Annotated in this window: 94 protein-coding genes and 11 pseudogenes (2 of these 105 cut by a window edge); 39 read left to right on the top strand and 66 right to left on the bottom strand. The window is 59.4% G+C overall.

The annotated features are described in order from the left end of the window. The 3 genes in view from GFM02_RS16190 to GFM02_RS16200 are tightly spaced (each overlapping or abutting the next) and all read right to left on the bottom strand, a layout consistent with a single transcriptional unit that may run on beyond the window. A protein-coding gene (locus GFM02_RS16190) for a xanthine dehydrogenase family protein molybdopterin-binding subunit (protein WP_168322156.1) crosses the window boundary here: on the bottom strand, nt 1-1,912 show its 5' portion. It extends 476 nt beyond the left edge of the window; 1,912 of the gene's 2,388 nt are visible here — the first part of the coding sequence; the start codon lies at nt 1,910-1,912; the stop codon falls past the left edge of the window. After that, nucleotides 1,909-2,901 carry an FAD binding domain-containing protein gene (locus tag GFM02_RS16195; RefSeq protein WP_168322157.1) on the bottom strand — a complete coding sequence of 331 codons (993 nt, stop codon included), beginning with the start codon at nt 2,899-2,901 and terminating at the stop codon, nt 1,909-1,911. Before GFM02_RS16195 ends, GFM02_RS16190 begins: the two co-directional genes overlap by 4 nt. Next, a complete protein-coding gene (locus GFM02_RS16200; protein WP_168322158.1) occupies nt 2,898-3,389 on the bottom strand; it encodes a (2Fe-2S)-binding protein in 492 nt (163 codons plus the stop codon). Before GFM02_RS16200 ends, GFM02_RS16195 begins: the two co-directional genes overlap by 4 nt. 258 nt (nt 3,390-3,647) lie before the next feature. Here GFM02_RS16200 and GFM02_RS16205 point away from each other — a divergent pair, with 258 nt between their 5' ends. Then, entirely contained in the window at nt 3,648-4,541 is an 894-nt protein-coding gene (locus GFM02_RS16205) for a LysR family transcriptional regulator (protein ID WP_168322159.1), read from the top strand. Nucleotides 4,542-4,818: 277 nt separating this feature from the next. Here the strand turns inward: GFM02_RS16205 and GFM02_RS35710 are convergent, their stop codons facing one another. From GFM02_RS35710 to GFM02_RS16285, 16 genes are all read right to left on the bottom strand, one after another. Continuing rightward, entirely contained in the window at nt 4,819-5,073 is a 255-nt protein-coding gene (locus GFM02_RS35710) for a hypothetical protein (protein WP_168322160.1), read from the bottom strand. Between the two features lie 175 nt (nt 5,074-5,248). Further along, a complete protein-coding gene (locus tag GFM02_RS16215; RefSeq protein ID WP_168322161.1) occupies nt 5,249-6,382 on the bottom strand; it encodes a hypothetical protein in 1,134 nt (377 codons plus the stop codon). 1 nt (nt 6,383) lies between these two features. Then, nucleotides 6,384-8,300, bottom strand: coding sequence for a mechanosensitive ion channel family protein (locus tag GFM02_RS16220; RefSeq protein WP_168322162.1), 1,917 nt, complete (start codon nt 8,298-8,300; stop codon nt 6,384-6,386). Between the two features lie 12 nt (nt 8,301-8,312). After that, entirely contained in the window at nt 8,313-9,326 is a 1,014-nt protein-coding gene (locus GFM02_RS16225; RefSeq protein WP_205930337.1) for an HAD family hydrolase, read from the bottom strand. Beyond that, nucleotides 9,323-10,291 (bottom strand): formylglycine-generating enzyme family protein, encoded by a 969-nt coding sequence (locus GFM02_RS16230; protein ID WP_168322163.1) that lies wholly within the window; start codon nt 10,289-10,291, stop codon nt 9,323-9,325. Before GFM02_RS16230 ends, GFM02_RS16225 begins: the two co-directional genes overlap by 4 nt. Nucleotides 10,292-10,355: 64 nt before the next feature. Then, nucleotides 10,356-11,669, bottom strand: coding sequence for a BatD family protein (locus tag GFM02_RS16235; protein WP_168322164.1), 1,314 nt, complete (start codon nt 11,667-11,669; stop codon nt 10,356-10,358). Then, nucleotides 11,666-13,219: a VWA domain-containing protein gene (locus tag GFM02_RS16240; RefSeq protein WP_168322165.1), complete on the bottom strand. Its 1,554-nt coding sequence runs from the start codon at nt 13,217-13,219 to the stop codon at nt 11,666-11,668. Before GFM02_RS16240 ends, GFM02_RS16235 begins: the two co-directional genes overlap by 4 nt. Next, nucleotides 13,216-14,205 carry a vWA domain-containing protein gene (locus GFM02_RS16245; protein WP_168322166.1) on the bottom strand — a complete coding sequence of 330 codons (990 nt, stop codon included), beginning with the start codon at nt 14,203-14,205 and terminating at the stop codon, nt 13,216-13,218. The genes GFM02_RS16240 and GFM02_RS16245 overlap by 4 nt, the downstream gene beginning before the upstream one ends. Further along, the gene (locus tag GFM02_RS16250; protein ID WP_168322167.1) at nt 14,192-14,701 is read right to left on the bottom strand and encodes a DUF4381 domain-containing protein; all 510 of its coding nucleotides are present in this window, start codon (nt 14,699-14,701) and stop codon (nt 14,192-14,194) included. The genes GFM02_RS16245 and GFM02_RS16250 overlap by 14 nt, the downstream gene beginning before the upstream one ends. Continuing rightward, complete coding sequence (locus GFM02_RS16255; protein ID WP_168322168.1) at nt 14,701-15,639, bottom strand: DUF58 domain-containing protein; 939 nt, start codon at nt 15,637-15,639, stop codon at nt 14,701-14,703. Before GFM02_RS16255 ends, GFM02_RS16250 begins: the two co-directional genes overlap by 1 nt. Then, nucleotides 15,636-16,613, bottom strand: coding sequence for an AAA family ATPase (locus GFM02_RS16260; RefSeq protein WP_168322169.1), 978 nt, complete (start codon nt 16,611-16,613; stop codon nt 15,636-15,638). Before GFM02_RS16260 ends, GFM02_RS16255 begins: the two co-directional genes overlap by 4 nt. Before the next feature lie 57 nt (nt 16,614-16,670). Continuing rightward, nucleotides 16,671-18,317: an arylsulfatase gene (locus GFM02_RS16265; protein ID WP_168322170.1), complete on the bottom strand. Its 1,647-nt coding sequence runs from the start codon at nt 18,315-18,317 to the stop codon at nt 16,671-16,673. 169 nt (nt 18,318-18,486) lie between these two features. Continuing rightward, complete coding sequence (locus GFM02_RS16270) at nt 18,487-19,722, bottom strand: alpha/beta hydrolase (RefSeq protein ID WP_168322171.1); 1,236 nt, start codon at nt 19,720-19,722, stop codon at nt 18,487-18,489. 9 nt (nt 19,723-19,731) lie between these two features. Then, entirely contained in the window at nt 19,732-20,712 is a 981-nt protein-coding gene (locus tag GFM02_RS16275) for a SphA family protein (protein ID WP_168322172.1), read from the bottom strand. A 33-nt stretch (nt 20,713-20,745) separates the two neighbouring features. Continuing rightward, nucleotides 20,746-23,346: an SH3 domain-containing protein gene (locus tag GFM02_RS16280; protein ID WP_168322173.1), complete on the bottom strand. Its 2,601-nt coding sequence runs from the start codon at nt 23,344-23,346 to the stop codon at nt 20,746-20,748. A gap of 83 nt (nt 23,347-23,429) precedes the next feature. Further along, nucleotides 23,430-25,166, bottom strand: a complete 1,737-nt coding sequence (locus tag GFM02_RS16285) for a hypothetical protein (RefSeq protein WP_168322174.1) — start codon at nt 25,164-25,166, stop codon at nt 23,430-23,432. Nucleotides 25,167-25,751: 585 nt separating this feature from the next. Between GFM02_RS16285 and GFM02_RS16290 the strand changes: the two genes are divergently transcribed. Genes GFM02_RS16290 through GFM02_RS16300 form a run of 3 tightly spaced genes read left to right on the top strand, consistent with a single transcriptional unit; the run spans nt 25,752 to nt 28,991 of the window. Further along, a complete protein-coding gene (locus GFM02_RS16290; RefSeq protein ID WP_168322175.1) occupies nt 25,752-26,552 on the top strand; it encodes a hypothetical protein in 801 nt (266 codons plus the stop codon). Nucleotides 26,553-26,578: 26 nt separating this feature from the next. Continuing rightward, on the top strand, nt 26,579-27,979 hold the full coding sequence (locus GFM02_RS16295) for a DUF1254 domain-containing protein (protein WP_168322176.1): 1,401 nt from the start codon (nt 26,579-26,581) through the stop codon (nt 27,977-27,979). Nucleotides 27,980-27,998: 19 nt separating this feature from the next. Continuing rightward, a complete protein-coding gene (locus tag GFM02_RS16300; protein WP_168322177.1) occupies nt 27,999-28,991 on the top strand; it encodes a DUF1254 domain-containing protein in 993 nt (330 codons plus the stop codon). Here the strand turns inward: GFM02_RS16300 and GFM02_RS16305 are convergent. From GFM02_RS16305 to GFM02_RS16320, 4 genes are all read right to left on the bottom strand, one after another. Beyond that, nucleotides 28,952-29,296, bottom strand: coding sequence for a hypothetical protein (locus GFM02_RS16305; RefSeq protein ID WP_131664146.1), 345 nt, complete (start codon nt 29,294-29,296; stop codon nt 28,952-28,954). The two genes, GFM02_RS16300 and GFM02_RS16305, sit on opposite strands and share 40 nt — an antisense overlap. Nucleotides 29,297-29,421: 125 nt before the next feature. Next, a complete protein-coding gene (locus GFM02_RS16310; protein WP_128406154.1) occupies nt 29,422-29,823 on the bottom strand; it encodes a RidA family protein in 402 nt (133 codons plus the stop codon). A 127-nt stretch (nt 29,824-29,950) separates the two neighbouring features. Further along, nucleotides 29,951-30,691, bottom strand: a complete 741-nt coding sequence (locus GFM02_RS16315; protein WP_017957030.1) for an SDR family NAD(P)-dependent oxidoreductase — start codon at nt 30,689-30,691, stop codon at nt 29,951-29,953. Between the two features lie 264 nt (nt 30,692-30,955). Further along, entirely contained in the window at nt 30,956-31,813 is an 858-nt protein-coding gene (locus GFM02_RS16320) for an alpha/beta fold hydrolase (RefSeq protein WP_168322178.1), read from the bottom strand. Nucleotides 31,814-31,945: 132 nt separating this feature from the next. Between GFM02_RS16320 and GFM02_RS16325 the strand changes: the two genes are divergently transcribed. Beyond that, nucleotides 31,946-32,512: a TetR/AcrR family transcriptional regulator gene (locus GFM02_RS16325; protein ID WP_017957028.1), complete on the top strand. Its 567-nt coding sequence runs from the start codon at nt 31,946-31,948 to the stop codon at nt 32,510-32,512. Between the two features lie 192 nt (nt 32,513-32,704). Here GFM02_RS16325 and GFM02_RS16330 read toward each other — a convergent pair whose 3' ends face one another. Together GFM02_RS16330 and GFM02_RS16335 are read right to left on the bottom strand one after the other, a co-directional pair. Next, complete coding sequence (locus GFM02_RS16330; RefSeq protein ID WP_131642986.1) at nt 32,705-33,214, bottom strand: nuclear transport factor 2 family protein; 510 nt, start codon at nt 33,212-33,214, stop codon at nt 32,705-32,707. A gap of 40 nt (nt 33,215-33,254) precedes the next feature. Further along, entirely contained in the window at nt 33,255-34,733 is a 1,479-nt protein-coding gene (locus GFM02_RS16335; protein WP_205930339.1) for an aldehyde dehydrogenase family protein, read from the bottom strand. A gap of 500 nt (nt 34,734-35,233) precedes the next feature. On the opposite strand from GFM02_RS16335, the gene GFM02_RS16340 reads away from it, so the two are divergent. Beyond that, entirely contained in the window at nt 35,234-36,145 is a 912-nt protein-coding gene (locus GFM02_RS16340; protein WP_131642984.1) for a LysR family transcriptional regulator, read from the top strand. Between the two features lie 257 nt (nt 36,146-36,402). On the opposite strand, the gene GFM02_RS16345 is transcribed toward GFM02_RS16340, so the two are convergent. The 10 genes and pseudogenes from GFM02_RS16345 to GFM02_RS16385 all read right to left on the bottom strand — a co-directional run bounded on the left by GFM02_RS16345 (nt 36,403) and on the right by GFM02_RS16385 (nt 45,477). After that, the gene (locus GFM02_RS16345; protein WP_080685823.1) at nt 36,403-36,930 is read right to left on the bottom strand and encodes a nuclear transport factor 2 family protein; all 528 of its coding nucleotides are present in this window, start codon (nt 36,928-36,930) and stop codon (nt 36,403-36,405) included. Then, nucleotides 36,927-37,445, bottom strand: a pseudogene (locus GFM02_RS16350) (NmrA family NAD(P)-binding protein); the annotation flags it as partial. The pseudogene GFM02_RS16350 and the gene GFM02_RS16345, both read right to left, overlap by 4 nt. A 407-nt stretch (nt 37,446-37,852) precedes the next feature. Further along, a complete protein-coding gene (locus GFM02_RS16355) occupies nt 37,853-38,455 on the bottom strand; it encodes a TadE/TadG family type IV pilus assembly protein (protein ID WP_168322179.1) in 603 nt (200 codons plus the stop codon). Further along, nucleotides 38,445-38,963, bottom strand: coding sequence for a TadE/TadG family type IV pilus assembly protein (locus GFM02_RS16360; protein ID WP_168322180.1), 519 nt, complete (start codon nt 38,961-38,963; stop codon nt 38,445-38,447). Before GFM02_RS16360 ends, GFM02_RS16355 begins: the two co-directional genes overlap by 11 nt. Nucleotides 38,964-38,966: 3 nt before the next feature. Next, nucleotides 38,967-40,400, bottom strand: coding sequence for a TadE/TadG family type IV pilus assembly protein (locus GFM02_RS16365; RefSeq protein WP_315861011.1), 1,434 nt, complete (start codon nt 40,398-40,400; stop codon nt 38,967-38,969). A gap of 364 nt (nt 40,401-40,764) precedes the next feature. Then, a pseudogene (locus GFM02_RS35130) lies at nt 40,765-40,929 on the bottom strand (DUF3422 family protein); the annotation flags it as partial. A gap of 58 nt (nt 40,930-40,987) precedes the next feature. Next, nucleotides 40,988-42,364 carry a peptidase S41 gene (locus tag GFM02_RS16370; RefSeq protein WP_168322181.1) on the bottom strand — a complete coding sequence of 459 codons (1,377 nt, stop codon included), beginning with the start codon at nt 42,362-42,364 and terminating at the stop codon, nt 40,988-40,990. 468 nt (nt 42,365-42,832) lie between these two features. Further along, nucleotides 42,833-43,525 (bottom strand): DUF3313 domain-containing protein, encoded by a 693-nt coding sequence (locus tag GFM02_RS16375; protein ID WP_168322182.1) that lies wholly within the window; start codon nt 43,523-43,525, stop codon nt 42,833-42,835. Nucleotides 43,526-43,685: 160 nt separating this feature from the next. Further along, complete coding sequence (locus GFM02_RS16380) at nt 43,686-44,315, bottom strand: methyltransferase family protein (protein ID WP_168322183.1); 630 nt, start codon at nt 44,313-44,315, stop codon at nt 43,686-43,688. Between the two features lie 97 nt (nt 44,316-44,412). Further along, nucleotides 44,413-45,477, bottom strand: a complete 1,065-nt coding sequence (locus GFM02_RS16385) for an ABC transporter substrate-binding protein (protein ID WP_246792266.1) — start codon at nt 45,475-45,477, stop codon at nt 44,413-44,415. A 339-nt stretch (nt 45,478-45,816) separates the two neighbouring features. Between GFM02_RS16385 and GFM02_RS16390 the strand changes: the two genes are divergently transcribed. Further along, a complete protein-coding gene (locus GFM02_RS16390; protein WP_168322246.1) occupies nt 45,817-46,509 on the top strand; it encodes a response regulator in 693 nt (230 codons plus the stop codon). Further along, nucleotides 46,506-47,663: an ATP-binding protein gene (locus GFM02_RS16395; protein WP_168322184.1), complete on the top strand. Its 1,158-nt coding sequence runs from the start codon at nt 46,506-46,508 to the stop codon at nt 47,661-47,663. Before GFM02_RS16390 ends, GFM02_RS16395 begins: the two co-directional genes overlap by 4 nt. Nucleotides 47,664-47,818: 155 nt before the next feature. Here GFM02_RS16395 and GFM02_RS16400 read toward each other — a convergent pair whose 3' ends face one another. After that, a complete protein-coding gene (locus GFM02_RS16400) occupies nt 47,819-48,703 on the bottom strand; it encodes a LysR substrate-binding domain-containing protein (protein WP_168322185.1) in 885 nt (294 codons plus the stop codon). A gap of 98 nt (nt 48,704-48,801) precedes the next feature. On the opposite strand from GFM02_RS16400, the gene GFM02_RS16405 reads away from it, so the two are divergent. The 5 genes from GFM02_RS16405 to GFM02_RS16425 all read left to right on the top strand — a co-directional run bounded on the left by GFM02_RS16405 (nt 48,802) and on the right by GFM02_RS16425 (nt 54,619). Then, nucleotides 48,802-49,971, top strand: a complete 1,170-nt coding sequence (locus tag GFM02_RS16405; RefSeq protein ID WP_168322186.1) for a serine hydrolase domain-containing protein — start codon at nt 48,802-48,804, stop codon at nt 49,969-49,971. Between the two features lie 731 nt (nt 49,972-50,702). After that, the gene (locus GFM02_RS16410) at nt 50,703-51,557 is read left to right on the top strand and encodes an ABC transporter ATP-binding protein (RefSeq protein WP_168322187.1); all 855 of its coding nucleotides are present in this window, start codon (nt 50,703-50,705) and stop codon (nt 51,555-51,557) included. Between the two features lie 203 nt (nt 51,558-51,760). Then, the gene (locus GFM02_RS16415; RefSeq protein ID WP_168322188.1) at nt 51,761-52,432 is read left to right on the top strand and encodes an ABC transporter permease; all 672 of its coding nucleotides are present in this window, start codon (nt 51,761-51,763) and stop codon (nt 52,430-52,432) included. A gap of 40 nt (nt 52,433-52,472) precedes the next feature. Continuing rightward, the gene (locus GFM02_RS16420; protein ID WP_168322189.1) at nt 52,473-53,558 is read left to right on the top strand and encodes an ABC transporter substrate-binding protein; all 1,086 of its coding nucleotides are present in this window, start codon (nt 52,473-52,475) and stop codon (nt 53,556-53,558) included. 104 nt (nt 53,559-53,662) lie between these two features. Then, nucleotides 53,663-54,619 (top strand): alpha/beta fold hydrolase, encoded by a 957-nt coding sequence (locus tag GFM02_RS16425; protein ID WP_168322190.1) that lies wholly within the window; start codon nt 53,663-53,665, stop codon nt 54,617-54,619. Between the two features lie 280 nt (nt 54,620-54,899). Here GFM02_RS16425 and GFM02_RS16430 read toward each other — a convergent pair whose 3' ends face one another. Then, the gene (locus GFM02_RS16430; protein ID WP_168322191.1) at nt 54,900-55,922 is read right to left on the bottom strand and encodes a LacI family DNA-binding transcriptional regulator; all 1,023 of its coding nucleotides are present in this window, start codon (nt 55,920-55,922) and stop codon (nt 54,900-54,902) included. Between the two features lie 501 nt (nt 55,923-56,423). Between GFM02_RS16430 and GFM02_RS16435 the strand changes: the two genes are divergently transcribed. The 6 genes from GFM02_RS16435 to GFM02_RS16460 all read left to right on the top strand — a co-directional run bounded on the left by GFM02_RS16435 (nt 56,424) and on the right by GFM02_RS16460 (nt 61,728). Then, nucleotides 56,424-57,350, top strand: a complete 927-nt coding sequence (locus GFM02_RS16435) for a dioxygenase (RefSeq protein WP_168322247.1) — start codon at nt 56,424-56,426, stop codon at nt 57,348-57,350. 212 nt (nt 57,351-57,562) lie between these two features. Beyond that, nucleotides 57,563-58,324 (top strand): SDR family NAD(P)-dependent oxidoreductase, encoded by a 762-nt coding sequence (locus GFM02_RS16440; protein WP_168322192.1) that lies wholly within the window; start codon nt 57,563-57,565, stop codon nt 58,322-58,324. Further along, entirely contained in the window at nt 58,324-59,202 is an 879-nt protein-coding gene (locus GFM02_RS16445) for a 3-keto-5-aminohexanoate cleavage protein (RefSeq protein ID WP_168322193.1), read from the top strand. The genes GFM02_RS16440 and GFM02_RS16445 overlap by 1 nt, the downstream gene beginning before the upstream one ends. Nucleotides 59,203-59,235: 33 nt before the next feature. Then, a complete protein-coding gene (locus tag GFM02_RS16450; RefSeq protein ID WP_168322194.1) occupies nt 59,236-60,240 on the top strand; it encodes a quinone oxidoreductase family protein in 1,005 nt (334 codons plus the stop codon). A 9-nt stretch (nt 60,241-60,249) separates the two neighbouring features. Further along, nucleotides 60,250-60,582, top strand: a complete 333-nt coding sequence (locus GFM02_RS16455) for a cupin domain-containing protein (RefSeq protein ID WP_131664034.1) — start codon at nt 60,250-60,252, stop codon at nt 60,580-60,582. 78 nt (nt 60,583-60,660) lie between these two features. After that, nucleotides 60,661-61,728 (top strand): alpha/beta hydrolase family protein, encoded by a 1,068-nt coding sequence (locus GFM02_RS16460; protein ID WP_168322195.1) that lies wholly within the window; start codon nt 60,661-60,663, stop codon nt 61,726-61,728. Nucleotides 61,729-61,842: 114 nt separating this feature from the next. On the opposite strand, the gene paoC is transcribed toward GFM02_RS16460, so the two are convergent. The 4 genes from paoC to GFM02_RS16480 form a co-directional block, all read right to left on the bottom strand. After that, nucleotides 61,843-64,053 (bottom strand): aldehyde oxidoreductase molybdenum-binding subunit PaoC, encoded by a 2,211-nt coding sequence (gene paoC / locus GFM02_RS16465; RefSeq protein ID WP_168322196.1) that lies wholly within the window; start codon nt 64,051-64,053, stop codon nt 61,843-61,845. A 253-nt stretch (nt 64,054-64,306) separates the two neighbouring features. Then, nucleotides 64,307-65,290, bottom strand: coding sequence for an amidohydrolase family protein (locus tag GFM02_RS16470; RefSeq protein ID WP_168322197.1), 984 nt, complete (start codon nt 65,288-65,290; stop codon nt 64,307-64,309). Between the two features lie 16 nt (nt 65,291-65,306). Then, the gene (locus GFM02_RS16475; protein WP_168322198.1) at nt 65,307-65,996 is read right to left on the bottom strand and encodes a type 1 glutamine amidotransferase domain-containing protein; all 690 of its coding nucleotides are present in this window, start codon (nt 65,994-65,996) and stop codon (nt 65,307-65,309) included. 148 nt (nt 65,997-66,144) lie between these two features. Then, on the bottom strand, nt 66,145-66,444 hold the full coding sequence (locus GFM02_RS16480; RefSeq protein ID WP_168322199.1) for a superoxide dismutase: 300 nt from the start codon (nt 66,442-66,444) through the stop codon (nt 66,145-66,147). A gap of 256 nt (nt 66,445-66,700) precedes the next feature. Here GFM02_RS16480 and GFM02_RS16490 point away from each other — a divergent pair, with 256 nt between their 5' ends. Next, nucleotides 66,701-67,606: a LysR substrate-binding domain-containing protein gene (locus GFM02_RS16490; protein ID WP_168322200.1), complete on the top strand. Its 906-nt coding sequence runs from the start codon at nt 66,701-66,703 to the stop codon at nt 67,604-67,606. Nucleotides 67,607-67,633: 27 nt separating this feature from the next. Here GFM02_RS16490 and GFM02_RS16495 read toward each other — a convergent pair whose 3' ends face one another. The 8 genes from GFM02_RS16495 to GFM02_RS16530 form a co-directional block, all read right to left on the bottom strand. Continuing rightward, nucleotides 67,634-68,650 (bottom strand): AraC family transcriptional regulator, encoded by a 1,017-nt coding sequence (locus tag GFM02_RS16495; RefSeq protein WP_168322201.1) that lies wholly within the window; start codon nt 68,648-68,650, stop codon nt 67,634-67,636. A 425-nt stretch (nt 68,651-69,075) separates the two neighbouring features. Continuing rightward, nucleotides 69,076-71,298: a xanthine dehydrogenase family protein molybdopterin-binding subunit gene (locus tag GFM02_RS16500; RefSeq protein WP_168322202.1), complete on the bottom strand. Its 2,223-nt coding sequence runs from the start codon at nt 71,296-71,298 to the stop codon at nt 69,076-69,078. Nucleotides 71,299-71,301: 3 nt separating this feature from the next. Further along, nucleotides 71,302-71,754 carry a (2Fe-2S)-binding protein gene (locus tag GFM02_RS16505; RefSeq protein WP_168322203.1) on the bottom strand — a complete coding sequence of 151 codons (453 nt, stop codon included), beginning with the start codon at nt 71,752-71,754 and terminating at the stop codon, nt 71,302-71,304. A 17-nt stretch (nt 71,755-71,771) separates the two neighbouring features. After that, a complete protein-coding gene (locus GFM02_RS16510) occupies nt 71,772-72,098 on the bottom strand; it encodes a c-type cytochrome (protein ID WP_205930341.1) in 327 nt (108 codons plus the stop codon). 303 nt (nt 72,099-72,401) lie between these two features. Beyond that, nucleotides 72,402-73,295 (bottom strand): LysR family transcriptional regulator, encoded by an 894-nt coding sequence (locus GFM02_RS16515; RefSeq protein ID WP_168322249.1) that lies wholly within the window; start codon nt 73,293-73,295, stop codon nt 72,402-72,404. A 129-nt stretch (nt 73,296-73,424) separates the two neighbouring features. Further along, entirely contained in the window at nt 73,425-74,219 is a 795-nt protein-coding gene (locus GFM02_RS16520) for a carboxymuconolactone decarboxylase family protein (RefSeq protein ID WP_168322204.1), read from the bottom strand. Nucleotides 74,220-74,356: 137 nt separating this feature from the next. Then, complete coding sequence (locus tag GFM02_RS16525) at nt 74,357-75,340, bottom strand: aldo/keto reductase (RefSeq protein WP_168322205.1); 984 nt, start codon at nt 75,338-75,340, stop codon at nt 74,357-74,359. Between the two features lie 92 nt (nt 75,341-75,432). After that, a complete protein-coding gene (locus GFM02_RS16530) occupies nt 75,433-75,813 on the bottom strand; it encodes a DUF2255 family protein (RefSeq protein ID WP_168322206.1) in 381 nt (126 codons plus the stop codon). 482 nt (nt 75,814-76,295) lie between these two features. Between GFM02_RS16530 and GFM02_RS16535 the strand changes: the two genes are divergently transcribed. Then, nucleotides 76,296-77,036, top strand: coding sequence for an SDR family oxidoreductase (locus GFM02_RS16535; protein WP_168322207.1), 741 nt, complete (start codon nt 76,296-76,298; stop codon nt 77,034-77,036). A 224-nt stretch (nt 77,037-77,260) separates the two neighbouring features. On the opposite strand, the gene GFM02_RS16540 is transcribed toward GFM02_RS16535, so the two are convergent. From GFM02_RS16540 to GFM02_RS16555, 4 genes are read right to left on the bottom strand one after another with little or no spacing between them, the layout of a single operon-like run. Then, nucleotides 77,261-77,689: a hypothetical protein gene (locus GFM02_RS16540; RefSeq protein WP_168322208.1), complete on the bottom strand. Its 429-nt coding sequence runs from the start codon at nt 77,687-77,689 to the stop codon at nt 77,261-77,263. Nucleotides 77,690-77,725: 36 nt separating this feature from the next. Next, nucleotides 77,726-78,718, bottom strand: a complete 993-nt coding sequence (locus GFM02_RS16545) for an ABC transporter substrate-binding protein (protein WP_205930342.1) — start codon at nt 78,716-78,718, stop codon at nt 77,726-77,728. Further along, a complete protein-coding gene (locus GFM02_RS16550; protein WP_348643973.1) occupies nt 78,705-79,937 on the bottom strand; it encodes a Gfo/Idh/MocA family oxidoreductase in 1,233 nt (410 codons plus the stop codon). Before GFM02_RS16550 ends, GFM02_RS16545 begins: the two co-directional genes overlap by 14 nt. After that, nucleotides 79,894-80,844, bottom strand: coding sequence for a PDR/VanB family oxidoreductase (locus GFM02_RS16555; RefSeq protein WP_168322210.1), 951 nt, complete (start codon nt 80,842-80,844; stop codon nt 79,894-79,896). The genes GFM02_RS16550 and GFM02_RS16555 overlap by 44 nt, the downstream gene beginning before the upstream one ends. A 140-nt stretch (nt 80,845-80,984) precedes the next feature. Between GFM02_RS16555 and GFM02_RS16560 the strand changes: the two genes are divergently transcribed. Beyond that, nucleotides 80,985-82,265 (top strand): Rieske 2Fe-2S domain-containing protein, encoded by a 1,281-nt coding sequence (locus tag GFM02_RS16560; RefSeq protein WP_168322211.1) that lies wholly within the window; start codon nt 80,985-80,987, stop codon nt 82,263-82,265. A gap of 299 nt (nt 82,266-82,564) precedes the next feature. Here GFM02_RS16560 and GFM02_RS16565 read toward each other — a convergent pair whose 3' ends face one another. Beyond that, nucleotides 82,565-83,071 carry a MarR family winged helix-turn-helix transcriptional regulator gene (locus GFM02_RS16565; protein WP_168322212.1) on the bottom strand — a complete coding sequence of 169 codons (507 nt, stop codon included), beginning with the start codon at nt 83,069-83,071 and terminating at the stop codon, nt 82,565-82,567. 358 nt (nt 83,072-83,429) lie between these two features. On the opposite strand from GFM02_RS16565, the gene GFM02_RS16570 reads away from it, so the two are divergent. The 7 genes and pseudogenes from GFM02_RS16570 to GFM02_RS16600 all read left to right on the top strand — a co-directional run bounded on the left by GFM02_RS16570 (nt 83,430) and on the right by GFM02_RS16600 (nt 94,383). Further along, nucleotides 83,430-84,551 (top strand): ABC transporter substrate-binding protein, encoded by a 1,122-nt coding sequence (locus GFM02_RS16570; protein ID WP_168322213.1) that lies wholly within the window; start codon nt 83,430-83,432, stop codon nt 84,549-84,551. A 25-nt stretch (nt 84,552-84,576) separates the two neighbouring features. After that, a complete protein-coding gene (locus tag GFM02_RS16575) occupies nt 84,577-86,481 on the top strand; it encodes an ABC transporter permease (RefSeq protein ID WP_168322214.1) in 1,905 nt (634 codons plus the stop codon). Next, complete coding sequence (locus GFM02_RS16580; RefSeq protein WP_205930354.1) at nt 86,478-87,281, top strand: ABC transporter ATP-binding protein; 804 nt, start codon at nt 86,478-86,480, stop codon at nt 87,279-87,281. Before GFM02_RS16575 ends, GFM02_RS16580 begins: the two co-directional genes overlap by 4 nt. Beyond that, a complete protein-coding gene (locus GFM02_RS16585; RefSeq protein ID WP_168322215.1) occupies nt 87,268-88,053 on the top strand; it encodes an ABC transporter ATP-binding protein in 786 nt (261 codons plus the stop codon). Before GFM02_RS16580 ends, GFM02_RS16585 begins: the two co-directional genes overlap by 14 nt. A 245-nt stretch (nt 88,054-88,298) precedes the next feature. After that, a pseudogene (locus GFM02_RS16590) lies at nt 88,299-89,310 on the top strand (IS30 family transposase). A 385-nt stretch (nt 89,311-89,695) separates the two neighbouring features. Beyond that, entirely contained in the window at nt 89,696-93,835 is a 4,140-nt protein-coding gene (locus tag GFM02_RS16595) for a hypothetical protein (RefSeq protein ID WP_168322216.1), read from the top strand. Nucleotides 93,836-93,927: 92 nt separating this feature from the next. Beyond that, the gene (locus GFM02_RS16600; RefSeq protein WP_168322129.1) at nt 93,928-94,383 is read left to right on the top strand and encodes a hypothetical protein; all 456 of its coding nucleotides are present in this window, start codon (nt 93,928-93,930) and stop codon (nt 94,381-94,383) included. Between the two features lie 100 nt (nt 94,384-94,483). Here the strand turns inward: GFM02_RS16600 and GFM02_RS35135 are convergent. Next, nucleotides 94,484-94,630 (bottom strand): annotated as a pseudogene (locus GFM02_RS35135) (non-homologous end-joining DNA ligase); the annotation flags it as partial. Between the two features lie 279 nt (nt 94,631-94,909). On the opposite strand from GFM02_RS35135, the gene GFM02_RS16610 reads away from it, so the two are divergent. Genes GFM02_RS16610 through GFM02_RS16620 form a run of 3 tightly spaced genes read left to right on the top strand, consistent with a single transcriptional unit; the run spans nt 94,910 to nt 100,348 of the window. Next, nucleotides 94,910-95,662: an ImuA family protein gene (locus GFM02_RS16610; protein ID WP_168322217.1), complete on the top strand. Its 753-nt coding sequence runs from the start codon at nt 94,910-94,912 to the stop codon at nt 95,660-95,662. Further along, nucleotides 95,583-97,094: a Y-family DNA polymerase gene (locus GFM02_RS16615; protein WP_168322218.1), complete on the top strand. Its 1,512-nt coding sequence runs from the start codon at nt 95,583-95,585 to the stop codon at nt 97,092-97,094. Before GFM02_RS16610 ends, GFM02_RS16615 begins: the two co-directional genes overlap by 80 nt. Beyond that, on the top strand, nt 97,091-100,348 hold the full coding sequence (locus tag GFM02_RS16620) for an error-prone DNA polymerase (protein WP_168322219.1): 3,258 nt from the start codon (nt 97,091-97,093) through the stop codon (nt 100,346-100,348). Before GFM02_RS16615 ends, GFM02_RS16620 begins: the two co-directional genes overlap by 4 nt. Before the next feature lie 679 nt (nt 100,349-101,027). On the opposite strand, the gene GFM02_RS35470 is transcribed toward GFM02_RS16620, so the two are convergent. From GFM02_RS35470 to GFM02_RS16630, 3 genes and pseudogenes are all read right to left on the bottom strand, one after another. Then, the gene (locus GFM02_RS35470) at nt 101,028-101,531 is read right to left on the bottom strand and encodes an XdhC family protein (RefSeq protein ID WP_348643974.1); all 504 of its coding nucleotides are present in this window, start codon (nt 101,529-101,531) and stop codon (nt 101,028-101,030) included. Then, nucleotides 101,517-101,729, bottom strand: a pseudogene (locus GFM02_RS35575) (IS110 family transposase); the annotation flags it as partial. The gene GFM02_RS35470 and the pseudogene GFM02_RS35575, both read right to left, overlap by 15 nt. Nucleotides 101,730-102,362: 633 nt before the next feature. After that, complete coding sequence (locus GFM02_RS16630; RefSeq protein ID WP_003551151.1) at nt 102,363-102,788, bottom strand: ACT domain-containing protein; 426 nt, start codon at nt 102,786-102,788, stop codon at nt 102,363-102,365. A 115-nt stretch (nt 102,789-102,903) separates the two neighbouring features. Here GFM02_RS16630 and GFM02_RS16635 point away from each other — a divergent pair. The 4 genes and pseudogenes from GFM02_RS16635 to GFM02_RS16655 form a co-directional block, all read left to right on the top strand. Next, a pseudogene (locus tag GFM02_RS16635) lies at nt 102,904-103,284 on the top strand (IS5 family transposase); the annotation flags it as partial. A gap of 424 nt (nt 103,285-103,708) precedes the next feature. Next, nucleotides 103,709-105,166 (top strand): radical SAM family RiPP maturation amino acid epimerase, encoded by a 1,458-nt coding sequence (locus tag GFM02_RS16640; RefSeq protein ID WP_168285998.1) that lies wholly within the window; start codon nt 103,709-103,711, stop codon nt 105,164-105,166. Continuing rightward, a complete protein-coding gene (locus tag GFM02_RS35715; protein WP_080635935.1) occupies nt 105,135-105,344 on the top strand; it encodes a transposase in 210 nt (69 codons plus the stop codon). Before GFM02_RS16640 ends, GFM02_RS35715 begins: the two co-directional genes overlap by 32 nt. 463 nt (nt 105,345-105,807) lie before the next feature. Continuing rightward, nucleotides 105,808-106,011, top strand: coding sequence for a hypothetical protein (locus tag GFM02_RS16655; RefSeq protein ID WP_017991546.1), 204 nt, complete (start codon nt 105,808-105,810; stop codon nt 106,009-106,011). Between the two features lie 418 nt (nt 106,012-106,429). Here the strand turns inward: GFM02_RS16655 and GFM02_RS35145 are convergent. The 6 genes and pseudogenes from GFM02_RS35145 to GFM02_RS16680 all read right to left on the bottom strand — a co-directional run. Continuing rightward, nucleotides 106,430-107,059: pseudogene (locus tag GFM02_RS35145) on the bottom strand (thiazole synthase); the annotation flags it as partial. A 66-nt stretch (nt 107,060-107,125) separates the two neighbouring features. Next, nucleotides 107,126-107,260, bottom strand: a pseudogene (thiS, locus tag GFM02_RS35580) (sulfur carrier protein ThiS); the annotation flags it as partial. Next, entirely contained in the window at nt 107,244-108,227 is a 984-nt protein-coding gene (thiO, locus tag GFM02_RS16665) for a glycine oxidase ThiO (RefSeq protein WP_168322221.1), read from the bottom strand. The pseudogene thiS and the gene thiO, both read right to left, overlap by 17 nt. A gap of 1 nt (nt 108,228) precedes the next feature. After that, a pseudogene (locus tag GFM02_RS16670) lies at nt 108,229-109,084 on the bottom strand (phosphomethylpyrimidine synthase ThiC); the annotation flags it as partial. A 297-nt stretch (nt 109,085-109,381) separates the two neighbouring features. Further along, the gene (locus GFM02_RS16675; RefSeq protein WP_020486867.1) at nt 109,382-110,092 is read right to left on the bottom strand and encodes a hypothetical protein; all 711 of its coding nucleotides are present in this window, start codon (nt 110,090-110,092) and stop codon (nt 109,382-109,384) included. A gap of 431 nt (nt 110,093-110,523) precedes the next feature. Then, complete coding sequence (locus tag GFM02_RS16680) at nt 110,524-110,826, bottom strand: hypothetical protein (protein WP_168283877.1); 303 nt, start codon at nt 110,824-110,826, stop codon at nt 110,524-110,526. 191 nt (nt 110,827-111,017) lie between these two features. Here GFM02_RS16680 and GFM02_RS35720 point away from each other — a divergent pair. Together GFM02_RS35720 and GFM02_RS16685 are read left to right on the top strand one after the other, a co-directional pair. Beyond that, a pseudogene (locus tag GFM02_RS35720) lies at nt 111,018-111,252 on the top strand (hypothetical protein); the annotation flags it as partial. Between the two features lie 587 nt (nt 111,253-111,839). After that, on the top strand, nt 111,840-112,073 hold the full coding sequence (locus GFM02_RS16685; protein WP_168283876.1) for a helix-turn-helix domain-containing protein: 234 nt from the start codon (nt 111,840-111,842) through the stop codon (nt 112,071-112,073). Nucleotides 112,074-112,306: 233 nt separating this feature from the next. Here GFM02_RS16685 and GFM02_RS16690 read toward each other — a convergent pair. Both GFM02_RS16690 and GFM02_RS16695 read right to left on the bottom strand, forming a co-directional pair. Next, nucleotides 112,307-113,316, bottom strand: a pseudogene (locus GFM02_RS16690) (IS21 family transposase); the annotation flags it as partial. A gap of 268 nt (nt 113,317-113,584) precedes the next feature. Further along, nucleotides 113,585-113,950 carry a hypothetical protein gene (locus GFM02_RS16695; protein WP_003551739.1) on the bottom strand — a complete coding sequence of 122 codons (366 nt, stop codon included), beginning with the start codon at nt 113,948-113,950 and terminating at the stop codon, nt 113,585-113,587. A gap of 1,371 nt (nt 113,951-115,321) precedes the next feature. Between GFM02_RS16695 and GFM02_RS16700 the strand changes: the two genes are divergently transcribed. After that, nucleotides 115,322-115,343: the 5' portion of a transcriptional regulator gene (locus GFM02_RS16700; protein WP_017991538.1), read on the top strand. The gene runs 641 nt beyond the window's last position; only the first 22 of its 663 coding nucleotides appear in the window; the start codon lies at nt 115,322-115,324; the stop codon falls past the right edge of the window.

Here is a 115,343-nt window from a genome sequence, read left to right on the forward strand (position 1 = left end):
GGTCGGCGGCATTCTTCATGTCTTCCGTGGCGCCGGGAGCAAAGGTGTTCCCTTCGATTTCCAGTCTGTCCTTGCCAACGGCTTTCAGCAGCTCAGCGATGCTGATGCCGCCAGAAGGCCGCCGGGTCGGGCGTATCGCGCCCTTCTCGAACGTAAGTTCCGCCAGTTTCAAAGATTGCAGCGGCGACTTCGGATCGGACGCGGCAAGCCTCAGCAAAGCAGTGCGGGCATTTTCGGCCGCCTTGACCAGAGCGCCGGTCAGGTTGTTGGCTTGCTGCGAGCCGCCAGCGAGCGCCGAGCGCGGGAGAGCCGTGTCACCAAGACGGACCGTCACGGTCTCCACCGGAACGCCAAGGTAGTCGGCAGCCGTCTGCGCAAGAATGGTATAGGTGCCTGTTCCCATGTCGGTGGCGGCACTCAGAACCTCGACCTGTCCATTGGCATGGAGAACGATCTTGGCTTCGCTGGGGGTTCGGATCATCGGGTAGGAGCCGGCGGCCATTCCATAGCCGACCAGTTCGCGGCCTTCACGCATCGAGCGCGCGGCGGGGTTGCGGTCCCACCAGCCGATGGCCTCTGCACCGGCGGCATAGGCCTCCCGCAACTGTCGCGTGGTCCACGGCATGTTGTTGCTGGGATCGACATCAGCCCAGTTGGCGAGGCGCAGGGTTACCGGATCCATGTTCAGCGCATAGGCCAGTTCGTCGATGGCGCTTTCCAGCGCGTATGCACTCGGGTTCTCTCCAGGTCCGCGTTTCCAACCAGGCTGTACGGTATTGACCGGCACCACGTTCAGACGCGACGCGAAATTCGGCGTCGCATACATGATCTTCGTCACATTGTTGCAGGCCTCGACATGGACTTCGTCGATCGCTGTCTCGTTCCAGCTCTCGTGGACGATTGATGTGATCTTGCCCTCGCTCGTGGCGCCGATCGACAACGTCTGCCGCGTGGCAGGCCGGCCCCCGAGACCGGTAAAGGTCTGTGGCCGCGTCAGCGATACCTTGACCGGGCGGCCGAGCTTGCGTGAGGCAACACAAGCCAGTCCCACGTGAGGATGCGCGCCGATCTTGGAGCCAAAGCCGCCGCCGACATAGGGTGAGATCACCCGCACGTTCTCTATATCGATGCCAAGCCATTCCGCCACGACGCTGCGGGCGCCTCCCACCCACTGGCTGGGCTCCCAGACGGTGATCTTGGCATTGTCCCAGGATGCGATACAGGCGTGCGGCTCCATGGGCACGTTGTATTCGCGAGCGGTGGTATAGGTGACATCGACCTTGACGTCGGCACTTGCCAATCCCGCCGGGGCATCACCCCATGAAGCTCCCATAGGCTCGATGAGCATCGGTTTGGCCTTCGGGTCATCAATGTCGAGAATGGCCTCGCCATCCTCATAGTCCACCTTGAGAAGGCTTGCTGCTTCCGTCGCAGCTTCAAAGGTTTCGGCAACCACGAGCGCGATGTGCATGCCGTTAAAGCGAACCACGTCGTCCTGGATCGGTGTGAACTCTTCCGTTGCACCGCCGCCCTTGCTGTAAACGGTCGGTTTGTTGATCTTCAGGGTGTTTTGGAAGGTATAGACGTCGACGACACCCGGCACAGCTTTGGCCGCAGAGGTATCGATATTAAGGATCCGCCCTGCCGGACGTGTCGATTGGACCGTCACGCCATATGCCATGTTCTCAAGCTGCTGCTCGATGGCATAACGGGCCCGACCTGCAACTTTCGAAGGGCCTTCCGCGCGAGAAACTCGGGAGCCGAGCGATGTCACCTTCGCAGCAGCGGGTTCGGCAGCAAAAGCGTCCCGCGCGATATTGACGCCAGCGCCAGCGCCGGCGACCGCGGCCACGCCGACTCCGAGTTTCATGACGGTACGGCGGCTGAGTTCGAAATCGTTCTTTTGTGTCATGCGATATCTCCTACCGTCATCAGGGCGCGCGCCACGACCTTCGGTGTCAGCTCGATCTTGAACCCGTTGTGTCCGCTTGATCTTGCGCCATCAACGGCGGCCGCAGCAGCGGTCCGGAGTGTTGCCTCATCGATCGGTCTGCCTTTGAGTGCATCTTCAACTGCACGAAGGCGCCAGGGTTTGGTTGCCACACCGCCAACCGCGATACGCACGTCGCGGACGGTTTTTCCATCGGATTCGAATTCAATGCCAACGGCAGCACTTGCGGCGGCGAATTCATAGGATGCGCGATCGCGGACCTTGAGATAGTGCGACTGCTTCAAGGCGGCGACACGTGGGATCTCGACACCGATGATCATCTCGCCGGATGACAGTTGATGTTCAAGGTGAGGCGTTTGTCCTGGAAGCAGATAAAAATCATCGATAGGAATACGGCGTTCGACAGTTCCTCGAACGAGCACGCTGGCATCGAAAGCCACGAGCGAAACGGCAAAATCTCCCGGAGATATGGCGATGCACGCATCGCTGGTGCCGAGCACAGCGTGATTGCGGTTGATACCCTCGAGTGCTGCGCACCCCGAACCGGGGTTGCGCTTATTGCAGTTCGAATAGGCTCCAGGGTCTCGGAAGTAAGTACAGCGGGTTCGCTGCATCAGGTTGCCGCCGATCGACGCCATGTTGCGCAACTGTGCAGACGCCGCCCGCCACAGGCTTTCGGACAGAACCGGGGCTGCCTCGATGATATCGGCGTGGGCTGCGACCTTGCTCATCTTGGCGAGCGCACCGATGCGGATGACATCCGGCGAGATCTCGGTTATATCGAGGCCGGGGAGGCGCGTGATGTCAATCAGATGCGATGGGCGCTCGACATTCAGTTTCATGAGATCGAGGAGCGTGGTGCCGCCTGCAAGAAACCTGGTCTCGGGCTTGGCCGCCTCGGTGATCGCTGTTGCGGTGTTTTCGGCGCGCAGATAATCGAACGTTCTCATAGCGTAGCCTCCTTCTTCAGGCGGCTTGCGGCATCGCGCACTGCGGCCACGATATGTGGGTAGGCGCCGCAGCGACAGAGATTGCCGCTCATATATTCGCGGATATGCTCGTCAGAACCTGCATGACCTTCACGAATGCACGCGACGGCCGACATGATCTGGCCGGGCGTGCAGTATCCGCATTGGAAGGCGTCATGCTCGATGAAGGCGGTCTGGACCGCGTGCATGACGCCATCCGCGGTTTGCAGACCTTCGATTGTCGTGACCGCGCGACCCTCCACCTGGGCTGCAAGGGTGAGACAGCTCAACACCCGCTCGCCATCGACATGGACCGTACAGGCGCCACACTGCCCATGGTCGCAGCCTTTCTTCGTTCCCGGCAGATCCGCATGTTCGCGGAGCAAGTCGAGCAAACTCGTTCTTATGTCGAGCTTGAGCTCACGGCGCGTGCCATTGATCTCAAGTGATAATTGACGGGCTGCTGACATCTCGTTTCCTCTCGAAGGGACGTATCGATGGTGGAACGTAGCTCGGTGGCGAACGAGTGATTAGGCAGCGCTATCCGCATGACGTTAGAAACCGCACTTCTAAATCCGCCACCCAAAGCCTTGATATTCCGCAGCCTGCGTGATGGTTGCGCCTGCAAAACGAATGGGGGAGGCGATTGAGAGATGTAACTCGCCATGATGCAGACATCAGCCAGGAAATCGCTATTATCGCCGTCAAGATAGAAATGGGATTCATGAATGAGACACGGAGACTTCAGCGAACTTGCAGCGTTCATAGCTGTTGCGGAGGCCGGAAGCTTTACGCGGGCCGCCGCAAAGCTGGGTCTCTCTCAGTCTGCTGTTAGTTACTCTGTTCGGATGCTGGAACAGAAGCTTGGCGTGAGGCTGATTTCCCGGACAACTCGGAGCCTATCGCTGACAGACGCCGGCCAGCGCATGTTGCGAAACCTTCGCCCATCGTTTGAGAACATTGAGAGCGAGATCGCCGCCATCTCCGCGTTGCGTGACAAGCCAACCGGCACGATCCGAGTCACGACTTTTCGATATGCTGCCACGAGCGTCCTTTGGCCCGTCGTCACGAAGTTCCTGGCAGAATATCCCGATATCGAAATGGAAATCATTGTCGATGAGGGGCTGACTGACATCGTAGCCGATCGCTTTGATGCCGGTATTCGTGTCGGTGAACAAGTCCAGAAGGACATGATTGCCGTTCGCATAGGACCGGACCTGCGCATGGCGGTTGTCGGGTCACCCTCCTATTTTGCGAAGCGTGGCGTGCCTCAAACGCCCCGAGACCTCGGTAAACACTTAGGGGTCAGCTACCGGCAGACGACAGGTGGAGGCCTTTACGCGTGGGAATTTGAACGCGATGGAGAAGAACTCCAGGTCAGAATGAACGGTCCGTTGATTATGAACGACGGCCTGATGCTTGAGGCAGCTGCTCTGGATGGATTGGCACTGGCCTACACGTTCGAAAGTCAGGTTGCGCAATACGTTGCGGATGGTCGATTGGTCAGGGTGCTGGAGGATTGGTGCCCTCCCTTTTCTGGGTATCACCTGTACTATCCGAGCAGGCGCCAGCACACCGCGGCGTTTGCGTTGTTTGTTGAGGCGCTACGCTACAGAAGCTGAATGCCAAAGACAAAGCCGATGTTCACCGGGACAAGCGACGTTATTGATATGCAGCCAATTTGGTTGCTGGTGTTGGTTCGAATCTCATCAAGGCGCCCAGGCATTTCGATGCTGAAGCCATATGCGGTGCTGGCTGATCGGTGCAAATCAACAGTCAGCATTTCTATCTCTATTCGCAAATCTCCGACGAACTCACAGTAGGGGTCGCATCCGCAAACGAAATCCATGTCGCTGGCTGAGCATTCGCGCGATCCCCGCGTTACCGGGACTGCGCAGATCATGGCAGGCGTGGTCGCGGACTGGTCATTGGCATTGTCGCTCCTTGCTTGGTATCGCCGGTGACGAACTCCAGATACCGACCCTTGTTCTTCTGTTCGGAGCAGACATCAAGCTTGCTGGATTCTCTTCTGGCAGTGAGCCTGCCGACCATGATCGTTAGCTTGCCCACTACAGTCGCGACCAGAGTTTTACCGTTATCAGAAGCAAGTGGATGTTCTTGCTCATCACGGCCGCGGGGCCGATGGGCAGTCATCGGCGGACAGCTCCTGGGGATTGTCCCCAGCGCCGTGCTGCGGCCAGGTCTCGCCTTGATCCTCGTGATCTCCGCGAGCGAGGTGTGGCGGCACGCATGATTACGCGCTTCCTGCCTGCAACTTCTAGCACGACCGGCAATGGTGCGGCCGTAGACTACGGCAAAGCCTCCGGTTTTAAAGGAGCAACAGCCTCTTCACGATCGGCCCGAGCTGCGAATATGGCAAGTATGACGCGCCGACCACTAACATCGGTAGCAGTGCCGGCACCAGAACAAGCAGGACGTTACCCTTGTTGATCAGCATCGTGGACGTCTTCAGTGATGCGAGGTAGACCGGTTTCACGTCGCGGAATTCCGCCACCTCTGGCTCGCTTTCATCACCGACGACATTATCCCCGAGCGTCGCACGTTCGCTCCATCGCTCGAAATCCGTCACCTTCGAGAGCGACAGCAGGATCGTCTTCCTTTTCAGACGGGAGACTTGCATGACGACGCCGACGAGCGGAACAGCATAGTAGATCGCGACCACCACGAGCCACGCTCCGCAGACGGCGGTGAACAGACCGGGTGTCACGGTCTCGCGTTGCATCACATGACCGACGCCGGCCGCGAAGACGGAACTCACCGCAAGCGTGAAGAGGCCATAGCCGGCAGGGTAGTAGCTGACGAAGCCGAGGCCGCCATGGCCGTCGGGATGCGTGACCACGAGACGGAGATGGCACCTTGCGACGCTCGACAGGAACAGGCACCAGATCACATGCTTCCATACGAGACGCGTCAGCAGGAACCAGTAGACGGTGTTGCCGACCGCCAGGCACCAGAAGCCTGTCATAGAAACGCTTCCGTCGCCGACCGCCCATGGGGGCGCGGATCCGCCAAGGAACGTGGACGCATTGAAGATCGTCGCTGCGAGCGCCAAACCTAAGCAGACGAGTTCCGGAAAGCCGGCAGTTGTTCGAGCGCCTGCGTCACGCAGGGCCTTCCGGGTGTCTGGCATGGACTGCGACGACACCAGCGGAATCCTAAAGAGCATTGAAACGCACTCGTCGAGGGCGAAACCGATGGGCTTCTCCGCCAGCGTCAGCAGGACCGGCGCGATCAGGAACTTTGCCCACGCCCCCCAGTCGTGAAGGAAGAGGCCGGCCCCGTGTCCGCCGCGGGTCGCCAGCAGAAGCAGCACGGGGATCGCCCAGCACAAGCCTGCGAAGACGAATGCCCGCCACCCGCGCTTGCGCATGCCAAGCCGGGTCATCAGCTCGTAGAACGGCCCGCCATGCATGATCCGCAGGCGATCGTCGTCGCTGGCCATTCTATCCCTCCGCCGCCACCACATTGGCTTGCTGCGTGCGGATCGCGGCCGCAGCAGCGGCAGCGCGGTCCCTGTCATCGCCGCCAACCTGCACCGACGGCGTCGCGAATTCGATGCCGTTCGCCTGGAAGGCCTCGCGAATTTTCGCGTAGGCCTTGCGCCGGATATAGGTTTGCATTCCGGGCACTGTGGTCATCGCAAAGCTGAGAACGATGCCATAATCGCCGAACTCCTCGACACCCTTCATCTTCAGTGGCTGGATAAACAGCGGCCCCAGTTCCGGATCGGCCTGCAGCTCGGCGCCGATCTTTTTCGCGAGCTTGCGCGCCTTCTCTATGTCGGTATCGTAGCTGACATTGACCCGGAATTTGTCGATGACCCAGTCGCGGCTCATGTTCTCGACGGCGCCGAGCTCGCCGAACGGAACGGTGAACACCGGGCCGCGGTGATGACGAAGCCGCACTGACCTGAGGCTGAATCCCTCGACTGTCCCTTTGTAGCTCTTCGCCTGGATATATTCGCCGACACGGAAGGCGTCGTCGAGCATATAGAAGACCCCGCTGATGACGTCCTTCACCAGCGTCTGCGATCCGAAGCCGAGCGCCACCCCGAAGATGCCCGCACCCGCGATCAGCGGCCCGATCTCGACGCCGAGCTCCGCGAGCACGATCAGCCCGGCGATAACCGCCACCATGACGGCCAGCACGTTCCGGAAGATCGGCAGCAGGGTGTGAAGCCGCCCCCGCCGGGCAGCCTGCGAGGGATCGTTTCCAGCTTCGGCCTGCACCGAGAGGCGCCGGTCGATCCACGACTTCGCCAGATGCCATGCGAGATCGGCGAGCAATAGGACGACGACGCTCTTCAGAAGTCCGTAGGCCACCGAGGCCACGGCAGGATCGCTGTGAACAAGCGAGTTGGGATCGACCCTCCACACGATCGCCACCCATGCGACGGCGACGGCGACAACGACGGCCCGGCTGCCGCGGACAAGCAGGACGCGCTTGGTGCTATTGGGTTCCGAGGGAATCGTGTCGGCTGCCGTCTGACCGGCGAACCGAAGCATCGAGGGCAGCGTCATCGCGTAGACGCCCAGCCAGAACAGACCGCGGAGACCGACGCACCAGAGCGCCCAGATGATCACGAAGGCAAGGCAGAGCGCGATGCGCATGCGAAGGGGCCTCTCGGACGAGGAGACGATGCCCTCGACGGCCAAGATGAGAAGAACGATCGAGAAGCAGAACGAGATCGCCGCCGTCACCGAGGGGTCGACCGACAAAGGCCGGCCGAGGCTTGCCGCTGCGACCCCGACGATCGCGGCACCCGCGAAGATCTTCGTCCGCCTGCGAGCGGAAACTGTCAGCACGGCCGTGTCGAGCAGCGCCGAGATCGTTCGATATGCCAAGAGCGCCAGCAGCGAGACGAGGAGTACGATGCGTGGGAGTGCGGGCCAATCGAAGGCGAAGTAGACGGCGGCCATCGCCACCGCAGAGATGCCAATGGCCAGCAGGCGCTCCTGCAGCCCTTCCGTGCGCCTTCTTGATCGCGCAAAAAGACGTTCGGCGAAAAGTCCGACCGCCGTCAGCCCAAGGAATGCGACGAAGACAGGCAGCCGGCCATGGGACAGCGCATCTTCTCTCGTGCGAGCAGCGGTGGCCATCACCTCGGCGGGAATCCTTGGTATTGCCTGAACGACGCCATCGATCCGGCTCCGGGTGGCCGCCTCCCATGTGGCTAGCCCGGCGTCCGCTTGCTGGGCAGCGACGAGCGTCGGGCCGGGCGCTTTCTCCAGCCATGCCCGAACCTCGGGATCCTGCAGTAGCCGCACGAGGTCGTCGACCTTCTGCGGCCGCGGCGCTTCCTGGGCAGTGGCGACGACGGACATCAACACGAACAGGAGGAATCCGCCGATCCATTTCATGTGCATGTCCTTCTATTTCTCGAATGAGAAGACCTTCTTCCAGTCCGCCTCCATATCGACAACCAGCCAGTTGCGGCGCTCCGCCTCGTCGAGCGCCTTGTCGAGCTTGCCGATTTTGCTGGTTCGATCGTAGGCGACCTCTCGTTCCGCATCCGTGTGATGGACGATCATGGCAAAGCTCGGCCCCTTGGCGGTGACCCATCGCAGCATCTCGTAGTCGCCGTCAGAATTCCCGGCCACGAAGATCGGCTTGCGCCCGATGAACTTGTTAATGCCAGAAGGCTTGCCGGCGCCATCGTCGACGAAGTCGATCTTCGGCAGCCTGTTGAGCACGGGCTCGTCGCCGACAATGGCATATTCCGTCGTAATGGTGCTGCCGACCACCTGTTCCGGCGGGATGCCGTACATCTTCTCGGTCATCGGCCGCATGAACTCGACGCCGCCGCCGGAGACGATATAGGTCTTGAAGCCGTTGGCCCTGAGGTAGTCGAGGAGTTCTCGCATCGGCACGAAGGTCATCTCGTCGTAGGGCTTTGCGGTTTTCGGGTGCTTGGCGCTCGCAAACCAGTCGGTGACGATCTTCGAGAACTGGTCCGTCGTCATCCCGGCATGCGTCGTCATCGCGAGATCCCTGATCCCTTTCTCGCCGCCTTTCATCACGCCCATAGGATCGCCTGCCAGCACCGACTTGAACGGCTCCTTGGCCTGCCATTCAGGGTGCTCCGGTGCGAGCGTCTTCACACGGTCGAGCATAAAAGCAAACTGGAAGTAGATGGGTTGCTCCGACCAGAGGGTGCCGTCATTGTCGAAGACCGCGATCCGGTCTTCGGGCACGACGTATCCTTCGCCGCCCTCGGCTGTCGTTGCCTTGACGAAATCCATGATCCTGGTCTTTGCCGCGGTATCGTTCCAGGACGGCAGGACCCCCTGCGCCACGGCCGTTCCGGCCACTCCACTGACGAGCAGCAGCGCGGCGACGAGAAATGATGCAAGCACGGTATCGGAAGCCTGGAAACGCCTTCTCATTTCGGTTCTCCTTCGGTGCGCCTGACGCAGCGGAAGCCGACATGGCTGGTGGACGTATCCTCGGCCTCGGCGTGGCGGGCGGCAGGACGGTAGCGTCTGCAGTAGTTTGGAGCGCAGAGATGGGAGCCGCCCTTCAGCACCCGCCGCGCTATCCGGATTTCCGGCTGGCGCGGATCTAAGCTTGCCTCGGCGTCGCGTCCACGTGGATTGCTCGGAATGCAGCACGAGTGTTTCGCCGGTTCGGGATGCCGGGTCGACCAGTAGTCGCTGGTCCATTCCCAGACATTGCCGATCATGTCGTAGAGGCCGAAGCCGTTCGGCGGAAACGAACGCACGGGCGAGGTGCGTTCTTGGCCTTTCGGTTTCATCGAGTGGGTAGGGAACGTGCCGCTCCAGGTGTTTGCCATCGGGACGCCGCCCAGCGCGAATTCGTCGCCCCATGCATATTCCGTGTCATCCAGCCCGCCGCGGCCGGCAAGTTCCCATTCGGCCTCCGTCGGCAAATCGAGCCCCGCCCAGTGCGCATAGGCAGCGGCGTCCGCGTAGGCGACGTGCACGACCGGATGATCGAGCTTGCCGCGCAGATCGCTGAGGCCGCCGAGAGGACGGCGCCAGTTCGCACCGAACTTGAATGTCCACCACTGGGAGATATCGGCGCCGTTCACGGCTTTCGGCTGCGTGAACACCAGCGATCCTGCTCTCAGCATCTCGGGCTTCGCACCGGGATAGTCCTTTGGATCGGGAATTTTCTCTGCGACGGTGACATATCCTGTCTTCTCGACGAATTGCTTGAACTGCCTGTTGGTGACCGGCGTCTCCGAAATCCAGAAGCCGTCCACCTTGACCGGGTGGGCCGGGGCCTCCTCTGGATAGTGATCGTTCGATCCCATCGTGAATGTGCGGCCGGGAATCCAGATCAAGCCGTCGCGCCGGGATTCCGTCGTTTCGTCGAATGCCAAAGCCATCGCTGCCTCCAGAACTGATGGGCCGAGCTTAGCTCCCGCGCGCGGCGAGGGAAGCTTGTTACCGTTACAATGGACGTAACAATGGGTCTTCCGCCGTCGGATTGAGATCGGGCAAGGCGCGTTTCGGTGGCCGACCATCGGCCACCGGCAAGGTGATCGCCGACGCTAGCGCCGCCCGGTCCAACTGCATGTCGCGGGACCTGAAGAGCCGACGTTCGAGGATGGCGACTTGAGCCGAGAGACGCGGACAGGCCTGTGCCTCCACCCACACAGAAACCGTTCGATATCCCAGAGTACCGCTCCAGTCCTGAAGCCCTCGATAGACCGCGAGCTCGTCACCTGCTCGAATGATCGTTCGAATCCGACTAAGCCGACGCCGCGGAGAATTCCTGCGCCGCTGGCGCACGCGTGCCGCCCAGGTACGGATTGCCGATAACCGCCACCAGGCGAAAGCCGCGACCGCCAAATCGATTGCGCATAGCAAGATGACCAAAAGCCAGCCTCTCCACACGCGGCTCGCAGGCGCATTCTCGCGTTGAAGCTCAGGCTGGATGCGTTCGGCAACTGCAGCCGGCGCGACGACGACGTCAGTGACGGGGAGGGTCGCGGCTGACAAGACGTGCTCGTCCACGTCGAACCACGGATAGGTGATCGCCGGAAGTGGAAAGCGTCCCGTGTCGGAGACAGTATAGACGACCGTCTCGCTCCGCGTGCTCCCAGTTTCGGCGCTGCGGCCGATCCCTCTCTGCTCGACGTCGTCTGCAAGTACCGCCGGCTTTTCGTACCGCGCCAACCCCGCTGTCGTTCCGAATGCGACCGGAGGTATCAGCATCGCCTGTGTGTCCTCCGCGAAGATAACGACCGTCCTCACCAGAGCGTCGCCTACCTTCAGGCTCGCCGGGTCCCTGTCGAAGGACTCCGTCATCATCAGGCCGCGCGCGGCGAATGGCGTGGCGGCCGGGTTGGAGGAAACGCCGACGTCGAAGGAGGGAAGGGCGATCTTCACAATCGCCTTCGTCGAATTGCCATTGGACGAGTAGCCGAGATCGATTTCGACCACCGGAAGCTGGAAGGACCCCGCCTTTTCCGGAACGACCGCGTAGCTCCTCCTGATCCCCGAATACTGAAGGCCGTCGATCGTCTGAACCAGGTTCTGGGTGCGGTCGTCGGACATCGTCACGAGAGCGTCCGGAACGTCGAAGAGCGGAAACTGCGGTGGCGATGTGAAGAATTCCGGCGCGAACACGTCGACGACGACGTGCACCTGCTGGCCGGGAACGATGCCTTCGGCGCCTTCGATCGACGCGCGCCCGAACGGCTCGGCTGCGAAGACGTATGTAGAAATCAGCAGACCGATCAGGAGCACGAGCAATCTCATTGCGACTTCCTTCCCGCCTCGATCGAGAATTTGCGCGCCATCAGGTCGGCTGGGCTGACGTTGATGTTCTTCATCCACGTCTCGGAGGTCTGTTCGGCGACGTTGATCGTGCCTTCCTTGCCCTGCTTTCCCTTGTCGTCGAACTGGACGCTGTCGGGCGCCTCGCTCGGCTGCTCCGGCTGTTCTTCCTGCTTTTCCTTCTGGGTCTTGAGGAGCTGCTGCGCGATGGCAAGGTTTGCGAGCGCCGCCGCCCAATCCTTCCGCTTCTCAAGCGCCTTGCCGTACGCCGCGACGGCCTCGTCGTACATGCCCAGATGCAGAAAGGCGTTGCCCTGATCGTACCAGCTCTCGGCTGTCTCCACGGCGGCAAGCGCGTCCACCGCCTCCCGGAATTTGCCGGCTCGATAAAGGGCGACGCCTTTCCACATCGGGTCGACGAAGTGCCCAGCAGCGTCGTCGAACTCGCCGCGTTCGAAGGCGATCCGGCCCTGCTGGTCGTGGGTCAGCCACATGTCCATCAGACCGTCGGCACGTGCGCTGTCTGGCGAGAACATAGGCACCGCCAACAGCAAGGCACTGGCGCGGACCACCCACCCTTTGCGGAACGACAACGCCATGGCGACCGCCAAGGGCAGGATCAACCACCAGCCCAGGTCGTGCCAGCGGTCGCCTTCCTTGGCCTGCTTCTGCGCGAAATTCGAGCGCACCCGCTCCGCTATCCACCGCACGTCAGTGTCGTCATCGGTCACCGTCGCGACGTCGGCTCCGGTCTCCTTTCCGATTTTCTCCAGCCTGGCTAGGTCGAGCTTCGAGAACAGGCGTGAACCGGAAGCGTCGGAAACGAATCCTCCTTCGGGCGTCTTCACCGGACCGCCGGCCGACGTGCCGACGCCAAGGATGACGATGCCGTTCGAATTGGATTCGATCGCCTTCGAAGCCGCGTCTTCGACGCCGTCGGTCAGCAGCAGGATCGTGCCGGCGACCCCTTCTTTGTCCATAAGACTTTGCCCCAGCCGCAGGGCGGCTGCCGTGTCCTTGCCGGGCGTCGGCATGATGCGCGTCGCCAATGCCTCGGAGTAACTTTCGAGCAAGGCGGCGTCCTCTGTCGGTGGCAGGACGAGATGGGCGGTGCCCGCATAGGCGACGATCGCAGTCCGGGCACCTTGTCTCGTATCGATCACGTCCTTGATCTTCAGCTTGGCGCGCTCGATCCGCGATGGGGTCACGTCGATGGCGTCCATTGTCTGCGACAGATCAACTGCGATGACGAGAGGCGCCGTGTCCTCGACGAAGGGCGGCGGTTCGCGCTGCCACGTCGGGCCTGCCGCGCCGACGATCCCGGCGACGAGAATTCCAGCGAGAACCCACGGCGGCCGAATCCTCGAACCTTTCGACCCGTCGACCATCAGGCTGTCGAGCAGATGCGGCGAGATCATGCCCCTCCATTGCGACCGGACGTCGCCCGAGCGGGAGGCCAGCCAGAGGATCAGAACCGGAAGCGGCAGGAGGAAGAGAAGCAATGGGCGGATGAAATGGAAGTCCGTGATCATGCGGCGGCTCTCCTGCGCATAACCCCCACCGCGCCAGCCAGCGCGTGGTATCCGGATAGCACAAGCACGGCGGCGAGCAACGGCCATTGGAACAGCTCTGCTCGCGGCTGCCAGGACAGGTTCTTCTGATCTTCCGGCGTGATCTGGTCGAGCGCGTCGTAGATCGCCGCGAGCTGCGCCTGGTCACCGCCGAAGAAGTAGCGGCCGCCCGTGCTCGCGGCGATCTTCTGCAGCGTCGCCGTGTCGAGCTTGTCCTCGCCCGTCGCCGCAGGGTCTCCGATACCCACCGCGTGGACGATCACGCCCTTCGACTTCGCGATCTCGGCCGCCTTCAGGGGCGGCATCCGGCTCGCGGTATCGTTGCCGTCCGTCAGAACGATCAGCACCTTCTCCGGAACGGTCGTCTTCTCGAACATCTTGATCGCTAGCCCAAGCGCGTCCCCGAGCGACGTCCTCGGTCCCGCCATCCCCGGCACGGCGTCCGCAATCATCGTCTGGATCAACGCGTGATCCATGGTGAAGGGGGCGAGCGGGTAGGGGGCATCACCAAAGGCGACGAGGCCGATCCGGTCGCCGGGCCTCATGCCGACGAAGTCCGCCACCACCTGCTTAACGGCTCCGACACGGGCAAACGGCCTCCCGTCCGCGCCGGGGAAATCCTTCGTGTCCATCGACTGCGAAAGGTCGAGCGCCAGCAGGATGTCACGCTGCGGTTCGACCTTCTCGATCGGCGGCTCGACGAACTGCGGACGGGCGAGCGCCAACACGACGAGGCACCACGCGGTTCCTTCGCACATGACCTGTAGCCACGTCCTGCGCGCAATCACCGATCCATCGGTCGGACGAACGCCGGCCGCCGCGGCGACCTGCGAGAAGAAGGGCAGCCTGATCGAGGCGGACGTTTCCCGATGCGGCGGGAGCAGCCACCAGACCAGCAGCGGAGCTGGGAGTGCAAGCAGCAGCCAGGGGAGATCAAGCTGGTACATGGTGGTGCTCGACCCAGTCTCGGGCGGCGACCACGAGATCGCCGCAGACGTTCGACGGAAGGTCGGCGACTACCTCCGCACCGTGGTATTCAAAGTCGTCCAGCAGCCGTTCGAGAGCATGCCCCGCACCATCGACATCATGCTCTTCAAGAAAGCGGGTCCAGGCGTTGGCCGAAAGCGAGGCAACTTCGGTACGGGGCCACGCCGCCAGCGCCGTTCGTTTTAGGACTTCGCCAAGTTCTCGAATGCCATCGCGCCGGGTCGGAGGGTTTCGAAGCTGCCCGTCGATGACGTTCAGGAGGGCCAAGGCTTCTCTCCGGTATGCGTTTGCACGATAACGCAAGATCCATCGGATCCCGGTCAGAGCCAACATCACGAGAAGGGCGCCCGCAAGAACGCCCCACCCCCATGTCTGCGGCATCCATGACACCGGTTCGGGCGTCGCGATGTCGTGCAGCGATCGCAGTGCCGCTTCCGTTATCGGATCGGGTTCCATCATCGCCTCCTCTGCCGCCAGGCAGACTGCTCCAGCAGACGCCGAAGCTGGGGTGCGGTCTCTTCCGCAGCCGAAATGGGCAGCATGGGAAGACCAAGTTCGGTCTGCCATGCACGAAGTTCCCTTCCGCGATTGCGGGCGAACGCGTCGATCGAGGATCGGACGCTTGCTGTTCGAAGAGCCAGCTCGGCCTGCGGGCCGCCGCCGCTCACGACGATGTCGCCCGAGGTCGGCAGCTCGAGAAGAAAGGGATCGTAGACGAGCAGGCAGATCACGTCGTTGCGGCTGGACAGCCTCAGCAGGATGTCTCGCGTCGTCGCGGTGTGGCCGTCGAAGTCGGAGACGACGACCACCAGATGGTCGTGGTGGGCGATACTTGCGACCGCCGATAAAACCTTGTCCAATGCTTGCGGGTCAGGCTCGCCTTTGCTGTCTGCGCGCAGGCTGGCGTTCTGCAGTGCGATTTTCTCCGCAAAGGCAATCACCGCATTGCGGCTGCGATGCGGTTTTACCTCGCTCGTTACGCTTTCGCCGAAGACGAAGCCGCCGACCCGGTCGCCGGAGCCCAGTATGCGCCAGGCGCAGAGCATCGCGGCTTCCGCTGCCGTTACCGATTTCATCGAGCGCCTGCTGCCGAAGAACATATTGATCCGCTGGTCGACGATGATCAGCGCGGGCCGCTCCTTTTCCTCGGAGTAGACGCGGACCACCGGTCTGCTGGTTCGCGCGGTGACGCGCCAGTCGATGGAGCGGATGTCGTCGCCGGGCAGATAGTCGCGCAGTTCTTCGAAGATCAGTCCCCGGCCGCGCATCGCCGACTGCATGCGGCCTGCAAGCTGCTGGTGGCTGCGCGCCTTCTGGACGAAGCTCAGATCTCGGGCTCTCGCTTCGAGCGCGACCAGTTCGTCCGTCGAAACATAGACGCCCGCATCGCTCATGAGACCGCCACCAGTTCGACGATGCGGTCGATGACCTTGTCCGGCGTGGTGTTCGACGCATGCGCCTCGTAGGACAGGAGCAGCCTGTGGCGAAAGACGTCGTTGACGATCGCCTTGACGTCATCAGGGGTGACATAATCGCGCCCCTTCAGCCACGCATAGGATCGCGAAACCTTGTCGAGGCCGATCACACCGCGGGGGCTGGCGCCGACCTGCAGCAGCCTCGCGAGATCCTTGTCGTAGCGGTCGGGATAACGCGTGGCAAAAACGAGCGCCACCATGTACTTCTCGACGGGTTCGGAAACGGTAACAGTGCCGATCTCCTTCCGGGCGTCGAATACCGCCTGTGGGCTCAGCTTCTCCGGCAACGGCGGCTTCGTGCCGCCATGCGCCTGGTTTTCCTCGTCGCGGTTGAGCCGCATGATGGCTGCCTCCGACGTCTCGTCGGGATAGCCGACCTCGACATGCATCAGGAAGCGGTCGAGCTGAGCTTCGGGGAGGGGGTAGGTGCCTTCCTGCTCGATGGGATTTTGCGTCGCCATCACCATGAACAGCGGCGGCAGCGGATAGCTCTTGCCGCCAACGGTGACCTGGCGTTCCTCCATGGCCTCGAGCAGCGCGGATTGCACCTTGGCCGGCGCGCGGTTGATCTCGTCCGCCAGAATGAGATTGGCGAAGATCGGCCCCTGCTGGAACTTGAATTCGCCCTTGCCGCCCTCGCTGAAGTAGATCTCGGAGCCGGTGATGTCGGCCGGCAGCAGGTCGGGGGTGAATTGAACGCGTGAAAGCTCTGCATCAAGGTTCCTCGCCAGGCTCTTGATTGCTCTGGTTTTTGCGAGACCGGGAAGTCCCTCGACCAGCAGATGACCATTGGCGAGCAGCCCGAGGAGCAGCCGCTCGACCATCGCCTCTTGGCCGATGATCGACTTGCCTATGCGGCGGCCGAGCTGAAGAATGTCTTCACGAGCTGACATCGCGCTCCCTACGATTACGAGGATAGGCGCGCCGAAACCCGGCGCGCCCATATTGGGCTACTTCTCGATGCCGCGATCCTTGAAGGACTGGTCGATCGCCTTGTCGACCTGGTCGCGCACTCCTTCGATGTTGAAGCTGGCGACCCGCTGGCTCGGTGGATATTTGACGAACGTCTCGAGGAAGGCAGCGCCCTGCAACTGACCCTTTACAAGGAGGTAGTCGTTGCGAACGACGAAGTCGTTATATTGGTCGGACACGACGTCGGCCCGCTCGTAGGGATCCATGCGGAGATTGAACAGCTTCGGGATCCGCCAGGTGACGAGTGGGTTCTGCCAGACCGCAAATCCGCCGGGGAGCTGCTGCTCTTTGAACACGACCTTCCAGTCGTCGTAACGCGTCGCAACCAGTTCGCCGTCGTCGTCGAAGTAGTAGAAGTCGCTGCGAGCGCTCTTGTCGGTCTTGCCGGTGAGGTAGTCGAGCTGATTGTAGCCGTCGAGGTGGTTGCGGAAGCTGGCGGCACTTCCTTCCGGTTTCCAGCCACTCAGGAGGCGGCTTTTGACGTCGGGATCACCCGCGGCCGCAAGCAGTGTCGGAAACCAGTCGAGGCCGGACATCATGCCGTTCGAGACCTGGCCCGGCTGGATGTGGCCCGGCCATTTCACGATGGCGGGCACGCGGAATGCGCCTTCCCAGTTCGTGTCCTTCTCGCTCCTGAACGGCGTTGTCGCGGCATCTGGCCAGGACCATTGGTTCGGCCCGTTGTCGGTCGTGTAGACAACGATAGTGTTGTCGGCGACCCCTAGTTCCTCCAGCTTCTGTAGAATCTTTCCGACCATCTGGTCATGCTCGACCATACCGTCGGCATACTCGTTGCCGATCATGCCGCTCTGGCCACGCATCGACTCCCGCACGTGCGTGAAGACGTGCATGCGGGTCGCGTTCATCCAAGTAAAGAACGGCTTCTTCGCCTTTACCTGGCGGTCCATGAAGTCCATCGCCGCGGCGCTGGTCTCGTCGTCGATGGTTTCCATCCGCTTCTTGGTCAGCGGGCCGCTATCCTCGATCTTGCCGTCGGCCGACGCCTTGATGACGCCGCGCGGAGAATAAGCCTTCAGAAACTCGGCGTCGTCCTTCGGCCAATAGGGCGCTTCCGGCTCCTCCTCGGCGTTCAGATGGTAGAGGTTGCCGAAGAACTCGTCGAAGCCGTGCTTGGTCGGAAGATATTCGTCCCGATCGCCAAGATGGTTTTTGCCGAACTGCCCGGTCGCATAACCAAGGGGCTTCAGCGCCTGAGCGATCGTGATGTCGCCGGCCTGCAGGCCGACCGGAGCACCGGGTGCGCCAACCTTGCAGAGACCGGTGCGCAGGCATGTCTGGCCGGTGATGAAGGTCGAGCGGCCCGCCGTGCAACTGTTCTCGGCATAGTAGTCGGTGAACATCATGCCTGATTTGGCGATGCTGTCGATGTTCGGCGTCTTGTAGCCGACGACGCCGAAGGAATAGGCGCTGATATTGGTCTGCCCGACGTCGTCGCCGAAAATGACGAGGATGTTCGGCTTTGAATTTTCACTCGTGGCGGGCGGTGTCGCCGTCGCGGGCGCGGCCTGCTGTGCGAAGGCGGGCGCGACGATGACGGTCGAGGTCATGGTCATCGCGACCGCGGCCGTGGCTGCAAGAAGTCTTCGGTGGATGGGCGTACTCATCACGAGGTTCCTTTCTACTTGCGAATGCGTCAGGGCTTGTCAGGCGGAATGCGTAGTTTTCGTCGGGTTCCTATACGCCGGGATACTGCGTCACGCGCGGCGAGCGGGTAAGCTTGTAACAGTTACATTGCGGGCAGCCGGGGGTAACAATCCGCCCCACCCGAGCCTGCTATTGTGTCAGGGGCTTCGACTGGCGATCGTTGTGCAGGCTGTCTTCCAGCTCCGTTCCTGTCGGCTGCTGCCTTCTTGCCGGCTGTTCGATAATGGTCAGTGGTGCTGCGACCGCAGCGCCCGCGACCGTGCCGACGGCGCGCGCTGTCCCGCCCACGACGGCGGCGACGCCCTGTCCGAGAGAAATGTTGGAATCCGTGAGCGTTTGCCCGGTCATCAGACGCTGGCCTATGAGCTGGACGATGCCGGGACTTTCGGCGAACTTGCCATGGTGGAGGCTGTCGCCGGTCTTCACCTTCGTGAGGTCGATCGCGGTGATCCCTGCCTTCTCCAGCCGGGACCGGTAAGGCTCCTTCGACGGGTCTATGGCGCCGAGCCGCGACACATTGCCGGTGATGAAGCTCGACGCCGCGAGCGCACGGTCGTCCTGGGAGACGAAGATGGTGAACTTCGGTTTCGGGTCTCCCATCTCGACGAACTGCTTGGCGAACACCTGGATGTCGATGTCGGGGGAAGCAAGGATGACGTTGTGTATCTTGGCGTTGACGTGGCCGTCGCGGATGCCCATCTGCCGCAGCGATTCCATCGCCAGCCACGTTCCCATGGAATGCGCGAGGATGGTGATGTCCTTCACGGCAGGATCGGCGGCGAGGACCCGCAGGGACTGCTCGAGCGCCGTGCGCGAATAATTCGTGCTCTCCTTGTCGTATTCGTATCCGGTCAGCTGCGCGCGTGACGGCCAGGTGAAGAGGATCGGTGTCGCCTGCATGCCGCTGTCGTGGACGATCTGGGCGAGACGGAAGACCGAGTCTTCGTATTTGTTGTTGAATCCATGGATGAAGACCAGCGCATGCCCGCCCTGGATATGCTGTCGGAACCATGCGCGGCCTTCAGGAATGGTGTCGATCTGCTTAACCCGTGTGACGGCAAAGTCCGTGGCGGGGTTGGGCGGCAGCCGCTGTGGCCACTGGACGGTGCCCGGCTCGCGCTTCGGTGGAATGGACACCGCGACGTCGGTCATGAAGGGCTTGGGGCTTCGTTCGCCGTTGAACAGCGTGGCCGGATCGCCCGACGGCTGTCTGGTCGTTGCGACCAGCATGTCGACCTGCGCGGTTCTGGGCGCCGTCGCAGTCAGCGCCACAGGCTGCATGACGCCGCTCGGGTGTCCGCAGGCGTAAAGCCCCGGCAGGAGAACCAGCAGCGCGATCAGTCGAAGCGATGTCGCCCGGGACATGATCGATCCTTATTGCGCCGCGATGTTCATCGGCTTGGTGATCGACAAGGGCATCGAGATCGTCAGATAGACGGCGTCTCCCTCGGCGCGGTTTTCGACGGCGAATTCGTGGAAATACTTGATCCGGGTCGATATCGGCACTTCCCCCGCTTTGAACGTCCAGCCAATGGTGGCTCCGATGGCCGCGACGCGCCCCTTGAAGTCGCTTGACGCACCGGCACCGCTGTCGCCGGTCACCTGGTCGTAGTAGTAGCCGACGAGGCCGGCGTCGAACTGCTCGTTGAAGTGCTGGACGGCCGCCCACTCGACATGGAACTCGTTGCCCGTGCGGTAGTCGGTGGCGGGGTTCTCGGCATTGAACGTCATGCCGACCACCGCCGACAGGTCTAGGCCGACCGTCGGATCGAGCCAGGTCACGCCTGCCGAGACGTCGGCGCCCCAGTGGTGAAAGGCTATGTTCGATATCTCGCCATCCTGATAGTCGCCGATCGGCACGTTGACCAGTAAGCTGGTCTGCCAATGGAAATTCCCGGTCTCCCAGCCAAGGAGGGCGCCAACGACTGGGTCACCAACGGTGAAGACTGGATCGGAAATCGATCCGGACGCCGTTCCGCCTCGTGGTCCCGCCAGCGTCACGTCGGCGTCGGTATTCTTCCAGCCGACAGGGACGGTCAGCGTCAGCCCGAGGTGACCACCCGCCACATCTTCCGGAAGGATCCAGAGCATGGTAGGCACCTCAATGATGGCCGATCCTTCGACGCCGACCGCCAGCCGACCGCCGGAAGGAAGCGCGCTCCCACCGCCGAGATCCCCCGTGTACATGTAGATGTCGTTGGAGAAGAACACGCCGGGAGGCGGCGTGATCGCACTTGCGGGAAGCTTTGCGCCAAGCAGATAGAAGCCCGCGCCGCCCTCGGCCGCCATCGCAAGCGAAGGAAGCAACGTCGTCGCTGCGACGAAGGCCAGGCGTCTGCCAAATTCAGAGGTCATCGAAGTTCACAATCTCCAAGATTTCTAAGAGTCTTAGCGTCTGCGGAAGTGCCCGCCGCCACCGCCGTGGAAGCCGCCACCGCCGCGGTGGGAGCCACTGAATTCGCGGCCGCCACCACCGCCGCCGATCTGCCGTCCGCCGCCGAACTGGCCGATGTCGCGGCGTCCGTAGCTTCGCGATAGATCGCGCTGGTTGCCGACATGCCGAGCGACGCGGTCGACGCCGAGATTGTCGGGGGCGCGTTCGCGGACCTGCCGCCGAGGAGCGGCGCTCTGGTGAGTCTGGACCCGGTTCTGGACTCGTTCCTTCGCGGCCGGATTGTTCTGCACCCGGTCCTGGATGTCTTGCGCCCGTTCGGGAGCGTTCTGGCGGATGCGGTCGGCGGCCTCCGGATGCTTCGACGAGAAATGCTCGCCGGCGATTTTCAGCCCTTCGGTAGCTGGTCGGTTCACAGGATCCCAGCCATCGGGCGTATGCTTCTGCCATTCGCCGTTCTCGCGGCGATAGACGTTGCCGTCGCGCCCCGCATAGATGTCGCCACCCTTGCCGCCGGCGATGAAGCCGCGATCGCCCGAGGAGTTACGCCAGTGCAGACCCGCGGCATTCCCCGTGGACCCGCCGCTGATACGGGCGAACTCGCCGCCGTGCTTGACGGCCGCCGTGCCCCACGAGCCGTAGACGTTCGTCCCGCCGCGCGCCGCGACGGCGTTTCCGGTCCGTGGATTGAATGCGGCGACGAAGCCGCGCGAACCCGCCGGCCCGGAGATCGCGCCGCCGCGGACATAGGTTCCCGTGCGCGGATTATACGCCGCCCCGCCAGCGATTCCGCGATAGGGACCGTAGGCGTAGCCGTAGCGGCCGAAGGTGCCGAAGGCAGGATTGTAGAAGGCGCCGACCCCGTAGGTGACGGGCCTGGGATAATAGGGCCAGTAACCGCCCGCCCAGCCGAAGTCCCACCAGGGCCGGTAGGCCCATCCGGTTCCCCAGACGAGGGCGTCCCATGCGAGATAGGCCCCGAGGTAGCCCGCGGTATAGCCGTACCAGACGGCATCAGGCTCCGTGTCGTAGACCCTGACATAGGTGACGTTGTAGACGGGGGAAGACGCCGGGATCTTGTAGACTTCGTCCGCAACGGCTTTCGCCACTTCGAAGGGTCCGGCCGGCGTGTCGCCGACGAACCAGACCCCATCCTTCAGCACGAAATATTTTTCGCCGACCTTGATGACCTGTTCGTTCGAGTTCACCGCATAGGAGAGACTGGTGCCGTCGATTGTCTCGAACTTCGGATCGCCGCTGTAGGCGACGTCGACCTTGACGGTTCCGTCGGTCGCGACGCGGGCCATCTGAGGGATGCTCGCCTTTAGGCGCGCCTCGGCGCTTTCCGACGTTCCCGGCACCGACGCTCGGACGGCGTAGTAGGGCGCGTCCTGCGGAATGTTCTGGAAGTCGGCAGGCAGGTTCGGCGTCGCAAACGTCCAGGGCCCGTCGAGCGACGGCGCCGAGAACCAGCGGCCCGAAAGCAGCACGTACCATGTCGCGTCGAACGGGCGGTAGAAGACGTCGCTGGTCGTGTTCGAGGCCCATTCCAGTCCTGTGCCGGACACTTTCTGCAGTGCGGGCTTTCCTTCGAACAAGAGGAGTTCGGCCGGCACGTCCGAATAGAAGACCCTGGGGACTCCGCTTTCGCCGAATTTCACCGGGGGCAGGGCCGCCTTCACGCCCTTCCATGCGTCGTCGTCGGGCAGGCTGGATATCTCGGATGGCAGCGCATCGGCTTCCGTCCATTCGCCGTCGAGGCTCGTCCCCGTCAGCCAGTTATTCTCGCTCCTGAGATAGTAGGCCTTGTCGGCATCGGTCTGGAAGATGTCCCAGTTGGTGTTGACGACGAAGGAGAGGCCCTGCACGCCCTTGACTGGTGAAACCACTGCCTTCCCGTCGGTCTGCACGAGAATGGCGGAGGTTTCACTCGTGAAGATCGGCGGCGGATCCGCCTTGAGCCCGGAGACATCGTTCAGCCGCTTGTAGTCGGCGAGGCTCGCCGTAAGGCGGTCCTGCGAGACCATTATCGGATCCGTCGGCATGATCCTGCCGACGCCGAGCGCCAGTTTTGAAAGCTGCTCCTTGTCAAGCGTCGAGAAGTACACCGCGGTCGTCTGGACGTCTGTCAGCACGATGTTGTCGGTCTCGTCGTCGGCAACCGTCTTCGCCGTGACGCCGATCACGCCGTAGACCGGCTGGGCGTCCTTCGAGAGCTTGAGTTCCGCGGCGATGAGAGCGTCGAGCTTGGTGAAGTTCGGCCAGTCGATCACCTGCGGCTGGAATAGGGTCAGCGCCGCCCCGTCATCCGCCGTGAACGTCTTCGGCCATGTCGGGGTCTCGGCCGAAGCCTGGCTGAGATAACGCCCGCTGACGAAGCCGTTTTGCCCCCCGAAATCAACCGCGCACCAAGCGCCGCTCGCATCGCATTCCTTGAGATCGATCTGGGTGCCCTCCGGAACCTTTCCGACCGCCGCGAACCCGGTGCCCGGTCCTGAACGCAGATTGACGGCCGCAGTCACGACCGCAGGATCGGCCAGCACGTTGCCTGCAAGAAAGGTGGAGGCGACTGAGAAGACAAGCAGCTTGCGCATCATGGCGGCCTTTCGACGTCATCGCCCGCGTTCTGCGGACCCGTCGAAGGAATGCCATCGGAGCCTGTCGGACAAGGATGTTACTGTTACATCGCGCCGTTGCTGGCGAGTTCGGGCATCTTGAGGCCGGCTTCCAGAATGCCTGCGCGCAACGCGTCCCTGAGATTACTGTCGTAGCGCGCTCCGGAGAACATCGCGGCGACCGTCCGATCGAGATCGGGATGCTGCAACCGGGCTGCGGCTATCTCCTGCTCCGTCACCGGCCGATCGCCGAGGCGGGCGATGGCGGCCAGCTTCAAAACCGTCGTCGGCGCGTCCGATGCCGGAACCTGCCGTGCGAGGAACACGGCTTGCGCGTAACGTTCCTGGCGGTATTCGTCGAGGATCAAGACGAAGCTGGCATCTCGAATGGGCTGGCCGGCGATCTCCGCAGCGTGTCTGGCAAGCTGCACGCCCTCTTCCCAGTGCCCCGTAAGGAAGACGACCATCGAAAGCTTGGCGTGCAGGTCGGCATTCTCAGGGTTTAGCGCAACGCCGCGGCGGCCGGCCGCTATCGAGATCTCGTTCTGTCCGAGCTGATACTGCACACCCAGTTGGGCCAATGCCGCTCTTGGCGAGGACGGCGAGAGCGTCGCTGACCGGTTCGCCAATTCCAGGCCCCGGCCGAAGTAACTGTCGTCGCCGGTTGCGCGGCCGATCCAGACAAAGACGCGCGCAAGCGTCGCCATCGCATCTGAGTCCGTGGGGTCCGCAGCGATCGTGGCCGCCAGGCATGAGCGGGCGGCCCTCAGGTCGGCGGCGTCGCGTTGCTCGACTGCGAACTCGCCTCTGAGGACGCACACGTTGCCGATCGTCGACGCCGGTAGATTGCGCCTAAGCTCGATCGCATTGATGATTCCGGCCGGTCTTGCCAGCCTTCGAGAGACTGCAAAGACCAGGTCGCGCATCGCCTCGTCGCGCGTTCCGGCCGCGACCGGACGCCGCTCCTCGTCGGTCCACACGGCCTCGCCGCTTGTGTCGTCGGCGACCTGCCACCACAGCGAGACCGAACTCTCGTCCTCGGCGTAACGCATCTTGATGTCGTAAAAACTCTGCTCCATCGTAACTCTCGAGCCGGAGGGACCGGACTTTAGCCGGACGGTGCCAAAACGTGCGAGGGACACGGCGAGATCTTCCATGACCGCTTCGCCAGCCGCCCTGTCTTTTTGCGAGGCGTTTATCGACAGCGCGACGAACGGCTTCTGTGTGTGGACGGGGGAGGGACCCACGCTGTTGACGACGCCGTATGCGCCCAGGCAGACCACGCAGAGCCCCATCAAACCCGCCGCTAGATAGCGCCACCCGGTCGCAGAGACCGCCGGAGCTTTTGCGGTCGGCAATACGACGGCATCCGGAGAAGGCTCCGCATAGGACGCATTCTCGTCGACGCTTTCCAATTCCGCCAGCGGGCAGGGCGGATGGTCGCGTTCAACGAACACCGGAACATAGCGACCGCGGGGTATGTCGAGCCTCGCGCCCGGTTCGTCGCCAAGATCCTCATAGTATTTCTGGAGGGTTTCACGCAGCCTTGTCGCCTCGATGCGGACGATCGGGTCGGATGAGGGGTCGAAGGACGCCGGCCGGTTGAATACGTCGATCGCGACGGAGTAGGCCTTGACCGTGTCGCTGCGCCCCTCGAAAAGGGCGTCTGTGATGTAACGCAGGAAGGCCCGATGCCTGTCGGATACATGGAGCCTTGGATCGGCCAACAGCCGCTCCGTTTCAACACGCGCCCTGTCTTCGGAGACCAAGCGTGCCCCGCTGCTCACGCCGTTCGCTGCCATCCCGCACCTCACGCCCGTCGATCCATAAGCAGAGGCGAATATGGGCGATGTCACCAAAAGTTGCAATCTCGTTTGCTTGCATGGTCAACAAATACTTGCCGTTGGGCTCATCTTGTTCGCGCCGTCGGCGCGAGACAGCGGGTCTGGATGTCCTTTTCGAGCTCGAGGCACACGTTGCGGTACTCTTCAACGAGACCATCCTCTCCTGCGCTCGACTTTCGCGTCAGACGTTCGAAAGTGGTGGTCGCAGCCTCGTAGGCCTCGCACAGTGCTTCAAGCGAAGTGTCCGTCCGCCATAGGACTTGGAGCTGCCCGCGCACTGCCGGGAGCCGCAGCATCAGCTTCAACAGTCCTCGGTGTGCTGCGTCGCGAACAGTATCCATTTCTTGCAGGCTTTCCTTTATCTATAGGAGCCGTGCGGGAGGGGCGGGCTGTCTTCCATTCTCGCTTCAGTCAATCGAAGAAAGCGAGATTGTTACTGTAACAATGATCCGCTCCTATTGCCGGCGGCCGCGTTGTTACAGTTACGGACTGGGCCGCAAGAAGGTTTCGTGCTGCAGTGGCGGCGATCCATCCGGAGGCTCTATGCGCACGTTCTTTTCCAACGTTTCGTTGGGGCTTGTAGCTCTCTTCGTCGCCCCTCCGGTGCTAGCCCAGGAGGCGCACGACGCCGTCAACGAGGCCAATAACCCGCTGACGCCGAAGATCACCATCAACCTTCAGGACTACTATATTCCGAGCTTCATCGACACGCCGGGAGAGCCCGAGGCGAACCAGTTTCTGCTGCGCGGTCTCATCCCATCGGACATGTTCGGGCTGCCGCAGCTTCTTCGCTTTACACTCCCGATCGCCACGTCCCCCGACGTTCCAAGCGGATATGTCACGGGGCTCGGTGACCTCACGCTGATGGATCTCTTCATCCTGCCGAAGCATGGAGATGTCACCCTCGGCGTTGGCCCGCTCCTCGTCGTTCCCACAGCCACGGACGAGTCCCTTGGAAGCGGCAAATGGCAGATCGGAGCGGCGGGCGTCGTCGTCGCACCTCAAAGGTGGGGACTCCTCGGCGCGCTTGCGACCTATCAGGCGTCCTTCGCCGGCGTGGACGACCGGGAGGATGTCAGCCTTCTGACCTTCCAGCCGATCCTCAACATCAACCTGTCGGACGGCTGGTATCTGCGTTCGTCGGCAACGTGGAACTTCAATCTCGAGAGCGGCAACTCCTACATCCCCATGGGCGCGGGCGTCGGCAAGGTGTTCCAGCTCGATAAGGGCGTGACGATGAACGCCTTCCTCGAGCCTCAGTATACGGTCTGGCACGACGGACCGGGTGCGCCTCGCTGGCAGATCTTCGCCGGCGTCAATTTCCAGTTTCCGGTCGGACGGTAACATCCGACGCAATTCAGGAGCATCCCATGCTGAAAACGGTCTTTGCGCTTCTCATGCTTTCGGCCGCCACGACCACCGCCGCAGCGTTCACTCCTGAGGAGTTGGCGTCCCGCACGGTCGAGCGGCGCGCCGTCGAGGCCGTCATTTGGGGTATCCCGGCGGTCAACTACGACCTGATGCTCCAGGAGATGCTGACCAAGACGAAGGGCAAGGTGAACCAGATCCTCTACTGGTCGCGACCGCTCGACTGGCACAACCAGACCCTGACGCCCAATCCGGACGCCATCTATCTGATGGCATTCACCGACACCAAGAGCGTGGGTCCCGTCGTGATCGAGGTGCCCCCCGCCGAGGGAGGCTCGATCAACGGCAACATCGTCAATGTCTGGCAGATGGCCCTTGAAGATGCAGGCCCGTCCGGCGCCGACCAGGGCAAGGGCGGCAAATATCTTGTGCTTCCGCCGGGATACAAGGACAAGGTCCCGAACGGGTACATCCCGCTCCAGTCCGATACCTTCGGCGGGTACGCGCTTCTGCGATCGAACCTTGCCAGCCATAGCGACGCCGACATTGCCAAGTCCGTCGAATACGCCAAGCGACTGAAGGTCTATCCGCTGTCGGAGGCTGGCAACCCACCCGAGACGGTCTTCACCGACGCCAAGGACATCGTCTTCGATTCCACCATCAAATACGACGAAAGTTTCTTCAAGTCGCTCGACCGGGTGGTGCAGTACGAACCGTGGCTATCGCGCGACCGAGCGATGATCGACCAACTCCGGTCGCTCGGCATCGAGAAGGGTAAGACATTTGCCCCAACGCCGGCGGTTGCGAAACAGCTCGAAGCAGGCGTGAAGGAGGGCAAGGAATGGCTCGCGGAGAAGTACGATAGCGGGCTGGTCCCCTTCTACGAAAACAGCCGGTGGAACTTCGCGGGCAGCCCCGAACTGGTGAAGAGCGCCCAGGCTGGATATGACGAGCCCGAAGCCTATCCGGTCGATCTGCGCGGCGTCGCCTACAGCTACGCCTTCGTCGGCCTCAAGCGGATGGGGACCGGTCAGTTCTACCTGATCTCCATCAAGGACAAGGCCGGTTATGACTTCGACGGTTCCAAGACATACCGGCTGGCCGTTCCGGCCGACGTTCCCGTGAAGCAGTACTGGTCGCTGACCGCCTATGATCGGGAAACGCATGCGCTGATCCGAAACATGGACCGCGCCAGCCGGTCGTCCCAGATCGCCGACCTGAAGAAGAACAAGGACGGCACGGTCGATATCTTCCTCGGTCCGAAGGCACCGAAAGGGGAGGAGGCGAACTGGATCCCGACCGATCCCGAGCGGAAGTTCGAAGTCATGTTCCGTCTTTACGCTCCCACCAAGGCATTGTTCGACAAGAGCTGGGTGCTCCCGGATCTCGAGCGGATGCGCTAGAAGCGCAAGGAGGACCAACATGAGAAGCTTCGTTGTCGCAGCCGCCGCCGCGCTGGTCATAGGCACAACGGCCTCTGCCAAGGACGTTCTAACCGGGCCGGTCAGGACGCATATCGGACCTGTCGAACTGCAAGGAGGATATCCGAGCACGAAGTCCGTGGGCAAGCTCTATGACGAGCTCGACTTCCAGCGTGCCACGCAGGCCTACATATGGGCGACGCCGCTCGTTGCGATGGAGGCGCTAAGGTTAGCGAACACACGCGACTGGGGCGTCGACTACAACGACGTCGGGCTCGTTGATGGAAATACGACCCCGGTCGTCAGCGCCCTTACGGGCAACAACACCACCATCTACGCGGCCGTCTTCACCGATCTTGAGCGGGACGGGCCCGTCGTCATCGACTCCCCCGTCGGCGTCTACGGCGTGATTGACGATTTCTGGCAACGACCGGTTGTGGAGGTCGGTCCGTTCGGTCCCGACAAGGGCAAGGGTGGTAAGTTCCTGCTGCTGCCGCCGGGCTACGACGGCCCCGTTCCAGACGGCTATCTCGCCGCGAAGTCGAAGACGAACCAGACGATGTTCATCGGCCGCGCCTTCGTAAAGGACGGAGACACCAAGTCGGCGGTGGACACGCTCGCTCGGATCAAGGTCTACCCGCTGTCTAAGGCCGAGCGTCCTCCTGAAACGCGTGTGGTCCGGGCTGGCGACCGACCGCTTAATTCGATCGCCCCGAAAGGCTTCGGCTACTGGGAATTCCTCTCCGACGCTTTCGACAAAGAACCGGTCGAGGAACGAGATCGCTTCTTCCATGCGATGCTGAAGCCGCTTGGCATCGAGAAAGGGAAGCCCTTCAAGCCGGACGACCGGCAGAAGAAGATCCTGACGGAAGCGGCGGACGTGGGCTTTCTGATGGCTCAGACGCTCAGCATGGCCCCGCGGCTGACCGATTGCCTGGGACAGGGAAGTGCTTTTCAGGGCACCGTGGTCTGTGCTGTGTGGCTCTTCCAATAGGTATCAATGATGTTGCGACAGTTCCGAATGACATGTTCGCCAACCTCCGGGTTTCCTCCCCGCAGCGTATCCGGATTGCCTCCGCAAAGGCGCACGAATGTTGCCTGCTGAACCGCGAACATGAAGTAGCCTTCACTGGTCGGTTCAAATTCCAAACCAGCGTATTGCACGTTCCTCGTGACTTCGGCTGTCGCATCGGAGATGGCGCGTGACACCTTCTCAAGCATCGTCTGTTCGGCCGCTTGCTGGATGGCTAGGAAGGAGCGCTCCTGCGGTGTGGGAATGGGGCAACTGTCGGTGTTCACTACATTCTCCTTGGGATGCTGAGATTCTGATTGCATTAAGGCGGTCACAGGCTTTGGCCATGGGTCGGTCGTTGCTAAACGCGACTAGCCTTTGCATCGTAATGCAGCCGTGGTAGGCGCCAGAGTCATTCCAGGATGGCAGTGACACGGATCTCAATTCGCATGGCGGGGAGCCCAAGGGCTTCCACACCGGTCTGCGTCCAGATCGGAGCTCGATCGGGCATGTACTCACGGAAAAGACCGGCAATCGTTTCGTTCACGATCGGTGGAAAGCCTCCGACGTGATAAGAGTTGACATGGACGACATCCTTCCAGTCCGCGCCAGCCGTGGCCAAGGTTCGCCGGACATTCTCAAATGCTCTCTCGATCTCGGTCACGATTGACTCCGGAATTTCGAGTTCATCGTTCCATCCGCCCTGGCCGGAGATCTCGATGCGATCACCAATCTTGAGCGCTTGTGAAAAGTGCAAAAGCTCATGGAATTTCTGCCCGTATCCGGCCGTGACGAAAAGTTCAGGCTTTGCCATTGAGGTCTCCTATTGTGAGGAAGGTATAAGCATGGAGATGGCGCCCACCGAGATGGTGTGTTGCCGGTTAGTCCGGGCGATCGAAAAGGTGGGCACCATCGCTCCATCAGAATCTTGCACGAGCAAGTCAGGCGATTGCACCGCCGTCTGCGGTGAGAATAGCGCCCGTGATGACACTCGCGGCCGGGCTTGCGAGAAATACCACAGCGTTGGCAATCTCCCGCGGTTCGCCGTAGCGTCCCAAGGAGGTCAAGCTTTTCTGCAAGTCTGCAGCCGGGCCGTCCGCCGGGTTGCTTTCAGTATCGGTTGCTCCGGGTTGCACGAGATTGACGGTGATACCACTTGGACCAAGTTCACGCGAAAGACCGCGTGTGAAGGATGTGAGTGCTGCCTTGGACATTGCATAGGGTGTTATGCCGGGAAACGGTACCCGCTCGCCCAGAGCCGAGCCGATTGTGACGATGCGGCCGCCTTTGCCGAGATGCGGGATGACGGCTTTCGCGAACAGGACCGGAGCTCGTACATTGACATCCATCAAGGTCTGATACGCTGAGACATCCAGGTCGACGATCATGCCGTTGTGGCCAATCGCGGCGCTGTTCACAAGGATGTCTAGCCCCCCCAAAGCGGAGACGGCCTCGCTTACTGAGCTAGCAATTGCCTCGGGGTCGGCGCTGTCCGCTTGGATTGCAGCCACGCGACGCCCCATCTTTTCGATCGCTTCGGTTACCTTCGAGGCTTTTTCGGCGGAGCGTTGGTAGGTGAACGCGACATCCGCGCCGTTTTCTGCCAGCGCCAATGCGATCGCAGCACCAATGCCTCGCGACCCGCCAGTTACCAGTGCGCGTTTGCCTTCAAGATTGATCATGTATCTGTTCCTTTCCACCAGGATAAGTTGATGTGTTTCAAGTTATTTGCGAAGGACACCGTCGGATCCAACCGAACAAGCGAACACTATTTCGCGGGGATTGCTGGCATCCTGTAGGTGCCAGACGTGCAAAACTCCGTTGCTTGAACAGGAACACTTGGAATAGGTCGTAAAACCCGTACCTGTCCTCCCCGTGAAGCTTCGCGATTGTCCGCTTTTCAGTGGCCACTTGAGCCAAGCCCGACGACGACAGTCGTATCGAGCTTAGACATGTCTGATCAGGAAGCTCCGGATGAACTGAGCGATCTCATCCGCATGTGTTTCCAAGGCAAAATGGCCGGTATCGAGCAGATGGACCTCCGCGGTGGGCAGGTCACGCTTATAGGCCTCAGCACCCGCGGGTACGAATGCTGGGTCATGTCTGCCCCAGACCGCCAGGAACGGTGGCAGGTGATCCCGAAAATACGCCTGAAACTCCGGATACCGGTCGATGTTTGTTCTGTAGTCGAGGATTAGATCCAGTTGAATGTCTTCAGCACCCGGCCGCGACATGAACGCGATATCAAGTTGATAACCATCGGGTGAAAGACGCTCCTTTGATGTCCCGGTGCGGTATTGCCAGTTCTCGATCACCTCAGGAGACAGAGATGCCCGACATGCCTCTCTGTTTTGAGCGGAGGGGTCACGCCAATATGCCTCCCACGCAGTCCATGCATCACTGAACCCTTCGATGTAGGCGTTGCCATTCTGGCTGATGATGGCGGAGATTCGGTCCGGATTGGCCGTCGCCATCCTGAACCCGATCGGTGCACCATAGTCGAAAACGTAAAGTGCATAGCGGCTGAGGCCGAGTGCCTCTGTGAAGCCCGTCATGACAGCGGCGAGTTTATCGAATGTGTAAGGGAATTCTCCACGTGCAGGTGAACTCGTTCGACCGAACCCGGGAAGGTCTGGTGCGATGACGCGGTATCGATCTGCCAACAGCGGGATCAGATCACGGAACATGTGGCTGGATGACGGAAAACCGTGGAGCAGAAGAAGGACTGGTGCTTCCTTTGAACCGGCCTCTCTGTAGAAAACCTCGACGTCTTGTACCTGTTGCGTTTTGTAGCTTACGGCCATTTTAGAACTCCTTCTCAAAGGATTCGACAAACCAACAGTCGCGAATGAAGGTAAAATACGACCGAACGGTCGGTTGTCAACCCCTTAGATTTCCTGTATCAAATGCGGAGAACCCTGGCGAGGAGAAGACGTATGAAAGTCATGAGAGAAACGATCGTATCGACTGCGAGGGAGTTGTTTCGATCAAAAGGTTATGCAGGCGCGTCGATGAATGACCTCGCGGATGCCGTGGGCCTGAAGAAATCATCGCTGTACGTCCGCTTCCCCAATAAGGAAGCTCTCGTTCCGGCGGTACTTGATCTCACTTTGCAAGAGACATTCGGTCAAAGAGACTCAGCCTCCGGGCAATGGGATGATGAATTCGTCGAGGTCATCGAATTTATCGCGACCACTCTCACTGATCGCGGCAGATGCGTAGGTCTGCATCTAGCCTACGGCACAAGTGACGAGACCCCGATTGCGAAGCATGCCGTTCGAGCATTTTTTCAAGCGCATCGCGATCATCTGTCGAGCATCCTGTCCCGCGCCATGCCTGTCGATGTAGCTCGCGACATTGCGACTGACACGTTAGCCCGTTTGGAAGGCGCCACGGCTTTTGTTGCGATATTCGGCGAGAAGGATGCCATGAAACGAGCGGTTCGCCTTTCCATCGAAGAAGCTAAAAATGCAGCCGCTGCGAAGTCACTGTCTAGCCGATAACGCCTAAGCCGTGCCGGTTAGGCGCCATCGCTCCTGCGAAAGGTGAGCAAGCGCATGCAGGATCAGGATTGTTTTTTCGGCGTTGTTTTGCCGAAAACTGACCGAAGTTTCGTTCAGTTCGCCTAGCGATTACTTGCTGCCCGAAACCTATTACATCAAGTTAGTGATCGTTGCCGCGAGGCAGACCTACATTCAGACAGTGATTTCGGACCCGTCTGGGTTCGCTTTGATGGAATACTCGCCACCGTTTCTGAAACTGCGGACCGTTGCGAAAGTATCTTCCATAAACTGCACATAAGACAGCTTGCCGTTCTCACCGCGCGCCAGAACCGAAAAGGGCGACGTCACCGTATTGCCCAAAACGTTTGATGTGTAGGTGAACGTGCCGAAGATCGCTGCTCCGTTCTTATTTTCGAAGCTGTCCTGAATTTCGAAGTTGTCTGTCGTCCAGTAACGGCCGACATCGATAAAAGTCTGAACCAGCCCTTCGGTACCTTCGTTGGTACCGGCCCAAGGCATGATCCGCTTCAGCTCCGCGTGCTCATAGTTCAGCGAAACATAAATGAAATCGTCCGTCGTGAATTGTTTTACGAAATCCAGGTCAGTCGGGTTCGACAGGATCGACTGCAATACCCCCAACGGTGACTTGGGGGATGCAGGCTCGGCTTTAGACAACTTCTTAGCGTGCGCATTGATAGACATCGTATATTCCTCCTTCTAAGTGACTTTGGGAATTGAGGTGTCAGCGTTGCGCCAACCCCGGCTTGAGCGCGATGTGCTTGTGTTCGATGAAATCGTCCAGCGCGGCCAGACCGTTCAAGCGGCCAACGCCAGACTGCTTGAATCCGCCCTCCTCGGTACCGTCGTAGACCTTCGCCCAGTCATTGATCCACACCGAGCCCGCTTCGAGCGCCTGCGCGACGCGCAAGGATCGATCTACATCGCGTGTCCAGATGCTGGCTGACAGTCCGTACTCATTGTCGTTGGCAAGACGGATCGCTTCCGCCTCGTCAGAGAACCGCTGAATCGTCAGCACTGGGCCAAAAGTCTCCTCCTGTACGATAGCAAGACTGTTGTCGGAGACTTCCAGAAGGGCCGGGCGGAAGAAAGCGCCGTTTGCAAGGGGACCCACATTGATGGGTCCGCCCCGCTCGACGACCTTCGCGCCGGCTGCGATAGCGGCCTCGACCACACCATCGACCCGCGCAACGTTAGCGCGGTCGATCAGCGGGCCCATATCGCTGGAGGGGTCGGCGGCGGGGCCAACCTTGACGTTGCGCAATCTCTCCGCCAAGCCGTTGCGCACGGCCTCATATTTTCCATCCTGCACGAGCAAGCGGGACCCCGTCATGCAGAACTGACCGCTGAAGACAGTCAGCGCCTTTTCCAGTGCCGGCAAGGCGGCATCAAGGTCTGCATCGTCAAAGACGATCATCGGCGTCTTGCCGCCGAGCTCCATTCCGAAACGTTTGAGGTATCTCGCGCCGGCGCTGCTAATGGCTCGGCCGGTACGGGTAGATCCGGTGAAACTGACGACTGGAACCTCCGGCGAGTCCACGAGATAAGCGGAGCCCTCAGGACCGCTTTCGAAAAACAGATTGATCACGCCATTCGGAAGATCCTCTGCTTCCGCCATAATCTCGGCCATGACGCTTGCCGTCTGTGCGACTTGTGCCGGGAGTTTGATGACGGTGGTGCAACCAGCAGCGAGCGCTGGGGCGAGTGATCGGATCGTCAGAATAACCGGAGAGTTCCAAGGTGCAATGACCGCCGCGACTCCCATCGGTTGCCGAAGGATCACGGAGATGCTCCCGGGCTTTGGTGTCAATGCCCGTCCACCTTCGACCAGGGCAGTGGCTGCCGAGTAGCGGAGTTTGCTCGCAACCATGTCCAGCTCGAATGCAGCTTCAGCCTTTACCTTGCCGTTCTCCAACGACAGAATTTCGAGTAGTCTGTCGCGATTGCGTTCGAAGGCGCACGCTAGTTGGTCGAGCACACCAGCCCGTAATTCATGATCATGCGCCCACATTGTTTCGCGAAAGGCTTTAGAGGCTGCTGCCACCGCAAATTTCGCTGCCTCAAGGCCGTAGTCGGGGTAGTGGCCGATTACGTTATAAGTCGCTGGGTCTATTGACTGTTTCAACTGACCTTCTTGGCATTGAGATCCGCTGATCCAATTGAAGGCTTTGCGGCTCGGTATGTTGTCGAGGGGCATCGTCATATCTGTGGATCCTTCCGCTTTCGAGTATCCGTCCGGAAAGGACGAGGCTAGAGCCGGTTACGTGATTGCCACTGCACCATTACCTGTTCGATTTTGCCGACAATTGTCCTGACTGCGGGTTGGCTAACGTTGGTGACAATTGGCACAACCATGAGCGTTGCGCCCAGTACTCGCAGCGGCATTGGCCAATCCTGCATGCAGTCGCCTACAATCCAAACAATCAGAAGGACGCTTGGGTAGACGGCGAGCCACACCATCGCAGTCGTTTTCAGGCGTTCGAATATTACCTGCCGCAATCCTGTCATTGCTTGCTTGATCCTTTACCCGGCGCGTTGAATGATCAACGACGGGGGACACGTGCATGAGTGTGAGACATGATTACTTCCTCCCAATGCTTAGCTCGACGTTCTAGTAGCGGTCTGCGCGAACAGTTGCTGTTGATATTGGAGAATCACGGCTGTTGACGGAATGGGGGTCTTCGTCGCATCATACCGGACATAATGTCTTCAATCGTCTCGATAGAATCCCTTAGCGGCCTCGTCGCGTTTTCAGTCGCCGTCGAAACCGGAAGTTTTGCGGCTGCGGGAAGGAAGCTTGGTCTGTCTGCATCGGCCGTGGGAAAGGCGGTGGAGCGACTTGAGGCGCGTCTAGGCCTGCGATTGCTGAACCGTACGACCAGATCGCTAGCCGTGACCGGGGAAGGCGACATTCTATATCGATACGTCGCCCGCATATTGAAAGAACTGCATGACGCTGAGCAAGAGCTTCACTTGGTTCAAAAGGCACCCCGAGGCCGCATTAAGGTGAGTGTGCCCACAGTCTTAGGTCGCAAGATCATCATGCCGGCGCTCCTCGATTTTCGCATCCGCTTTCCAGATGTGACGACCGAGATCAGCCTCGATGACGTCAAGGTTGATATTATCAATGGTGGGTATGACGTGGTGCTGCGGCTAGGTGAGCTGGACGATTCGACGTTACGCGCACGGAGGATCGGACCACACACATTCATAACGTGCGCCTCGCCGGAATATCTTGCACACCGCGGCACCCCGCAAACTCCGTCAGATCTCCATAATCACTGCTGTGTTTTTTATCGTTTTCCAACCACCGGTCGCCCGGAAGTTTGGGCGTTCAAAAATTCACTCCAACTAACGCCAATCAAGCCCTCTGTCGTTTTAAATGACGGCGAGGCACTTGCATCCGCCGCACTGGGTGGCTTGGGGATTATTCAGGCGCCGAGCTATCTCGTAAGCGAAGACATTGCGGCGGGACGGCTTCAAGCTGTCCTCGCAGATTACACGGACGAACGTGGCAGCGTTTCGCTCGTCTGGCCCCCTATGTCGGCACGAGCGCCCAAAGTTCGCGCCTTCATTGATTTCATGGCCGAGCGCGTTTCCCAAAAGCTTTATTGAGTCGGCACCCAAGACTTCTGTCCACTGCTATGGGACGGTTTGCTGTTTAGGATCGGTCTCATGGGAAATGCTTTTTAATTCAAGCCACTTAATAGCAGAAGCGCAGGAGCCGAAGGTCGTATCCGTTCAAGACCAGCGATGCGCATCGCGGCGCCAACGGGCAGAATGAGCGATTTCTGATAGAAGGCCGATTAGCGTCGAGCCGGTTCCGTCCGCTGCGCGGCGCTCAAAGCGAAGCGGGCTTGGTCGCAATGGCCTTAGCCGAAGGTTTCTTGGACATGCATAAGGTCGGTGTATTCCCTTACGCTCGCAATCTTTCCATCGCGGATCTTGAACAGAATAAAGTATTCGTTCTCGTAGATCTTGCCGGACTTCGTGGTTGCCTGCGATCGCGCCTCAGCAGCGATGCTATCTCCTTCGCCGATCAGGTTGATGACTTTCATATCAAGACCGTTCGAATAGGCCGTAAACATGTTGCGGAACATGCTTGCAGCTTCCGTTTTCGTCTTTGTCCCGGCCGACGGAAACAGGTGCGGCTTTCCATTGACCCACCAAGTTGCGTCCTCTGTCATGCCATCAATTAGACCATCAGCATTTGATGTCTTAAAGTGATTACAAAACTCGCGCACGATGCGCTTGTTGTCTTCAACGCTCATATCGTTTTCACCATTGTTGTTGCGGCTGAATGCGCTTCGCGTGACGCGATAAGCCAGCCTGTGCCATTTCGACGTCGACAACTGCGTGACCGTATTCCGGCGGTTGTCGGCCCCGGCGGACTGGTTCAAAGGCCGAACTGCTTCCTGTCGCCGCGCCAGTCGGACGACTTCAGAAACTGCTCCCAGGAAAGCGTCTCCGGATTCAAGAGGCGGCTCCATTCCAGATCGTGTTCCTTGTCGAAGTAGCCGTACTCGACCGCAAATTCGACCATGCCGATCAGTTCATCGACAAGAAGCTCATTGGCGCCGAATGCCGGAAAGTATTTCAGCAGTTCTTCGCGCTTGAAAGCGCTACGGTATTCTGCCTTGATGCCGGTCACGTGCTGGAAAGTTTCGACCATCTCACGCGGCGAAATGATGTCGCCGACGATTGGAAGGGTCTTTCCTTTGAATGTCTCCAAGTCGGACAGCACAGAAAGGACGGCCGGTCCCGTTGCCGTCATAGGATCGACGAACGGCGCGCGGAAGTCCCCAGGGAGGTAGATCGGCATGAGGAGCGTGTCGCCTTCCATCTGCGGTACGTAATATTCCAGCAGGTTCGTATAGAAAAAGGCGAGAGAGACGAACGAGTGTGCAATTGGCAGGGTTTGCCGCTGTGATTGTTTTGGACGTTTGGGACATGGAGGCATAACGAAAAGACGGGAACGATGTTCCGCAAATATATTACTATTCCGTTTTCGGACGCATTTGTGATGTTGATCGAAGAGTGGGCGGGACGATGTTGAAGTGAAACCGTTTGCAGAAGCCGCCGCGGCGCCGGCCGCCCCCAGCGTTGGTCGTTGTCCGCGCCGCGGGCCACCGTTCATCCTTCGCCGGATTGATCGTTTCGCTACCCCTTAACCGTAACCAGGGCGCTGGTGCAACTCTCCATTGGACGCTGCATTTAGCAGTTCGGGCCGCTGAAGACGGCAAAAATTGCTGGTCAGCTTTTCGGTGGCCAACCGGCGCTGATTTTCAACTCTGCCGCCTCGCGGGGCTTGCCTGTATCGCGCTATTTTACTTTCACACTGTCACCGACGCGCGGGCGCGCTATAGACGTTCCGGTGAAACTGTAAATTTCTATCCCGGTTAAAGCGGTCAGCAGGCCGGTGAGAGCAGACTTGACGTTGTAGTCAACGCGAGTCACGACCATCTGTACACCGCTCTCGACAACGCTGGCAGGGATGGGTTGAGGCCATGCGGCGCCAGCGGCTAGTGCCTCGGTCTGAAAACCTCTCGACCAGTTGACCTTGCCGTTCCCGACCGCGTCGATATCCAAAACGCTCACGACAATCTTGAGGTCCGTCGCATCAAACGGGCTGAGGGTTGAAGCTCCCCCTTTGAGCACCGTCGTCACATCGGAAGATACCCACGAGTCTTCCTGGGAGATGATATCACCCGTTATTGCGGCTATCTGGTTAATCTTACGGCGGATCATCAATGCCTGACCCAGATCGATCGTCGCGGCGATCAAAAGTAACATCAGCGGTAGGAGGAGTGCGAACTCGATGCCCGACTGCCCTCGTTTATCGCGCAGGCAACCTTGAAGGCCGATCCGCAACGATCGCTTTTCGATGGGCCTCGGCGGCACGCCGCAAGCATGATCAGTTTTCATAGGGTTCATTGCGAAACAGGGCCGATGCTGAGAGAACATAGCGTCCATCCGCCAGATGCGCCGTATCGACGCCCATCGATGATAACCAACTGGGCCAGGGAAGGAATGCTTGAATCATAACGTAGTCGCCCGGCGCCCCGCCAGCGAAACTCTCGTTGATCGAGAGCGCACGGTTACTGACCGCCGACGTGAACGTCACCGCCGAAAAGTCGTCCATGACCTTTGTGACAATGAGCAGGCTGTTGCCGCAGTCGAAGGCGAGCGCCATGCCGCCGCACACCTCCTGTTTGAAACTAGCGAGATTCCATTTCTCAATCGAGGCCCGCCCTGTGCGAACATCACGCGCCGCCATATGAAGTGCGGAGTCGAGCGAGCCATCGACGAAGAACATCAGCGCAACGTCGAGAATGCCGAAAATGATGACGAAGAACGGAAAGACGAGCAAGCTGAACTCGACCGCCGCTGCGCCGTCAGCAGTATGCAGGATTGATTTCGCAAAGCGCTTCATGACTTAGCTCGCGAGCCGCACTTTGGACAGATACTGCTTGAAGAGCTCGGAAAGCCCTGCTTTGATCTCGTCTTCGGATTCGGCGTGCAGGAAAAGATCCTTGGCTGATGCGCACTCTTTCAGAGCGACCGGAATGTATTCAAGTCGGGTTTTGGCGCCTCCCCCGCTAGCAATGGTACCGTTCCAGACCGACGCGAAGCTGCTACTGTTCATGGTTTTGCCGACCGTGGCGTTATAGCCCCAATCCCACGTCATCGGCAGATATTCCGTATAGAGCACGCCAAAGGAAACGTTTTGATCCTTGATGGATTGGCACCACTTTGAGTTGAGTGGCGTCACGACGGTCTGCAATATGCTTGCCGAGCTTGGAAAACGAATGCCCGAGTTGCTCTGGAGAACCCAGTTTCGTTCAGACTGGATGCCGTCCGTCAGCAGGAGGACCAATTTCTTTGGGTTGCCCGCCGTCTTTCCGTCTCCACCGTTACCAACGAGTTTCCCAAGTGAGGCGAGCGAGGTATCGAAGTATGTTCCGGCTTCCGATGTTGAGCTCGTGAGGCCGCTCGAGTTTGAGGTCAGAAGTTTGCGCGCGGAGGATATCGAAAGGGCTGGACCGAGAACTTCTTTAGTCGTTTGCCCGAGCGTGTAGAGGCCAACCTTAATGCGTTCCTCCTTCGGATCTGAAACCGCGACCAGATTGAGAATCTCGCCTACTGCCGAGACAGACACATCGGCACGAAGCTTGATACCCATTGCTAACGAGAGGTCGTAAACGTTGCTGTATGTCTTGGTTTTGTATTTAAAGGTCGTCCCTTCTGCCGTGTGGCAAGCGAAAGCGCATTTGGCCGGGGACGAAAGCATTGTACTCTGTCCTTGCGCCGTCGCCGCCAACAGCATAGACGCCGATTTATCCAATACGACATAAACGTTCATATAGGCTTGGCCGGGGCCTTGCACGGTCGATGACACGCTGACGTCAACATTTCTTACGCCGAGAACTTGCATCAGCGTTGTGGGGACGGCTGATCGCGCTGTCGCGGTTATAGTGACGTTCGTGACGTCGACCCCGATGTCTGCCACTTGATAGGCTGCAGCACTGAGGTCCGTTTGGGCCGCAAACCATTGCTCGACACGCTTTTGCAGGGCCGCCTCATCGACCGAGCCAACGCTTTTAATGGCAGCAAGGAGAGCAGTATCCAAGTCGGACTGCATTTTCGAACGAGTGTTGTACGCACGAACATAGTCAAGGCTGGCGCCGACAGCACCGATCAGCGGGACAAGCAACAGCGCAAAAGACAGGGCGATGTTACCGGTCCGATCATTGCAGAAAGGCCACCACTTTTGCGATATGAACGAAGGTATTCTGATCATGATCTGCGTTCCAAAAGCCGCAAATTTGCAACTGCGGCCCTGGGCCGATACCCATGCCGTGCCGATCACGCCATTCCTCATCTTGCGGGAGCCCGGTTTATTTGACGTTAATCCAATCAGCACCCTTTGATAGGCTTTGTGAAATCCTCGCTCGAGCAATCAGCGTTTTGAGGCAAGTCGATTGAGTCCATCATTGGTACTCAGTCTCACGGCTGTGATGACGGGCAAGTACGTGGCACCAATGACATCACGGGCCTGCGGTTCGTATCTCCGCAAGAGCAAGCTTCATCAAATAAATCCTTCAGTGCAGCTTGATGCAGCAACACAACGCGGCGGGGCGGTAGGAAAACTACCGCCCGGCAGAAGCCCTTGCTGAGATACAGAAGAGCTGCGTTGATTGATCAAGTGTCCCGGGGTCGGGCTGCGCTACAATCTAGCTCTCTGCTTTAAGGGCATGCTTGACTCGGAGGATCGTGATCACAACAGATCCCACAACCACCGGAATAGCGACAAGCTTGATCACCGGATCGAAATGGAAGCCTGCGTGGTCTGCTGTCTCATATATAAATTTCAGCAAGCTCAGCAAGTAGTAGCTAACTAAAGGGCTGCCCCTCCTTGGGCGCCCAAGCGTTCTGATCGCATCGGTGGGGATCGCTTTAGTGCCTGCCGGCCAAGTCCAGGACTTTCTCCTGGACAGGGTCTCGCCCCTGCGCATAAGCCCTGAAACTCAGCTCAACTGTGGTTTCCGGCGCAATCGAGATACCCCGCGGGCCGAAGGCGACTGTCGCCCAATAGCAGTCGCCGACGTCAAAGCAGCCGGTCTCGTAATCATGAAATTGGTGGCTGTAGCGAACGGCGATCTGGGAGTTCGGCAACTTGACATACTTGCCCTCGGACCAGAACTGGCCGCCATCCCCCATCGGTTCGCCGATTAGAGTGACCTTGTCGCCTCCCTCTCCCTTAAGCATGGCCGCGGTCGTTATGCCGGCAGAGAAGGTTGCCCTCCCGACAAGCACGAACACACGTCCGTCGCGCGGCACAAGTCGAGGTATCGCCCGGGAAAACAGGATCGTGTTGAAGAAGTCGCCGCCATTGTTCAGGCGGAGGTCGACGATGATGTGCTTGGGCTGCATCGGCAGGATTTTGTCGAGGACAACGCCGGCGAACTTGTCCGGCAGGGACGTTTCGTCGATGCTTCTTGCCGTGTCGTTGCGGATGTAGAGCACCTTCCTGGAATCATCAAGGAAGCGCGCCTTCACGTCACTGCGCTTGCCATAGATCGGCGGCAGGTCTTTATGGCCGTCAAGCAGATGGCGCCAGCGTCCTGGCAAGTCTGGATCGTCGGGAATAAGCACGGAATAGCCCCTGTTCAGGCTTGCCTTGCGCTCATCGCCGGGATCTTCGCCTTTGGTAGGCCCAAGCTCGACGATCTCCGTCCGTCCATCGTCAAACTGCAAGGTCAACGGAACGTGGTCTGTGCCGTCGACGGCGCCGATCTGCTCAAGGACGGCGGGCGCAACCAGGTAGCCGGGGGAGAGAAAACGAATCCGCTGGTCCGTGCCGGGAAGGTAGGCGCGCACCCGGTCCAGCGCTTCCTGCGTGGTTAGGGAGCCGATTCCGTCGATCCGTGCGCCAAGCAACCATTCGAAATCGGGGTGAGTCTTGACGATATAAAGCCCATCGGAAAACGACCACACGCGTACTGGAAGGTCGGCGCCAAGCAACGTCCCGACATTGGCGTTGGTGTGTCCGTTGCGCGCGATGGCCACGGCTTTCATCACTTCGAGCGCGAACTCTTCCGGCTCTAGATCTTCCGCCGCAGAGGCGGTCTCATCGAGATGCCGGCCGAACGCCACCCTCTGGCTGTCGCTGAAGCTTTTATCCAGCGGAGCCCATTTCTCTTTTAAAAAGGCAAGATCTTCCCGCATCTGGGCCGGCGTCAAAATAGCGTCAGCCGCCTGCGCAGAACCGGCAACAGCTAACGTGAGGGCCACTGCGGCAGTTCGAGGGATTGCGAACCATCCTGGAGACATACGTTCTATCCTCTAGTCCGAATTTAGGCAGTCTTCGCCGCCACATTAATCATGACGATTGGGTTTGTGCGCTTGCGACAATTGTGCGCGAAGAAATCCAGAAAGCCATTCGGTGCCATCCGCGCCGTCATTGTTCACTGCCCCGGAGAATGTGAGCTTGTTACACAGCTATCTGGAAGCGCCTCCTCCCGTGCGGAAAGCGGTTCGCTCACTGCTTTTCAGCATCGCGAAGGAAGTGACATAGGCCGTTCTTCTTGGCCAGCGCTTTTCAATGGTTTGGGCTGGACGCATTGCCGTCCTCGTCGCCTTTCTCGCAACTCATAGACCGCACGCAGGGCTGCCTCCGATGGCGCAGAAGGAGTCCGCTGTCTCTGTCCGCACGCCCGCGACTCTACGCGATCCCTCCTCAGAGCACTTGCCGCCGAGCGCCATGGCGCCGAGAATAAAGTCAAGAAACACTCATGCACATCACCGAAGCGAGGTGGCCTCGGTGGGCCGCAATCTTCCAACAAAATCATCGGCGCCCAGCCGAATTCCGTCCTTGGACGCTCCAAGCGGCCCTAGACTCGCTCCGACATTGAGCGCACCAGGATACTGCTTTGAAACGTAAGCCAAGAGCAGTCTGTTGGTGGCGCTGTCGTATAATTCGACAGAGTAGTTAGCGGAGCCGCTGAGCGTGCCTTCTTTACCACGGGCGGCCTGAAGGCCGTTGACCGCCAGTCCTACGGGCGAGAGTTTCGCTGCTGTGGCCAGGACGGGCGCATTCGTCCTCGCACCTGTCAGTGTGAGTCTGAGCCTAAGCGTGGCAGGACCTGGTATCGATGACAATGTGTATTTTGACCTCAACCGATTTTCGAACGTGTCCTTCATATAGGAGGCAAGTGCGACCTTGTCCTCGTCGCTTGTATTTCCAAACTGGTGGTCGCGACCTCTATAAATTTCGACCGGCTCGACGATCATCGCGGAGTAAGCCTTGAAATCCACGCCAGCGCCAGAATAGAGCAGCGGAACCTTTCCATCCTTATTTTGGGTGTTGAGAGACAGCTGTTTGGAAGAAGCGATGCCCTGGTAGGCCACCGGATCGGTGCTAGCGCAGCCAGCTGAAATCGCCGTCAGTGCGATCAAAGCAGCTCGGATAAAACTAGGAGAATTTGCAGGCATGAGAAACTCCTGATTGGGACAAAGGAAGCAGCTTCGGCGCGTGAGGCGCGAAATTTTCGCCGCCTGGAATCGCGTTGCCGAGCGAAAGAGAAATGTGGCGGAACATCCGCGGCCCCCGTTAGTGCGGGCCGGGTTAGGGTTTTAGTTCGGTTTTTCGCCTTTAGAGGACAGTAATCGCCATCGGAAGAAAGCCGCTTTCGCGGAGATATTCGACCAACTCGGAAAAAGGGATCATTGCGAAAATGAACAGGGCGTCCCGGGTCGTCACCAGCAGTGCGTCTCGGGAAATGGCGTGAACCTGTCCCCACCTGAACATTGAGAGGTCAGGCCAAAAGAACGGCGTGCGACGGGCATATTCCGCATAGCGCTCGCCGAACAGGTGAGACAAATACAATGCCTCGCGTTTCGCCGCGTATCTGAACACGAGATATGCGAGCAGAGTGAAAGTTGCCGTAGCTACCAGGCTTCCGAACACCAGGCAGACACCGCTGATCGCAAACAGCGAAAAGAGGTAGAGCGGATTGCGCGTGACCGAATACGGCCCCTCGGTCACAAGCTCCGAATTTTTTAGTCCTCCGACATAGATGATCGACCAGACGCGCCCGATAACGCCAAACGCGACCAACAATGTCCCTATCTGCGCGAACAGAGTCAGAGCGAGGTTTTCCAGGAGGAAGCCGGGGCTGGCAACGAGGTGGAAAACGATAAACGCGGCGGCGAGGGCCCACAGCATCCAGATCCGCCGCTTTTGCTTGAAAGGCCTGTCCGAAGATGTCGTATGAGTGGTCATTGTTTCCGGTTCTTTAACATTCAAATAAAGACGCAGACGCTCGCCGCCGGCGATTTCTCAGCCGCGGCGGTGCCTGATGACGCTTTGCACTTTGCTTCTATGGATTCGTCGGCCGCCTTGGCGTATCAACTGCCTTCGCCAGGTATTGCAGGTCGTAGTACTTCTTCGCATCAGTCAGCGTCTTGTGCGGATCGCCATACTCGCTGCGCAACGCCAGTACAGTGTTGATTCCCTCGACATCGAGGGCGCCGGTTCGGTTCATACCCTCTTCCGGGTGCAGCAGGATTTGGTATGTTTTATCGGCAAACGCTTCTGGCATATTCGGCATGTTTCGTCGCAAAATTGCCACGGCCTCGACCTTGTTGGCCGGCTCATAGAGCCAGTCAAGGGCGGCAAGATATGCGCGTATAAAGCCGACCAGCGCTAACTCATTGTCTTTTGCCCAGCTTCGCCGTGCGGAGAAGACCGTGCCCTGATAGTGCTCAAGAACATCGTCTGCATCAGTCAGCAGATTAAAACCTCTGGCTTGCGCGGCCGCGTGCATTGGCGAGATCAGGAGCGTGCCTGAGTGTTGTTTCTCCATCAGCGCCTGGAAACGCTCCTGCAATCCGCCGACGCTGACGAATTCTACATCCGAGAACTTCAGCCCACCCTTCTCCAGCAACTTGCGCAATACGAACGCGTATCCGGTCGTCACGGCATCAACGGAAAGTTGCTTTCCCCTGAGATCCGCATAGCTCTTCACCTCCGGCACAGTTACCAACCGCAGAAAGCCGTCATTGCCGGCGCCCATGAAGGCAAAGATGTCGGGAGCCTCTTTTGTCGGCGCTTCGCCCTGCCGTTCCATGTAGGCGATCACATTGTCGATCCCTGCCATGGCGATGTCGAACCTGCCGTCGATAAGACCGGTCATCAGGAACTCCGAGTTCGGCGTTGGCGTCAACATCACCTCGATATCGTTGCGATCGAAATAACCTTTCTCTTGCGCTGCCCAGATCGGCCAGTTGTGAGGGCTCGGAAACGCAATTACCGATATCGATTTCGGTTGTTCGGCGGCCGCGGCTCCCGCGCCTTCAAGCGCGAAAAACAAAGATGCCGCACCAAAGAATGCGGTCGCCGTCCAAAATAACATAACTTTCTTCCGCTTCTGCTTCGTGTTCATGAGAGCGACCCAACCGACGAAATTCCAGACATCGCCTCCGATAAGCTCCTCATTGAGCCGAACCGCGAGAGGTTTATCGCAGCTAACGGTTGCTCCTCGAGCAGAACCGGGTTCAAGTCATTCAATGCCAATCGCATGGCGACGTCTCCAATCGTTCGCATGCCAACGATGTGCAGCTGAATGATCAAGGAACGGTCAAGACGAGATCAAGGGATTGTCCAGAATCGGTGGTATTGTCATGGCGCCGAGGTTGGGAATTTGCAGAAGTTCTTCTTGTCCATCATATTGCCGCTCCCAGCGTTACCGCGGAAGGAATAGACGGAATTGCAAGGCATTGACCTGGACAACAGTCTGGTTCTGATCGTTGAGGACGAACCGGCAATCGCAGAAATCCTCGAAGGATACCTGTCGCGGGAGAGCTTTCGCACCGTCCGGGCCAGCGACGGCGAAACCGCCCTTCAGCATCATGCTCAGCTGAAGCCGGATCTCGTGCTTCTGGATGTACGCATTCCCAAACTCGACGGATTCACCGTGTTAACCCGACTGCGCCAGGTAAGCTCAACGCCGATCATCATGCTGACAGCCGTCGCTGATGACCTTGATCGCTTGAGCGGCCTGCGGCTTGGTGCTGACGACTATGTCGTCAAACCCTTCAATCCGCAGGAAGTCGTCGCCCGGGTCAAAGCGGTCCTGCGTCGGACACTCGGAGAACGGCACGATGCGATCCAGAGGTTTCGTACCCTGGAGGTGGATTTCGGCAGCTACTCTGCCGTCGTCGACAAAGGTGGACGGCGCACACCGCTGTCGCTGACGTTAAGCGAGTTCCGAATCCTCGCCCATATGATCCGCCATCCCGGCCGGGCTTTCGCGCGGGCCGATATTCTCGACGCTTGCCTACCTGACAGCGATGCATTGGTTCGCACCGTGGACATGCATATCTCCAATCTCCGGCGCAAACTTGAAGACCTGGGGGAGAAGGGCTTTTTCCCTGCCGTGCGCGGAATCGGCTACCGTTTCTTCGATCCCGAATGAGGAAGCCCAGTTTCTGCACCTTTCCACTGGCTACGGTCACCGCGACGGTGATTGCGACCATGCTCGTCCTCAGCGTAGGCATGACCGGTCTGGGGGTGGGATGGTATGCTTCCTATATTGAGAAAGGTACGACCGAAAACCTGCCGCCGGAGGCCGCAGCCGCCTTTCGCGACATGAACGAGGGGGTCGTTCCAGACAGGGATGCGCTCAAGCTTCTTTTCGATCATATCGAAACGCAGACGGATTTGAGAATTCAGCTTTCGATAGTGGTTTGCGGCCTGTTTTCCGCTCTGACATGCGCCACGATCGGCATCTATCTGGCACGCCGGATTGTAAGTCCTTTGGAAGAGCTTACATCCGCGGCCAGAACCCTTAAAGAAGGCAACTTTTCGGCTCGCGTTGCTGCATCGCCCAACAGCACGCGTGAAATATCCAGTCTTGTCGAGAGTTTCAATGCGCTAGCCACGAGCCTTGAAACCATGGAAGAAAGGTTGCGTTTCAACAACATGGCCATCGCACATGAATTGCGCACGCCGCTGACGATCCTGCGGGGTTCAATGCAGGGCATGCTCGATGGCGTTTTCCCGATCAAGCAGAAGACAATTTCCGATCTTTTGCTTCAGGTCGAGGGATTGACAAGAATCGTCGAGGACTTGCGCACCCTTTCCCTGGCCATCGACCAGAAACTTGTGATGCAGCGTCAAGAACTTGACGTTGCGTTGGTCGTAGATGCGATTCTCGCGTCAGCCAAGCCTCTGTTGGACGCAGCCAAGCTTCAGGTCGAAACCCGCCTTCAGCCGGCCTGGATATCGGCGGACTCGTCGCGTATCCGTCAGGCTGTGGTAGCCCTTTTGGAAAACGCCTGCCGCTATGCAGGAAGCGGCGGTCGGCTGCGTTGCGAAACGGAGCAGCTGCCTAATGGAAACGTCGTCATCCGGGTCCTCGATCGTGGTCCCGGCTTTCCGGAGGATATGCAGGCCGTCGCGGTCAATCCATTTTGGCGGGGCGATCCGTCGCGCTCGCGCGCAACTGGCGGAACTGGGCTCGGGCTCTCGGTCGTGCGCGCTATCGCGGTCGCTCATGGAGGACATCTCGAGCTTGCGAATCGGACGGGCGGTGGTGCGATTGTCGCAATCTATCTGCAGCGAGAATAGGACTTGCTACGCAAAACAGCGCTGCTCCTAAAGTTCCCTGCTTTCGGAAACGGGGCACGATTGTATCCTCCGTCGAGCGGGGCGAAAAGGCACCTCACGTTGTCCCGGCCGGAGAATGAACTGGCCACGAACGGTTTCCCACAGTGCTATCCGAACTAACCACAAAACCACTCAATGAATGCTCGAAGTTTTGGCGACTGATCCCGTGTAGGATAATACAGCTGGAACTGGACGGGACGCGGCTCAAATTCTGTGAGGAGTTCGACCAATTCACCTGTCTCGATGGCAGGTATTTCCGTCTCTCTAAAGAGTTGCGCGATCCCTAGGCCCGAGCGAACTGCGAAGTCGAAGTGGTGATTGTCATCGAACACCAGTCGTGGTGACGGATCAAGACGCAATACCTGACCGTCGATATTGAAGGTCAACGGCACCAATCGCTGGCTCGCTGGAAATCGGTAGCGGATAAGCTGGTGGGTTGCGAGATCATTAGGATGCTGGGGGATGCCGGCGGCTTCGAGGTAGGAGCGCGAGGCCAGCACCGAGCGGCGGAGAACTGGACCGATGGCACGAGCGATCATGTCCATCTCCAGGGTATCTGCAAATCGAATGCCGGCGTCGAAACCGCCGGCAACGATATCGGTCAAGCGATCATCTGTTGTCAGTTCGACTGCGATGTCCGGGTAGTGCAGGACGAAAGCAGCCAGTCGCGGCAAGATGCAAACCTGAGCCGCCAGCCGTGACAGGTTGATCCGCAAATTGCCTGCGGGGCGCTTTTCCACAGTCCGAACCCGGTCGAGTGCGTCCGCGATGTCGCTGAAAGCTCGGTCTGTATCTTGCAGAAGGCGGCGGCCCGCCTCGGTCAGCCGGACACTGCGGCTTGTCCGCTCGAAGAGCCGGGTTCCGACAAGGGATTCGATTTGCCGAATTTTCTGCGACACCGCAGACGGCGTTATCCCCAGTCGGCCAGAGGCGGCGGTAAAGCCGCCTGTCGTTGCGACCATGCGAAACGTGGGCAGCAGCGAGAAAAGGTCGTTTCCCATCGTTAATCTCTGCTTCATGGCCTTTGAAGCATGGCCTAACTCAACTTCACGATCAAGGTGGAATATCTAGGAAACATCCTTGTAACCTGGAGTGACCCATGACCGAAGATTTAGCCCCGAAGACACGTGGTCTGCAAAATAGCCTAGCGAGCGCGTTTGATGTTGCGATTGAGGATGCCCTTGCTGAGGGCCGCATTGCAGGTTGTGTTGTGCTGGTCGCCGAAAATGGCAAGCTTGTTTACGAGCGGGCAGCGGGCCACGCTGATCGCGAGACGGGCAGGCAGATGCAGATCGAGACACCCTTCCGTTTTGCCTCTGTGACAAAGGCCTTCACAACCATGGCCACGCTGAAGTTGATCGAAGCCGGACGTTTGTCGCCGGAAGACAAGGTGACGAAATATCTTCCGAAGTTTGCGCCTCGGCTTGCCGATAGCTCGATTGCCGACCTCAGGATCAGTCATCTGATGACGCATACGGCCGCCCTGGACTACCGCTCCCAGCAGGCTGCGGATGGACCTTATGCCCGCGCTGGGGTGTCGGATGGTCTTGATGAGAGCCGAGGATCGCTCGATGCAAATCTAGCCCGCATCGCCAGCGTGCCGCTGGACCGGGCTCCCGGCGAAGGCTGGCGCTATTCGCTGGCGACGGATGTTCTAGGCGGCGTGATCGAGGCCGTCACGGGCATGACGCTAAACGACGCCATCGGCGCCCTTGTATCGGGGCCGCTACAACTGAGCGCGGCGTTTCATTGGTCTGAAGAGGATCTTGCCGTCCCCTATCACGACGGCAAACCGGCGCCGGTGCGAATGGCCGTCGGCGTCGAGTTGCCGCAGCGTTATAGCGAGGGGACGGGTGTGCGCTTTGATCCGGATCGTATTCGAGACGCGACCGCCTGGCCTTCGGGCGGAGCGGGCATGGCCGGCCGCTCCCGCGATGTGCTGACGCTGCTTGAATCCTATCGAACCGGCAGTTTCCTGGGCGACGATCTGCGGGAAGCGGCGAGGAAGCCAAGAGTCGGCGCAGAGGCCCAAGCGATGGGTCCAGGGTGGGGGTTTTCCTGGCTGGGTGCCGTCCTCATCGACCCGGCGTCTACCGGTAGCCAATGGAGCAACGGGTCGGTTTCCTGGGGTGGAACCTATGGCAACTGGTGGGGTATCGACTTTGCCAAGAAGAGAACCGTTATCTCGATGACCAACACTGCCTACGAGGGAATGTCGGGCAGGTTCGCCCAGAGCATTGCGGCGGCGGCCGCGATGCCCCTTTCGTAGAACTGCCTCAACGAAGGCCAGGACGCTCAAAACAGCGATTCTAGAACGCAGCGATAAATAGATGCCGCTTCAACCCATCCCAACGCGACGAGCGTCGTCTCGAACCTGTTGAACCAGCGCCGCGCCGCAGCACGGCGCCGGTTCGCCGTATCCCAACCACGACGCCGTCATGTTCCAGTTTCCGCGCCGCCGGCATTTTAGACCGCCGCTTCTCAAGCAGTGGCAGGCTCTCGTTCTGAAGCACGGGGCGACGCGCCGCTCCCGTGTGGAGGGTGACCGCAAGCTTCTTTCGGCGTTTTGAAGACCGGTTTCGGCCATCAGATCGAGCAGCATGATCCTGGCCGCAAGCTTCGGCGCTCCATCGATGCTGACACCTGCGTGACGCCCTGTTCGGAGCCCTCGTGTAGGGGGATGTGGTCCCTCTTCTATGAAGGTTTGTACGAGCGATCCGATTTCGCCTGCCGCTGGCACGCCCGGAGCTTACGTGACTGCGACTTAAGTAGAGCCCGTAGCTGCCGCAAATAACATGGATACGCTCAGTTCGAGCAACCCCAGACGTCGTTGGGCTGTTGCTCACATTTCGTCAAAATCGATGACAGACCGCCCCAGCAGGAGAGCGTTGCGCTTTCACGCAAACTCTGCTTGCGCCCGTGTCCTTATTGAACTAGCATCTACGCAATCGATTGCATTAGCCATTGAGAAACGCTTCGTCCTGGGAGGAAACAAGGCCGATGAATGTTAAGGAGAGTAAGCTGCGCTCGCTGCAGCCGGACACTTCACGTGCCGTTCCGGTGATCGTCTCCAAGGGGCTCACCGTGGGATACGAGCTCTTCCGTGAGCGGCAGAGACTCACGGCGCTGAGCGACATCGATCTGACGATCAATCGTGGTGAGTTCGTTGTACTGGTCGGGCCATCCGGCTGTGGGAAGACGACCTTTATCAACGCCATCTCGGGCTTGGTTAAACCATGGGCGGGCAGCATCAGTGTCAATGGGCGGCAGGTAACGGGCCCCGGTCCCGACCGCGCCATGGTTTTTCAGGATTATGCGCTGATGCCGTGGCGGACGGTGGAATCGAATGTCCGCATGCCGTTCGAGTTTCAAAATCTCGGGCTTTCCCAGGAGGAGATGGACGAGCGCGTACGCCGATATATCGGTCTCGTCGATCTTACGGGTTTCGAAAAGTCCTTTCCTTATGAATTGTCCGGCGGGATGAAGCAGCGGGTCGGTATCGCTCGCGCACTGGTTTCCGAGCCGGACATTCTTCTGGCGGACGAGCCGTTTGCTGCCATCGACGCGATGACACGCGAAGCCATGCAAAGCGAGATGGAGCGTTTCGTCGCGAAGACGCAGCAGACCGTCGTTTTTATCACTCACTCGATCGACGAGGCAATCATGCTGGGCGACCGCGTCGTGGTGATCTCATATCGGCCAGGGCGAATTAAGGAAGTGGTTGACGTAAACCTTCCACGGCCGCGCTTCAACGACGACGTCAAGACACTGCCTGAATACACCAGGTTGCGCGATCATATCTGGCGGCTGGTCAAGGAGGAGGCAATACAATCTTCTCGGGGAGGAAAGCGATGAGTGTGCGTGGAGAGGCTAAAACCGTGCTCTCAACCGATGCGCCGGATCGTATCACCAAGACGAAATGGTCGTTTCGCGAGCTGTGGAAGCGTTACGGCGCTTGGGGAATAACAGCTGTCAACCTAACCTGCTTTTTCCTCATGTGGGAAGCTTTCGTGAGAATGGGATTTGTCAACGAGCTCTTCCTACCCAAGGCGAGCGACATGTTCGCTGCGCTGTGGCAGGGGCTGACCACCTCGGCACCGCCGGGCGCCTCAGTGTCGGGGAGTATCCGCGATCACCTGTTCTTCACATTGACAAATCTAGGCATCGGGCTTGCCATCGCATGCGTGTTGGGCATCCCGGCGGGACTGCTGATGGGCGGCAACAAATATGTCGAGACCATCCTTAGCCCATACATCTGGGCGCTTGCCTCAGTTCCGCGCGTGGCGCTCGTGCCGCTGTTCATCCTGTTCCTTGGTTTCACTGTGAAACTGCAGGTGACGATCGTCGTCCTGTCGGCGATCTTTCCCATCATCATCAATGCATGGGCGGGCGTGAAAACCACGGACAAGTCGCTTTTGGCGGCCGCTAGGGTTTTCGGGGCAAATCGCTGGGAGCTGTATGCCAAGGTCGTGCTCCCCTTTACGCTGCCGTTCATTATCGCCGGCGTCCAGCAGGGGATCGGCCGCGGCCTCGTCGGCGTCGTCATCGCCGAGATCTTCGGAGGCTCGAGCGGCCTCGGCTATTTGATCAAACGCGCGGCCGACACATTCAACTCGTCGCTGATGTACTCCGTCCTCTTCGTGTTGGTGGTGGTCTCCCTGGGGCTTGTCCAGGCGACCCGCTGGTTGGAATCCTACGTCGCGCCATGGCGCCGGATCGACAGCCTCTGACGAGATTTTTAAACCAGAGAACAAATGGGAGGGAATGAGAATGACAAAAATCAACGATAGCGAAACCCAGAACGTGGGCTTGCAGCGCCGCGACGTGCTGCGGCGCGGTGGCTACAGTGCCCTCGGCGTCATGCTGGCATTGGCCACTGGCCGCGGTGCACTCGCGCAGAACGCGGGTCCAAGCTTGGGCAATATAAAAGCCAACCTGAGCACGCTGCGCTACGGCGAGATAAGCCCGAACTATGCCGACGCTTGGCCGACGACGATCGGTACCGTAAAGGGCTATTTCAAGGAGGTGGGCATAAGCAATATGAAGGCCACCATGACCGAGGAATACGTTGCCGGCCTGGTGAGCAACAGTCTCGATATGACCCACAGCGACACCGACAAAGCCCTGTCGGCTGCTGTCGCCAGCAATATGCCGATCAAGATCATCGGCTGTTTCCGCCAGCGCGAGCGTTGGATTCTTGCGGCGCGCAAAGGCATCAACACACCGGCAGATCTGAAAGGTAAGAAAGTTTCGGGCGGTGCCCTCGATGGCCACAACACGTGGGTACTGAAACAGATTCTGATCAAGATGGGTCTCGATCCTAACAAGGACGTCGAGATCGTTCCCATGACCGGCGCCTCCAATACCCGACAGATGGCCGTTATAACCGGCACCGTCGACGCCGCGGTCCTCTTCCCCCGACATCGCGCTGGCGTCGAGGATGCGGGCGGAAAATTCATCCATGACGAACTTGTTCCGGCACCATCGGAAGCAGTCATTGCACTGGCACCATGGCTTGCCGCGAATGAGGATACTGCCATTGCATGGATGGTTGCCGACATCCGCGCGAGGCAGTGGCTCTTCGATCCCGCTAACAAGGACGAAGCATACAAGATTATGCGCGATGCCGGTTACGAGATCCCACCGGCGTTCGAGGCACAATACAAAGAAGAGCTCGACGTGATCAGCCCTGACGGAGGCTTCGACAGCGCCGAGGTTATGGACACGTTCATCGAGGAGTTGAAGGAGGCCGGGGACATCTCGGCGAAAGTCAATTGGCGTGATCATATCGATCTAAAATATCTATGGGCAGCGCAAGACGCGCTCGGCCTGCCGCGGCGCCCCGCATCGCTTTAGTCACTTGGCGCGCGGCGAACCGGCGCGCGCCGAAGAATATTTGCAAGCCGGTCGAGCGGTAATGGGCCGCGGCCGGCATGAGAGTTGAAAAGGGAGCCCGCTTCATGACCGATGCCTTCGTGCAGAACACCACACAGGGATGGACGACAATCTATGATCATCCGGGAAAGGTGCAAAGCAAGTTCATCACGGTAGACGGCTACCGTACTCACTACCGCGAAACCGGCTCCGCAGCCAGCCGCCCGCTCGTGCTCGTCCATGGAGCAAACATTCAGGTCGGTCTGGGGAGCGACCGTTGGTTTCCGAACCTTATCCCGCTCGGCGAACGTTTCCACGTTTTTGCGATCGATGAACTGGGCGGCGGCGACACCGAGCCACCACGTGATATCGAAGATATTGGGCATATCCGGGTGCGGGCGGAGCATGTGCTTGCTTTTATCGAAGCACTTGACATCGGACCTGTTCATCTTCTGGGACAATCGCAAGGCGCCTGGATAGCGGCTTACGTCGCACTCCGCCGACCAGATCTCGTCGCCGAACTCATCCTGGTCGACAGTGCCAGCCTGGCTCTTCCTGGAGGCGGTGTCGGCTCGAAAGGGGTCGACACCAAGTATTCCGATGCTTTCGTGCCGGGAACGATGGTCCGGAGCGGGCTTGAAATGAGTCGTGAGGGCATCCGCCGCTGGCTTTCCACGATGACCTACGATGCCTCGATTTTACCTGACTCGTTCCTCGATCGATGTGTCGAACTTGGCACCAAATGGATGCCCATTTGGGAGAAGCCATGGCTGAATTTCTGGTCTGATGGGGGAAGACGGAACGTCGAACAATATGAAGTCGATGGTATGCATATTAGCGAACATATGGATCGGCTCACCAAGCAACCGCTCATCATATGGGGTAACAACTCCGTCAAAGGTCTGGACAACGGCGTTTCCTTGTATAAGCGGATGAAAGGTGCGGAGTTCTACGTTTTTGACAAAGCAAATCACTTTCTGTGGATCGATCGATGGCGAGATTTCAACAGTCTCGTCAGTTGGTTCTTGACCCGTAACGACTGATTGACGCGTCACGTCACCCCGTGGCGAGAACCTCGTTGAGCATTTCGCGGAGACAGGGTTCAGTCGCTTGAAGACCCACGTTACCTTTCCCACCGGCAGCCAGACGAGACTCCTTTTGGAAGATAAGACCGCTCATGTTGCTTGACAGTCGGATGCACAGGAAGTCTACGAGGCCAGGATATGACAAGTCCTGGCCTCGTATGGTCAGCTGCATTTTGTCACGCTGACTGATCCTCGTAGAAGCGGCCGAGCTTCGCGAACGTGTTCGGCCGCAAGCACATCACGTTGACGCCTTGGCAGTCGACTGACGGACGATGAGGGTCGGGCGCATTACGATTCTACTGCCGGACGTCTCTTGCCCATTGATCAGCGCAACGAGGAGTCGCCCGGCCGCGTCGCCCATCTCGCGATGGCTAATTCTGATACTCGTAAGCGCGGGACTTACCATATCCACAAGCGGCATGTCGTTGTGACCGACGACCGAAACATCCTCTGGACAGCGGCGCCCCACGCTTTTCAGGGCCTCGTAGGCTCCCAAAGCCAGCAAGTCGTTGGCCGCGACAATAGCAGTCGCATCCGGATTTCGCTTTAAGAGTTCCGCCGCAGCCAACGCTCCAGCTGCGCGCGTGAAGGCAGTGGATTCCACGATGGCGTGACGACTGAGGGAAAGCCCGGCAGCTTTCATTGCCGACTTGAAGCCCTTCCGTCTTAGCGACCCAGTGGACAGCGCCTTCGGACCTGCTAGATGGATGATCCGTTGATGTCCAAGGCTAATCAGATGCTCGACGGCCAGCTTCATGCCCTCGACATCGTCCGAGACAACCGATGGAGCACGGTCGCTTTCTTCAGCCCGGTTCACAAGCACGACCGGCACGCCCCGACGAATACAGCGTTCGACCGCGTCGTCTATCAGTGCAGCGGTGGCGAGCACCAACCCATCGACGCGACGGGCAACGAGCGTCTCAATGATGTCCAGGCGGCTTTTCGCATCGGCCGGTTGATCTGCCACAATCAGCGCATATCCGACCTCGGCCAATGCGTTCTCCAACCCTCCGATGATGGGCGAAAATACTGGATTGGCGATGTCCGGTACGATCACTCCGATCAATTTTGATCGGCCGCGGCGTAAAGTGGCGGCGGCGGCATCAGGTGTGTATCCCAGCCGCTGCGCCGTTTCGATGACCCGTTGAACCACGTCCTTGCCGACAAGGCCTCGTTTTGCAGGGTCGAGCGCTCGCGACACGGTGGAGGGATGAACGCCGAGTTCGTTCGCAACGTCCTTGATCGTGACTGCTTCATTCATGCAGTCACATTATGCGATGGCTGTGGTCAGTGCAATCTGCTCACTCCATCTTCGGTTGAACACTTGAGGTGGTCGGAGAGACACGCCGTCACTGAGCCGTTTGCCTTGCCGATGAAATCGCAGATCGACTGTCGGCAGCGGCTTCGACGTCACCTCGGCAATACGCGCAGCTCTCGCAGCAGTTGCTTTCTCTAGACAAAAACCAAGTCTGAGCCCTCGGGGCAGCAAGCAACAATCTTGCTTGCCTGCCACCCCGGATGCATGTACAACGCAATCGATTGCATAACTTCGTCGGACACTGTGTGTCGAGCAGTTAGAGGACAAGGCAGGATATTTCTGAAGTTCACGAGCCATGTCGGATGGTCGGGAGGATTTGCGCCGTTGGCGCAATTTCACGGCCGCTCGACGGCACGTAAAAGCGGCAACCGGCAACCGGCGATCGGACCGGATCGGATCGGATCGGATCGGAGCAATATGGGTAAGAGAGGTAGCGCAATGAGTATGAAGCCGTCGGCTATTCCGCCTAGAAAGAACTTGACCGTCATCACGGACGAAAGCTCGGTAACGAATGTTGTGCTCGACGCTATGGCTCGCACGCCCAACGCGCGGCTGCGCGAGGTGATGTCGTCTTTCGTCCGTCACATGCATGCATTCGCTCGCGAGGTTCGTCTCACGGAGGAAGAATTTCATCTCGGCATCGATGCGTTGAATCGCATCGGACAAGCCAGCCACGCCTCCCACAATGAAGCGGTGCTTTTTTCCGATGCCATCGGGTTCTCAACTCTCGTTTGCCTGTTGAACAACGGAAAGCATGGTGCGACGGAGACGGCCGCCGCATTGCTTGGACCGTTCTGGCGCATGAACTCGCCCTTGACTCCGAACGGCGGGTCGATCGTAAGGTCCGACACGCCAGGACCAGCGCTCTTCGCGAAGTGCCTTGTCACCGACACTCAGGGCCAACCGCTCGCCGAAGTAGAAGTCGATGTTTGGCAGGCCTCCCCAATTGGTCTTTATGAAAATCAGGACGCGAATCAGGCAGACATGAACTTGCGCGGCAAGTTTACCACCGATGCCGATGGGTGTTTCTGGTTCCGGTCAGTGAAACCGTCTGGATATCCTGTGCCCACAGACGGACCGGTGGGGGATTTGCTTCGGGCCCAGGATCGCCATCCTTATCGCCCTGCCCATCTGCATTTTCTCTGCTTTAAGTCGGGCTACAAGACCCTGATCACGCAAGTCTTTGTAAGTGGTGACCAGTATTTGAGCAGCGACGCGGTGTTTGGCGTCACCGAACACCTCATTGGCAATTACCGCGAAGGTGAGGGCGTGCCTCCGGCCGCGGATGTCACCGGACCCTGGTTCGTGTTCGACTACACGTTTGTGATGGAGCGCGGCGTATCCGAGCTCCCAAAGCCACCGATCAAATGATCGCCTTTACTTTTTTCAAAGAGAGTAAGTATGTCGCACGCCCCCGTTGCAATCCCAGCCAAAGCGCCAGCAGAGACCGATTCCTTGCCGGTTGTAAAATTTGCGGCGCGCATTCACGTGACCGCTCCGACATCGCGACAGGGCATGCTGATCACGGAGGATTTCGTCCGCGCGCTAAGCGCCCGCTCCCACTCGGAAGGACGAACTGAACGATGACCATACAGCATTCAATTCGTCCGCTCGAGGGCAAGGTCGCCGTCGTGGTCGGCGGTTCGGGCGGCATCGGTCGTGAAACCTGCCGGACGCTAGCCGATGCAGGCGCCACGGTGGTCGTCGGTTATCGTTTGGGCAAGCAACGGGCTGAGAAAGTCGCAAACGAGCTTGCCGGCGAGGGTCATCTAACCGCGCCGGTTTCGATTGAAAGCACCGCAACCATTGAAAGCTTCAGGAACGCGGTGATGGCAAGGCTTGGCAGGACGGACATCTTGGTCAACACGGCAGGCGTCACCGAGCAGGTGGTCCATTCCGATCTCGATGCTCTTAGCGACGAAATGATTGACCGGATCTTCATCAACAATTGGCGCGGAGTTTTTGCCACGATCCGCGCGTTCGCGCCGGCACTCAAGGCGAGTGGTGACGGGTTGATCGTCAACGTCTCTTCGATCGCCGCGTTTACGGGCATCGGCTCCAACGTTGCGTATTGCGGTGCCAAGGCCGGCATCGACATCATGACCAACTCGTTGGGCCGAGCACTAGCGCCCGCGATCCGCGTGATGGCTGTGTCACCCGGCGCGGTCGACACGCAGTTCGTGCCTGGGCGTGGCGCCGAGTTTGCGGACAAGGTCGCCGCAACCACACCGCTCAAACGGATCACAAGCGCGACAGATGTCGCAGAGGCAATTGTCGCTTGCGCAACTGGCCTGAAGTTCTCGACCGGCAGCCGGATCATCGTAGATGGCGGGAGGCACCTCTAATGCAGCCGAAAGTCATCATCACCTGTGCCGTCACCGGCAACCTGACGACGCGGGAAAACCATCCCGGCCTGCCGGTGACGCCGGAGGAGATTGCCAATGCCTGCCTTGAGGCGGCGGATGCCGGGGCCGCGATAGCCCATATCCATGTGCGTGACCCCGAAACGACGAGGCCATCGATGGAGTTGAAGCTCTACCGCGAAGTGGTTGACAGGATCCGGGCCAGGAACACTGCCCTGATCCTCAACGTCACCACCGGTCCCGGAGGACGCTACCATCCGAGCGATGAAAATCCGGCGGTGGCCGGTCCGCGCACGACGCTGATGCGGCCCGAAAAACGCGTCGAGCACATCGTCGCGCTGAAGCCGGACATCGCCACGCTCGACCTCAACACCATGACCTTCGGCAACGAGGTGGTCATCAACACCCCGGGCAACGTGAAGATCATGGCCGACCTTATCAATGAAGCCGGGTCCAAGCCGGAGCTCGAGGTCTTCGATACCGGCCATATCGTCCTGGCGCAGGATATGATGAAGGCGGGTGTATTGAGGTCGCCGGCGATGTTCACCATCGTCACTGGCGTCAAATACGGCTTTCCCGCCACGCCCGATGTCATGGCAACTGCCGCACGAATGTTGCCACACGATGCTGTCTGGACGGGCTTCGGCGTTGGCCGGATGTCGTTCCCGATGGCTGTTCAGGCCTATTTGCTCGGCGGGCATGTCCGCGTCGGTCTCGAGGACAATTCGTATCTCGCCAAGGGCGTGCTGGCGAAGGGCAATGGCGAACTGGTGGAACGCGCCCGCGACCTCGTCGAAAAACTCGGCGGGCAGATCGCCGGCCCATCGGAAGCCAGGGAAATGCTGGGGCTTGCGGCCTAAGCGGCACAGCGGGAGCAAAGGAGATTAAAGAAGATGAACATTCAAGCAGACACCAGGACCGGCAGTGCTCTCAGGGTTTCCGAGAAATCGCCAGATCTCGACAACCTTCTGATCGAGGTCGTCGAGGTGCCGGTCCCGCGTCCCGGACCCGGCCAGGTTTTGATCGAGATTGTGGCGGCCGGCGTCAACCCCAGCGACGTCAAGGCGTCGCTCGGCCATATGCCGCATGCCATCTGGCCCCGCATACCGGGACGTGATTTCGGCGGTATCGTACACGAGGGGCCGTCGCACATGATCGGCCTGGAAATCTGGGGTGGGGGTGGCGAACTCGGTATCAGCCAGGATGGTAGCCACGGCAAATGGATGGTTCTCGACCAGAAAGCCGTGCGCGCAAAGCCGAAGAACTTCTCAATGGAGGAGGCCGGGTCGGTCGGCGTGCCGTTCATCACCGCCTATGAGGGCCTGCGCGAGGCAGGCGGCGCCCAGCCGACCGATGTCGTGCTGGTTTGCGGCGGCAACGGCAAGGTCGGGCAGGCGGCGATCCAGCTCGCGACGATGGCAGGAGCAAAGGTCTTTGCCGTCGAATACAAGGATCAACCGTTGATGGGCCACACCAACGGACCGGTCACCATGCTGAATAGCGCTGTTGACGATGTTGCCGCAATCGTCCGCGATATGACCGACGGCCACGGCGCCGACATCGTCTTCAATACCGTCGGCAGCCCTTATTTCGAGATCGCCAACAAGGCGATGGCCAAGCAGGCGCGCCAGGTCTTCATCTCGACTTTCGATCGCGCCGTGCCTTTCGATATTTTCAATTTCTTCCGCGGTCGGCACAGATATATCGGCATCGATACGCTCGCCTTGTCCTCCGTTGACGGCGCGCGGATATTCGACAGGCTCAAGCTGAAGTTCGAGGAGGGGTTGCTCAAGCCGTTCCCGATCAATCCTGCCTGCTGCTACGGTCTTGATGACGCGGCGAAGGCCTACGCTTCGGTTTTGCGGGGCACACCCGAACGGGTTTTGCTCAAGCCGTAAGGGAGCGTCATGCAGGTCACCCGCTACAGTGAAGCCAGTCCCTACGAGGCGCCAGAACACTTCGACATGCTCTGCCTGCGCCTGCAAGGCAAGGAGGCGACAACGACCGATACGATCTGGATCGGCTTGTCGCATCTTCTGCCGGGCGGTCGCACCTCGCTCAAAAGTGCAGCCGTCGAGAAGATCTACATCGTCGTCGCCGGGGAGGTGACCATCGAAACTGTCGATGCCGCCGTGACGCTCGGCGTGCTCGACAGTTGCCGGCTGGCGCCGGGCGAGGCGCGGGCCTTGGTCAACCGCACCAATGCGCCGGCATCGATTCTTCTGGCGATGCCGGTCTGAAGCGTTAGAAATCAATATCCCGTCCGCTGGAACTTAAGGCGATCGACTTGTGCCCATCGACCCTGGAAGGACAATAGGATGACCGAGACCGAGAGCAGATTGCTGAGCGTGGTAAAACACTGGTTGCCTCGGATTGAGGTCGCCGGTATTCCCTCCGCTACGGCCAAAGCGGTGATAGAAAAAGCAGGAAGCTGGGAAAATTGGCTCAACGCCTGGAGCGATGAGGGCGACAGGCACGCCGAGATGGGCGAAGAAGCTCTCGCTCGCGGGCGCACAATTACGGCCGGTGAAGCCTTCGCTCGTGCCAGCCTGTTTTATCATTTCGGGCAGTTCATGGCCTTCGACGATCTCGAAGCAAAGTACGCTGCGGCGGCGCGCAAGGTCGCAGTCTTCAGAAAGGCGGCGCCGCTGTTCGAACATCCCGGCGAATTGGTCGAGGTGCCGTTTGAGGACGGCTTCCTGCGGGCCTATCTCCGCCGGCCGCATGGGTTGGACCCTCACCCCCTTGCGATCATCGTCCCGGGCTCGGATTCCACCAAGGAGGAATTTCCGGCGTTCGAACGCCATTTCCTGAGCCGCGGCATCGCAACGTTGTCGTTCGACGGGCCGGGACAGGGGGAGGGACGTTCGCACGGCCCTCTACGGCCCGACATTGCCCCGGCACTTGCCGCGGCGATAGCGACAGTCAAGGGAAAGCCCGGCTTGTCGGACGCTGTCGGCCTGGTGGGCATGGCCTTCGGCGGCTTCTTGGCGCTGCGCGCCGCGGCGGCGCTGGATGGGCTTGCCGCCGTCGTCTCCATCAACGGCTTTTATGATCTCGGCGCGCTCTGGCCGACGCTACCAAATGTCTATCAGGACAACATGACCTTCGCGCTCGGCGGAATCGATGTCGTTGAGCAAGCTCGCCGCTTTACCCTGCGCAGCGCTGATGGCCCGGCAGTCCCGGCGCTGATCGTGCACGGCGGTCGCGATACGATCTTTCCTCCCTCAGAGGCGGAAAAATGTGTCAGTATGTGCAGGGCGGGCAGCGAACTGCATGTCATCGCGGCCGGAAACCATGTCTGTAACAACATTCCCTGGATGTATCGGCCACTGGTTGCGGACTGGCTGGCGGAGCGGTTCCAGGCACGACGATCGACGATATAGCCCTTTCCGCCCGGACCGACGAGCTTCGTAAGCTATGCAGGACCGATACGGTACATCTCTGCGATGGCAGCACGGACGAATATGAACCTTATTTGCGGAAGGATGTTTCGATGATCATTCGCGATGGGGCATTCGGTCGAGTAATTTCTCCAGTGTGATCGGATATTGGCGCACCCGGACGCCGGTAGCGTTGTAGACCGCATTTGCGACGGCCGGCGCGACACCCGTCAGGCCCAATTCCCCGACGCCTTTCGCTTTCACGGGCGATATCGCTGGATCTACTTCGTCGAGGAACACGGCCTCGAGATGAGGGATGTCGGCGTGGACCGGAACCTCGTAGCCGGCGAGATCGTGATTGACGAAGAAGCCGGATCTGTTATCGACCACCATCTCTTCCTTCAGGGCCGCCCCGATCCCCATTGTCATCCCGCCGATCACCTGGCTGCGCGCGGTCTTGGGGTTGAGGATGCGACCGGCGGCGCACACGGCGAGCATGCGGCGAACGCGGATTTCGCCGGTATAGACGTCGACGCCGACCTCGGAAAAATGCGCCCCGAAGGTCTGGATCGCCAAGCGCCTCGCCAGATCGCCGAATTCCATGACGTCCTCGGCGACGAGATCGCCGTCGGCGGCAGCGTTAGCGAGCAGCGCGCTTCGATTTCCGGACCGAACCTCACCGCCGACAAACTCTGCCTCTGCGGCGTTGAAGCCCAGGCGCTGGGCGACCACCGCCCGCAGCTTCGTGCAGGCAGCATAGACGCCTGCGGTGACGGAAGGCGCGCCCTGCTGTCCTCCAGATCCCGGCGTTTCCGGAAAACTCGAATCCCCGAGCTTTGCCACCACGTGCTCGATCGGCAGACCCATCATCTCGGCCGCCGTCTGCTGCACGATCGTATAGCTGCCGGTGCCAAGGTCCGTCATGTCGGTCTCGACCGTCAGCATGCCCTGGCGATCGAGACGGACCCGCGCTCCGGCCTTTGAAATCGGTGCCCCGCGGATCGCACCCGCCATGCCCATGCCGATCAACCAGTCACCATCGCGGACTTGACCTGTCTCTGTTTTCCGCATGCTCCATCCGAAGCGTTCGGCGCCCGTCCGCAGGCATTCGACGAAGGGACGCGAGGAAAAGGGCCGATCGGCATTTTCCGGGTCGACCTGGGTATCGTTCAGGACGCGGAACTCAACCGGATCCATGCCCAGCTTCTCGGCCATCTCGTCCATGGCGATCTCGAGCGCCATCAAACCGGGCGCCTCTCCCGGCGCACGCATGGCATTGCCCTCGGCCAAGTCGAGCGTCGCCAGCCGGACAGCGGTCATCCTGTTCGGTCCCGCGTAGAGCGACCGTGTCGAAAGGGTGGTCGGCTCGGTGCGGCCGCCGGCGAGATTGCCGGACCAGCTCTCATGCCCGACCGCGGTCAGCCTACCGTCGCGCGAGGCGCCGAGCCGGATCCGTTGGATTGTCTTCGGTCGATGGATCGTATTGTTGAACATTATCGGACGTTGAAGCGCGATCTTCACCGGGCGCCGCACCACTCGCGCGGCAACGGCCGCCAGCACCAGATCTGACTGCACCGTGCCCTTGCCGCCGAAGCCGCCGCCGATGAAGGGTGAGATCAGCCGAACGTTTTCGCGCGGAATGCCGAGAATGAGTCCGAGATCCCGGGTTCCCCAATTCATCTGCTGGATTGAGGTCCAGCACGTCACCCGATCGCCATCCCAGGTCGCGATCGTCGCGTGCGGCTCCATCATTGCATGCGCCTGGTCGGGAACAGTATAGGTCTCGTCAACCTTCACCTCCGCGGCTGCGAAAGCCTGGTCGAAGTCTCCGACCTGCGTCTCGGTCGGTCCACCAAACTCCATCTGCGGTGCAACCGGGGCACTGTCCAGTTGCTCGGCGAGATCGAATCGGCCCGGGCTGCGCGTATAGTCAACGCGGATCAGCGAGGAAGCCGCGCGTGCCTGTTCGAAGGTCTTGGCCACCACCACTGCAACAGGCTGATGGTAGTGATCGACATCAGGGGCAGCCAACATGCGCTGGACATAAAATTTTCCGACACCAAGCGGACCGGCATTGCGGTGAGTAATGACGGCCAGCACGCCGGGCGCGGCCTCGGCGCGCCGGGTGTCGATCGATGAGATCCGGCCCTTGGCAATTGCCGCGCCAAGGATATAGCCGTAGGCAGCGTTTGGTGCGACGTTGTGATATTCGTAGGCGTAAGCCGCCGTCCCAGTCGTCTTGAGCTCTGCCTCGAAGCGGTTGTGAGGCTGGCCGAGGACGGTCATCCGGTCAATCGGGTTCGGTCCTGCAGGTGTGTCGAACTTCATGGATCAATCCTCGCTTGCGCTATCACGTCGCTGAGCGTCCGCTCCACCAACAACAGCTTGAACGGGTTCTTGACTCGCGGCTCCGCGCCTTCAGTAGTCCGTCAGCCGGAATAGTCGATGCTGGGACCGGTGCTCAGGGGCGAAGCAGTGGATCGCTCACGTGAGTAAATGGGTCACGCATCGGAAAGGATTACCGGCGGCAAATTGCAAGACCTTATGAGTCTGCCTCACGAACGGGAGCTTTCTGCCGAGATCAGGCGAGCAAGCGGCCTGCGGTGAGGCGCTCCCAATTCGCATGCGCGAACTTTGCCTTATGGGCCGCATCGAGCTCCAGACCTTCGACAAATCGCCGCGCATCGCCTCCGGGGCGATATTGGTATGGGTAGTCTGTCGAGAACACGATGCGGTCCACTCCGACCGCATCGATCGCCTGCCGCAAATAGGCGGGGCTGAACATGCCGCTGGCCGTCAGATAGAGGTTGTTGCGGACATAGTCGAGGAATGGCCGCTGGAGTTTGGACACCCGATCCAGCATGACGAGCCGCTCGAGATAAAACAGCACAAGCTCACCCCAGTGCCCGAGGATGACCTGGAGGTTCGGGTGACGGTCAAAGACGCCGCCCAGGATCAGACGCACGAACTGGATGCCTGCCTCGAAATGCCATCCGAGGGCAAACGTCGACAGGGCGAGATCGACGGGGGCGCCGAAGCCCGCATAATAGGTGTCGCGAATGCTCGTCTGCGGGATCTGCGGGTGAATCAGAAGTGGGACATTGAGCTCCGCTGCGCTGGCGAATGTCGGCTCGAAGATCATATGATCGAGATTCTTGTCGCCGACCCGGCCGAACAGAACGGCACCTTTGCAGCCGAGTTCCTCGACGGCTCGCCGCAGCTCTCGCGCCGCCTCGTCCGGTTGCGCAAAGGAGAGAGCCGCCATCGCCTGGAAGCGGGATGGGTGAGCCGAAACAGCGCCGGCCAGAATGTCATTGGAGCGACGAGCAAGATCGACGCCGTGATGGCCGAGATTGTTGAGACCCGGGGTCGTCAACGAGAGAACCTGCACATCGACGCCGGTCTCGTCCATCAGAGCCAGCCGCTGCTCTCCAAGATCCGCCAGCCGTTCGCCGAGCAGACCCGGATTGAGCCCAAGCGTTCCGTCGTCGGCGCCGGGTATCGTGTCCCATCCATGCTTCACCTCATCGGGCAGGACATGCTCTTCGATTGCGATGATCTTCATTGGTGAATTCCTTCGGTCAGGACTTCTGGGTGAGTTGATCGACGATCGCTTGGCCGACGCCGTGTGCAGAAGCCGGGTTCTGGCCTGTGATCAGACGGCCATCGACCACCACCTTCTCTGTCCAGTTCGGCGCCGGCTGATGCAGCGCGCCTCGCTCCTTGAGGGCCGTCGCCAGCAGATAGGGCACGACCTCTGTGTACTTGACCTCCGCCTCTTCCTCGTCCGTGAAGGAGGCGAGCTTCTTGCCCGCGACCAGATGGCTGCCGTCCGAGAGCGTTGCGTTCACCAATGCAGCGGGGCCGTGGCAGACCGCCGAGACGATGCCGCCGGTCTCGTAGACATCGCGGATCACGCGTTGCACAGCCGGGCTGTCGGCAAAATCCCACATCGTGCCGTGGCCGCCGGCGAAGAAGACTGCGGAGTAGCGGGAGGGATCGAGTTCGTCGAGGATGAGCGAGTGGGCGAGCGCATCGCGGAACTCGCGGTCCTTCCAGAAGCGGGCGTTGACCGGATCGGTGAGGTCGAAGAAGTCGATCGGCGGATGGCCGCCCCGGATCGAGGCGATCTCGGTCGGGATGCCGGCCGCGCGGAAAACCTCGAGTGGATGCGTGAGTTCGACCATCGCAAAGCCGGTCGGCTCGCCGGTGTCGCCTCTGACCGGATGGCTGGTGACCACGCAAAGGATGGGCTTGATGTTATTTGCCATTGTCTTGGCTCCTCAGGAATTGAGCGAGGCCATGTCGATGACGACGCGGAGTTCATATCGCTCTTCAACATACGCTCGCAGGCTCTGCTGCGCCCGCCGAATTCGCGATCGGGCGCAAACTGTTCCGTTGTATCGCGGACAAGGAATCTCAGGCGTTGCCGGGCGCAAACAGCGCTTCCCAGTTCAGGAAGGGGCCAAGCGGGATGACCTCCCAGTCGAGAAGCCCGGCCTTGGCCAGCGGGAATTCGCTCAGGGCCTGTTTGGCGGCTTCGACCGATTCGCATTCGGCGATGATGGCGACACCCGGACGATCCTGGCGGAAATAGATGTCGCGGATGATGCCACCCTTGTACACCTGCCAGGCGTGCCGGGCTTCATCCGACATATGCGGCTGGTATTTTTCCAGGCTGGCGCCGGGCTGGGGAATATCGAGGCAAAGCAGTTTCATGGCAGGATTCCTTGGTTGAGAAAGATGGATCAGGCGGGTTGGAACCGGCGCCTGGTCAGTCTTCGATTGGGTTATGACACCAAACCAGCTTCCGAGCCGGTTGAGGTCGTCTGTGCTGCCGTGGTTGCCAGGAAATATCGTTTGCTTGGTCGGCCTTATATCGTAGAATGCAGTTGACGATTAGAAATCGTTTTTCTCTTCTTTGGTTCCTGAGGTTCTCCAATCGACGGGGCCACTCTCCGCGAGGATCCGCTTGGTGCGAGACAGGTTTGATGGGGTGCAAGTCTTTGTCGAGGCAGTCGAGGCGGGCGGCTTTGCTAAAGCCGCCGAGCGATTGTCGTTGACGCGCTCCGCAGTCGGTAAGGCCATCGCGCGTCTCGAGGAGCGCTTGGGCGTCCGGTTGTTTCACAGGACCACGCGGACGCAGAGCCTGACCGAGGATGGTCAGCAATATTACGAGCGGTGTGTGCGTGCGATCGAGGAACTGCGCGCAGGCGAATCTCTCCTGGAATCCGGCCGGCGTGAGGTCGTCGGCAAGTTGCGCGTGTCGCTGCCCGTCTTGTTTGGCCGCTACTGCGCCGCACCCATCTTGCGTGCCTATGCGCGCCAGCACGAGAGGCTCGAACTCGAACTCAGCTTTAGTGACCGCCAGATCGATTTGATCGCCGACGGCTTCGATTTGGCGGTGCGCAATGGCGTTCTAGGCAACGGAACCGCGCTCCACGCCCGGCGACTGGTCAGCCCACGCAAGGCGCTCTGCGCCTCTCCAGCCTATCTTGCCGCACGAGGGGAGCCACATTCTCTGGCGGATCTGCCAGAACATGACACGCTCGTATACTGGCGCAACGATTATGGCCTGACCTGGCAGCTTCCCGATGCGACCGGTGCTCTCATCGACCTGTCGGTCACTTCAAGACTGCGCTTTGACGATCTCGAAGTGATCGCCGATGCCGCCGTCGATGGGATGGGCCTCGCTTGGCTTCCCTACTGGCTGATCCATGTCCGTGTGCAGGCAGGCGAACTGGTCGAACTCTGGACCGATCGACCGAGGGCGGCGATGGAATGCTACGCCGTGTGGCCAACCACCCAATATCTGCCGTTGCGGTCGCGACTGGCGATCGATGCGCTTGCCACCGAATTGCCGAAGCGTTTCGACCTTTGAAGCCGAGCCATATGTGGTAAAGGCATTTTATTCAGGTACCTTGAAGTTTCGCTTCGGTGCTGGCTCATCCAACTTTAGCCTTTCCGAAGCCTCAGGTGGCTTAACGCCCCGTCCCCAAGTCAGCGGTTTGCGCGACTCCCTGCCATGGCAGAACTGCCGAGGTGTGTAACCCATGATACGCTTGAAGGCCGTACGGAACGCACTTTCCGATTCGTACCCTACGGCAATTGCGATCATTGCGATGGAATCGCCGGAGTTCTCGAGTTTGTCAGTCGCCAAAAGCATGCGCCAGCGCACGAGATATTCCATCGGTGTTTCGCCCGCGATCTCTCTAAATCTTCGCGCGAATGTCGATCGTGACATGCCTGCGCGGTCGGCGAGATCCTGCAGTGTCCAGCGAAATGCGGGATCGGCGTGCATGGCGTTGATCGCAGCGCCGATCTGCTTGTCCGCTAGCGCGACAAACCAGTTCGCGTCGCCGCTCGCACCTTCAGTCAGATGCACCCGCAAGGCCTGCACGAGCATCATATGTGCGAGATGCTGCGCGATGAGAAGGCCGCCCGGTTGTCCTTCGTACATCTCCGCCATCATGCGCTCCATCGACCAGCGCAAAGCAGCCTGTTCGGATTCCTTGCGTATGCGTACGATCGGCGGCAGCATGCTCAAGAGAAATCCGGCATGCTTGCCGGCGACGGCGAAGCGACTGCCTGCCAGAAGCAGACCGCCGCCATCGTTTACCCGAACAACGCTCCCCAACCGCACCGACCGATAAATCGTTTTGGAATCAACCGGCGGGATCGCCAGATCGCTCGCCAGGCGGAAGGAGCGTCCGCTCGGCAATATCAAACAGTCTCCCTTTTCAAGACGTAATGGTTCAGGGACGCCCTCCATGGCGAGCCAGCATTCCCCGGAGACGACCGCATAACACTTGATCGTGTCGGACTGGTTAGAGAACTGGACGGCCCATTTGCCGCCTGCATCGATACCGGACGAGAGATAGCTGCGTGGCTTTAGCAGCGAGAGCACTTCTGACAGTGGGTCCATGGCCCCCTCCGGATGAACGCGAAACAAGGAAGCTAACAACACAGATTGTGATTTCCCAATCACGTTGATGGCACCCGCGTCAGCCGGATCCGGAACAACTACAATCGGGGAACGGAGCGGTAAACACGCAACCGTAGCCGGCGATCTCCGCATATCCGGGGATGCCAGTTGAGCGGAAAGAACTTCATCAAAGGCGCTCCGAAATACCGCCAACCGCCATTGGTATTGGTTTTACACCGTCTACGACGAGCTCAGATCATGCCGGTCGAACGGATCGCTCGTCGGTCGCGGAAGCTCCTCATGCGGAAAAACGAAGCGGCTCAATCGCTTTGCGACAGCATGCCACTTTGTATGGCGACGTTCGGGGCAGGGGAGGAAGACTCGCCAATTCGTGATCCATTGTGGTCGAGTAGACCGAGCAAGGATCAGGAACTGAGTGCCGCCTTTACTCTCTCGGGCAGGAACGGGTAATGCCGCAGCCGCACGCCGCCGGTGAGACGCGCCACGGCATTGGCGATCGCCGGCCCGACGGGAGGAAGCCCGGCTTCGCCGATGCCGGCCGGTCTGTTCTCGGGCGTCGGCATTATCCTGACATGGATCTGTGGCATCTCGGACATCCGCATCACCCGATAGGTGTCAAGGTTTGATTCCTGGACTTCGCCATCGACGATGTTGAGCTGCTCGTAGAGCGCGTGGCTGGCGCCGTGCACGATCGCGCCTGCGACCTGCGCCTCGATGTTCAGCGGCTGGATCGCCACCCCCGGATCAATCGCGCACCATACATTGTGCACTCGTATCTCGCCGCTCTCCCGGTCGAGCGACACCTCGGCGACTTCCGCGCAATGCGCTTCGAAGGCGTCAGAATAGGCAATGCCCAACGCCCGCCCGTCGCGCGGGCGGTCCCATTCGGCCATCGCGGCGACGGTCTCGATAACCTTCCTCGCACGAGGCTGTTCGCTTAGCAATTCCAAGCGGAACGCCACCGGGTCAACCCCTTTCGCTGCGGCCACCTCGTCGATGACGCATTCAATGGCGAACTTCGTGTAACCGTTACCGACCGCCCGCCAGGAGCCGACATCCTGGCCGTTATCCTGCCGGACGAACTGCACCAGATGCGCGGCAACGCGATAATTGTGGATCGTGCCGTCGGTTACCAAGCTGTCCTGGCCACCGGCGCGCTGGAACCGGTCCTTCGATATGCGGGCCAAGATCGAGTCTGCTACCAGCCGGTGGTGCCAGCCGACGATGTTGCCGGATGCGTCAAGGCCGACTTCCACGTGCTGGGCCGCAAGCGGCCGGTATTTGCCATGCCGGACGTCGTCCTCGCGGCTCCAGATGACCTTGACCGGCCGGCCCTGGACCGCCTTGGCAAGCAACACAGCTTCTATGACGAAGTCCTGTTCGGCCCTGCGGCCGAAACCGCCCCCGAGCAGAGTGGTGTTGACCTTGACCTTGTCGGGCGTCGTGCCGCCGATACGGGCGGCCACGTCCCGCGCCGTGCCCGGCCCCTGGGTTGGCGCCCAGACCTCCACACTATCGCTCGAGACCAGCGCCGTTGCGTTCATCGGCTCCATGGTTACGTGGTGGACGTGATCGCTGAGATAGTCGGCGGCGATGACGCGCGCTGCACCTGCGATGGCAGCGGCGGCGTCATCGCCCTGCGTATGCGAGATGACGCCCGCCTGGGCGAGATCGCGGCCGACATCTCGATAGGCCTCTACCAGGCGAGTGCTGTTGTAGCGCCGGACTGACGAGGAATTTGTCCAGGTGACGTTCAGCACCTCCTTTGCCCGCCGGGCGGCATCGTAGCTCTCGGCGATGATGCCGACGCCGTTGCGCAGGGGAACGACCTGGATGACGCCATTTACCGCCCTGGCCGCGGCGTCATCAATGCTTTCCGGCGCCTCGCCAGGAACCGGTGAGCGCAGTACCGCGCCGTAGAGCATGTCCGGCAGTTCCACATCAATGCCGAATTTTGCCGTGCCGTTCACCTTGGAGGGCACGTCGATGCGGTTGACATCCATGCGGCCGATATAGCGGCACTGATCGATGGGCTTCAGTTCGGCTTCGCTGACCTGCGGCAGCACATCGGGAAGTTCACCGGTGGCCGCGATCTCGCCGTAGCCCAGCGAGCGGCCAGATGGCAGATGTACGACCCTGCTTGGCTCGGTCGTGAGTTCGCTCACCGGGACGTTCAACCGCGACGCGGCAATCGCCAGGAGAATTTTGCGGGTCTGTGCACCCACCAGCCGCAGCGGCAGATAATAACCGCGCGTGGTGTCGCTGCCGGCGGTGAGCTGCGCACCGCCGAAATTGGGATTGCCGTACTTCTCGGCGTCAGCCGGAGCCTGGACGATGCGGACCATATCCCAGTCCGCGTCCATGTCCTCTGCGATAAGCAGCGGAATTGATGTCATGACACCCTGTCCCATCTCCGAGGCCGGACTGATGATGCTGACGATGCCGTCGCTCGCGATGGTGACCCAAACGTTGGGGGTGAAATCCCCCGTCGCCGCTTGAGCGGTCGCAGCTGCCAGCGCGACGGAGGACAGGCTGGCGAATGCGACCGTCACGGCTGTGCCGCCGACTGTCACGAGGAAGCTGCGTCGTGACAGGGCAACGGCTCGAGATAGGGATGTTTTTGTCATCGCTCAAGCCTCCTGCGCGGCGCGTTCGATGGCACTGATAATCCGCCCATAGGTTCCGCACCGACAGATATTGCCGTCCATGTGCTCGATGATCTGCTCCCGCGTGGGCTTTGGGGTGCTCTGAAGGAGCGCGGCTGCCTGCATGATCTGGCCCGACTGGCAATAACCGCACTGCGGCACCTGTTCGGCGATCCAAGCTCGCTGTAGCGGATGGTCTGAGTCCGGCGAAAGGCCCTCGATCGTTACGACCGCGAGCCTGGAGACGTCCTGAAGCATGGTTACGCAGGAGCGGGTCGGTACTCCATCGACATGAACCGTGCAGGCGCCGCATTGCGCGACACCGCAGCCGAATTTCGTGCCAGCGAGTTTGAGATGCTCGCGAATGACCCACAGGAGCGGCGTGTCGGGTTCGGCAGCGACATCGACGGCGCGCCCATTGATCGTGAACGCAGTCATGAATCGCGTCTCCTTCGTCAGTTATTTGCTGTTGGCTGTTGGCCTTCGAGATAGGTGATGATTGCCGCCCGCTGCGTCGCATCAGGGACGGCGACGGTCATTGTTGTGCCCGGAATCAGCCGGCGCGGCGCGGCGAGAAAGGTGTCGAGGGTCGCCTTATCCCAGATGATGCTGGAGGCTCGCATGGGGGTCGAATAGCGAGCGCCTTCGATGCTGCCGGCCGTGCGCCCGATCACCCCGGTAAGATGCGGGCCGCTCTTCTTTTGGCCGGGATCGATGCTGTGACAGGCCCCGCAGCGCTGTCCGAACATACGCTCCCCGTCGATCTGCTGAGCGGCGGCCATTGTGGGGTTTAGCAATGCAGCGAGCGCCGTTGCTGCGGCCGACCACGCACTTATTTTGCATAGAAGACGAGGGCCGATCCTACTGTGTGAAAGTCGTTCATTGGACAACGTGACGCTCACTAGCCACCTCCACTCTTGAAGCAAGTTAACAATGCAGCTCCGCACAAGCTATGCTGCAGCGGTTCGTTTTTCTTCGCGAGCGTCCCGAGCCGATCTACCAATTGGGGAACAGGGAAGCCACGTAGAGCCATGCGTGACTGCTGGGTATCCCGTCGGCTCCTATGTTCCCAGCCGCGCAGCCGCTCACGTTGAATAACGCAGCGCGTTCACGAGAAGGGAAAAGGCGGGCGAAGACTGGCGTCGGCTTGGGTAGTAGAGATGGAAGCCCTCCCAATAGGGAGAAAAATCTTTCAGAAATCGGTGGAGGCGACCGGTTTCGAGATGGAGCTTGGCGATATCTTCCGGGACATAGGCAAAGCCGAAGCCGTCGAGAGCCGCCTCAAGAACGTTGTAGATCGTGTTGAAGACGAGTTGCCCGTCCACCCGAACCTTGATCTCGCGGCCGTTCTCTTCGAACTCCCAGGCATAAAGACCGCCATAGGTGGGCAGGCGCAGATTGATGCACCTGTGCTGCATGAGGTCCTTCGGATGTCTTGGAATATCGCGTGAGGCAAAATAGGATTCTGCGGCGACGACCGCGAAACGAACATCCGGCCCGATCCTCACCGAGATCATGTCCTTGGCGATCTGTTCGCCGAAGCGCACGCCGGCATCATAGCCTTCGCTGACGATGTCCTGCAGACCGTAGTTCACATCCAGTTCGAGCCTGATGTCGGGATATTGTTGGAGAAAGGTTCGAAGCTTCGGCCATATGTAGCACTGGATCTGGTAGTCGCCGGCAGTCAGCCGGACGGTTCCAGCCGGCTGGTCCCGAAGAATGTTGAGCCCATCGAGCGCAGATCCGATCTCGTCGAAAAGCGGACCGATGCTCTGCAGCATCCTTTCGCCCGCCTCGGTCGGAGAGACACTGCGCGTCGTCCTTGTCAGCAGCCGCACGCCCAGCCGCTGCTCGAGCTGACGGAGCGTATGGCTCAGCGCCGACTGCGAAACGCCGAACTTGGCTGCGGCTTTGGTGAAACTGCGCTCCCTCGCAACCACCAGGAACACCATCAGGTCGTTGATATTCTGGCGCTCCAATGATGATTCCTCCTCATAGACGCCCATCATAAACGCCTGCCTATGAAATGGTAGCAATCAACTCTGGAGCAGCAAGCACGCCGGACCCCTTTGCGCCGGACCGGCGTGCTTTTGCTGCAAGCTGGAGCTTCACTTCGCCCGGCTACGCAGCACCTCTCCAACAACCGGCGATGCAGAGAAGGCGTTCGGCCAGCCGGCGTAGAAGGCCGTATGGGCAACGATCTCGCCGGCTTCTTCGGCGGTCAGGCCGTTATCCATGGCGCGGTTGAGGTGATAGGTGATCTGAACGCTCTGGCCCGATGCGATCAGCGAACTAACCGTCACAAGGCTGCGGTCTCGCGGTGCAAGGCCCGGCCGCTGCCAGAGGTCGAGGAACAGCGGGTCGGTCGTAAACTGCACCAGCCCCGGAGAGATTGGACCGACGTTCCTCTCGACGCCGGTGGCGCGTTGGCGCTCGACCTCTTCGTTGAGCGGCAGCAGTTGCGGAGAGGCCGCAGGCAGCTGGTCGGCCGTGATGCCCCGGTCTTTGAAGACGTCCTTGGTCGCGGCGACTGCCGACATCGCGTTCGACCAGCCCGAGTAGAAAGCCAGATGCGTGATGATCTCGGAGACCTCCGTCGGGCTCACCCCGTTATCGAGAGCGACGCCGACGTAGTGCTTCAGATCGATTGTCTGGTTTCGGGCGATCAGCACGGCCAGAGTGACGATGCTGCGATCGCGGCGTGACAGTTGCGGCCGCTGCCACAGATTTCCGAGCACATCCTCTTCAGCGTATCGGCCAAGAGCCGGTGATACGGACTGGATGTCGCTGACCGACAATGATGATGCACTTGCCGGCATGGCTCCGCCTCCACTTCCTTCCTGGGCCATGAGAGGCTCGCCCATCGTGAGAGAGATTGCCGTGGCGGCCAATATTCGTTTCATGATGATATCCTTCCAACTTGGTTGTTCCGGCATCGCCTGGAATGGGCCCGCAACGGCGCGACGACGAAAGCCGCAATGCGCTCGTCGTCAGCGTCGAAGCAGGTTGCGGTGGTATTGGCTGCCGCAGAATGTGCCCGCTAGAGACCGGATCGACGCAGCATTTCTTCGGGATAACGAGCTCCCTGAATGACGATGTTGGTCTGCTCGATCTCATCGAGATCGGCCTTGTCCAAGGTGACGTTCAGCGCCCCGATATTCTCCTCGAACCGTTCGAGCTTGCGTGTGCCGAACAGCGGAACAATCCAGGGCTTCTGCGCCAGCAGCCAGGCTAGCGCGACCTGGGCCGGCGTAGCACCATGCTTCTCGCCGATCTTGCCGATCAGTTCGACCAGCTTCAGGTTGACAAGACGCGCTTCCTCGGAGAAGCGGGGGATTCCCGCCCGGATATCGGAACTGTCGAATGTGGTGTTGAGGTCGATCTTGCCGGTCAGAAATCCCTTGCCGAGAGGGCTGAAAGGCACGAGCCCGATGCCGAGTTCCTCGATCGTCGGAATGATTTCGGCCTCCGGCTCGCGGGTCCACAAGGAATATTCGCTTTGCAGCGCGGCCACGGGCTGTACCGCATGCGCACGGCGTATCGATCGGGCACCGGCCTCGGACAGGCCGAACCACCGCACCTTGCCCTCGACAATGAGCTCCCTGACCGTCCCGGCCACATCTTCCATCGGCACGTCTGGATCGACCCGGTGCTGATAGTAGAGGTCGATGTGATCGGTGCGCAAACGTTTCAGGCTGCCCTCGATGGCGCGGCGGATCTGCGCCGGCTTGCTATTGACACCACCGCGGTGCTTGCCGGTCTCCTGATCGATGTCCCAGCCGAATTTCGTGGCGATCTTGACCTTGTCGCGAACCGGGGCAAGCGCCTCGCCCGCCATCTCCTCGTTCGTCCAGGGGCCGTAGACTTCAGCGGTGTCGAAGAAATCCATGCCGCGTTCGACGGCGGTGCGAAGCAGGTCGATCATCTCGGCCCGGTCGGGAAGCTCGCGGGCCTTGCCATAGCCCATGGCGCCCAGCGACAAAGCGGAGACCTCCAGGCCCTGGCCGAGTGTGCGCTTGATCATTTGCTTCTCCTCTTTTCAGGTTGATTTGAAGAGCTATCGACGACGCGCGCCGTGAGGCGATCGCATGCCGATCTCATGCGATCCGACCGCCGTCAGGTATTTTCGTCGCGTGGCGTGATCCGGACGGTTGCCGCGCGTGCTCGGGTGCTGACCATTGGCGGTAGATACTGGCTCTTGCGGTATTTGGCGCGGTAGGCGTCGTCGATACGATCGTTGATCGGGCCGTCGACAGGCTCGAAGGCGACCGTGCGCGTCATCCCGGCGGCAATGATCCGTCCGGCCTTCTGCTGGACCGCCGCCTGATACCATCGGGACTTCTGACCATGGTAGCCGCGTACATAGAGCTCGCCATCGACGACAACCTCCCAGATCCAGGTCGGGGTGCCATAGGTGGCGCCATCTTCGCGAAACGGTGCGACTTTCAAATCGTCGGCCTTATCGATTTTGCTGAGCTCGTCATTCGACCAGTTCATCGTCGCTCTCCGCTCAGTTTGGCTACAGTCGTGGTACCGCTTCCCGATCTCGTGCTCTGAATATAGAGCGCGTGCCCAACCATGATTAGGCGCCCCAAATCGCATGAACTTATGAGTGTGAATCATCAATGCAGGCCGGTCGCAGGCGGAGGTTCGGCCTGCGATGCAGCCTTTCGCTCTTACGGCGCTCTGCTGGAAAGGTGGCTGAAACGCACATCCGTCATCGCTCACGTCAACAGGCGACGTAGCCCGGTGCGAGGGAACATGGCGACCGGATTGCGGTATGATCGGCATTCTGCTACGACGGCCCGTCGAAAGAGTGCTGACCGGATGGTAGCCCGGTCGCCGTCTCAAGGGACGGCAATTCTCCCTCCAAGGGTATCCGCGACACCCGAGACCGGCTTGCCGGTCGCAAAGGTGTGTCCGCTGATAACCACGTCATCGTCGGCGCACCTCCTCAACTGTTGGAAGGATGGACGACCTTGAAGCTCACAGGAAACACAATTCTCATCACTGGCGGCGCAACCGGCATCGGTTTTGCGCTCGCGCGGCGCCTTTGCGAAAAGGGCAATCACGTCATCATTTGCGGCAGAAGCGAAGCCGCGCTGCGGAAGGCACAGGAGAAAGTGCCTGCGCTGATCACCCGCATTTGCGACGTTGCCGACGGCGAGAGCCGCCATTCCATGATCGAATGGCTGAAGGCGGAGCATCCGGCACTCAACGTCGTCGTCAACAACGCCGGCGTTCAGCATCGGCGTGATTTCAATAGCGATCCGGCGATCGACACTCTCGATCAGGAAGTGGCGATCAATCTTACGGCGCCGATCCATCTGATCGCCGAGCTGCTCGCTACCTTGCGGCAGCAAGAACATGCCTTCATCATCAACGTCAGCTCGGGCCTCGCTTTTTCGCCGATGGCCGATGTGCCGGTCTATTGCGCCACGAAGGCCGCGATCCACTCCTTTACGCTCAGCCTGCGCCATCAGTTGAAATCCACAGCAATTCGAGTAATCGAGGTCGCGCCACCGATCGTCGATACCGCTCTCGGCAGTGGTACGCGCAGCCAAGGCACAGCAAGCCGCATGATGGTCTCCTCGGAAGAGTTCGCTGCCGATGCGCTGGCGCAGCTTGAAGCGGATAAGGATGAGATCCTCGTCGGCATCTCCGCGGACACGCGCCGGATGGGCGAAGCCCTGTTCGAGCGCATGAACAGCCGCTCCTGATGGGTGTGGATTGCCGTGATGGGTCGCGGCAATCCGATCCTTTCCGAAGATAAAGGAGCGGCCGAAGGCTATTAAGCCTCGCACACCCGACGAATAGCTGAAGCAGCTGCTCTCCCGGCTGGAAGCTCAGGTGTAGAGAGACGCATTCGCACTCGGCTCCGGGGATATTGTCGCCAAATGTTCAATGGCGAGGGTGACCGCTTAGGGTGCTGGAGCCGACGCGGTCAGCCCAGCATGGACAAGAAGTCCTGCAACGTCGGTACTTCACGCGGCGAGGCATGTTGAAGGCGCGGATCGTCTTCCAGCGTATAGGTCAGGCCGTCTCCTTCCCAAAGCCACCAATAGACGATTTCACCCTTCTTGCCGCGGATCGGCATCTTGAAGGTCGGGAACTTCTTGTCTGGTTTCGGGATTTCAGCCGTCCCAATCTTCGCGCCGTTGATCTTGCCATGTTCCAGCGCACCGCTGAGCGGTATCATCACCACGCTTCTGGTCTTTGCGGATGGCACGGCTGCAAGTGCGGGACGTTCCTGATGGAAGCCGGGCAGGATACGCACGACTTCCGGATAGGCGACATGCGTGTGGGTGACCTGTACATAGGCCAAACCCTCCGGAGTCGAAATCTCCACCACGTCGCCAGGGCTGAACTGCATCTCTTTCTCCTCGTCTCCTTGACGATCTCGCCCTACCTAAAGGCTGTAGGCTTCGGTCGTCGCCTGATGGAAAAGTTCGTCGGCCGAGACCAGGCGCGGCGACAGGCCCTGGTCGTAGTGATAGCGCAGAAACGCGTCCAGCACATGGCGGTTCGGCTGCAGGCCGTAGCTCCACATGTCCGGTCCCATCAATGCACGGGCGCGGCTCAGACTGTCTTCTACGAATGGCATGGTCACCTTGGTCGCGGACGTGTCCATCAATGCTTCTTCAGCAATCGACTTCGCTCGGTTGAAAGCTTTCAGCAAAGCTCCGGGAAGCCAGGGATGCGCATCGGCGAGCGACCGACGCATCCCCAAGACGTGCATGATCGGGAATATGCGGGTCTTACGAAAATAGGATTCCGCTTCCGCGATCGTATCCGTGAAAAGTCGTCCGATCGCGAGATTGCCCTGATCGAAGCAGCGCGGCGAGCGGGGACCGACGAAGCCGTCAATATCGCCTCTCTCCAGCATCGCATTCAGCGTGTCGCCATCCGGCGCATCGACGATCTTGATGTCGGACGGCAGATCGACCCTGATCTTCTCCGGTCGGCCCGGCGTATCCATGCCTCCGCGAACCCAGGTGATTTCCGATGGATGCACGCCGTATTCGTCCTGGAGAATGCCGCGGAACCAGACATTGGCCGACAGCTGATATTCGGCAATGCCGATCTTGCGGCCGCGCAATGCCGCCGGGCTATCGATGCCGCGGTCCTTGCGGACGTACATCGACGTGTGACGAAAGGCCCGGGAGAGGAAGACCGGCAGCGCAATGTAATGCGGCTCGCCTCGCGCAACGGAGATGGAATAGGACGAGAGGGAGAGTTCGCTGATGTCGAAAGCGGCATGGCGAAAGGCCCGGAAGAACATTTCCTCGGGCGACAGCAGCATGCAGGTCGGATCAACGCCGTCGATCTTCACGATCCCGTCGTAGATTGCACGCGTGCGATCGTAATTTCCCATGGCCAGGGACAATTTAAGATCCGACATGGTCGTTCGCTCCCACTTGATGTTTCAGTCTTACGGGCGCATTGTTCGCAGCCGATTTCAATATTGCATGGCACACTTCGAGGCTTGCCAGCCCCCAGCGGCCGCTTTGCACCGGCGGGCGGTGCAATCGGACGGCGGAATGGATCGCCGCCGTCATCTCGGACCGGGGAAACCGGAAAGGCGGCGTTGGCCGAAATTCGCGCCGATCCTCCGCATAGATATGCAACCCCGCAGGGGTGAGTCGGAGATCGGCTTTCTCCAGCGACACGATGATCGGGCCGAAATGCTCATAGGATTCTGGGGCGGACGGCCTGTCGGCAAGGCCATAGGTGCGGGCTGCCTTCAATTCCATCTCGCTTGCGGCGCCGCGTGCCTTGAGTGCACGCCGGGCGCTGCCATAGGCCTGCATGTTCTTGCGGGCTCCCAATTCGCCGAAGCCGTCCATCCATTCGTCGCTGTCGAAAAAACCATAGCCGGAGTAGGTCATTGACGCGATGCATCCGTCGAAAGCGAGTTGAGCGATATAAGCCCCTTCCGTCGGGCGTTTCGGATCCCAACTGCCCGTGTAAGCTGATACTTGCCGAACCAGGCCGCCGGCGAGCAGGCGGACGATGTCGATCTGGTGGACGCCCTGGGAGAAGACAACGCCGCCACCCCGCGCGGTATCGAGTTCTTCCGGGCGACGGGGCCGATACAGGAAATCCGTATAATTGAAGGCGTTGATGAGCCGGAGGCGACCGAACTCGCCCTCCCTTATGATGGCACGGGCCATCTGAACCGGTATATCGAAGCTGTGGCTGGGGCCAATGATGAGATGCACCCCGGCGGCGCTACAAGCCTCCGTCATCCGAATACCATCGTCCAGCGAGATGGCGAGCGGCTTCTCGACCAGCACGTGCTTGCCGGCCGCCGCGGCCTTGCGGACATGTTCGAAGTGGAATTCATGTGGCGTCGAGACGTAAACCAGTTCGACGTCGGCATCGCCACAAAGGTCATCGACCGTCTGATAAGCCTTGCCGCCGAATTCCTGAACGAAAGCCTTTCGCGACACCTCTCGCGGCTCGGCTGCAGCGATAAGTCTGACCCTTGGGTCCTCCACGAAAGCTGTGCGGCTAAGGACAAAAGCCCGCCCAAGTCCCGCGACGCCTACGCGTACTGGCGATGCGGACTCTTCATCAAAGGTCAAGGACCAGACCTCCGGTCTTTGCGCGAGAGACACATATCATGACGAAGTCGTTCCGTTCTTCGTCCATCAAGACCATATCCCGGTGATCCGGATCCCCGCCTAGAAGCCGGCACTTGCAGGAGCCACAGGTGCCGCTTTCGCAGGAACTCGTCGTCTTGACGCCGCTTTCGCGGACCGCTTCGAGGATTGACTTGTCGGCTGGAACGGTCACCGTGCGGCCGGACTTGGCAAGCTCCACATCGAAGGCAATGTCGTCCACGCGTACGACTTCAACCGGCTTGAAGTCCTCGAAATTCACACGGCCTTCCGGCCAGTGGCCGGAAATCGATAGGATCTCGTCCATGAGCGGCTTTGGACCGCAACAGTAGACGTGCATGTTCTTGATCTCAGCGAAATGGTCCCAAAAATCGTAGGCTTTGGCAGGATCGCCATCATCGTGGTGAACTTTCAGCCGTCGGCCGAACGCCACCTTCATGTCCGGCAGGTACGCAGCCTCCTCTACGCTGCGCGAACAGTAGATGATGTCGAAATCCTTGCCATCAGCCGCCAATCGCGATGCCATGGAGTAAATGGGCGTAACGCCGATGCCGCCTGCAATCAGCAGGTATTTCGGGGCGGACTTCAAGCTGAAATTATTCTCCGGCGGCTGGACCATGATGGTCCTGCCAACCTCCGCCTGTTCGTGCATCGAGGACGATCCGCCGCGCGATTCCCGTTCGCGTTTTACGGCGATCACATAGGTTTGCGGGTCCAGGCCATCACCCACGAGCGAATAGCGGCGCATCGCGCCCGACGGAGTCTCGATTGTGACATGCGCCCCCGGTCCGTAAGGCTCCAGCGGCGCTCCGTCCGTCGCGACCAGCGTGAACTCGGCGATGTAGGGAGTGAGATCGCGGCGGCCGGTTATTTTCAAAGCGCGCGCGTTTGTATGCTCAGTCATTCTTACGTCCTTGCCACGCCATTTCCCAAACGGCTCTCCTCGCAATTTACTTAGGTATCTAATTAATTCCTGTCAAGCGCTGGACGAGATGGCTTTCACGGTGGTAAATTACTTAGGAAGCTAACTTGGAGGATTGATCTGTGCTAACCCCCGAAGAAAACGACGTTCTGACGCAGGTATCGGCGGACAAGCCGATGGGCAAACTGATGCGCCAGCACTGGACGCCAGTTTGCCTGATCGAGGAGGTCGCTGAACGTGACGGGACGCCTTTGCTGGTGGAAGTCCTCGGCGAACGTTATGTCGCCTTCCGCGATACGGATGGCAAACTCGGCCTGCTGGACGAACTATGTCCTCACCGGCGAGCCTCGCTGCTTTACGGCCGTAATGAGGAATGCGGCCTGCGCTGCCTCTATCACGGCTGGAAGATGGACGTTGAGGGCAACATCGTGGCGATGTCGTCCGAACCGGAGGGCAGCCCGCTCATGAACAAGATCAAACACCGTTCCTATCCCCTCAAGGAATGGGGCGGCTTCGTCTGGGCATGGTTCGGAGACAAGGATCAGGTTCCGGCCTTCGATCCCCCGGCATTCGCTCCGACGGAGGATACACAGGTTTCCATCCTGAAAATTCGGATACCGTGCAATTGGGCCCAGATCCACGAGGGCCAGATTGACAGTGCGCACTCGTCCAGCCTTCATTCGTCGGACATGGTACCTGCGCGCGTTGAGGGCGCGGCCGCCGACGACAAGTCCTGGTATCGCCCGTCTACCGACAAGTCGCCACGGATGCAGACGCAGACCACGAGCTACGGCTTCCATTACGCCGCCATTCGCAGACCCATCAAGGGCGCTGATACTCATAACTATCTGCGCATCACTCAATTCGTGGCTCCCTATTACTCCCTCATTCCGCCCAACAGCTCTTACAACGTCGCCAGCGTCATCGTCCCGATCGACGACGTCACGACGGCTTTCCACTTCATCGCCTGGGGGGGCAAAGACTGCCCTAGCACCGAGGACTGGCGCAAGTTCAACCATGCACAGAAGGGCATTCATCTCAACGAGAAATGGGAGAGCTCCCGGACGAAGGAGAACAACTTCCTCCAGGACCGCCAGGCAATGAAGCTCGGCAATTTCACCGGCATCAAGGGTATTCCGAACCAGGATATCGCAATGTGGGTCGGGATGGGTCCGATCGTCAACCGGACGAATGACGTCCTTGGCGCATCCGACCTCGCCATCGTTGAGTTCCGGCGGCTCATGGTCGATGCGGCCCGCAAGGTCGCGGCCGGAGGAAGCGCAATCGGTACCGAGGCGCCTCGACTGCCACAGGCGCGTATCGCATCGCGCGAAGGCGTTTACCCCAAATCGGTAGACTGGCGCTCGCTGGTGGATCCGGATCAGGCGATCGCAGCGGAATAAGCAGAAGCCGGTGCCGTCCGCGCTCATTCATCGTAACATTGAGCGAGCGCTGATGCGCAACCGAGGCCGTAGATGACACATGGGTAGGCCAGTGGATCGGCGATCCGAACATCAATATCGCCGCCATCGCCAGGCGCAGGATCTGGAAGACATTGGCCCGTCAGCCGCTGGGAAGAACTCCCATCGGCCGTGAAAGCCGCGGTGGTCGTGCTCGGGAAGGCAAGAGAGTCATCACAGACGCCGGCATCCGCCCCGGATCAATCACGCCATGACCTCGGGCTGACTCGGGGGAATGCCTCCTAAGCCTCGGTGTCCGGCTGGATTTTCGTCGCCATGTTTGCCTGAATGGCACCGAGAAATTGCATCAGCATCTGAATTTCCCTCTCCGTGAAGCCGGATGCGGCCGCATCTACAACGTCCTTGGCGATGGGCATCAACTCATCCTTTAATTGCTGACCGCGCTCGGTGAGGAAGATATTGATCTTGCGCTTGTCGTCACTGTTGCGGCTGCGTTTGACCAGTCCGTTCAGCTCCATGGCCTTGATTGCGGACAGGGTGGTTGGCTCCATCGTCCCGACGATCAAAGACAGTTCCTTCTGCGTCAGCCCGTCCTCGTTCCAAAGGGCTCGAAGGAAATACCACATGCCCAGCGTAACGCCGTGAGGTTCAATTCTCTGCTGCAGATATTTCTGGATGAGCCTGTGCGTCAGGCGCACCTGATAGCCTAAGCTTTCGGCGAACGGCAGGGAGACATGTTCTCGTGCTTGGATATCGAGATAGGTGCTTCGAGCCGCATCAACTTTCATGTCTAAGGAACTCCATTTCCTCTCAATATCACATGGCTGGGAATCGATGGCAATGACAGGGTGCGGAAGGTCAGAGGGAAGTGCTTAGTGCGCGAAGGAATTCCTGCTTTACGCTTTGCGACGGCCGGAGTGCCAGTTCAGAGCCGAAAAGCTTGAATTATTGTCGGTCGAACCACGCTCTGCCAAGCGAAATCGCTCCCAGGATTTTGCTCCCTTGACAAATACTAAGATACCTAAGAATTTATTGGTGGCATTCGCGGAGGAGCGGAATGCCTCAGGCGGACGCCGTTGAGTTAAGGGAGGTTTGGTTTTGGGTCGGGTTCAGACTATCTTCGCAGCATTGGCTTTTTCTGCATCGGTGAGCGCGCACGTCGCCCATGCGGAAACCCTCGACATCAATGTCGTTCTGCCGCTTACCGGTGGTGGCGCGTTTCTGGGCAAGGCCGAGCAACAGGCGCTGCAACTGTATGAAAGGGCAGCCGCGGCCGATCCAGTGCACGGCAAGCCGGTCAAGTTCGTCTTCCATGACGACCAGTCCAGCCCGCAGGTCGCAGTCCAGCTCGTCAACAGCATCAAGGTCAGCGCCCCGCCGGTCATTATCGGTTCGGCTTTGTCGGGGCTGTGCAACGCCATGGGTCCGCTGGTTCGCAACGGCCCGGTTCTGTACTGTCTTTCGCCATCCATGAACCCGAAGCCCGGGGGATTCGTCTTCAGCTCGAGCGTTTCCACCAAGGGGCTTGCTGAAGGCCTGCTTCGCTATTTCCGCGATCGCGGCTGGAAAAATATTGGGCTGATCACCTCCACCGATGCAACCGGACAGGACGCCTACAAGAATATCACCGCTTCCGTGGGCAAGGGTGATCTTGCCGACATCAAGATCGTCGCCGAGGCACAGTTCAATCCCACTGAGGTGAGCGCAAGCGCTCTGGTGCAGAGGATCAAGGGTGCCAACCCCGACGCCGTTATCGCGTGGTCTACAGGCGCACCGATCGGAACCATCTTCAAGGCGATCCGCGATGCAGGTTTCGAAGTTCCGGTGGGAACGACCGACGGCAACATGACCTACGCGCAGATGGAGCAATATGCGTCCTTCCTTCCGAAGGAGCTATATATCCCCGCGCCGCAATGGCTGAAGTCCGAGAATGGCGATACGTCTCCCAAGGCAGCCGCGGCGAAGGCTTCGTTCTACAAGGCGTTCGATGCCGCCGATGTAAAGCCCGACGGCCCATCGACGTTCGCCTGGGACCCCGCGCTGCTTGTGGTCAGTGCCTTGAAGGCCCTCCCTGAAAAGGCGGACGCGGACACCTTGCGGAACCACCTGAATAATCTTCAGGAATTCGGTGGCATCAACGGCGTCTATGACTTCAAGCGGGATCCTCAGCGCGGCCTCGACAAGTCCAACGTCATCGTCACCCGTTGGGACACGTCCGCAGGGACCTGGATCCCCGTAAGTGACGTTGGCGGAACCGCGCTGAAGTAATTCCAGTCGAACTTGGAGTCCATTCATGGCTGAGGTCCTACAAATTTTCGTAGGCGGCGTTCTGCTGGGCGCGATCTATGCATTGATCGCTCTCGGATTTTCGCTGATCTATCGCGTGACCGGTGTCGTGAACCTGTCGCAGGGCGGATTTGCGGTGGTGGCAGCACTCGCAGGGTACACGTTCAGCCAACAGCTGGGATTTTCTCTTCCGATTGCGCTTCTTTGCGCTGTGGCGGGAACCACGATCGCCGGACTGGCAATCGGGTGGTTCACGTTTGTGCCGGCGCTGAAGAAGCTGTCCAACGCCAACGTTCTGATGCTGAGTGTCGGTATCTTGACTCTGATCGAGGGCTTTTCGCTCGTCAGCTGGGGAAGCCAGCCCTATTCCGTTCCCGCATTTTCCGGCGAGCGGCCGCTGGAATTCTTGGGGCTGAGGATCACCACACAAACGTTCTGGATTCTCGGCACGGCCCTGGTCATTTTTCTGGCGGTTTGGTTCCTGATCGCAAGCACGAAAATCGGCAAGGCCTTGCGGGCATGTTCGGAAAATCCATCTGCAGCGGCGCTGATGGGCATCGATGTCAAGCGGATGACGTTGCTGAGCTTCACGCTCGCGACGCTGATTGCGGCGATTGCAGGTGTGGTCGTCGCTCCGACGACGACGCTTCAGTTCAATACGGGGCAGTTGTTTACCATATCCGGCTTCATAGCCGTGGTAATCGGCGGCATTTCATCGTTTCCCGGTGCGATCGTCGGTGGGCTGTTCCTCGGACTCGTCACCCAGTTCGCAACAGCTTATGTATCGTCGCTGTTCAGCAATGCGATCGCGTTGATACTCCTGCTTTTCATCCTGATCTACGCGCCAACGGGGCTTATCCCTTCCAAGACAATCCGCAGGCAGGACGTTCGTGAAGAACCGCGCGTCTGGAGTCATCTTACGCGGCTCACTCCGCGGACCGCCTGGACCGCCGCCAGTATGGGCATCGCGATCGCCGTCATCCTGCCGCTGCTGATCCCGTCCGCCTATATTTCCAGCCTGACGATCGCCGCGATCATATTCCTGGCCTTGATCGGTCTGGATCTGCTGATGGGTTATACCGGACAGGTCAGCCTCGGGCAGGCAGGCTTTATGGCGATTGGCGGTTATACCGCCGGATATCTTTCCATTAATTACGAGATAGAGCCGATCGTCGGGATAGCTGCCGGCATCGTGCTTTCGCTTCTTTCTGCACTCGTGCTGTCGATCGTGACATTGCGGCTTCGTGGTTTGTACTTGGCTCTTGCGACATTGGCGTTCGGCTTGTTGATCGATTCCTGCGCCATCGGATTCATCGACGTTACCGGGGGGCCGTCGGGTATGGTCGGCATACCGTCATTTTCGGTCGGATCCTTGTATTTCGATACACAAATGTCGATGTATTTCCTCGTCGTCGCGATCGACATCTTGGTCCTTTTTGCTCTCTTCGGCGCATTGCGGACAAGTTTCGGCCGAGCCTTGCAGTCGATCCGTTCGGATCAGATGGCAGCGAGTGCACTTGGGATCAACATTGTCCGTTACAAGCTCGCGGTGTTCATGATCAGCGCCGCCCTCGCGTCGGTCTCCGGCAGCCTGTTGGCATATTCATTCAATTTCCTTGCACCTGAAATGGTCGGCACGGCGCGGTCGCTCGAACTTGTCTCGATGCTGGTCATCGGCGGGGAGGGAACGCTCGTCGGGCCTGTGCTCGGAAGCGTGCTCCTGACCATGCTGCCGACGATCTTCCAGCCGCTGGCGATCTACAAGACCTTCTTCAGCGGTGCGCTGTTGATCATCTGTTTCCTCTATCTGCCGCGCGGCATGTACGGCGTCATCGCAACGATGATGACCCGCATATCGAACGAGAAACCCGTCGCGAACGGCCACAAAGTGGCAGAAGGAGGCGCTCGATGAGCTACAATGCGATGCAAGGCCACGACGCAGATATTTTGAGGGTCACCGGCCTGTCCAAAAAGTTCGGCGGGTTGAAAGCAACTGATGGCGTCAATTTTTCCGTGAAGGAGAATTCCATCACCGCGCTCATCGGTCCAAACGGTGCGGGGAAAACAACGGTATTCAATCTGCTCACCAACCTGTTCCCGCCGGACGCAGGAACTGTCGCCTTCTTCGACCAGGAGATCGTCGGCTGGAGTTCCATGGCCATCGCCAATCTCGGCCTGATCAGGACGTTCCAGTCAGCGCGTGTCTTCCCGGGCCTCACCGTTTTGGAAAATGTCATGGTCGGCCGCCATCGTCTGGTCAAGAGCGGCGGTCTCAGCCAGATGCTGTGGAGTTCCAGCAGTCGGCGCGAAGAAACTGCGATCCGGACGCAGGCCCTGGTGATACTGAAAATCGTCGGTCTCGACCGCTTCAAGGACTCCCATGCCGTCGATCTGCCGATGGGCGCGCAGAAACTTCTGGAGGTGGTCCGGGCCGTCATGAGCAATCCCAGGCTTCTGTGCCTCGATGAGCCGGCCGCAGGACTTAATGACACCGAAACCGAAGAACTCGCCGCTCTTCTGAGGGCGATCCGCGCCGCCGGAATCTCGATCCTCGTCGTGGAGCACAATATGTCGCTGGTCATGAACGTGGCAGATCATGTGGTCGTTCTCGACGCCGGCAAGGTGATCGCCGCAGGGCCGGCCGCTGAGGTCCAAAGGAACCCTCAGGTCATTGAAGCATATCTCGGGAGGGAACAGCATGCCGCTGCTTGAGTTCAAGAGCGTTTCCGCAGGATATACGAGCGCCAGCGTGCTGAGCAAAGTCAATCTGTCACTGGACGCCGGTGAAATCGTGACCCTCGTCGGGTCCAACGGCGCCGGCAAAAGCACCATCGCCAAAGTCATCTCAGGCATACTTTCACCGATGCAGGGCGAAGTGATTTTCGATGGAAAGGCGATCAAGGGCCTCTCGGCATCCGAACGGTTGCGGCTTGGCATCGCACATGTTCCCGAAGGCAGGCAGATTTTCGGTGGCATGACCGTCTTAGAAAATCTGCGGCTCGGCGCCTACAGTGTCCCGTCGCGACGGTCGATGGATATCGAAAATCAGTTGGCCTTCGTCTGCACGTTCTTTCCGGTCCTGAAGGATCGGCTCGATGACGTGGCAGGGAATTTTTCGGGAGGGCAACAACAGATGCTTGCGATCGCACGTGGCCTGATGTCCCGGCCGCGGCTTCTGATCCTCGATGAGCCGTCGCTCGGGGTGGCGCCGCTTTTGGTCAACGAGATCTTCCAACTGATCCAACGTCTGCGAGGCGAGGGCATCACCATATTGCTCGCCGAGCAGAACGCACGCCAGGCACTGTCGATTGCCGACCGTGGCTACGTCATCGAAAACGGGCAGATCGTCATGTCGGGTGCGGCATCCATGCTTGCCGAGTCCGCCGACATAGCCGAGCGCTATCTCGGCATAGGCACCTCTATCGGCGCCAATGTTGATAAGGACGCGCGCATGGCGAAGGAGCTTTCGCGCATCATCGCATAAGCCGTCGCGCCGGAGGAGCGCACTGCAGGTCATTATCAAAACAGGCTGAAGATAATGTCTTTGACGAAGACCCTTTTCGCGGTGCGTTCTGCCGGTTTGACGACTGGGGCCGCCGCCGAAAGTACATCGGCAACGTAGTTCCATAAATTGGCGTTACGCCGCACCAATGACATCATGGGGTGGGTTCAAGGATGAAGTGCGACTTGCAATAGATAACAACGGTTTATCCTTGCAAGGAACGAGACATGAAGCGCACCTACTCCCAGATCGATATCGATGAATGCCGCAAGATTGCCCGCTGGCGCACGGCTGGGGTCAGCGTTGATGTGATCGCCGAGAAGCTGCACCGACATCGCTCAACCATTTTCCGTGAGCTGCGCCGCAATACGTTCGAGGATCGTGAGATGCCGGACCTCAACGGTTACTACTGCGTGATGGCCAATGACATGGCGCGAGAACGGCGTGCCAAGCTGCGCAAACTTGCCCGGTTCGCGCAGCTCCGCCAATCGGTGATCGAGCGCATCATGCATGGCTGGTCGCCGCAACAGATCGCCGGCCGATTGCAGCTTGAGCGCCATCCGATCTCCGTCAGCCATGAGACGATCTATAAGTTCGCCTATTCCTCGGACGGTCACGCCATCAAAACTGTGGCGACACCTGCCGGAGCATCGTGCCAGACGCCGGCCGCGGCACGCCAGACGCCGCCATGGCAAGCGGTTCACCCCGGATGTCAACATTCTCTACCGGCCAGACGCCGTCGCCGAGCGAAAACAGTTCGGGCATTGGGAATGCGATCTCATCCAGTTTCGCAAGAAGTTCGGAAAGGCCAACGTGACGTCGCTGGTCGAACGGGTCAGCCGATTTGCCGATTTGCTGCGCAACAATGACCGGCAATCGAGGCCGGTGATGGACGGCCTGATCCAGGTGCTACAATCCCTGCCCCACCTCGCCCGTCGCTCGATCACCTTCGATCGTGGCACGGAGTTCACTGACTGGCCTTACCTGCAGGCCAGCATCGGAGCGCAGACATGGTTTTGCGATCCGCAATCCCCGTGGCAGAAGGGCACTGTCGAGAACACCAATAGACGGGCCAGGAAATGGCTTTCGAGAGAGGTCGATCCACTGTCTCTCAGCGACCGCGATCTCACCGAGATCTGCAACCGCCTGAACGCAACGCCACGCAAATGCCTCGGCTACAAAACGCCGGCAGAAGTCTTCCGCCAGAAACTCCTCGCGCAAATCAGGCGTACCGGTTAGCCTCTCAAAGCCCGCAGGTCGCGGTTCAGCATGAACTCACCTGGGTCTGAGGCTCGGATCTCTTCACGAGCAATGTGTTACTTTTTGCTCCAGTGGCGCGAGACGAATATGTTTGAAATAACCCTTGCAATGAGTATAAATTGCACTTGCATCTAAGACAACCAAGCCTGCTAGTATAGCGTCACGCCGTCGAGAGAGATGGACAATGCAAGCCACGCCAAGTGTACAGGCTAATGCGGGTAAAACATGTCGCTGAAGTCTGTATTCGAGCAGCAGTGCGGAGCAGATGTGGGGCGACAAGCAGACGCAAACTTGCCTGCCAGCTTGTTTGATTGTGTCGAGAAAGGCGCTATACTCTAGATTGATGGAGATCTTGGCTCGGTAAATGAAAAGCAATTTCACCGATCTGTCAGATACTCTTGTCCCTCGTCAGTCGGTCGATGGTGCAGTCCGCGACTTCCTGATGCGGGGTGACGAATTGCGTTACTTCCACCTCGTCGGATCGCCAGGGACGGGCAAGACGAGTTGGGCCGAAATGCTATCAAGCAGCGGCCAGGTATCTTTTGGCGGCCAACTGCTCGGCCGCATTGTTGCTTGGCATTTTTGCCGTAGGACAGATGCCTCCTCACTTGGCGGCCTGACTTTTCTCAGGAGCGTTGCTGAACAGATCGCACGAAGGGAACCCGCCTTTGCGCAAGCGCTTCTTCGACACACGTCAGTTAGAAACGGTGCCCACTTTGAGGCCCATCAGATTATTCACAATATGCATGAGGGCACCGCTATCGGTGTCTATATCGAGCAGCTGATCATAGCAGGTTCAAGTGCGCGCGATCTGATCGAACCGTCCCTTCTGGCTCCTCTACGTGATGCGCTGAACGGGGATGGTCCGTTATGGATCATTGTAATCGATGCACTGGATGAGGCCGATGGTGATATCACCGGTGCCACCCTCAGAGATCTGATTTTAAGTATGGGCGATTTGCCCCGCCGGTTGCGCTTCGTAATAACGTCAAGGCCGGACCGACATCTCGAGCGGGAGCTCGAAATGCTGGGAGCGGTTTGTCAAAATATCTTGGCGGCATCCGATCATGACGCGCTAAAGACCTTCGTGCGTGAACAGGCGGTCAAAAACCGTGTGCTTGAACGTTTGAGTGACGGGTTAAAGCAGGAGCAATTCGTTGACCTTGTGGCGCTCCGAGCCGACGGCAATTTTCTCGTTGCCAGGTGCGCCGTCGACATGTTGGCCGAGTTGAAAGGCGAAGTAACACACACTGCGATCAAAGAATTGCCATCGAAACTGGCCGACTACTATCTGCATTTCCTAAGCCGATTGCCGGGTGATATCCGGGCCAGATGGGGCGCGTTTGGCGGGCGAGTTCTGGGGGTTCTTTCTGTAGCGCGCGCGCCCCTGACAGAGGCACAGCTTGCCGCCGCGTGTGGGCTCAACGAAAGCGAGGTGCGAGACATCCTGATGCGGTGCGGGCACTATCTTCGCTCAGTCGGCAATCCTAAATCCTGGTCGATATTTCATCAGACTTTTGCGGAATTTCTGCTTGACCCAGATCAGGCCGAAGAGTTCTGGAGACCTCCGGCAGAGCAACACCAGCGCTTCGTCCGCTGGACGCCTACACCGGTTGGTAAAGTACCATCGTGGGCCAAAGCTGATCCCTACATTCTGAAGAACGTCCTGTTCCACATAGCGGCGGCGGAGATGGAGCAAACGACCGCCCTAATGGAAGAAGTGCTCTGCCCAGACTTTTTTGCTGCCCGATTCGACCAGGACAACCTGAGCAACCTCGTCGTTGACGATCTGGCCATATGCATAGCGATCGCAGGGGAGTGTCGAGACGTTGCGCGCCTGTATTACTTCGGCCTGCTGAAAGCGTTTTTGCAGGATCGGGCCGCGTCGCGCGCCGACCCATCAAGCGCAATTATCACCGCTGCCTCCGGGCGTGTCCAAGAAGCGATTAGCTTGGCCAAGCGGGAGAATGTTGGTGACTCTCGCGAGAAATATGAACGGCTTGCTTACTTTCGAGATTTCGCAGTTCAACTTGCGGAACTGGGAGAGGTCGCCGAGGCGATTTCATTTGGCGAGACGCTTGAGGCAGATATTCGCAATGACGTCCTGCTGTCGTTGGTTGAATTTCTTGCGCCGCACGACGCTGCTCGCGCGGTCGAACTCCTTGAGCGCCTGCAACATCATGGTCGTGATCAGCCAATCCTGTCAGTCAATTGTTGCCGCGCCATTGCCGAACTTCCGACCGGCGTCGATCGAGCGCTCATACAAGCCGGTGACAGCAGAGAGCACCTTGCAGCCGTGGCAGAGGGTTGCGCTACCCACGACCTTGAGCGCGCATTGCAGATCACGGGCACAATTGCCTCTTTTACTGAAGATATTGGTGGCGAGCGTCTTATTATCCAGCAAGACAACATTATCGCACGCGTGCTTTCTGCCAATGTCGAGGCCAACCCGGGCAATGGCCCTTCCGGATGGAAGAGGGCTGAGCAACTGCTGGGAAATCATTGGCCCCAACCTGACGACATACCGCTAGCCGCCGCGTTCGCTCGCGTGTCGGCTGAACTTGGCGAAGCATCATTTAAACGGCTCGACTTTTGGGCCTGGGAGCATCTCCGGCGAACATTGGCGATAATTTATGTCGGAGCTCAAGGAGGAACGGAACTCGTCAATGCCCTGACCCGGAACACGAAGCCGCAGATAGGAAGAGACCCTCCAGGGTTCGAGAACGACCTTGAGTTACGGCGACTTTGTCCAGCGCTCGCTCGTGTCGATCTCAACGTGCTGTCACAGGAATTGAGATCGCAAGGTTTTGCTCACGATTTCGCATTCGCTTTAATTGAAGGTCTGGAAGCGGATCCTGAACGGCCGGAATTCAAATATCAGATAGCGACTGATATAGGTCGCTTCATCGCGCTGCTCGATCCATCCCTGCTAGGTCGCATGGCCGATTTGGTCAATGACAGCTGGGACGGCGAAGTGTCGGACGTGGCGGCCGGCATCGCCACTGGACTTTCGGAGACGTCAACGACAGCTTTTATCAAAGCCTTGAAACAGGGTAGTTTTCCCGAGCTCAGCAGTCACAAATCCCTGGTAGCGGCGACCGGAGTGATTGCGTCGCGGGATCCGGAGGATGCTCTGCAACTGGTCGATTCCGTTGCTCTGCGGTATTTTGCGACGCGAGCAATTCTCTGTGGGATTATAGCGAAAGAAATGCGTTTGCAAGGCCGAGGCGGGTTCGAGAAGCTTACAAGAAGGCTGAGCAAATATCCCGATGGCGCACATTTCCAAGACGCAGTCATTGAAATCAGATCAGTTGTGTCGCGCTTTGACGAAACGGCAGTTAGCATCGAGAAGCGCGCTCTCGTTAAGGCGCGTAACCTGATCCTCCGCGCCTGCGAAGAACCTGATCAGATTGCGCCTTTGCGAGAAGCGGCCGCGATAGTGGATAGCCTCCCCGACGCGTCGGGTGCGCGCGCTTATGGCGAAAGCATATGGCCCTCCGATCTGCGCAAGAAAATCGCACATCTGCTGATACCGCACGATCCAGACTTTGCGCTCATTGTCGCCTTGCCGAGTAGTGCCATTTCCCTGCCGGAACTTCGACCCATTGCCGCACAAGTTTTGCGTCAATATCTCGATATCGACGCCGACTTCGACGTGCTCCTTTACGTTTCGGCCAGGTTGCGACAGGTGAAGCCGGCGGGATTGAATTTATGGACGCTTATGCTGGCATTCGCCTTGGAACTGCCGAAGCAGCTTCTACCCAAACTTTTAAGCGACCTAGGTGTAATTGATACGGAAATGCACAGCGCCGTCCGTTGGGCCGTGCAGGCGCAGCAGGACCCTGTTGCCGTGCTTAAGGAAATCGGGACGGGTGATCGTGGTGCATTTGCCAGTCGCTGGGCGGCCCAACATGCTTTGATCAACTTGATGACGACTGACCCGAATAAGGCATTGGCAATAGTCGATGTGGTCGCACCAGATTTTTACGCAGCTGAAAGTTACAGGCTGCTCTGCGCTCGGCATTGGAACCCCAGGGACTGGCGGTCCGGGCTTGAGCGTTTTTCGTCAGGAATCCAAGCGCACGATTGTCGCAGTGTGCTATTGAAAGGCGCTGCCCGCGTCGACCCGATAGCCGCCCTGGAGACGGCGGCCGAAAGCATTGAGGGGTCACGCGACCTGTGCAATGTAATAATTGAGGCGTCTCTCGTCGGTGATATTCAGTTAAAGGTATGGTCGCATCTTGCGGAGGCCGCCGCCTCGCTGAAAAGCGCAAGTCAACAGGAGGATGCTTTCAACGCACTTCTTATCAGTGCCGAGAGCGCTGATGAAGCAATTAGGCAACAGGTCGCCAGTCTCTTGTTGACCGCCATTTCGACGGTGCCCCGTATGACCTTTATTGGCTGTGTCGCCGCGATTACTCGAGCGGCGATAGCAGCTGACCCATCAATCAGATCCAGCGCTGAAGCAACGATGGAAAGGCTAAGCTCCTTGCTGTCATTGTAGATTTCGAGCAGTTGTGAGGAACATCTTTAGGTAAGTCTTGGAAACTGGTAGGCTAGCGGGAGAAGTTATAATTAGAGATGGAGGGTATGACCATGGTGATCGAAGCATTGGTGGCCAGTACGATTACAATCCTCGCGCCTTATGTTGCTGCGGGTGCAACGAAAGCCGCCGAAACACTCGGTGAGGCAATGGCAAAAGGCGCCGGTAACCTTCTCGACCAACTGCGTACGTGGTTAAATGGCGACAACGAGGCGAGCTCGGCTTTGCGCAATTTCGAGACAAACCCCAATCGCTATGGCGGGGTGTTGGAAGATATATTGTCTGAGAAGTTGAAAAGCAATCCAGCCATGGTTGACGATTTAATGAACATCGTTAACGAGGTCGGCCCTCGCGTAGAGGTAGTCCAAAAGATTAGGACACTGGCTGGTCAAGCCGTGGGCCTCGATGTGGCCAAATGGGAAAAGGGTTTGGCAAAAGTGGAGCAACAGGTCGAGACCTTGGAAAAGGGTGGCACGCTGGTTGGAGCCTCAATCGGCAAGCCGGAATGAATTTCAACTCCTGGGTGTTTGACGCGGACCGGTCAGCGTGTCGCGCTGGCGAACGACGCGCCTGCCGGCGATGGTCTGGAGAAGAAGAGCAGCAATGATTGAGTTCCGCCAGCGCAGGCTCGACGCGCTCAGGCATGGGATCGAACAGCAGCTGTGGTTGGGCTGGATTACGTTTGCCGCGCGGCCGGGAACGGATCGAGGCCTCGGTGTCACGAAGGAGGGGTTTTGATCTCGGAGGCTTCTTCATGCCGACAGTTCAGCAGAGAAATATTAAAGACACTGTGACGATGCCGACTTGTCCCCGCAATTCACACAAAGGGATTAGCGCTCGCAAACGCTCGGAAAAAATTCAGTTTGCGCCATGGGCCTGATTCCCTTCGGTATTCTGCGATTTCTAATGTTCAGGATAATATTCCCATTCCTCCGGTTGCTTGACTCTTCTGTTGGGCGGGAACAGAAAGAGAACATCCGCATTTGTCTGACATGATGTCGGCCGCCAACACGACCTTGAAGGGAGCCGTGAACGATGCCTGCTGCCCGTGAACGGGTGATTTCCGATCTGCGCGAGCGCATCGCTTCGCTGGAAGGCGTGTCAGCCAAAAAGGCTGGCTGTCTCTCCTTCGGCGTGCCTGAGATCGATGCAGTCCTGCCGGGAGGCGGCCTGGCCTATGGCGCCCTGCACGAATTTGCCGGCGGCGGATCGGGCACGGTGGATGGTGCGGCGGCGGCGCTCTGTGCAGCGGGCATCGCAGCCCGCACCAAAGGTCCGATCGTCTGGTGCCTGACGCGTCCCGATCTGTTTTTTCCGGCGCTCGCTCAGGTCGGTCTCCATCCCGACCGGGTGATCTTTGTCGAATCCGACAAGGAGGAAGACGTGCTCGCCAATATGGAGGAAGGGCTTTCCTTTGGTGGGCTCGGCGCTGTGGTCGGTGAACTCGTTCGCCTGCCGATGGTCAGCTCGCGCCGGCTGCAGCTGGCGGCCGAGCGAACGGGCACGATGGCGCTTGCCGTCCGACGCTGGCGGCGGCAGACGGAGGCCAATGATTTCGGGCAGCCGACGGCGTCGACCACCCGTTGGCGGGTGAGCGTCATGCCGTCGGAGGAATTGCCGGTGCCGGGTGTGGGGAGGGCTCAATGGTTGCTGGAATTGATGCGCGTGAAAGCGGGTGAATGTGCTGAGTTTCTCGTGAGGGCGTGCGATGACAAGGGTCGTCTCGATCTATCTTCCGGATCTGCCGACGGATCGCATTCGTCGCGCCGATCCCTCCATTCCGCCTGAACAGGCGATTGCCATGATCGCCAGGAGCGGCTCGAAACGCTGGGTGTCGGCCGCCGACGCGGCCGCCAGGAAAGCCGGCGTGCATGTCGGCATGCCGGCGGCCAAGGCACAGGCGCTGTTCCGCGGCCTGATGCTGATCGAGGCGGATCCTGCAAAGGATGCCGCAGCACTCGAACGCATTACCCTTTGGGCACTGACGCTCTACTCCCCGATCGTCGCCGTCGATGGGATCGATGGGATCGTCATGGACACAGAGGGTGCCGATCACCTGCAGGGCGGCGAGCTTCCCATGGTGACGAAGATCGCCAATCAGTTCCTGGCAAAAAAACTCACCCCCCGTGTTGCGATCGCCGATACCTGGGGTGCGGCACACGCCTGCGCCCGCGCCATCAGCCGCGAAACGGTCATCGTGCCTTCAGGTGAGACCGTCCACGCCGTCGAAAAGCTGCCGATATCGTTGCTTCGCCTTCCGGGGAAAGCCGTCAGCGATCTGCGCACACTTGGCTTCCAGACAATCGGCGAATTGGCCAACACGCCGCGCGCACCGCTGACGCTCCGTTTTGGTCCGGAGATTGGCCAGCGGCTCGACCAGATGTTCGGCCGCATCTGCGAACCGATCGATCCGATCCGCACTGCCGAGTTGATCGAGGTCAGCCGCGCCTTCGCCGAGCCGATCGGTGCTGCCGAGACCATCGACAAATATGTCGGCCGGCTGGTCGTGCAACTGATCGAGGAGCTGCAAAGGCGCGGCCTTGGTGTTCGGCGCGCCGACCTGATCGTCGAAAAGGTCGACGGCACGCGGCAGGCAATCCGCGCCGGCACGGTGAAGCCGGTGCGCGATGTCGCGTGGCTGACGAAGCTGTTTCGCGACCGGACGGAGAAGATCGAACCCGGCTTCGGGATCGAGAAGCTCAACCTGGTTGCGGTGATAGTCGAGCCGCTGGAAGAGCGCCAGAAATCCTCCTCGCTGGTCGAGGAGGAAGTGAACGACGTGACGCCGCTGATCGATATTTACGGCAATCGTGGCCAGCGTGTTTATCGAGTGGCACCCGTTGCCTCCGACGTGCCGGAGCGCTCCGTCCAGCGGATCGGCGCCGCGGCCGATCCGGTCGAGGTCTCCTGGGTCAGCCATTGGCGCCGGCCGGTCCGGCTGCTGGCGTATCCCGAGTTGATCGAGGCCATTGCATTGCTGCCGGACCGCCCGCCGGTCTCGATCACCTGGCGCGGCAAGCGGAGGAAGGTCAAACGGGCCGATGGGCCTGAGCGGATTTTTGGCGAGTGGTGGCGGCGCGACGCCGAGATGGAGGCAGTGCGGGATTATTTCGTGATCGAAGACGAGGCTGGCGAGCGTCTTTGGGTGTTTCGCTCCGGTGATGGCATCGATCCTGAAACCGGAAGCCACCGCTGGTTCTGCCATGGGATCTTCGCATGAGTTATGCCGAGCTGCAGGTCACGACCCATTTTTCCTTCCTGCGCGGTGCAAGCTCGGCGCAGGAACTGTTCGAGACCGCCAAGGCTCTCGGTATCGAAGCCCTCGGCGTTGTCGATCGCAATTCGCTTGCCGGGATTGTCCGGGCGCTTGAAGCATCGCGCGCCACCGGTTTGCGCCTGGTCGTTGGTTGCCGGCTCGATCTGCAAGACGGCATGTCGGTGCTGGTCTATCCCACCGACCGGGCTGCCTATTCACAGTTGACCCGCCTCATCACGCTCGGCAAGTCGCGCGGCGGCAAGAACAACTGCATCCTGCACTGGGACGATGTCATTGCCTACGCCGATGGCATGATCGGCATTCTTGTGCCTGATCTGCCGGATGACGTCTGCGCGATCCAGGTGCGCAAGATGGCCGAGCTGTTTGGTGATCGGGCCTATGTATCGCTTTGCCTGCGGCGCCGGCAGAACGACCAGCTGCGGCTGCATGAGATTTCCAATGTTGCGGCGCGGTTCAAGGTGCGGACAGTCGTCACCAATGACGTCCTCTTCCATGAGCCAGGCCGCCGGCAGCTGCAGGACATCGTCACCTGCATTCGCACCAGAACCACGATCGATGACGTAGGTTTCGAGAGGGAGCGTCATGCGGATCGATTTCTCAAACCGCCCGAAGAGATGCAGCGGTTGTTTCCGCGATACCGGCAAGCCCTGGCAAGAACCATGGAGATCGTCCGTCGGTGCACTTTCTCGCTCGAGGAACTTACCTACCAATATCCGGAGGAGGCGATAGTACCGGGCAAGGATGCCCAGGCTTCGCTGGAGCATTATGTCTGGCAATGTGTGCCCGATCGGTATCCCGAAGGTCTGCCGCCCGATGTCCTGAAGACGGTGCGCCACGAACTCGACCTCATCCGCACCATGAAATACGCGCCCTATTTTCTGACCGTCTTCTCGATCGTTCGCTATGCGCGGTCTGAAGGCATTCTTTGCCAAGGCAGGGGTTCTGCCGCCAACAGCGCCGTCTGCTACATTCTCGGCATTACCAGTATCGATCCCTCGACAAACGACCTTCTGTTCGAACGCTTCGTCAGCCAGGAGCGCGACGAGCCGCCGGATATCGACGTCGATTTCGAGCACGAGCGGCGCGAGGAAGTGATCCAGTGGATATATCAGACCTATACACGGGAAAAGGCAGCGCTCTGCGCCACCGTGACCCGCTACCGGGCGCGCGGCGCGATCCGCGATGTCGGCAAGGCGCTCGGCCTGCCGGAGGACGTGATCAAGGCCTTGTCGTCCGGCATGTGGTCCTGGTCGGAGGAAGTTTGCGATCGCAATGTCCGCGAGCTCAATCTCAATCCCGACGACCGGCGTCTGGTCCTCACCCTGAGACTGGCGCAGCAATTGATGGGCGCGCCGCGGCATCTCGGGCAGCATCCCGGCGGATTCGTCCTCACCCATGACCGGCTCGACGATCTCGTGCCGATCGAACCGGCAACGATGAAGGACCGTCAGATCATCGAATGGGACAAGGACGACGTCGAAGCCCTGAAGTTCATGAAGGTGGACATCCTGGCTCTTGGAATGCTGACCTGCATGGCCAAGGCCTTCGATCTGATCCGCGAGCACAAGGACCGGGATCTTGATCTGTCTGACATCGAGCAGGAGGATCCTGCGACCTATGCGATGATCCGCAAGGCCGATACGCTCGGCACGTTCCAGATCGAAAGCCGCGCGCAGATGGCGATGCTGCCGCGGCTCAAGCCTCGGACATTTTATGATCTCGTCGTGCAGGTGGCGATCGTCCGGCCTGGCCCGATCCAGGGGGACATGGTCCATCCCTATCTGCGCCGGCGCGAAGGCAAGGAGGCCGTCGACTATCCGACGCCCGAGTTGGAAGCCGTGCTCGGCAAGACGCTCGGCGTGCCGCTGTTTCAAGAGTCGGCGATGCGGGTGGCGATGGTCTGCGCCGGCTTTACCGGCGGCGAGGCCGACCAGCTGCGCAAGTCGATGGCGACTTTCAAGTTCACCGGCGGCGTCTCGCGGTTCAAGGACAAGCTGGTGTCGGGGATGGTGAGGAACGGCTACACGCCGGAATTCGCCGAGAAGACCTTCTCCCAACTTGAAGGCTTTGGCTCCTATGGTTTCCCGGAGAGCCATGCGGCTTCGTTCGCGCTGATCGCCTATGCGTCGAGCTATATCAAATGTCATTATCCGGAAGCCTTCTGCGCGGCGCTGATCAATTCGCAGCCGATGGGTTTTTACGCGCCGGCACAGATCGTCGGCGACGCAAGGGCCCACGGCGTCGAGGTGCGGCCGGTCTGCATCAATCGGTCCCGATGGGACTGTACGCTGGAGCGCATCGGCAATTCTGGTCGCCATGCCGTACGGCTCGGTTTCCGGCAGGTGAAAGGACTGGCGGTCGCTGACGCCGCGCGCATCGTCGCGGCACGCATGGACACTGCCTTTGTCTCCGTTGACGATATGTGGCGTCGATCCGGCGTGCCATCGGAGACGCTCGTCCAGCTTGCCAAGGCCGATGCCTTTCTGCCGTCGCTGAAGCTTGAACGCCGCGACGCGCTCTGGGCGATCAAGGCGCTACGCGATGAACCCTTGCCGCTGTTTGCGGCGGCAGCCGAACGGGAGATGGCTGCAATTGCCGAGCAGCAGGAGCCGGAGGTGGCACTTCGACAGATGACGGCCGGGCATAACGTCATTGAGGACTACAGCCATACCGGACTGACATTGCGGCAGCATCCAATCGCCTTCCTGCGCAAGGATCTATCGGCGCGCAACATCATCACATGTGCGGAGGCGATGAATTCAAGGGACGGGCGGTGGATCTATACCGCCGGCCTTGTCCTGGTGCGGCAAATGCCAGGATCGGCCAAGGGCGTCATGTTCATCACCATCGAAGACGAGACCGGGCCGGCCAATCTCGTTGTCTGGCCAACGCTGTTCGAAAAACGCCGGCGGGTCGTGCTCGGATCCTCGATGATGGCGATCAATGGCCGGATCCAGCGGGAAGGGGAGGTGGTCCACCTTGTCGCCCAGCAGCTGTTCGACCTGTCAGGCGATCTGACCGGCCTTGCCGATCGTGATGGAGAGTTCAAGCTTCCGGCCGGCCGTGGTGATGAATTCGACAGAGGCGGAGGGCCCGATCCGCGGGATCAGCCGAAGCCGGTTATCGCCGCGCGCGACTTGTTCGTGCCTGATCTTCATATCGATACGTTGAAGGTGAAGAGCAGGAATTTTCACTGACGGTCTGGTTTTTGGCCTGAACGCGCAAAAAGCAGCACCTCTTTCCCATAGTGGTGAGTGGTGAGTGGAGACGACGAACTCATGGCGGCCGAGCGTCGTTCCCGAGAAGGCATTGACAAACGTGCCGGCATGTCGCCACCTCGTTTCAACGCATGGAGAGTTGCGACTGGCATCTTTGAGAATTACGCTGAGCGAGTTCCCTAGCCCCACGAGAACATGTTCCTTGCGCAGCGCTAACGGTCCTCTGGCTTTTCTAGGTCATCGTTCCGTCGCTTCGAGGTGCCCCTCTTCTTTGGCGCGAGGAACGTCATCTCGAGGGAATTGGGCGGCTCGGCGACGATAAGACATCGCACGAACTCTGCAATCACGGGAGAGGGCCAAATACGTCCTTACGAAAAGCCAACCAAAAGTTTTCTAGCCGCCGTCAGCAGAATGCCCCGTAGTTTGACAACGCGCTATTGGACACCTTTATGACCGATATCCAATGTCCGATTCCGGCAAGGCGCTTGCGCCCACCGGGACCTTGCGAGCCACGATAAACTCCGGCAATTCGATTCTTGCAAGCCGGAGCGCTGAATCTTCCGTCATACGATAGGTACAGCGGAAGTCGCAGTGGTCTGACCGTTCGCCCGGACGGATCTACCAGCCGACCGGTTGGGCATCACCAGTCGGTCCGAATTCATGCATTCTCCAAAGCCCTTCTCGTGCTTATTGCGGTGATGTCGGCCAGAACGGATAGGGCGATCGACGAAGAATCCCGCGCCCTCGGGAATATGCCGATCGGCGCCTTTATCCGGCCGATGATAACGTCCCCAAAACCCCGGGACCGCAGTTCCTGACAGCGCCGCTGATGACTTTTGTGGCTGCCGAGCGCGCCTATGTAGAACGCGTCGCTTCTCAGAGCCGCTGCGAGAAAAGGGGTCTCGCGATCGACATCATGATGCAGGAGAACGATGGCCGTATCCTGATCGCAGGCCTCAATCCTAGAAAATCCGACCGCGAAGGATCGATGATGGCTGTGTCGAAACCGGCCGCCTGCGCCAGTCTCGATGTGGCGTCCAGTTCTATCGATCGGCCCCACAAGACGATTCGTATCCGCGGTACATAGGGACGGACAAAGCTCTCCGCTTCCCAGCGCGGCACTCCCAATCCCGGGCAGATCTCCAGCTGAGGGCGCCACCACCGCGCATTCATGCCCCAGTTCGACAATCTGCCGGTAAAGACCGTAACCCGTGGGACCAGCCTCATAGCAGAAGTGAAGCTTGGAACCGCGCTTGGAAAGCTTGTTGACCATTGAGGCCACCCAGGTCGGCTCCGAGGAGATGTCGCCCAAAAACCGCACTTCGCCGTTGCGGGATCCGTCGGCAATGGCCACCGAAATCTTTCACTTCGACGTATCCAAGCCAATGAAAATTACGCTATCGTCTGTCATGGTTCGCCCTCGCTAAGCTTGGGGCAAGGCTCCGGCCTATCCAGAGCAACCCCCGAAATCAGCTTACCGCGGGGGCGGGCCACTTTCTCCCCACGAACATGCGGTCTAAGGCGCCGGAGCGTCGCGGCGCGAAACTAGGATCATCATGTGGCGAAGGCATGGTGATTGCGATGGGCCGTATATCATCGGCTGAGGCGCCGCGAGCAACCGGCTGTGAGATCGTGGTAGGCATAGACATGGCGTAGCCTCTGATGCCCCCCTTGTCAGTTCATGCGCACTCGCCGGCCAATGTGCGACAATCCGAAGCGTACATTTGATCGCACAGCTTTAAATCACCCGTATTCCAAAGATCGTGGATTGCCCGAACCAGGCCGATGTTATCTACTGGCGTCCTCCCTATAACAACTTCGATGTGCTGTCGGTGTCAGGCGAGTGCGCACAGCTTTTAGCGAAAACAATGATCGCGCACATAGCGTCGGTCTTCGGGCCTTCTCGGCGAGGAACGCCCCGGTCTGCTCGTGCTGCCCCTTGCCCGCGAAATTATTGCTGCCTCGCCGGTTATGTGCGGGGACTAACTGTTCGTCAATATTTGCGCGTCGCCCGTGCAGACTCGGCTTGCAATGCTGCCAGCAGATGCAATGCTCGGTCAGCTAAGCCCGTCGGCACAAAAATGTGATCGTGGTGATATGCTGCCACCATGTTGCACGGAATGCCAGCGTCTGCGAGACAGGCAGCGACGCCCGCCGTAAGGCCGACGCCGTCGAGCGCAGAATTCACGTTGAGGGTGATCTGGCGCATCGCAAGCGAAGTTTCGAACCCCGCTTCGTGGGCTTCTCCTTTCTCAAGGACCACTGCCAAGCCTTCCCTTTCTTGGAATGTCGCAATCGGATTCAGATCGTGAACTTTGCTCCCATCATTAGGTATCGAGCAGAACACATACTCGCCGTCTATGAGCGAGGGCGTCATGTTCGACAGCATTTCGAACTTGTCTCGCAAAACAGTAGTCATTTTTGGCGGCCTCCGTTGTCTATCATCAGGTGTCTTAGAGCCTGACCGAAAAAGAGTTGAGTGAAACCAGGCCGTTGTGATTCTGTTTGTTTGCTTAGGACGAACGGAGACCACAATGGGCTGGACTGATTTCACCCGTCGGCAATATGCCCGACGGGCAATGCGGTATGCAAGCGATCTGACGGACCGGGAATGGGGATTGATCTCGCCTTGCCTGCCTGAACCGAGGCGGCTGGGCAGGCCGCGCAGTACCGATCTTCGCGAGGTCGTGAATGCGTTGCTTTACATCGCCGCGACTGGGTGCCAATGGCGGATGCTGCCCAGGGATTTTCCGCCTTTTACAACTGTGCAGTCATACTTCTACGAATGGCGAGCGACAGGGCTGTGGGGTCGGATCAATCATCGTCTTGTAATGGCGACGCGTGAACTGGAAGGCCGGGAAGCCTCCCCGTCTGCGGGCGTGATCGACAGTCAAAGCGTAAAAACCACGGGATCACGCCTTCGGCAGTGTCGTAGCGCATAAGGGCGCTTGAGGAAAAGGTTGGCGCGGTCTTGATCATCCGACGCCATCAGTGCCGGCCCACCCCAATTGATGGCAGACAATGCCCTCCGCGAAGATGTGAAAACAAATACTACGGGCCTCGCATCGCTGGTGGCATGCGCCAGAAAGCATGGTTACGATTTCACAATCGATGACGCCAAGAACTACACAGCATCCGCGGATGCATTTGTCGAAGGAGAAATCATTGGCCAGCATCACGTGAGAGGCAACACCGTAATCACGAACGTCGCCGTTGAAGTAGTTGTAGTCGTGGCCGTCACCGTAACACTCTAGCGCTAAGGAGGGCTGTGGCCGCGCGGCGCGGCCCGCTTCGGGGTGCGGCGCGCGGCCTAATCTGAAACCTGTAGGAGGGCCTGTAATGGCAGCTACCGATTTCTACCGAAACATATTTGATCGACGCACAGCCGAACAGCTTCGCACGCTGTCGCATGTCAAGCGTTTCATGGAACGCCTGGTCGGCGACAAGGCATTCTTGCCCGCGCTTTTGGAGAACGTCGACAACTCCCGTACCATTGCCGAGCGCTATGGTATCGACCTCGATCCAGTGGATATACTGCCGCTCTGGCACGAGAGCTACGCCAAGTACCGCGAAGAGCCGGAGCGCGCAGCGTGGCCGGTGGCGGCAAGGTGGCTTGAGTATCATGAAGAGTTGATCGAGCATCGGGACATGCTGTGCGAAGAGAGCAAAATGGCGATGGTCGTCCCTCGTTTTCAGACATGGCGCAAGCGCCAAATCCTCCGCTGTGACAGCGAATTGGGAATGTCCCCAAAGTCGATCACGCACCCCGCCATTGCTTTCGAACTGAGCGACGGCTGCACTGGGAAATGTTGGTTTTGCGGCGTGTCGGCGGGTCCTTTCAACGGACATTATGAATATAGCAAAGATCACGCCGCGCTTTGGCGCGGCGTGGTCGGCGTCGCGAGTGAGATGTTTGGCCCAGCAGCCCGCACCGGCTTCTGCTACTTTGCGACAGAGCCAATGGATAACCCGGACTACGACCGCTTTCTCCAGGACTACTATCAGATCACGAGCGCGCTGCCACAAACGACGACTGCCGCTCCACTCAAAGATCAGCCACTCACCAGGCGCGTTCTCGAACTGTTTAAGCGCTATCGTTGCGTGCCGAACCGTTTCTCCGTTCTGAACAGGGACCAACTTGATCAGATTCATGCAGCATTTTCGCCTGAGGACCTGATGGGCGTTGAACTCATCCTGCAGGGCAAGGAGGCGGGGATCCCGAAAGCACTGGCAGGGCGGGCTCGCGAGCAGAAACTAACAGGAGAAAACAGCAACGACGCAGTCGCGGGATCGGATAATAATCCCACGACGATCGCCTGCGTTTCCGGTTTCCTCGTGAATATGCCGCGAGGAGAGATAAGGCTGGTGACGCCGGTACCGGCAAGTGAACGGTGGCCTCTCGGCTACCGCATTGTGGCAAAGCGGCTCTTTAAAACGGTAGACGAGTTTCGGGAGAGCATCCAGCGCATCATCGACGAGCACATGCACGAGAGCCCACTTCCCAACCGGCTGATCCGCTTCCGCAGGGACTTGAAGTACGAAGCCGGAAAGCCTCACTTTAACCTCCGCTCACGCAACGTTCATTATACGGTAGGCGACAATGTCGCTCCGATCTCCCTTGGCGATATAATCGCAAGTGGCGATCACACGACGGCGCAGCTGGTTGCTCGGGCCGTAACTGACGGATCGAACGCCCTTAGTCTCGCCAGTTGGCTGGACAACATTTTTATGCAAGGGTTGATCGAAGAGGACCTCGACGACCACTTTGCCTATCAGACCAGCGAGGACCCAGAATGAGCACTGGCGTACATATCATGCTAGTCAACGCCGCCGCTGGTCACGCGAGGATAAGGAACGACTTGTCGCGTCCTGCTTTGAGTCGGATGCGGTTATCTCGGAGGTTGCCAGCGCTGCTGGAATCGATGTCAGGAAGCCCCGGCCTGATCGCAGACCCGCCGGAAGCGTAGAGATATGACGATTGAGCTGGGCCGCGGTCGCCGTGTGCGCGTGGACAGCGACATCGACACGGAGGCGCGTGGCGCATTCTCGATTGTGTGCTGGGTCGGCGATGATCCCGGTTCCGAGTGGGGTGAAGGTCTGGTTGACAAACGGCCACACAGACATGCGCAAGGGATTTCTGGGTCTCTCGCCGAAGGTAAGAGACGCTGAAGCGATCCGATGTGCGGCCATCTGTTCGTCTTCCGCGGTCGTGGAGTGACCTGATTAAGGTCATATGGGTATGACGGCCAGGGAGCCTGCCTGTTCACAAAAAGCTAGAACGCGGAGGGCTTAATATGGCCGTCGGCAGGCTCGGTGGTGATCACGCCGGCGCAGCTCATTTATTTGCTAGAAGGGATCGGCAAAAAACCTGGCGGCCGACCTCGGCCGGATAAGCAAAAACACTGGAATGGCGGGGTTGAATATGATTCCAATGGCCCATGAACGATGCGGCTGAAAAGCTTCCTGACGACCTCACCAGCGCACTTGCGGCCTTGGAGGAGGAGCGTGCCCGGCCCATCACAGCCGAGGCGGAAGCAATGATCGCCAAGGCGGAAGCCGCCGGCAGCAAGAGCTGTCGCGGAATTCCGGTCATACCTCTGAGCCTGCACGGCGAGATGCGGTACTCACCGGATGCTTACTGAAGTTCTAGTGGGCGGATTGCTCCCCTGCTTAGCTTTGGTCTTTCAGGCACTTAGGTCCTTCTACCTAGGTGTCGGTGGTTCGAATCCTGTGAAGACCGGTACGCTTTCGGTTCCACGTGGTTTGAACTTCGATTTTTGATGGCGCCACTACCTTGACGACCCGTAGATTCTAAAATCGATAACCCGGGTTTCCTGATGACTTACTGAGATTGCGGGTTCCCGCCTGCGCTGTGGCGATGATCCATTGCTTTGTTCTCAGTTCCGGATTTTCATGCCGCATCACGTCGGTCACGACCGCGACGCTATCCGCCCCGTGAGCAAGGGCGCCTCCGATGGTGACCAGAGGCAGGTCGCCGATGCGCGATTTCCATTCTCTTAGCCGCGGCAGACCTTGCGGTGCCCATTTCATCTGCTTGAGGGCAACGGCGGTGTTGAGCAGAACCGCATCGAAACCGAGCTCCATGACCGCAGTTGCATGCGACGGCCGGCCAATGCCGGCATCGACGATCAGCGACACGCCAGGGAAATGCGCCCGCATTGCTCTGAGCGCTGTCGGATTGAGCGGCCCGGCGGCACTGCCGATCGGTGCGCACCAAGGCATGAGCACCTTGCAGCCGGCCTCCAGCAGTCGTTCGGCCACGACCAGATCGTCCGTCGTGTACGGGAAGACTTCAAAACCTTCGCTGACGAGAATGCGAGCCGCCTCGACGAGACCGAAGACATCCGGCTGTAGCGTATCATGGTTGCCGATGACCTCGAGCTTGATCCAGTCGGTGGCGAACAGCTCGCGTGCCATCTTTGCGGTCAGGACCGCTTCGGCGACTGTGTGGCAACCTGCAGTGTTGGGGAGCATACGAACGCCGAGCGCGCGGATCATCTCGAAGAAGGCGCCCCCACTGCGGCCGCCAGACATTTCACGACGAAGCGAGACGGTGACGATTTCCGTCGCCGATTGCCTGACGGCCTCGGAGAGGACGGCAGGAGAGGGGTAACGCGCTGTGCCGAGCAGCAGACGGGAGTTTATTTCGGCGCCGTAAAGCGTCAGCATCCGCCAGCCTCCCTGCATCGGCGACAGGATTTCGATCCTGTCATTGTCGTTGAGCGAACGATCGAACCGGTCTTCGCGATGGACCAGCTCACCGTTTACGGCTGTCGCCAGCCAGTCACCTTCGTATTCCATCAGGACTAAAAGCTCCGACAGCGTCTCAGCCGCGACATCCTGGGCCTCGCCGTTAACGATCAATTTCATGGGGCATTCCTCCCGTGGTATGTTGGTTGAAGACAAGTTCAGCCGCCTCGGCCGCCATGGATGGCGCGAGCAGAAAGCCGTGGCGGTAGAGGCCGTTGAGCGAGATCACCGTTCCCTGATGGCTTGCACGTGGAAGATTGTCCGGAAAGGCTGGGCGAATTCCGACACCCGTTTCGATTATGGTTGCATCGGCAAAGGCCGGAAATAGCGTGTATGCAGCGTTGAGCAGTTCCATCAGTAAACGGGCGACAATTGGCCCGCCGAATTCCGTCTCGATCATTGTCGCGCCGACCATGAACACACCGTCTCCACGCGGGACGATGTAGACGGGGAAACGCGGATGGAGCAGGCGGACCGGCCGGGAGAGATCCACGTCAAAGCTTCTAAGGTAAAGCATTTCGCCGCGGACGCCGCGTAACTCCTTTGCCTCGCCAATGCGCGCTGCGCCCGTGCAATCGACGACACTGTCGAAGCTCTCGTGTGGGCTCTCGCCCACGAAGGTGACCCCCTGAACCGTCAGCTTGGTGCGCAGCAGACACAACACTCGCCGGGGATCGAGATGGGCTTCGCGGCGAAAGAACAGCCCGTGCCGGAACCGCCCGCCAAGAGAGGGTTCCAGCGCCGCAATCGCCGGCTCTTCCAGCCATTCATAACCCGTCGTGCGGCAGGCAAAGCGTCGCAGTTCACCAAGATCGCGAGCCGAGGCGACCACGAGCGTTCCGTTGCGTCGCACCTCTCCCGGCACCATTGCCTCCCATTTGTCGGCGGCGGTGAGACCGCGCATGAGTACCGCGTCATCAGCACTCTCCCGCTCGCACCAGGGCGCCAACATTCCGCCCGCGAGCCACGAAGCAGCACGCCTGAAACCGTCATATGGATCGTGCACGGTAACCTCGGCATCTCGAGCGCGCAGTTCATACGCCACCGTCAGGCCGGCAACGCCGGCCCCTTTGACAAGCACACGCATCTCATTCGCCCGAATGTTGCAGGGCTTCTACCGGCATATAGAGGTCGCCGCCCTCGCGATAACGCGCTGCCATCGCATCCAGACCCTCCTTCTGCGCTTCGGCGCGGATATCGTGCGAAATCCGCATGGAGCTGAATTTCGGGCCGCACATGGAGCAGAAATGGGCCACCTTATGGGCTTCCTTCGGCAGCGTCTTGTCGTGGAAGCTGCGGGCGGTTTCTGGGTCCAGCGAGAGGTTGAACTGATCTTCCCAGCGGAATTCGAAACGGGCGCGGGAGAGCGCGTCGTCGCGCAGCTGTGCCGCCGGATGCCCCTTGGCGACATCTGCGGCGTGAGCCGCGATCTTGTAGGTGATGACGCCTACCTTCACGTCGTTGCGGTCGGGAAGCCCCAGATGCTCCTTGGGTCGTGACGTAGCAGAGCATCGCCGTGCCGAACCAGCCGATCATGGCTGCGCCTATCCCAGAGGTGATGTGATCGTAGCCCGGCGCGATATCGGTCGTCAGCGGCCCGAGCGTGTAGAAAGGCGCCTCGCCGCAGACTTCGAGCTGCTTGTCCATGTTCTCCTTTATCTTGTGCATCGGCACATGGCCGGGGCCTTCGATCATCACTTGGCAGTCTTTCGCCCAGGCGATCTTGGTCAGCTCTCCCAGTGTTTCCAGTTCGGCGAACTGCGCCGCATCATTCGCGTCGGCGATCGAGCCGGGGCGCAGGCCATCGCCGAGCGAAAAGGAGACGTCATAGGCGCGGCAGATGTCGCAGATCTCCTCGAAATGCTCGTAGAGAAAGCTTTCTCGATGGTGATGGAGACACCACTTCGCCATGATCGAACCGCCGCGCGATACGATGCCCGTCATGGATCAGGTTCAACGGGTCACTGCGCGCGATAGCAGTATCTCAGCCCCCTTGCCGGAACCCCCCTGGTGAATGCCAAAAAGGGTAGAGGCTTGCCGAGGGGACTGGCAAGCGACAATCTGCGATGGCTTGGGGTCAGGTTACACTCAGGCTATCGTGCGTGGTCGCCGTGATCAAACGAATCGACAAGTCGATCGCCCGACCGGCACGCTTCCGCAAGCCAGTGCGCCTTTGTCGCATGCAGTGGCTGTCGATTTTTATCCCGCCCAGTTCAGCAAGTATACCGAATTACCGAAGCGCTATTGAGAAAGCAGGCGCGGAACTGGAAAGTCTAGTACTTTGTCCGTGTAGCTTTCGACCAAGGCGCTAAACGGCGTGCCGTCCTGAAGTTTCAGTACAGCACGATGTTCGAGCAGGAACGGCGGCAGGCTAAGGGAACTTGTTTGATGCGCTATTAAGCCCTCCATGTCCCAGCCTTCGGATAGAGGGGACCAGAGCAACTTGGCAGACAGGTTTGTGCGAGTGAAATTAAGAGCCTGAACGGCTCTGCCAAACGCGATGTCGCTGGTCTTCAACGTCTGATTCACCTCTGCAGTTAATTTTGCGGGTACATACCAATTGTCGGCTTCCGACAAGACGCGGTCGCCGCAGACCAGGCGGACGCGGCGATAAGCGATCAGCTCACCGGGTCCGACGGTCAGAAGTTCACGGATGTGCTCATCGGCCGGCTTGTCTTGCCCGCCCACACGCTGCGCTACAATCTTGGAACCTTCCGGTGCAAGCTTGTGCGCGGCGCACCAGCGATCAAGGGTCAACGTAGCACTGGCGTTACTCAGGAGATTGGCATTCAAGGTCTGAAGGACCGCAAGCGCTTCCACTCGAGATGTCGGCGAGTTCAGCCACTGAGACCCTATAGACGGTTCTTGCGCAATTGCGATCTGGGTGCCCAGCACGATGGCAGTCGCTGCAAGTGCGGCGATGCGAATGCGTTTCGAAGAACAAAATGACACGGAGAACGAATCCTTTCTGCAGTAAATTTGATGGGCGAACCCTGCGCGTCAAATTTCGTTGATTTTGATGGCGACCGCGCGTTGTCAGCGTATTTGATACCGGCCGCAAGATTTGAACTGCGCCTTGCGGGTACCGTTTAACGGTCGGGTTCCCGATAGACTTTCTTACCGTCTTCCGATGTTCCTGCCGTGCTGGTTCACACCTGTTGAAGCCCGTGTGCCCGGGCCGTCCTTTGCTTGCGTCGCATCAAGGTCGTTCATGATATCCTCCATCCGCTCGCCGACCTGTTGTTGGAGTTTGCAAGCGTTGGCCACCGAGCCGGCGCTTCCATCCTGGAATATGGAAACCCGATAGACGCGGATTTCAAATGAGGAACATGGCGGCCGGTCCGAATCTTCCTCATCATATATCGTAACTCTCGCTTAACGGTTCAGCGCCTTTGTCGCCCCTCCCTCGTTGCGGAATGTTCATATAGCTGGAGCGGATAAAATAGCTCGCAACCGACAGCAAAATCGAGGAGCAATTGTTGGAAAAAGGTCTTCCTCGGCGACGCAGAGCCCTCCTTCCGGTCGAGTGACAATTGTAGACCAGGCAGCGACACGCCGTCGATGGTTGCCAGCCGCAGATGCGAATAGCCAAGACGCTTGGCTGATGTCTTTTGGTGATCCATGTCGTCGTGCTCCTTGTGCAAGCCTCCCGACGATGACGTCGCCGGCAAGATTTCAGGATTCATCGGAAAGAATTTTCCTGTTGCACTATCGTAACTCATCATGAAAACGACGAACAACGCAACAGATGTGCGGGATATATGTTAAAGTATATCTCTTCAAATTTGTCAGCTCTTACTTTCCGCTTCGAAAACGCGTAAGTTGGGGAATACGTTGTAATATATATTACTACATATATCGCGCTTCATATCTTGGCGGCCGGATGAAATGGCAGATCTCTAACGGGTACGGCAAACGCTCGCTGGTCGAAACGGCACGATACAAGTCCATCCTCGGGCGGCGTCTGCGGGCGAGGTCGCGGCCCGGTCAGCAGACGAAGGCGTCATCAGCTGCGCCGTTCTCAACCCATGCTTGACTGCGCACGCCCAAATCCGTGGGCCGCAAGGCACCACGGTATGATCAGCCGTTTCAAAAGGCCGGCAAGGATATGAGCAAGGTCGTCGTGGGCGGCGTCGACGCCACGCAGGACGCGGAGTTTGCTCGCATCCTGTGTGGCGCTGGAAGATCCACAATCTCCAAGGTGCCAAGACTATGAACGACCCCTGAGCTCAGGCCGCGCTTGATCCCGATGCGCCGTTCTTCGGCGATCTCTTCAAGACGACGGCCGATCAACAGCGCCCGGCAGGTTTCGCACACGCTCTGGCCAAACCTGCCGGCCATGAGCGTATCACGCCGAGGCAATTCTCGAATGTTTGTCCATCGCTCGCCGCTTGGAAATGATCAGTACACCACTTCCCACGAGCCCCCTTCCGGGGCGAACGCTCCTGCCAGATCGGAAGCTGCTTGTGGGCCTTCGTGAGTGTGCGCCGCAGCTGTGAGCTTGGGTTACCTCTCGTCCGCTGCCATGCAAGGGTGGTTGTCCGCCCTGGTCGCGTCAGACCTGTACTCCGCTGCACAAACTGATAGAAAGAGCGCCCGCGGAGATCGAAGAAACTGTCCGTTGCCGGACGCGGTCGGCAGCGGTGGAACTAGAAAACGGATGCACGTTTTCCGGCCGCCAAAAGGAGCCCTAAACGACATGAACATGGTCTCGAAGATTGCGAAATCCCCAGCTGCCCCGTCCGTTGGCGCTCTGCTTGCAGAAGCTCGCCTGGCTCGCGGCTATTCGCTGGACGACGTCGCAGAAACCACTGGTTTGACTGTGGCCGAGGTGACAGCTCTAGAGAACGACGCGGATTTCGACGCGTCGAGGATCCGAAGGACCGCATCCGCTCTAAGGATTCTAGAAAAGATATGCGATGCGCCGCGCTGACATCGTTGAACAGCTTCTTCCACCGCTGCAACTCTTGAAGGAAGATGGGTGCAGAAACTCACGGGTCGCGCTTCAACGGGATGCTGTTCTAACTCCGGCGCAGTTTTTAAAACTTCTTGGGCCACGGACGGCAACCACAAAAGTCTCCATGGAAAGACGATCACCGATTGGGGTGGGGAGAAAACATGGGAACCGAACAGCTGTTACGATTGATCGTCCAGTAAGCTTCTTGAAGGACTCGCACAATAGGAATGAATGACGTGATGATAGTTGACGACTTGATCGTGCTTGCCACTCGCATGGGGGCGGCCTCGGGGTAGTGTCAGCAGATGCGTGCCGCCGATGAAGACGTCGAGGCGATCGTCGAACAGACACACCGCAGCCGGTGGCCGATCAGGCGGGAAGGCACGGTGTAGAAGAGCTTGCGCAACGCGAAGCCGCCGGTGCTCGATACGGTGACGATGACCTCTTCGAAGTCGGTGGTGCGACGATCGGCAAGAGCTTGCAGATGCGTGCGCTTGGCATCGATGCGCTTGCCATGTGCCGCATTGCGACGGCTGACGATCTCATCGATGAAGGCGCGATAGGATCCGAGGTCGCCAAAGTCCCTGTTCCGCGCATCAGCAGAGCATCGCGGATGCATTCTTGAGATGGCCGTGGAAACTTTCGATCGAGCCGTTCTCGTGCGCGACGCCCTTGTTGTTGCGCGTCGGTGTCATGCGGCAATGAGCGCACAGTTCGTCGTAGCGCTGCGTCAGATCGACCTTGGCGTCGGCATCGAGGTTGCGGAAGGCGGCCGAACCGACCGCAGGGCGTTCTGCAACCCCTCGGCCAGAGCGACGAAGCTCTCTCCACCCAGGACGACATGGGCATGCTCGAAGCCCGACCAGACCAGCCGGAAGTGATAAAGCAGATGATCGAGCGATTGGCCGGCGATCGTCACGCCGAGGCTGCCCATGTCGGTAAAATCCGACAGTCCTAACCGACCGGGTTCGTGCATCTGACGGAAGATTACTTCCTGCTCCTGACCGTGAACAGCCCGCCATGATCGAATACGACGCTCAATCGTACGGCGAACACCTTCTGACAACTCTGGATGAGGCCGCAGCATCTCGTTGTAAACGGCGACTGCTCGGATGCCGGGCGCGGCCTTGAGAAGCGGAACAATCTCGGCGTCGAAGATGTGCTCAAGGGGATCGGGGCGACGCCGGTCGCGCGGCGGCTTGGTCTGCGATGGGAGACGCTGTGTTGTCGGTACTTCATAAAAAGCCTCGTCTGATGATCGGTTAAATGGCGACCCGGCACAAAGTTGATTCTCCATTCTCAGAAAATCACCGACGCTACGGGGCCCAACCGCGATCATGAGACGCCGAAAAATTGCACCGCGGCGGGGGTGTAACTCCGGTCGGGCTATGCCCTCCCTTCGTCACACCCCCGCCGCCGAGTCTCATCCTGATTGACGCTGAGTCTCAACTTGTTTGTCGCAGCGCAGTCTGCTGCGCGCTAGACTGTCATGGAAGCGTTCCTGTCAAATTCCAGACCGTCCCGCTGTCCATGCTCTGACGGAGCACCGAGATGGTGCCGTTGGCCGCTCCCCTTTGATTGGCGGGATCCGTCGTCTGTTGCACGGAATTGAAGATCATTGCAGCAGCGACGGTACGTCCACCCATCTGGACTTGGATGTTCGCATCACCCGCCGCGGTTCGTCCCTGTATGTCGACACGGGCAACGCCCACGGTATGCAGTGTGCCAGCCCCACGTCCCAGATCGGCGAAAGTGATTTGTGCAATGGCAGCGCTACAGTCATTCCGCTGCTCATGGTTCGGGGTAACTCCTCCCCGAATTGCGTTGTTGGTGTTCGTCTTGGTCAACGGCATGATGAACTCCTTCGTGCTTCCTGATGATGTATGACGGCAACGAAACACTTAGGTTCTGTTTTGGACATCTTTAATCTCCAGATCGCCTCGAGCTCAGAAAGCCTTGGCCGTTCGTGAAGCATGATACGTCTTCGGCGCCGCTCCGACATCGACATCCTCGTCGCGGATGCCGGCGAGCACGTCCACCCCCTTTTGGGACTTGCCGACATTCTCGGCGAGTTGCCAGTTCCGCCACTTCCCGCCATAGTTTGTGTCCCTTCATGTGTTCAGCCCAATGAGGTTATCCCGCAACGCGGATGCCGCGGCCGTTCCGCTGCCTCGCAATAGCTCTCAAGATTCGTGCCAACCAGGATGATACAGCCGACGAACAATAAATTGCTGCTATTTCAACTTCCTAGCGGAAAATACGTGATTGGGCGAAGACGAATGCGTTTCGCGAAGCCGACAAAGGTGACGACAATGTCGTAAGTTGGACGTGGAGAATCTCGGTTAATCGGGCCGTCCGGGACTGCGACTTACGGTCCGTGCAGAAGAAATTGAGCGGAGATCGCATTGTCTTGAATTTTCTAGGGGGAGGCCGATTGCTGATTTTTGTTGCAAAGCAGGAGCATCTGACGCGGCAACCACCGGCGTGCTTCCCCAGCTTTTCTTTCAAAGATCACCCGCAAGTACCCGGATTTCCGCAAGCGGCTCGGCCGGTCGATACCGCCCGAATAAATCGCGCTCGGCGTCTGAGGATCAGAGTACGCCTGCGGATCATCGTCTGATAAATGCGCCGCGGCGTAACTCCATTCATCACATCTCTGCACGCCGTGCCACACCCTGACTGACGCTGAGGGTCACCCGTTCATCGTCGACAACGTTGGCTCCCACAAAAGCGACAGGCTAATCAATTGGTCAAAGCAAAAAAGCGCCCGGCTCCTCGTCTTGCCCGCCATTCGCCCGACCTCAATCCAATCGAAATTGGTTTTCCAAGTTCAAGGGTCTTGCTGCAACGAGTAGCCCGAATTTTTGAATCCATCACCTAAGACCTCGGTGGGGTCGTCAGCCTCTTCTCGATGCAATCGCTCGCCATGTGGGTCGTAGAGAGTTGTGCACTTCGTGCGACGAGTGCCGGGGCCGGCGAAACCGCGAAGTAGTCACAAGAATCAGTCACAGTGAGCGGCGTCAACGGAACTAAATCCGACGGCTGCGATTCGATCGTTTTGTCACGGTTGCGTCCATAAGTGGTTTTCTGCGATTGGAGCCGCGTGTGAGCCGAATACTTAAAAAGGATAGACCGAATGGACGGCAGTCGTTATCTGAAAGGCTTGTTGCGATGGCTGAAGACGTCGCTGAAAAATTACCACAGACACCAGAGGCTTCTTTAAAGTGAAAAAAGTGCAGCGCAGCT

Origin of the sequence: Rhizobium leguminosarum bv. viciae (assembly GCF_012276115.1) — a bacterium.
Taxonomy (GTDB): Bacteria; Pseudomonadota; Alphaproteobacteria; order Rhizobiales; family Rhizobiaceae; genus Rhizobium; species Rhizobium leguminosarum_T.

Bases quoted from the DNA above. Each gene is read 5' to 3' on its own strand.
- GFM02_RS16395 (WP_168322184.1), top strand. From the start codon at position 46,506: ATGAGGAAGCCCAGTTTCTGCACCTTTCCACTGGCTACGGTCACCGCG.
- GFM02_RS16370 (WP_168322181.1), bottom strand. From the start codon at position 42,364: ATGTCTCCAGGATGGTTCGCAATCCCTCGAACTGCCGCAGTGGCCCTC.
- GFM02_RS16250 (WP_168322167.1), bottom strand. From the start codon at position 14,701: ATGGAACCCGATCCGATAACGGAAGCGGCACTGCGATCGCTGCACGAC.
- GFM02_RS16415 (WP_168322188.1), top strand. From the start codon at position 51,761: ATGTTCGCTGCGCTGTGGCAGGGGCTGACCACCTCGGCACCGCCGGGC.
- GFM02_RS16615 (WP_168322218.1), top strand. From the start codon at position 95,583: ATGACAAGGGTCGTCTCGATCTATCTTCCGGATCTGCCGACGGATCGC.
- GFM02_RS16630 (WP_003551151.1), bottom strand. From the start codon at position 102,788: ATGACTACTGTTTTGCGAGACAAGTTCGAAATGCTGTCGAACATGACG.
- GFM02_RS16435 (WP_168322247.1), top strand. From the start codon at position 56,424: ATGAAGCCGTCGGCTATTCCGCCTAGAAAGAACTTGACCGTCATCACG.
- GFM02_RS16325 (WP_017957028.1), top strand. From the start codon at position 31,946: ATGAAAGTCATGAGAGAAACGATCGTATCGACTGCGAGGGAGTTGTTT.
- thiO (WP_168322221.1), bottom strand. From the start codon at position 108,227: ATGCGTGTGCTTGTCAAAGGGGCCGGCGTTGCCGGCCTGACGGTGGCG.
- GFM02_RS16215 (WP_168322161.1), bottom strand. From the start codon at position 6,382: ATGGCCAGCGACGACGATCGCCTGCGGATCATGCATGGCGGGCCGTTC.
- GFM02_RS16540 (WP_168322208.1), bottom strand. From the start codon at position 77,689: ATGCAGTTCAGCCCTGGCGACGTGGTGGAGATTTCGACTCCGGAGGGT.
- GFM02_RS16360 (WP_168322180.1), bottom strand. From the start codon at position 38,963: ATGAAGCGCTTTGCGAAATCAATCCTGCATACTGCTGACGGCGCAGCG.
- GFM02_RS16450 (WP_168322194.1), top strand. From the start codon at position 59,236: ATGAACATTCAAGCAGACACCAGGACCGGCAGTGCTCTCAGGGTTTCC.
- GFM02_RS16420 (WP_168322189.1), top strand. From the start codon at position 52,473: ATGACAAAAATCAACGATAGCGAAACCCAGAACGTGGGCTTGCAGCGC.
- GFM02_RS16680 (WP_168283877.1), bottom strand. From the start codon at position 110,826: ATGAATCCTGAAATCTTGCCGGCGACGTCATCGTCGGGAGGCTTGCAC.
- GFM02_RS16500 (WP_168322202.1), bottom strand. From the start codon at position 71,298: ATGACAAAAACATCCCTATCTCGAGCCGTTGCCCTGTCACGACGCAGC.
- GFM02_RS16280 (WP_168322173.1), bottom strand. From the start codon at position 23,346: ATGATGCGCAAGCTGCTTGTCTTCTCAGTCGCCTCCACCTTTCTTGCA.
- GFM02_RS16505 (WP_168322203.1), bottom strand. From the start codon at position 71,754: ATGACTGCGTTCACGATCAATGGGCGCGCCGTCGATGTCGCTGCCGAA.
- GFM02_RS16270 (WP_168322171.1), bottom strand. From the start codon at position 19,722: ATGTCCCGGGCGACATCGCTTCGACTGATCGCGCTGCTGGTTCTCCTG.
- GFM02_RS16290 (WP_168322175.1), top strand. From the start codon at position 25,752: ATGCGCACGTTCTTTTCCAACGTTTCGTTGGGGCTTGTAGCTCTCTTC.
- GFM02_RS16545 (WP_205930342.1), bottom strand. From the start codon at position 78,718: ATGTCGGATCTTAAATTGTCCCTGGCCATGGGAAATTACGATCGCACG.
- GFM02_RS16480 (WP_168322199.1), bottom strand. From the start codon at position 66,444: ATGAAACTGCTTTGCCTCGATATTCCCCAGCCCGGCGCCAGCCTGGAA.
- GFM02_RS16565 (WP_168322212.1), bottom strand. From the start codon at position 83,071: ATGAAAGTTGATGCGGCTCGAAGCACCTATCTCGATATCCAAGCACGA.
- GFM02_RS16340 (WP_131642984.1), top strand. From the start codon at position 35,234: ATGTCTTCAATCGTCTCGATAGAATCCCTTAGCGGCCTCGTCGCGTTT.
- GFM02_RS16380 (WP_168322183.1), bottom strand. From the start codon at position 44,315: ATGACCACTCATACGACATCTTCGGACAGGCCTTTCAAGCAAAAGCGG.
- GFM02_RS16200 (WP_168322158.1), bottom strand. From the start codon at position 3,389: ATGTCAGCAGCCCGTCAATTATCACTTGAGATCAATGGCACGCGCCGT.
- GFM02_RS16315 (WP_017957030.1), bottom strand. From the start codon at position 30,691: ATGATCAATCTTGAAGGCAAACGCGCACTGGTAACTGGCGGGTCGCGA.
- GFM02_RS16385 (WP_246792266.1), bottom strand. From the start codon at position 45,477: ATGAACACGAAGCAGAAGCGGAAGAAAGTTATGTTATTTTGGACGGCG.
- GFM02_RS16695 (WP_003551739.1), bottom strand. From the start codon at position 113,950: ATGCCGTTGACCAAGACGAACACCAACAACGCAATTCGGGGAGGAGTT.
- GFM02_RS16595 (WP_168322216.1), top strand. From the start codon at position 89,696: ATGAAAAGCAATTTCACCGATCTGTCAGATACTCTTGTCCCTCGTCAG.
- GFM02_RS16245 (WP_168322166.1), bottom strand. From the start codon at position 14,205: ATGTACCAGCTTGATCTCCCCTGGCTGCTGCTTGCACTCCCAGCTCCG.
- GFM02_RS16265 (WP_168322170.1), bottom strand. From the start codon at position 18,317: ATGAGTACGCCCATCCACCGAAGACTTCTTGCAGCCACGGCCGCGGTC.
- GFM02_RS16580 (WP_205930354.1), top strand. From the start codon at position 86,478: ATGAGCTACAATGCGATGCAAGGCCACGACGCAGATATTTTGAGGGTC.
- GFM02_RS16440 (WP_168322192.1), top strand. From the start codon at position 57,563: ATGACCATACAGCATTCAATTCGTCCGCTCGAGGGCAAGGTCGCCGTC.
- GFM02_RS16585 (WP_168322215.1), top strand. From the start codon at position 87,268: ATGCCGCTGCTTGAGTTCAAGAGCGTTTCCGCAGGATATACGAGCGCC.
- GFM02_RS16295 (WP_168322176.1), top strand. From the start codon at position 26,579: ATGCTGAAAACGGTCTTTGCGCTTCTCATGCTTTCGGCCGCCACGACC.
- GFM02_RS16495 (WP_168322201.1), bottom strand. From the start codon at position 68,650: ATGGACCCACTGTCAGAAGTGCTCTCGCTGCTAAAGCCACGCAGCTAT.
- GFM02_RS16235 (WP_168322164.1), bottom strand. From the start codon at position 11,669: ATGAGATTGCTCGTGCTCCTGATCGGTCTGCTGATTTCTACATACGTC.
- GFM02_RS16320 (WP_168322178.1), bottom strand. From the start codon at position 31,813: ATGGCCGTAAGCTACAAAACGCAACAGGTACAAGACGTCGAGGTTTTC.
- GFM02_RS16460 (WP_168322195.1), top strand. From the start codon at position 60,661: ATGACCGAGACCGAGAGCAGATTGCTGAGCGTGGTAAAACACTGGTTG.
- GFM02_RS16425 (WP_168322190.1), top strand. From the start codon at position 53,663: ATGACCGATGCCTTCGTGCAGAACACCACACAGGGATGGACGACAATC.
- GFM02_RS16525 (WP_168322205.1), bottom strand. From the start codon at position 75,340: ATGATCAAGCGCACACTCGGCCAGGGCCTGGAGGTCTCCGCTTTGTCG.
- GFM02_RS16405 (WP_168322186.1), top strand. From the start codon at position 48,802: ATGACCGAAGATTTAGCCCCGAAGACACGTGGTCTGCAAAATAGCCTA.
- GFM02_RS16575 (WP_168322214.1), top strand. From the start codon at position 84,577: ATGGCTGAGGTCCTACAAATTTTCGTAGGCGGCGTTCTGCTGGGCGCG.
- GFM02_RS35710 (WP_168322160.1), bottom strand. From the start codon at position 5,073: ATGACTGCCCATCGGCCCCGCGGCCGTGATGAGCAAGAACATCCACTT.
- GFM02_RS16455 (WP_131664034.1), top strand. From the start codon at position 60,250: ATGCAGGTCACCCGCTACAGTGAAGCCAGTCCCTACGAGGCGCCAGAA.
- GFM02_RS16375 (WP_168322182.1), bottom strand. From the start codon at position 43,525: ATGCCTGCAAATTCTCCTAGTTTTATCCGAGCTGCTTTGATCGCACTG.
- GFM02_RS16470 (WP_168322197.1), bottom strand. From the start codon at position 65,290: ATGAAGATCATCGCAATCGAAGAGCATGTCCTGCCCGATGAGGTGAAG.
- paoC (WP_168322196.1), bottom strand. From the start codon at position 64,053: ATGAAGTTCGACACACCTGCAGGACCGAACCCGATTGACCGGATGACC.
- GFM02_RS16335 (WP_205930339.1), bottom strand. From the start codon at position 34,733: ATGACGATGCCCCTCGACAACATACCGAGCCGCAAAGCCTTCAATTGG.
- GFM02_RS16255 (WP_168322168.1), bottom strand. From the start codon at position 15,639: ATGAGCGATGCGGGCGTCTATGTTTCGACGGACGAACTGGTCGCGCTC.
- GFM02_RS16685 (WP_168283876.1), top strand. From the start codon at position 111,840: ATGAACATGGTCTCGAAGATTGCGAAATCCCCAGCTGCCCCGTCCGTT.
- GFM02_RS16620 (WP_168322219.1), top strand. From the start codon at position 97,091: ATGAGTTATGCCGAGCTGCAGGTCACGACCCATTTTTCCTTCCTGCGC.
- GFM02_RS16600 (WP_168322129.1), top strand. From the start codon at position 93,928: ATGGTGATCGAAGCATTGGTGGCCAGTACGATTACAATCCTCGCGCCT.
- GFM02_RS16640 (WP_168285998.1), top strand. From the start codon at position 103,709: ATGGCAGCTACCGATTTCTACCGAAACATATTTGATCGACGCACAGCC.
- GFM02_RS16230 (WP_168322163.1), bottom strand. From the start codon at position 10,291: ATGGCTTTGGCATTCGACGAAACGACGGAATCCCGGCGCGACGGCTTG.
- GFM02_RS16300 (WP_168322177.1), top strand. From the start codon at position 27,999: ATGAGAAGCTTCGTTGTCGCAGCCGCCGCCGCGCTGGTCATAGGCACA.
- GFM02_RS16475 (WP_168322198.1), bottom strand. From the start codon at position 65,996: ATGGCAAATAACATCAAGCCCATCCTTTGCGTGGTCACCAGCCATCCG.
- GFM02_RS16530 (WP_168322206.1), bottom strand. From the start codon at position 75,813: ATGAACTGGTCGAATGACGAGCTCAGCAAAATCGATAAGGCCGACGAT.
- GFM02_RS16355 (WP_168322179.1), bottom strand. From the start codon at position 38,455: ATGAAAACTGATCATGCTTGCGGCGTGCCGCCGAGGCCCATCGAAAAG.
- GFM02_RS16285 (WP_168322174.1), bottom strand. From the start codon at position 25,166: ATGGCAGCGAACGGCGTGAGCAGCGGGGCACGCTTGGTCTCCGAAGAC.
- GFM02_RS16520 (WP_168322204.1), bottom strand. From the start codon at position 74,219: ATGAAACGAATATTGGCCGCCACGGCAATCTCTCTCACGATGGGCGAG.
- GFM02_RS16195 (WP_168322157.1), bottom strand. From the start codon at position 2,901: ATGAGAACGTTCGATTATCTGCGCGCCGAAAACACCGCAACAGCGATC.
- GFM02_RS16445 (WP_168322193.1), top strand. From the start codon at position 58,324: ATGCAGCCGAAAGTCATCATCACCTGTGCCGTCACCGGCAACCTGACG.
- GFM02_RS16310 (WP_128406154.1), bottom strand. From the start codon at position 29,823: ATGGCAAAGCCTGAACTTTTCGTCACGGCCGGATACGGGCAGAAATTC.
- GFM02_RS16225 (WP_205930337.1), bottom strand. From the start codon at position 9,326: ATGAGAAGGCGTTTCCAGGCTTCCGATACCGTGCTTGCATCATTTCTC.
- GFM02_RS16330 (WP_131642986.1), bottom strand. From the start codon at position 33,214: ATGTCTATCAATGCGCACGCTAAGAAGTTGTCTAAAGCCGAGCCTGCA.
- GFM02_RS16655 (WP_017991546.1), top strand. From the start codon at position 105,808: ATGAACGATGCGGCTGAAAAGCTTCCTGACGACCTCACCAGCGCACTT.
- GFM02_RS16400 (WP_168322185.1), bottom strand. From the start codon at position 48,703: ATGGGAAACGACCTTTTCTCGCTGCTGCCCACGTTTCGCATGGTCGCA.
- GFM02_RS16205 (WP_168322159.1), top strand. From the start codon at position 3,648: ATGAGACACGGAGACTTCAGCGAACTTGCAGCGTTCATAGCTGTTGCG.
- GFM02_RS16240 (WP_168322165.1), bottom strand. From the start codon at position 13,219: ATGATCACGGACTTCCATTTCATCCGCCCATTGCTTCTCTTCCTCCTG.
- GFM02_RS16430 (WP_168322191.1), bottom strand. From the start codon at position 55,922: ATGAATGAAGCAGTCACGATCAAGGACGTTGCGAACGAACTCGGCGTT.
- GFM02_RS16510 (WP_205930341.1), bottom strand. From the start codon at position 72,098: ATGGCCGCCGCTCAGCAGATCGACGGGGAGCGTATGTTCGGACAGCGC.
- GFM02_RS16260 (WP_168322169.1), bottom strand. From the start codon at position 16,613: ATGTCAGCTCGTGAAGACATTCTTCAGCTCGGCCGCCGCATAGGCAAG.
- GFM02_RS16555 (WP_168322210.1), bottom strand. From the start codon at position 80,844: ATGACTGAGCATACAAACGCGCGCGCTTTGAAAATAACCGGCCGCCGC.
- GFM02_RS16610 (WP_168322217.1), top strand. From the start codon at position 94,910: ATGCCTGCTGCCCGTGAACGGGTGATTTCCGATCTGCGCGAGCGCATC.
- GFM02_RS16275 (WP_168322172.1), bottom strand. From the start codon at position 20,712: ATGACCTCTGAATTTGGCAGACGCCTGGCCTTCGTCGCAGCGACGACG.
- GFM02_RS16410 (WP_168322187.1), top strand. From the start codon at position 50,703: ATGAATGTTAAGGAGAGTAAGCTGCGCTCGCTGCAGCCGGACACTTCA.
- GFM02_RS16220 (WP_168322162.1), bottom strand. From the start codon at position 8,300: ATGAAATGGATCGGCGGATTCCTCCTGTTCGTGTTGATGTCCGTCGTC.